The sequence below is a fragment of the Tardiphaga sp. GW822-FHT04G09 genome, assembly GCF_058800725.1.
Map to the genome: position 1 here is coordinate 1 of NZ_JBXAMO010000012.1, position 113,105 is coordinate 113,105.

General features: G+C 59.6%; 106 protein-coding genes and 1 pseudogene (1 of these 107 running past the window's edge). 63 read left to right on the top strand and 44 right to left on the bottom strand.

Going from position 1 to position 113,105, the window contains the following annotated elements; all coding sequences use genetic code 11:
• Together AC1RLZ_RS19645 and AC1RLZ_RS19650 are read right to left on the bottom strand one after the other, a co-directional pair.
• Window positions 1–721, bottom strand: a 721-nt coding sequence (locus AC1RLZ_RS19645; protein WP_493189985.1) for a dCTP deaminase domain-containing protein, incomplete at its 3' end; no start/stop codon positions are given.
• Between the two features lie 90 nt (window positions 722–811).
• A complete protein-coding gene (locus AC1RLZ_RS19650; RefSeq protein WP_493189986.1) occupies window positions 812–1,816 on the bottom strand; it encodes a nucleotide kinase domain-containing protein in 1,005 nt (334 codons plus the stop codon).
• Between the two features lie 99 nt (window positions 1,817–1,915).
• Here AC1RLZ_RS19650 and AC1RLZ_RS19655 point away from each other — a divergent pair, with 99 nt between their 5' ends.
• Complete coding sequence (locus AC1RLZ_RS19655) at window positions 1,916–3,100, top strand: nucleoside triphosphate pyrophosphohydrolase family protein (RefSeq protein ID WP_493189987.1); 1,185 nt, start codon at window positions 1,916–1,918, stop codon at window positions 3,098–3,100.
• A gap of 21 nt (window positions 3,101–3,121) precedes the next feature.
• Here AC1RLZ_RS19655 and AC1RLZ_RS19660 read toward each other — a convergent pair whose 3' ends face one another.
• The 7 genes from AC1RLZ_RS19660 to AC1RLZ_RS19690 form a co-directional block, all read right to left on the bottom strand.
• Window positions 3,122–3,913 (bottom strand): thymidylate synthase family protein, encoded by a 792-nt coding sequence (locus AC1RLZ_RS19660; RefSeq protein WP_493189988.1) that lies wholly within the window; start codon window positions 3,911–3,913, stop codon window positions 3,122–3,124.
• 2 nt (window positions 3,914–3,915) lie between these two features.
• On the bottom strand, window positions 3,916–4,563 hold the full coding sequence (locus tag AC1RLZ_RS19665) for a C1 family peptidase (protein ID WP_493189989.1): 648 nt from the start codon (window positions 4,561–4,563) through the stop codon (window positions 3,916–3,918).
• 3 nt (window positions 4,564–4,566) lie between these two features.
• Entirely contained in the window at window positions 4,567–5,577 is a 1,011-nt protein-coding gene (locus AC1RLZ_RS19670; RefSeq protein ID WP_493189990.1) for an ImmA/IrrE family metallo-endopeptidase, read from the bottom strand.
• Window positions 5,567–5,965, bottom strand: a complete 399-nt coding sequence (locus AC1RLZ_RS19675) for a helix-turn-helix domain-containing protein (protein WP_493189991.1) — start codon at window positions 5,963–5,965, stop codon at window positions 5,567–5,569. The genes AC1RLZ_RS19670 and AC1RLZ_RS19675 overlap by 11 nt, the downstream gene beginning before the upstream one ends.
• Window positions 5,955–6,305, bottom strand: coding sequence for a hypothetical protein (locus tag AC1RLZ_RS19680; protein WP_493189992.1), 351 nt, complete (start codon window positions 6,303–6,305; stop codon window positions 5,955–5,957). Before AC1RLZ_RS19680 ends, AC1RLZ_RS19675 begins: the two co-directional genes overlap by 11 nt.
• Before the next feature lie 152 nt (window positions 6,306–6,457).
• A complete protein-coding gene (locus AC1RLZ_RS19685) occupies window positions 6,458–7,039 on the bottom strand; it encodes a hypothetical protein (protein WP_493189993.1) in 582 nt (193 codons plus the stop codon).
• Entirely contained in the window at window positions 7,036–9,186 is a 2,151-nt protein-coding gene (locus tag AC1RLZ_RS19690) for a helix-turn-helix domain-containing protein (protein WP_493189994.1), read from the bottom strand. Before AC1RLZ_RS19690 ends, AC1RLZ_RS19685 begins: the two co-directional genes overlap by 4 nt.
• Before the next feature lie 500 nt (window positions 9,187–9,686).
• Here AC1RLZ_RS19690 and AC1RLZ_RS19695 point away from each other — a divergent pair, with 500 nt between their 5' ends.
• Genes AC1RLZ_RS19695 through AC1RLZ_RS19705 form a run of 3 tightly spaced genes read left to right on the top strand, consistent with a single transcriptional unit; the run spans window position 9,687 to window position 13,928 of the window.
• Entirely contained in the window at window positions 9,687–10,214 is a 528-nt protein-coding gene (locus AC1RLZ_RS19695; protein WP_493189995.1) for a MerR family transcriptional regulator, read from the top strand.
• Entirely contained in the window at window positions 10,211–13,291 is a 3,081-nt protein-coding gene (locus AC1RLZ_RS19700; RefSeq protein WP_493189996.1) for an HsdM family class I SAM-dependent methyltransferase, read from the top strand. The genes AC1RLZ_RS19695 and AC1RLZ_RS19700 overlap by 4 nt, the downstream gene beginning before the upstream one ends.
• On the top strand, window positions 13,272–13,928 hold the full coding sequence (locus tag AC1RLZ_RS19705; RefSeq protein ID WP_493189997.1) for a hypothetical protein: 657 nt from the start codon (window positions 13,272–13,274) through the stop codon (window positions 13,926–13,928). Before AC1RLZ_RS19700 ends, AC1RLZ_RS19705 begins: the two co-directional genes overlap by 20 nt.
• A gap of 374 nt (window positions 13,929–14,302) precedes the next feature.
• On the opposite strand, the gene AC1RLZ_RS19710 is transcribed toward AC1RLZ_RS19705, so the two are convergent.
• Together AC1RLZ_RS19710 and AC1RLZ_RS19715 are read right to left on the bottom strand one after the other, a co-directional pair.
• A complete protein-coding gene (locus tag AC1RLZ_RS19710) occupies window positions 14,303–14,743 on the bottom strand; it encodes a hypothetical protein (protein ID WP_493189998.1) in 441 nt (146 codons plus the stop codon).
• A 28-nt stretch (window positions 14,744–14,771) separates the two neighbouring features.
• The gene (locus AC1RLZ_RS19715; RefSeq protein WP_493189999.1) at window positions 14,772–15,353 is read right to left on the bottom strand and encodes a hypothetical protein; all 582 of its coding nucleotides are present in this window, start codon (window positions 15,351–15,353) and stop codon (window positions 14,772–14,774) included.
• 165 nt (window positions 15,354–15,518) lie between these two features.
• On the opposite strand from AC1RLZ_RS19715, the pseudogene AC1RLZ_RS19720 reads away from it, so the two are divergent.
• The 3 genes and pseudogenes from AC1RLZ_RS19720 to AC1RLZ_RS19730 form a co-directional block, all read left to right on the top strand.
• Window positions 15,519–15,808: pseudogene (locus AC1RLZ_RS19720) on the top strand (SOS response-associated peptidase); the annotation flags it as partial.
• 1,087 nt (window positions 15,809–16,895) lie between these two features.
• A complete protein-coding gene (locus AC1RLZ_RS19725; RefSeq protein ID WP_493190000.1) occupies window positions 16,896–17,207 on the top strand; it encodes a DUF736 domain-containing protein in 312 nt (103 codons plus the stop codon).
• A 383-nt stretch (window positions 17,208–17,590) separates the two neighbouring features.
• Complete coding sequence (locus tag AC1RLZ_RS19730; RefSeq protein WP_493190113.1) at window positions 17,591–18,781, top strand: DUF932 domain-containing protein; 1,191 nt, start codon at window positions 17,591–17,593, stop codon at window positions 18,779–18,781.
• Between the two features lie 192 nt (window positions 18,782–18,973).
• On the opposite strand, the gene AC1RLZ_RS19735 is transcribed toward AC1RLZ_RS19730, so the two are convergent.
• Window positions 18,974–19,219: a helix-turn-helix domain-containing protein gene (locus tag AC1RLZ_RS19735; RefSeq protein ID WP_493190114.1), complete on the bottom strand. Its 246-nt coding sequence runs from the start codon at window positions 19,217–19,219 to the stop codon at window positions 18,974–18,976.
• A gap of 132 nt (window positions 19,220–19,351) precedes the next feature.
• On the opposite strand from AC1RLZ_RS19735, the gene AC1RLZ_RS19740 reads away from it, so the two are divergent.
• The 27 genes from AC1RLZ_RS19740 to AC1RLZ_RS19870 all read left to right on the top strand — a co-directional run bounded on the left by AC1RLZ_RS19740 (window position 19,352) and on the right by AC1RLZ_RS19870 (window position 46,839).
• Complete coding sequence (locus AC1RLZ_RS19740; protein WP_493190001.1) at window positions 19,352–19,630, top strand: DNA -binding domain-containing protein; 279 nt, start codon at window positions 19,352–19,354, stop codon at window positions 19,628–19,630.
• Window positions 19,631–19,790: 160 nt separating this feature from the next.
• Window positions 19,791–19,985 (top strand): transcriptional regulator domain-containing protein, encoded by a 195-nt coding sequence (locus AC1RLZ_RS19745; RefSeq protein ID WP_493190002.1) that lies wholly within the window; start codon window positions 19,791–19,793, stop codon window positions 19,983–19,985.
• A gap of 223 nt (window positions 19,986–20,208) precedes the next feature.
• Complete coding sequence (locus AC1RLZ_RS19750) at window positions 20,209–20,565, top strand: DUF2285 domain-containing protein (RefSeq protein ID WP_493190003.1); 357 nt, start codon at window positions 20,209–20,211, stop codon at window positions 20,563–20,565.
• Window positions 20,566–20,697: 132 nt separating this feature from the next.
• Window positions 20,698–20,982: a helix-turn-helix transcriptional regulator gene (locus AC1RLZ_RS19755; protein ID WP_493190004.1), complete on the top strand. Its 285-nt coding sequence runs from the start codon at window positions 20,698–20,700 to the stop codon at window positions 20,980–20,982.
• 21 nt (window positions 20,983–21,003) lie between these two features.
• Window positions 21,004–21,885 carry a replication initiator protein A gene (locus AC1RLZ_RS19760; protein WP_493190005.1) on the top strand — a complete coding sequence of 294 codons (882 nt, stop codon included), beginning with the start codon at window positions 21,004–21,006 and terminating at the stop codon, window positions 21,883–21,885.
• Window positions 21,886–22,332: 447 nt separating this feature from the next.
• A complete protein-coding gene (locus tag AC1RLZ_RS19765) occupies window positions 22,333–22,797 on the top strand; it encodes a DUF2840 domain-containing protein (RefSeq protein ID WP_493190006.1) in 465 nt (154 codons plus the stop codon).
• A complete protein-coding gene (locus tag AC1RLZ_RS19770) occupies window positions 22,794–23,306 on the top strand; it encodes a S26 family signal peptidase (RefSeq protein WP_493190007.1) in 513 nt (170 codons plus the stop codon). The genes AC1RLZ_RS19765 and AC1RLZ_RS19770 overlap by 4 nt, the downstream gene beginning before the upstream one ends.
• A gap of 2 nt (window positions 23,307–23,308) precedes the next feature.
• Entirely contained in the window at window positions 23,309–24,211 is a 903-nt protein-coding gene (locus tag AC1RLZ_RS19775; protein WP_493190115.1) for a lytic transglycosylase domain-containing protein, read from the top strand.
• A 209-nt stretch (window positions 24,212–24,420) separates the two neighbouring features.
• Window positions 24,421–26,184, top strand: coding sequence for a relaxase/mobilization nuclease domain-containing protein (locus AC1RLZ_RS19780; protein ID WP_493190008.1), 1,764 nt, complete (start codon window positions 24,421–24,423; stop codon window positions 26,182–26,184).
• A gap of 44 nt (window positions 26,185–26,228) precedes the next feature.
• Window positions 26,229–28,220, top strand: coding sequence for a conjugal transfer protein TraG (locus AC1RLZ_RS19785; RefSeq protein WP_493190009.1), 1,992 nt, complete (start codon window positions 26,229–26,231; stop codon window positions 28,218–28,220).
• 4 nt (window positions 28,221–28,224) lie between these two features.
• On the top strand, window positions 28,225–28,650 hold the full coding sequence (locus AC1RLZ_RS19790; RefSeq protein WP_493190010.1) for a ribbon-helix-helix domain-containing protein: 426 nt from the start codon (window positions 28,225–28,227) through the stop codon (window positions 28,648–28,650).
• A 779-nt stretch (window positions 28,651–29,429) separates the two neighbouring features.
• Complete coding sequence (locus AC1RLZ_RS19795; protein WP_493190011.1) at window positions 29,430–29,762, top strand: DUF2946 family protein; 333 nt, start codon at window positions 29,430–29,432, stop codon at window positions 29,760–29,762.
• Window positions 29,763–29,813: 51 nt separating this feature from the next.
• Window positions 29,814–31,991, top strand: coding sequence for a TonB-dependent receptor family protein (locus tag AC1RLZ_RS19800; protein ID WP_493190012.1), 2,178 nt, complete (start codon window positions 29,814–29,816; stop codon window positions 31,989–31,991).
• Window positions 31,992–33,962: 1,971 nt separating this feature from the next.
• Window positions 33,963–35,366 carry a cytochrome ubiquinol oxidase subunit I gene (locus tag AC1RLZ_RS19805; RefSeq protein ID WP_493190013.1) on the top strand — a complete coding sequence of 468 codons (1,404 nt, stop codon included), beginning with the start codon at window positions 33,963–33,965 and terminating at the stop codon, window positions 35,364–35,366.
• A 5-nt stretch (window positions 35,367–35,371) separates the two neighbouring features.
• Window positions 35,372–36,376, top strand: coding sequence for a cytochrome d ubiquinol oxidase subunit II (gene cydB / locus AC1RLZ_RS19810; RefSeq protein ID WP_493190116.1), 1,005 nt, complete (start codon window positions 35,372–35,374; stop codon window positions 36,374–36,376).
• Entirely contained in the window at window positions 36,376–36,492 is a 117-nt protein-coding gene (locus AC1RLZ_RS19815) for a DUF2474 family protein (protein WP_493190014.1), read from the top strand. Before cydB ends, AC1RLZ_RS19815 begins: the two co-directional genes overlap by 1 nt.
• 777 nt (window positions 36,493–37,269) lie before the next feature.
• Window positions 37,270–38,253 (top strand): P-type conjugative transfer ATPase TrbB, encoded by a 984-nt coding sequence (trbB, locus tag AC1RLZ_RS19820; protein ID WP_493190015.1) that lies wholly within the window; start codon window positions 37,270–37,272, stop codon window positions 38,251–38,253.
• A complete protein-coding gene (locus AC1RLZ_RS19825; protein ID WP_493190016.1) occupies window positions 38,250–38,576 on the top strand; it encodes a TrbC/VirB2 family type IV secretion system protein in 327 nt (108 codons plus the stop codon). Before trbB ends, AC1RLZ_RS19825 begins: the two co-directional genes overlap by 4 nt.
• Window positions 38,576–38,839 carry a VirB3 family type IV secretion system protein gene (locus AC1RLZ_RS19830; RefSeq protein WP_493190017.1) on the top strand — a complete coding sequence of 88 codons (264 nt, stop codon included), beginning with the start codon at window positions 38,576–38,578 and terminating at the stop codon, window positions 38,837–38,839. The genes AC1RLZ_RS19825 and AC1RLZ_RS19830 overlap by 1 nt, the downstream gene beginning before the upstream one ends.
• Before the next feature lie 10 nt (window positions 38,840–38,849).
• Entirely contained in the window at window positions 38,850–41,291 is a 2,442-nt protein-coding gene (trbE, locus tag AC1RLZ_RS19835; RefSeq protein WP_493190018.1) for a conjugal transfer protein TrbE, read from the top strand.
• Window positions 41,288–42,019, top strand: a complete 732-nt coding sequence (trbJ, locus tag AC1RLZ_RS19840; RefSeq protein ID WP_493190019.1) for a P-type conjugative transfer protein TrbJ — start codon at window positions 41,288–41,290, stop codon at window positions 42,017–42,019. Before trbE ends, trbJ begins: the two co-directional genes overlap by 4 nt.
• Window positions 42,019–42,399, top strand: a complete 381-nt coding sequence (trbK-alt, locus tag AC1RLZ_RS19845; RefSeq protein ID WP_493190020.1) for a putative entry exclusion protein TrbK-alt — start codon at window positions 42,019–42,021, stop codon at window positions 42,397–42,399. The genes trbJ and trbK-alt overlap by 1 nt, the downstream gene beginning before the upstream one ends.
• Window positions 42,400–42,402: 3 nt before the next feature.
• Window positions 42,403–43,662 carry a P-type conjugative transfer protein TrbL gene (gene trbL, locus AC1RLZ_RS19850; protein WP_493190021.1) on the top strand — a complete coding sequence of 420 codons (1,260 nt, stop codon included), beginning with the start codon at window positions 42,403–42,405 and terminating at the stop codon, window positions 43,660–43,662.
• On the top strand, window positions 43,662–44,345 hold the full coding sequence (gene trbF, locus AC1RLZ_RS19855; RefSeq protein ID WP_493190022.1) for a conjugal transfer protein TrbF: 684 nt from the start codon (window positions 43,662–43,664) through the stop codon (window positions 44,343–44,345). Before trbL ends, trbF begins: the two co-directional genes overlap by 1 nt.
• 17 nt (window positions 44,346–44,362) lie before the next feature.
• Window positions 44,363–45,376 carry a P-type conjugative transfer protein TrbG gene (gene trbG / locus AC1RLZ_RS19860; protein ID WP_493190117.1) on the top strand — a complete coding sequence of 338 codons (1,014 nt, stop codon included), beginning with the start codon at window positions 44,363–44,365 and terminating at the stop codon, window positions 45,374–45,376.
• On the top strand, window positions 45,373–46,587 hold the full coding sequence (locus tag AC1RLZ_RS19865) for a TraB/TrbI/VirB10 family type IV secretion system protein (protein WP_493190023.1): 1,215 nt from the start codon (window positions 45,373–45,375) through the stop codon (window positions 46,585–46,587). The genes trbG and AC1RLZ_RS19865 overlap by 4 nt, the downstream gene beginning before the upstream one ends.
• Window positions 46,588–46,596: 9 nt before the next feature.
• Window positions 46,597–46,839: a DUF2274 domain-containing protein gene (locus tag AC1RLZ_RS19870; protein ID WP_493190024.1), complete on the top strand. Its 243-nt coding sequence runs from the start codon at window positions 46,597–46,599 to the stop codon at window positions 46,837–46,839.
• On the opposite strand, the gene AC1RLZ_RS19875 is transcribed toward AC1RLZ_RS19870, so the two are convergent.
• The 4 genes from AC1RLZ_RS19875 to AC1RLZ_RS19890 all read right to left on the bottom strand — a co-directional run bounded on the left by AC1RLZ_RS19875 (window position 46,812) and on the right by AC1RLZ_RS19890 (window position 50,901).
• Window positions 46,812–47,825 carry a LysR family transcriptional regulator gene (locus AC1RLZ_RS19875; RefSeq protein WP_493190025.1) on the bottom strand — a complete coding sequence of 338 codons (1,014 nt, stop codon included), beginning with the start codon at window positions 47,823–47,825 and terminating at the stop codon, window positions 46,812–46,814. The two genes, AC1RLZ_RS19870 and AC1RLZ_RS19875, sit on opposite strands and share 28 nt — an antisense overlap.
• Before the next feature lie 41 nt (window positions 47,826–47,866).
• Complete coding sequence (locus tag AC1RLZ_RS19880) at window positions 47,867–48,499, bottom strand: acyl-homoserine-lactone synthase (RefSeq protein WP_493190026.1); 633 nt, start codon at window positions 48,497–48,499, stop codon at window positions 47,867–47,869.
• 97 nt (window positions 48,500–48,596) lie between these two features.
• Window positions 48,597–49,319: a LuxR family transcriptional regulator gene (locus AC1RLZ_RS19885; RefSeq protein WP_493190027.1), complete on the bottom strand. Its 723-nt coding sequence runs from the start codon at window positions 49,317–49,319 to the stop codon at window positions 48,597–48,599.
• Between the two features lie 445 nt (window positions 49,320–49,764).
• The gene (locus AC1RLZ_RS19890; protein ID WP_493190118.1) at window positions 49,765–50,901 is read right to left on the bottom strand and encodes an alpha-hydroxy acid oxidase; all 1,137 of its coding nucleotides are present in this window, start codon (window positions 50,899–50,901) and stop codon (window positions 49,765–49,767) included.
• A gap of 149 nt (window positions 50,902–51,050) precedes the next feature.
• On the opposite strand from AC1RLZ_RS19890, the gene AC1RLZ_RS19895 reads away from it, so the two are divergent.
• Window positions 51,051–52,493 (top strand): NAD-dependent succinate-semialdehyde dehydrogenase, encoded by a 1,443-nt coding sequence (locus tag AC1RLZ_RS19895; protein WP_493190028.1) that lies wholly within the window; start codon window positions 51,051–51,053, stop codon window positions 52,491–52,493.
• Between the two features lie 46 nt (window positions 52,494–52,539).
• On the opposite strand, the gene AC1RLZ_RS19900 is transcribed toward AC1RLZ_RS19895, so the two are convergent.
• From AC1RLZ_RS19900 to hpaE, 7 genes are all read right to left on the bottom strand, one after another.
• Window positions 52,540–54,204 carry an FAD-dependent oxidoreductase gene (locus AC1RLZ_RS19900; RefSeq protein ID WP_493190029.1) on the bottom strand — a complete coding sequence of 555 codons (1,665 nt, stop codon included), beginning with the start codon at window positions 54,202–54,204 and terminating at the stop codon, window positions 52,540–52,542.
• 36 nt (window positions 54,205–54,240) lie between these two features.
• Window positions 54,241–55,443 (bottom strand): FAD-dependent monooxygenase, encoded by a 1,203-nt coding sequence (locus tag AC1RLZ_RS19905; RefSeq protein WP_493190030.1) that lies wholly within the window; start codon window positions 55,441–55,443, stop codon window positions 54,241–54,243.
• Between the two features lie 28 nt (window positions 55,444–55,471).
• Window positions 55,472–56,911: an FAD-binding oxidoreductase gene (locus AC1RLZ_RS19910; protein ID WP_493190031.1), complete on the bottom strand. Its 1,440-nt coding sequence runs from the start codon at window positions 56,909–56,911 to the stop codon at window positions 55,472–55,474.
• A gap of 137 nt (window positions 56,912–57,048) precedes the next feature.
• Window positions 57,049–57,825 carry an IclR family transcriptional regulator gene (locus AC1RLZ_RS19915; protein ID WP_493190032.1) on the bottom strand — a complete coding sequence of 259 codons (777 nt, stop codon included), beginning with the start codon at window positions 57,823–57,825 and terminating at the stop codon, window positions 57,049–57,051.
• 275 nt (window positions 57,826–58,100) lie between these two features.
• Window positions 58,101–58,973 (bottom strand): fumarylacetoacetate hydrolase family protein, encoded by an 873-nt coding sequence (locus AC1RLZ_RS19920; RefSeq protein WP_493190033.1) that lies wholly within the window; start codon window positions 58,971–58,973, stop codon window positions 58,101–58,103.
• Window positions 58,974–59,027: 54 nt separating this feature from the next.
• Complete coding sequence (hpaD, locus tag AC1RLZ_RS19925; protein ID WP_493190034.1) at window positions 59,028–60,008, bottom strand: 3,4-dihydroxyphenylacetate 2,3-dioxygenase; 981 nt, start codon at window positions 60,006–60,008, stop codon at window positions 59,028–59,030.
• Between the two features lie 13 nt (window positions 60,009–60,021).
• Window positions 60,022–61,539, bottom strand: coding sequence for a 5-carboxymethyl-2-hydroxymuconate semialdehyde dehydrogenase (gene hpaE, locus AC1RLZ_RS19930; protein WP_493190035.1), 1,518 nt, complete (start codon window positions 61,537–61,539; stop codon window positions 60,022–60,024).
• 312 nt (window positions 61,540–61,851) lie between these two features.
• Between hpaE and AC1RLZ_RS19935 the strand changes: the two genes are divergently transcribed.
• From AC1RLZ_RS19935 to AC1RLZ_RS19945, 3 genes are all read left to right on the top strand, one after another.
• Complete coding sequence (locus AC1RLZ_RS19935; protein WP_493190036.1) at window positions 61,852–62,709, top strand: ABC transporter ATP-binding protein; 858 nt, start codon at window positions 61,852–61,854, stop codon at window positions 62,707–62,709.
• Window positions 62,706–63,542, top strand: a complete 837-nt coding sequence (locus AC1RLZ_RS19940) for an ABC transporter permease (protein ID WP_493190037.1) — start codon at window positions 62,706–62,708, stop codon at window positions 63,540–63,542. The genes AC1RLZ_RS19935 and AC1RLZ_RS19940 overlap by 4 nt, the downstream gene beginning before the upstream one ends.
• 69 nt (window positions 63,543–63,611) lie before the next feature.
• The gene (locus AC1RLZ_RS19945) at window positions 63,612–64,517 is read left to right on the top strand and encodes a Bug family tripartite tricarboxylate transporter substrate binding protein (protein WP_493190038.1); all 906 of its coding nucleotides are present in this window, start codon (window positions 63,612–63,614) and stop codon (window positions 64,515–64,517) included.
• Between the two features lie 13 nt (window positions 64,518–64,530).
• On the opposite strand, the gene AC1RLZ_RS19950 is transcribed toward AC1RLZ_RS19945, so the two are convergent.
• Together AC1RLZ_RS19950 and AC1RLZ_RS19955 are read right to left on the bottom strand one after the other, a co-directional pair.
• Complete coding sequence (locus AC1RLZ_RS19950) at window positions 64,531–65,955, bottom strand: aldehyde dehydrogenase family protein (protein WP_493190039.1); 1,425 nt, start codon at window positions 65,953–65,955, stop codon at window positions 64,531–64,533.
• 19 nt (window positions 65,956–65,974) lie between these two features.
• On the bottom strand, window positions 65,975–67,600 hold the full coding sequence (locus AC1RLZ_RS19955) for a thiamine pyrophosphate-dependent enzyme (protein WP_493190040.1): 1,626 nt from the start codon (window positions 67,598–67,600) through the stop codon (window positions 65,975–65,977).
• Between the two features lie 130 nt (window positions 67,601–67,730).
• On the opposite strand from AC1RLZ_RS19955, the gene AC1RLZ_RS19960 reads away from it, so the two are divergent.
• The 14 genes from AC1RLZ_RS19960 (at window position 67,731) to AC1RLZ_RS20025 (ending at window position 82,070) form a co-directional block, all read left to right on the top strand.
• Window positions 67,731–68,918 (top strand): alpha-hydroxy acid oxidase, encoded by a 1,188-nt coding sequence (locus AC1RLZ_RS19960; RefSeq protein ID WP_493190041.1) that lies wholly within the window; start codon window positions 67,731–67,733, stop codon window positions 68,916–68,918.
• A gap of 99 nt (window positions 68,919–69,017) precedes the next feature.
• A complete protein-coding gene (locus AC1RLZ_RS19965; protein WP_493190042.1) occupies window positions 69,018–70,061 on the top strand; it encodes an ABC transporter substrate-binding protein in 1,044 nt (347 codons plus the stop codon).
• 106 nt (window positions 70,062–70,167) lie between these two features.
• Window positions 70,168–71,388: an ABC transporter substrate-binding protein gene (locus AC1RLZ_RS19970; protein WP_493190043.1), complete on the top strand. Its 1,221-nt coding sequence runs from the start codon at window positions 70,168–70,170 to the stop codon at window positions 71,386–71,388.
• Between the two features lie 166 nt (window positions 71,389–71,554).
• Entirely contained in the window at window positions 71,555–72,358 is an 804-nt protein-coding gene (locus AC1RLZ_RS19975; protein ID WP_493190044.1) for an SDR family NAD(P)-dependent oxidoreductase, read from the top strand.
• 270 nt (window positions 72,359–72,628) lie between these two features.
• The gene (locus AC1RLZ_RS19980; RefSeq protein ID WP_493190045.1) at window positions 72,629–72,952 is read left to right on the top strand and encodes a 2Fe-2S iron-sulfur cluster-binding protein; all 324 of its coding nucleotides are present in this window, start codon (window positions 72,629–72,631) and stop codon (window positions 72,950–72,952) included.
• Window positions 72,949–74,193, top strand: a complete 1,245-nt coding sequence (locus AC1RLZ_RS19985) for an NAD(P)/FAD-dependent oxidoreductase (protein WP_493190046.1) — start codon at window positions 72,949–72,951, stop codon at window positions 74,191–74,193. Before AC1RLZ_RS19980 ends, AC1RLZ_RS19985 begins: the two co-directional genes overlap by 4 nt.
• An 84-nt stretch (window positions 74,194–74,277) precedes the next feature.
• Window positions 74,278–75,624, top strand: coding sequence for an aromatic ring-hydroxylating oxygenase subunit alpha (locus AC1RLZ_RS19990; RefSeq protein ID WP_493190047.1), 1,347 nt, complete (start codon window positions 74,278–74,280; stop codon window positions 75,622–75,624).
• Between the two features lie 2 nt (window positions 75,625–75,626).
• Entirely contained in the window at window positions 75,627–76,430 is an 804-nt protein-coding gene (locus AC1RLZ_RS19995) for an SDR family NAD(P)-dependent oxidoreductase (RefSeq protein ID WP_493190048.1), read from the top strand.
• 21 nt (window positions 76,431–76,451) lie between these two features.
• Window positions 76,452–77,048 carry a 3-phenylpropionate/cinnamic acid dioxygenase subunit beta gene (locus AC1RLZ_RS20000; protein ID WP_493190049.1) on the top strand — a complete coding sequence of 199 codons (597 nt, stop codon included), beginning with the start codon at window positions 76,452–76,454 and terminating at the stop codon, window positions 77,046–77,048.
• Between the two features lie 16 nt (window positions 77,049–77,064).
• Complete coding sequence (locus AC1RLZ_RS20005) at window positions 77,065–77,268, top strand: hypothetical protein (protein ID WP_493190050.1); 204 nt, start codon at window positions 77,065–77,067, stop codon at window positions 77,266–77,268.
• Window positions 77,269–77,306: 38 nt separating this feature from the next.
• Window positions 77,307–77,684: a hypothetical protein gene (locus AC1RLZ_RS20010; RefSeq protein WP_493190051.1), complete on the top strand. Its 378-nt coding sequence runs from the start codon at window positions 77,307–77,309 to the stop codon at window positions 77,682–77,684.
• Window positions 77,685–77,802: 118 nt separating this feature from the next.
• Entirely contained in the window at window positions 77,803–79,215 is a 1,413-nt protein-coding gene (locus AC1RLZ_RS20015) for an amidase (protein ID WP_493190052.1), read from the top strand.
• Between the two features lie 445 nt (window positions 79,216–79,660).
• Window positions 79,661–81,328, top strand: coding sequence for a flavin-containing monooxygenase (locus tag AC1RLZ_RS20020; RefSeq protein ID WP_493190053.1), 1,668 nt, complete (start codon window positions 79,661–79,663; stop codon window positions 81,326–81,328).
• A complete protein-coding gene (locus tag AC1RLZ_RS20025) occupies window positions 81,258–82,070 on the top strand; it encodes an SDR family NAD(P)-dependent oxidoreductase (RefSeq protein WP_493190054.1) in 813 nt (270 codons plus the stop codon). The genes AC1RLZ_RS20020 and AC1RLZ_RS20025 overlap by 71 nt, the downstream gene beginning before the upstream one ends.
• A gap of 77 nt (window positions 82,071–82,147) precedes the next feature.
• On the opposite strand, the gene hpaH is transcribed toward AC1RLZ_RS20025, so the two are convergent.
• From hpaH to AC1RLZ_RS20060, 7 genes are all read right to left on the bottom strand, one after another.
• Complete coding sequence (hpaH, locus tag AC1RLZ_RS20030) at window positions 82,148–82,954, bottom strand: 2-oxo-hept-4-ene-1,7-dioate hydratase (RefSeq protein ID WP_493190055.1); 807 nt, start codon at window positions 82,952–82,954, stop codon at window positions 82,148–82,150.
• A gap of 52 nt (window positions 82,955–83,006) precedes the next feature.
• A complete protein-coding gene (locus AC1RLZ_RS20035; protein WP_493190056.1) occupies window positions 83,007–84,611 on the bottom strand; it encodes a GMC family oxidoreductase in 1,605 nt (534 codons plus the stop codon).
• Window positions 84,612–84,691: 80 nt separating this feature from the next.
• Window positions 84,692–85,885 (bottom strand): ABC transporter substrate-binding protein, encoded by a 1,194-nt coding sequence (locus tag AC1RLZ_RS20040; RefSeq protein WP_493190057.1) that lies wholly within the window; start codon window positions 85,883–85,885, stop codon window positions 84,692–84,694.
• Between the two features lie 43 nt (window positions 85,886–85,928).
• Complete coding sequence (locus tag AC1RLZ_RS20045; protein WP_493190058.1) at window positions 85,929–86,654, bottom strand: ABC transporter ATP-binding protein; 726 nt, start codon at window positions 86,652–86,654, stop codon at window positions 85,929–85,931.
• On the bottom strand, window positions 86,654–87,424 hold the full coding sequence (locus AC1RLZ_RS20050) for an ABC transporter ATP-binding protein (RefSeq protein ID WP_493190059.1): 771 nt from the start codon (window positions 87,422–87,424) through the stop codon (window positions 86,654–86,656). Before AC1RLZ_RS20050 ends, AC1RLZ_RS20045 begins: the two co-directional genes overlap by 1 nt.
• Window positions 87,421–88,263 carry a branched-chain amino acid ABC transporter permease gene (locus AC1RLZ_RS20055; RefSeq protein WP_493190060.1) on the bottom strand — a complete coding sequence of 281 codons (843 nt, stop codon included), beginning with the start codon at window positions 88,261–88,263 and terminating at the stop codon, window positions 87,421–87,423. Before AC1RLZ_RS20055 ends, AC1RLZ_RS20050 begins: the two co-directional genes overlap by 4 nt.
• On the bottom strand, window positions 88,260–89,141 hold the full coding sequence (locus AC1RLZ_RS20060) for a branched-chain amino acid ABC transporter permease (protein ID WP_493190061.1): 882 nt from the start codon (window positions 89,139–89,141) through the stop codon (window positions 88,260–88,262). The genes AC1RLZ_RS20055 and AC1RLZ_RS20060 overlap by 4 nt, the downstream gene beginning before the upstream one ends.
• A 519-nt stretch (window positions 89,142–89,660) precedes the next feature.
• Here AC1RLZ_RS20060 and AC1RLZ_RS20065 point away from each other — a divergent pair.
• Window positions 89,661–90,644: a Bug family tripartite tricarboxylate transporter substrate binding protein gene (locus tag AC1RLZ_RS20065; RefSeq protein WP_493190062.1), complete on the top strand. Its 984-nt coding sequence runs from the start codon at window positions 89,661–89,663 to the stop codon at window positions 90,642–90,644.
• A 199-nt stretch (window positions 90,645–90,843) separates the two neighbouring features.
• On the opposite strand, the gene AC1RLZ_RS20070 is transcribed toward AC1RLZ_RS20065, so the two are convergent.
• Window positions 90,844–92,556, bottom strand: a complete 1,713-nt coding sequence (locus tag AC1RLZ_RS20070) for a thiamine pyrophosphate-requiring protein (RefSeq protein WP_493190063.1) — start codon at window positions 92,554–92,556, stop codon at window positions 90,844–90,846.
• Between the two features lie 95 nt (window positions 92,557–92,651).
• On the opposite strand from AC1RLZ_RS20070, the gene AC1RLZ_RS20075 reads away from it, so the two are divergent.
• From AC1RLZ_RS20075 to AC1RLZ_RS20085, 3 genes are all read left to right on the top strand, one after another.
• Window positions 92,652–94,133 (top strand): FAD-binding oxidoreductase, encoded by a 1,482-nt coding sequence (locus AC1RLZ_RS20075; RefSeq protein ID WP_493190064.1) that lies wholly within the window; start codon window positions 92,652–92,654, stop codon window positions 94,131–94,133.
• Between the two features lie 48 nt (window positions 94,134–94,181).
• Window positions 94,182–94,580 (top strand): 5-carboxymethyl-2-hydroxymuconate isomerase, encoded by a 399-nt coding sequence (locus AC1RLZ_RS20080; RefSeq protein WP_493190065.1) that lies wholly within the window; start codon window positions 94,182–94,184, stop codon window positions 94,578–94,580.
• A 188-nt stretch (window positions 94,581–94,768) separates the two neighbouring features.
• A complete protein-coding gene (locus tag AC1RLZ_RS20085; RefSeq protein ID WP_493190066.1) occupies window positions 94,769–95,080 on the top strand; it encodes a hypothetical protein in 312 nt (103 codons plus the stop codon).
• A gap of 247 nt (window positions 95,081–95,327) precedes the next feature.
• Here the strand turns inward: AC1RLZ_RS20085 and AC1RLZ_RS20090 are convergent, their stop codons facing one another.
• Window positions 95,328–96,428: a site-specific integrase gene (locus tag AC1RLZ_RS20090; RefSeq protein WP_493190067.1), complete on the bottom strand. Its 1,101-nt coding sequence runs from the start codon at window positions 96,426–96,428 to the stop codon at window positions 95,328–95,330.
• A gap of 111 nt (window positions 96,429–96,539) precedes the next feature.
• Here AC1RLZ_RS20090 and dusA point away from each other — a divergent pair, with 111 nt between their 5' ends.
• Complete coding sequence (gene dusA / locus AC1RLZ_RS20095; protein WP_493190068.1) at window positions 96,540–97,538, top strand: tRNA dihydrouridine(20/20a) synthase DusA; 999 nt, start codon at window positions 96,540–96,542, stop codon at window positions 97,536–97,538.
• Here dusA and AC1RLZ_RS20100 read toward each other — a convergent pair whose 3' ends face one another.
• The 4 genes from AC1RLZ_RS20100 to AC1RLZ_RS20115 all read right to left on the bottom strand — a co-directional run bounded on the left by AC1RLZ_RS20100 (window position 97,539) and on the right by AC1RLZ_RS20115 (window position 100,981).
• A complete protein-coding gene (locus tag AC1RLZ_RS20100) occupies window positions 97,539–98,051 on the bottom strand; it encodes a TIGR02281 family clan AA aspartic protease (RefSeq protein WP_493190069.1) in 513 nt (170 codons plus the stop codon).
• A 10-nt stretch (window positions 98,052–98,061) separates the two neighbouring features.
• Complete coding sequence (locus AC1RLZ_RS20105; protein WP_493190119.1) at window positions 98,062–98,280, bottom strand: DUF1289 domain-containing protein; 219 nt, start codon at window positions 98,278–98,280, stop codon at window positions 98,062–98,064.
• 45 nt (window positions 98,281–98,325) lie between these two features.
• Entirely contained in the window at window positions 98,326–99,927 is a 1,602-nt protein-coding gene (locus tag AC1RLZ_RS20110) for a sensor histidine kinase (protein ID WP_493190070.1), read from the bottom strand.
• Window positions 99,928–100,111: 184 nt separating this feature from the next.
• Entirely contained in the window at window positions 100,112–100,981 is an 870-nt protein-coding gene (locus AC1RLZ_RS20115) for an NAD(P)-dependent oxidoreductase (RefSeq protein WP_493190071.1), read from the bottom strand.
• 314 nt (window positions 100,982–101,295) lie between these two features.
• Here AC1RLZ_RS20115 and AC1RLZ_RS20120 point away from each other — a divergent pair, with 314 nt between their 5' ends.
• A complete protein-coding gene (locus tag AC1RLZ_RS20120; protein ID WP_493190072.1) occupies window positions 101,296–102,462 on the top strand; it encodes an Mrp/NBP35 family ATP-binding protein in 1,167 nt (388 codons plus the stop codon).
• Between the two features lie 215 nt (window positions 102,463–102,677).
• On the top strand, window positions 102,678–103,766 hold the full coding sequence (locus tag AC1RLZ_RS20125) for a TRAP transporter substrate-binding protein (RefSeq protein WP_371425460.1): 1,089 nt from the start codon (window positions 102,678–102,680) through the stop codon (window positions 103,764–103,766).
• A gap of 98 nt (window positions 103,767–103,864) precedes the next feature.
• On the opposite strand, the gene AC1RLZ_RS20130 is transcribed toward AC1RLZ_RS20125, so the two are convergent.
• Complete coding sequence (locus tag AC1RLZ_RS20130; protein WP_493190073.1) at window positions 103,865–104,620, bottom strand: COG4705 family protein; 756 nt, start codon at window positions 104,618–104,620, stop codon at window positions 103,865–103,867.
• A gap of 292 nt (window positions 104,621–104,912) precedes the next feature.
• Here AC1RLZ_RS20130 and AC1RLZ_RS20135 point away from each other — a divergent pair, with 292 nt between their 5' ends.
• The gene (locus tag AC1RLZ_RS20135) at window positions 104,913–105,656 is read left to right on the top strand and encodes a 2-keto-4-pentenoate hydratase (RefSeq protein WP_493190074.1); all 744 of its coding nucleotides are present in this window, start codon (window positions 104,913–104,915) and stop codon (window positions 105,654–105,656) included.
• 14 nt (window positions 105,657–105,670) lie between these two features.
• Here AC1RLZ_RS20135 and AC1RLZ_RS20140 read toward each other — a convergent pair whose 3' ends face one another.
• The 5 genes from AC1RLZ_RS20140 to AC1RLZ_RS20160 all read right to left on the bottom strand — a co-directional run bounded on the left by AC1RLZ_RS20140 (window position 105,671) and on the right by AC1RLZ_RS20160 (window position 110,381).
• Window positions 105,671–107,080, bottom strand: a complete 1,410-nt coding sequence (locus AC1RLZ_RS20140; protein ID WP_493190075.1) for a TRAP transporter large permease — start codon at window positions 107,078–107,080, stop codon at window positions 105,671–105,673.
• Window positions 107,081–107,157: 77 nt separating this feature from the next.
• Entirely contained in the window at window positions 107,158–107,694 is a 537-nt protein-coding gene (locus AC1RLZ_RS20145) for a TRAP transporter small permease subunit (RefSeq protein WP_493190076.1), read from the bottom strand.
• A gap of 234 nt (window positions 107,695–107,928) precedes the next feature.
• Window positions 107,929–108,960: a GTP 3',8-cyclase MoaA gene (gene moaA, locus AC1RLZ_RS20150; RefSeq protein ID WP_493190077.1), complete on the bottom strand. Its 1,032-nt coding sequence runs from the start codon at window positions 108,958–108,960 to the stop codon at window positions 107,929–107,931.
• A 112-nt stretch (window positions 108,961–109,072) separates the two neighbouring features.
• Window positions 109,073–109,519, bottom strand: a complete 447-nt coding sequence (locus tag AC1RLZ_RS20155; protein ID WP_493190078.1) for a hypothetical protein — start codon at window positions 109,517–109,519, stop codon at window positions 109,073–109,075.
• Window positions 109,520–109,667: 148 nt separating this feature from the next.
• Complete coding sequence (locus AC1RLZ_RS20160) at window positions 109,668–110,381, bottom strand: HAD-IA family hydrolase (RefSeq protein WP_493190079.1); 714 nt, start codon at window positions 110,379–110,381, stop codon at window positions 109,668–109,670.
• 170 nt (window positions 110,382–110,551) lie between these two features.
• Between AC1RLZ_RS20160 and rpiA the strand changes: the two genes are divergently transcribed.
• The 3 genes in view from rpiA to gor are tightly spaced (at most 54 nt apart) and all read left to right on the top strand, a layout consistent with a single transcriptional unit that may run on beyond the window.
• A complete protein-coding gene (gene rpiA, locus AC1RLZ_RS20165; RefSeq protein WP_493190080.1) occupies window positions 110,552–111,250 on the top strand; it encodes a ribose-5-phosphate isomerase RpiA in 699 nt (232 codons plus the stop codon).
• Between the two features lie 23 nt (window positions 111,251–111,273).
• Window positions 111,274–111,813, top strand: a complete 540-nt coding sequence (locus AC1RLZ_RS20170) for a DUF2059 domain-containing protein (RefSeq protein WP_371425442.1) — start codon at window positions 111,274–111,276, stop codon at window positions 111,811–111,813.
• A 54-nt stretch (window positions 111,814–111,867) separates the two neighbouring features.
• Window positions 111,868–113,105 carry the 5' portion of a glutathione-disulfide reductase gene (gene gor, locus AC1RLZ_RS20175; RefSeq protein ID WP_493190081.1) on the top strand. It continues 148 nt past the right edge of the window, so the window shows 1,238 of its 1,386 coding nt (coding positions 1–1,238); the start codon lies at window positions 111,868–111,870; its stop codon lies off the right edge, out of view.

Here is a 113,105-nt window from a genome sequence, read left to right on the forward strand (position 1 = left end):
CTGCACGCCAAGGCCGCATAGGCTCAGCCAATGAGAACGCCTGCTGAGCGATTTTCAACAAAAAGCGGGACATCCCCCCAAATCCAATCAAAATACGGTAGTGGACCTTATCCATTGCATGAAGCCTATTGCTTAATTCAAGGTCCTTACCATCAAGCTTCTTGAAATCTTCGCGCAGTCTCTTTTCCAAAGCATAGACCGAATCCACCACTCCAGTAATATTGTTGATCGTCAGAGGTGGTATTCCGTCGGGTCCGCCCTTCAACCTGTACTTATCCGACCGCGCATCGAGATCTGCGATCCAAAGCAGGAAGAGTGGAAGTCCCTGCTCTAAATGGACGGATGCCGGACCTGCGTTAAAGACCGCAAAGATCAGTCGACCGGACCATCCAGGGTCAACATGAAATCCAGACACATTTACTAAGCCTTTGAGCTTGTAAGTCGCTTTCATCGAGATAAAACCCATGGTTTCGCGTGGTATCATGACTACCTCCTCGGTTAAGAGAAGGCGAACTGACCCGGCGGAATGGCAAATGGCGCGCCCCTCTACGAGCACCTGTTTCGTGTGAGAATTTGGATTTGGCTGCTCAAGTCCGGGTGTGATGTAAACCTCACGCCCCACCCTCAATGTCACGGCGTTACAATCGACCAGATCCTTGTTCGGGGCATCAACAAGCTCTTTGAGATGCGCCTCGAGCGTCTGACTGCTCCAAAATGGCATTGTTTCCTTCAGCGAAGCTGGACTATGCGCGCAGCAGCTGATCGGGCGACTAGGCCGCCCCGACGAAAGCGTAACTCCACCAATCACCGATCAGAAGAAGGACGGCTGTAACGTCTGATTATGAACCTTACCGTGCTTGGGTAAGATGTTATCCGTTTTAAGTCCCCATCTTTCGGGGAATTTCGGAGGCGGGGCTGGCATGTTGCTTGGTCGATAGCTTTGCTTAATACGTATTCGATTGGCAATTCCTGAAACTTGCGGATGAGCAACCCGTGCATATTTCGAGATTTCGCAGAACAAATTCTGGCAGTCAATTGGCTGTAGCCGGCGCCCAAACAGACCGGGAAATTCGAGTCCGAGGCGCTTGAACTCGGCTTCCTGCCGGTCGGTCATCCAATGAATAACGTCGTCGGCCTTCATGATGCCGACATCTCTAAAGCACTTGGAAATTCCATCGAGTGCGCCCGGTCCAGCAACCACGAAATCCGATTCATCGAAACCCATGACAGAAGAGTAGTTCAAATCGATCGTGTACTGAAATGCCAAAAATGGTCCGATTCCGGGATAAGACAAGATGAGATCGTAGACCGATCGTAACGATGGCATCTGCCGTACGCGCTCCGGAACGCGATCATTCATCATCTGGCTAAGCAGCGCGATGTGATTGCTGTGCTTTCGTTGATGACCGAATGCAGGCGACGGCATGATGTAAGCCGCCGAATAAATCTTCCGACCCCGCAATCGCAGATCTTCGAGCGTGCGATCCAGCTCCCCGAGATCCGTTCGACCCCATTCCAGCGGTCCAAGCTGCTTTTCCAGAGCTTCCCAAGTGTCAATGCGATTAAATAGTTTAAATAGCATTGTCCGGAAGAAGACTTCTTGCGGCGTTTTTGGTCGATCCGTGCCCGCCTGAACTTCTCGGATCAGATATTGGCTGACGCGATCTGCAGCTCGGTAGCAATTGGTGAACCGGTACGTTCTTAAAATCGGGTCCGATGTCCACGGACCGCTCGGATTGCTGTAGCGCCGATAAAACATCGCGAGCCGCTCGGCAGCAAATCGCCAATATGTGTCGAAGACAACGGTTGGGGTCATTCCTGGGGTCTCGCCAATAGTCAAAAGGAGACGGCGCGGTTAGGCGATAAGCCTCCCCGTCGAATCGACTACACGGTATACTGTGGAAGATGTAGGGTCATGAGCCGCATCAGCGGGGGAGTGCGATTAATGGAAAAAAAGCCTGATGGGCGGCTTTCGGCAAAGGAATACGAGCGATTCGCCACTGCCTCGGATCGGCTGACCGCCGATATGGACACCGCGCTGCTTGGTCTTGTCGGCGAGGTTGGGAGCCTGGTTAGCGCGCTGAAGAAAAAGCGCAGGGACACCGACGGTTTCCTCGGCTATCACGATGCTGTACTTGAAGAATTGGGTGACGTTCTTTGGTACGTCTCGGCTGTCGCGAGGCGCGGCGGGACCTCTTTGCAGGAAGTGGTCGCACGTGCAGCAGGCGGCGCTCAAGGACAAGCAGACGCAGCGCTGGATCAACTGGCGCCATCGGCGGGTGGATCCATCGATGAACGCGCTTTTGAAAGGGCGCTGCTTGAGCTTGCCGGTGAAGCCGGTGACCTTGCCAAGCGCTTTGTGGGTGCCGCGTATCGCGACAACGTCGATGCCTTGCGTGGCGATCTGGTCAAGTTCCTACGACCCCTGGGGCGGGCGGCGGCGGCAGCCGAGGTGTCGCTCGATGGGGCTGGCTGGAAGAATATCGCCAAAACCCAGGATCGTTGGCCCAGCGAGCTGAAGTTCCCGCCCCTGTTCGACGAAGGGCTTCATTTTGACGAGCAACTTCCGCGGTTGCTGCGCGTCGAAATCTATGAGCGCGAAGTCAACGGCAAGAAATTTGTTTTCCAGAAATCCGGAGGAATTCTACTCGGCGACCGGCTTACGGACAATCATCTGCCTGAAGACGACTATCGCTTTCATGATGTCTTCCATCTCGCTTACGCGGCCGTGCTCGGATGGTCGCCGACGACGCGTGCGATCCTCAAAATTAAGCGCAAAAGCCAAGTCAAAGCCGATGAGAATGAGGATGGCGCGCGCGCGAACCTAATCGAAGAGGGTTTGGCGACATGGATCTTCGAAACTGCAAAGCGGCACCAGTTCTTCGCGAATACTCCGCAGCTCGGCCTCGACCTCCTCAAAGCTGTGAAGGGGTTTGTACGTGGCTATGAAGCAGAACAGCTTCCGCTTTGGTTGTGGGAACGCGCCATTCTTCAGGGTTTTGCGGTATTTCGAGAGCTGCAGGTCCATCGCCGAGGGATCGTAACCGCCGATCTCCTTCGACGGGAGGTTCGGTTCGAGCGCTGGCCAGCAGAGTCCTGATCGAGAGCCAAATCTGGAAAACTACGCGGTATAGGTTCGGCACTTGGTGATCAGCGCATTGGCTTCGGATGTCGTCCAACCATGCGTGACGCCATTGCTCATTTTCTTGCCTGCATCGATCTCCGCATGGGTCGAGATGCAGGTGAGGGATCCGAGTGTCGCGCCTGATTGAGCTGCGACGAATGCCTGCAATCGCCCGAGACCAACGAAATTGCCGAGGCCACGGGCCACGTAAGCGTGATTGCGATACATCACGGTCAACAGCAGGGTCTTATCGTGCGTTAGCTTGAAACTGAGAAAGCTCAGGCACTGCCGGTTTGAAACCTTCCCCGCGTCGCGGGTTGGATCGTAGATCGTCATTTCATATGCATTGCGGTACGTGCGGACTGAGGCAATCTGATCGCGCATGAAGTGAACGAGATCGTCGAGTGGATTGATGATCAGCACTTCCTTTCCTTTGATTTTCTTCCACGCGGTCATGCGCTCGAAATAGCGTCCCCAGTCACGCGTCATTTGCTTCATGCGGGGCAGTACTTTGGCGTTGTAAGCGTCGTAAAGCCTATCGGCCCCGTGCCGATCGAGCAGGCCTTGCGGGAAGATTGTATTGGCAACGCCGGTAACGGTGTTGACGTTATGTTCGCGTAGGAACTGATCGACTGTTTGCAAAATTATCTCGTCCGGTCCCGAGATAGAGATAGGGTCCGCGATGTCGATTACGACGTTATGGGCATCGCCTCCGGCATCCTGCACCGCGGCGGCCGCGGCTAGCCACGCTTGAGCATTAGTTGGTTGCGGCGCAATTGGCGTGTACAAGACTAAAGCTCCTTGGTCATGATAGCTGCCCCGGTGAGCCGAGGCGTCAGATAGTCAATGGAAATCCAAGCATAACCCTGAATGCCCCAAGACTCTCCCCATGAGTTTCGAACCAGTACGAAGCTGGTCGAGGCGCGCTCGCCATGACCAACAGCAACAACAGCATGGCGGAGCTTTGGATCGGGAGGCTCGATTCTTTCAACTGTCCCATCTGCGGTCGGCCTAAAGAACGCATTCGAAAGTGTCATTGTTATTAGCACCGGAGACCCGGTATTTAATTGGTCGATGACATCACTGACCGTCAACGCGCACAAGCCGTGATCGCGAAAGAAGAGTTGCCTGGCGGGGGTTGGCGGAGCCCATGATGCAACGTCGTTGATCGGTACATTGCTATAAGGCCATTCCTCCTCAACGGGCTGACCATCCGACCTGATTGTCCCGAGCATCGAATTCAGTGTCGCGCCTTGATGGGGTAATCCGCCCTCACGTTTCAGGGCGTGATAATAAGCCCACTCTGCAGAAAGCGGCGTCCATCCTGGACGTGCGGCAGCGTGCGCGTCGCTCGCAGCGAAGGCCATGCAGGTTGGGCGTGGATTTTGATCCCGCGCCGGTCCAAAGCTGCTGCGCAGATCGACAATGCCTTTGATCATCGGTTATGCCGCCTGCAGGACCCGCTTGAGCTCGGGCTCCCACATGCCCGGACTTTCCGGGCCACGCAGGTCGTAGCGGAGCAGCAATTCGTGCAATGGCGCATCTGCCAACCAGGGTCGGGTTTCCTGCAGGGTAATCTGGCCCTGCACCCGATCCTCCGACCTCGCCGTCACCTTTCGCGTCAATATGCCTCCAATGGCCTCCGCGTTTTCGTCCTCGCGATCGTCGTGGACCAACGCAAAGCCGGCATCGCGGAGTTGATCGAAATTCCACAGATAACCGGCGCCACTATTCTCACGAAGCCGCACGACGAATAAATCATTGCGGCCGCCCTCAATGAGGGCACCTTGGTCGTGTTCAGTCAGAAGCCAGACATCCGATCGCCAATCGGGTGGTTCGTAGCCCACGAGAAGCTGCTGCTTGATCTCTTTGGGTTCGATATCGATTAAGTGCGCACATTGATCGCGGTTAATGACTTTGTGACGTTCCAGCGCGTAACAGGTAGCGCGATAGCTGGTCCCAAGTCGAAGCGATAATTGATAGACTTGTGGCGGATCACTGAGCCCGCGGGCGGTCCAACGTTGCCTTTCGAGGTTCAGCGCTAGCAACCATGCGGGTGTCAAAAACATCGATGCGAACGCATCAGCCTCCCGCTCTTGCCGGTTGAGACGTCCAGCAGTGGAAAAAGGAGCGCGACGCAGGATATTTTCATCATCCAGGCTTGGTTCATGCCGCATGTAAAGGTGGCCAAGCTCGTGAGCTCCGGTAAAGCGCTGCACCGGTAATGGACGCTTCGTCGTGATGAGAACACCGAGTTCGTCGCCCGGAAGGTAGGCGCCGAGTAGCTTGTCGAGGGGCTGAAACATCAGCGTCGCACCGAGCTTGGCGATCGCGCCGAATACATCCACACGGCCGCCGCCGGCTCGTTCGATCTGGTCCTTGATACCCAAGTCGCGATGCAGCGTATGTGCGGCCTTGGCGCCAGTTAAAATCGCTGCCCGGTTATCGGCCATCGGATCCTGCCTTGGTGCGGGCGCGTGACTTCAGAAAGTCCGCGAACCGCGCCAGTTCTTGCCGATCCTTTGGCGAAAGTGATGCTGCGGCGCGCGCCACATGCGCGACTTCCGCCGGTGTCTTGTCGGTCGCACCGTTTGGATCGTCGCCGGTGAACCACGCCACGGGCCGCTGGTAAAGCTTCGCCAACTGCGCTAGCTCGATGGCGTCGACCTTTCTGCTCCCGGCCTCGATATTCGAAAGAGCACTTCTCGGAATACCGAGTTTTTTCGCGACGTCATCCTGCTTAAGGCCGACATATTCGCGTGCCTCCTTAAGTCGCTCGGTGAGCGCTTGGCGGTCTACGTCGGTCGACGGCTGGGAAAAGCCTGCGCGATCATTGGTCATGGGGCTGCTTCTCTTTTGTTACTGAGTTCCAGGTAGCGTGCGTCTCGGACATCAGGTCGTTGACGCATGCGTCGATGGTGTCGTAGCCGCCCTGAGGGGAAAACGTTGCAGGCAGGGTAATACCCAGCAGTTCCTCGATGGCGCAGATCACCTCAACGATGACCAGCGAGTCAATTTCGGGTTCCCAAGATCGAGGAGCCACCGGAATGGCTGTGGATGCTCGACCCGGACGTAACAAAGCTTGGTCCGCGCCTTGGTCGGCCAGGGCATTCCTGATGCAGGCTTCCACCTCAGCATAGGGGAATACGGCACCGGGCGAATTCATCACTAAAGTGTCCATGGGACTCTCCGTCGGAATATCGGACTTAGGTATAAATCATGTCTGAAAATCGGACAATAGCCTGTCTGCCTATTTTTGGCCAGTGCGACCGATTTCTTGGACCGGAGTCGGTTCTGCCGGCTTGGCGAAGGCTGGCGTCGGCGAGCCGGGACTCATCCGTGCCAATCGAAACACCTGCTCCCTGCGAGAAATGTCCTAAGAATTCGATCCGATTTGAGGATGAGTTCGCGATCTCGGGCGTTTTGAGGGGATTTCTCGCCATGGAACAAATTACATCGCACCTGGTAGATCGTACGAAGAAGCTGTTCCCATGACGGCAAGTCATCGCCGTTCCATCCAACTGGCTGCTGCTTCACTCGCGCTGCTTTACAGGCCTCGATAAGGTCGTCGCGCTCAAACCGCCAAAATGCGTCGCGGCCGAGCTTTTTGCGGACGTCCCGAACGTTCAGTACCGGCCACATAGCTATGAAATCGCAAACCAGACGTCGGAACGGGCGTGACGTCTCTATGAGACCGGTATAGGAATCGACCAGGCGATCGTTGGCCACAATATCGCGGATCATATCGGCGTCGGTCTCCCGTTCCGTAACTGCAGCCATCCAGCCGTTAAAGGCCATCCAGATATTGACGAACGACATGAAGGAAGAACGCTGGCGGTCGGCATTCTTCATGAGATCGAGGACGAGATCCCTAGTGTCGGACTCCATGATCTGGAAATTGCCGAAATTCGTCATCCGCCACTACCGATCGAAGTAGCGAGATGCGCCTGGACGGTTAGACCAACGGCTCGGCGAAGCGGCGCGATGACGCAGGTCTCCCAGGCTCGAACGACGCGGCGATCGAGCTCTTCCCGCAGTTCGACATTGTCTTCGAACCAGCCTCGCAGATATTCGGCGACGCTGTCGCGATATCCGCCCGTACTTGTACCATAAGCACCCTCACAGCGATCCCAGAGTTCCTGCGCGCGCCCGAGAGGTTCTTGGTAAACCGCCACGGCATGATGCCGTGCGGCGTTGACGAAATCGGCTTCCCACTGCGCGGCGTTGGCGAGGACTTGAGTCAGGAAGCCGTGTGCGCTCGAGAGCTCGGGATTACCTTGCTCTGACTCTATGATTGCGGTCAGTCCTCCGATGACGTCGAACGAGCGAACCTTGGCTTCGGCCGCGGCGCCGTCGCCGAGATATTGAAAGACGTCGAAATTCCAGAAACGGCCGGCCCGCCGTGTCGCTGCCCATATTGTGCGCGGGTGCAGCGTCGTCACCGCACCAATCAACCGTTCATGGGCTGGCCGGCGCGCGCCGCGTAGAATGCGGTTACGGTCGGCAAACCGCTCCAGATTCCCTCCGACGGACTGCATTGCCGCCAGGGCCTGAGCCTCCTCGCGGTTGGACAACATCTCGTCCACCGCGAGAATCGTGGCCCGGGCCGCGTCGGCCTGTGCTTTGCGGACCGATCTGATCTTCTCCAGGATGAACGTCGTCATGTCCGAGGGATCATCAGTGCTGGCATCAAACGCAAAGGCCTCGACGCCGTGCAGTCCGATTTTGTGTAGCGCGTCTTCGACGTGACCAAGCTTGATGTCGTAACCTTGGTCGATGTCCTCAGCGCTCTCGCCGGAATCATGCCGCATAGAAAGTGCATCGCCCAAGCGCGCCATCGCGACGACGGCGACGCGGTTCAGCAGCGAAGGATCGGCGTCGGTTTCAGTGATGTGCGTCAGCAGATTCTGGCTGCTTGGATCTGGCGCACTACCCCATTTTGAGCAAAGCAAGGTCACTGCGCGGCCGTTCTTGAGGTGAGCAAGGATATCGGGGCGTATGGCGCTGCCGTCGACGCCGCGCGTATCTACCACCGCTATCGCTAAGCGCTCTTCTGGAACCAGGTGGAATGGAACGGTTACGGTGATCCTTGCCGGAAGGGAGAAGTCCTCATGCCGACCGTTGTTGATCGCCGTGAAGGTCAATCGCAACCACTGGCGCCCCGCCTTGGCATCGACGCCGTCAAATTCGATAGCGTGTCGGCTTCGCCGCCACAAGCTGAGGCGGGCGGCGAACTCTGCGGCGAAGTCACCAAGCTTTGAATATTGCCGTGCCAGATCAGTGGCGGGATCCGAACTCGCGATTACGCCCTTACGCGCCCGTGGAGGGCGGGGCAGGCCTGCCATGTTGCGTAAAGCGCGTTCAACCTCCTCTGCTGGTTTGAACTCCGGGGAAGTCGGCGAGCTTTCGCCGCCAAGCTTTTCGTGAACGCCCCTGCACACCTCGCCTACGAGTTTATAGACCTCCTCATCGCTGAGGGGGACGACCGTCAAGGCAAAGCGTTCACCAGTTTCGACTCGGACATCGCAAAGCGTCGTGCGACCGCCTCCAGTGTCGAGCATCATGCCCTTGAGATCGCTGGCGGTGGCCGCGTCGATCACTAGCCCTGCCTGCCTGCAAGCAGCCGTCGTCTTGCCAACGCCGATTTCACCGACGTAGACGACATCGTGATCCAGTGCGAGGAGGTAGTGGCCGGCTTCTTCAAGTCGCTTTTCAAAAAGCTCTGCCTGGCCCGCTAAGACCGTCGGAACTTGACCATCGGTGAGGAAAGTGCGGATGCGGGCCAATCCGCCTTCTATCGCAACCAATGAGTCGAGATCGGGGTGTCGTAGCGAGGGGCGCGGCAAGTGCTGCCACTCCAGTTGCAAAAGCTCGGCGAACGCTTGGGCGCGGGATGTCCCCAGAGCTTCGAGAAATGACGCGACGTCCGTGTCGTCGCCTTCTCCGGCCTCGATGCGGGAAACCCGGGTCTGGTTGGCGCTCATACGTTCGGCAACTTGGCGCTGCGTCATGCCGGAATCGTCACGGATTGCAGCAAGTAGGGTGCCGACTTCTGGGCTCAAGGGATTCTCCTTCGTTAATTCGAATAAGAATTGAATATATTCAAAGTTCAAGTGAATGCAAGTGGATGGCGTGTGAAGTCAAATTCCTCCTTCGCGATCAATGCGCTCGCGTGGGGAAACGGGGGGTTCTTGTATGCCGCCTTATCCGGCTGCCGCGTCTTAAGCGCCTCAGCGTTCTTTTTTGAGCTGTGTAGAGCAAGAACAAAAAGAGAATATATCGCCTCTGACGAACGAGTCGCCTAGGGTAGGGCTTCATGGGGGCCGTTCGATGGTCGAAGAGCTTCGGGTATTCGTTCGGCGTTTCTAGAGCGTAATTGAACTGGGTCGAGAGATGTCGCCCCGTTGGGACGAGCAGCCACGGAAGAGCATCCCCTGGCGGCTTATTGGCGCTTGCCTCGCAGCAGCGACGCAACGGTAACATCAACGGAGCGGCCTCCGGGTATGTAACCAATCTTAGGAAAAGATCGGGTACAAGACTCGAACTTCTGTTCGGACGATCAATGCGTTTTGTTTCCACCCGCGACGCCTCCCGGCTCACCGGCCTCTCGACGAACAAGCTTCGCGAGTGGACAAGCCGCCGTGCCCTGATTCCTGCTGACATCCGCCCGAAATGCCAAGGGGCGCCCGCCAAATATTCTTGGCAGACCATCTTGCTTCTTCGGATTGCGGCTACGCTCCGCGATGGTTTCCACCTCGAGCTCCAAGCCTACCGCCCGGTGCTTGCGAGCTTGCGTGGCAAATTGCGCAACACCTCGTTCTCGGCCCTCTCGGGGAAACCGCTCGCCATCCACGCTGACCATCGCTGGACTTGGTTCGACGATGCCGAGACACTTCCCCTCGTCGACGCCCTTGTCATCAGGCTCGATCAGCATGTCGACATTCTTTCGCAAGGCTTTGCCTTGCCGAGCCCCTCCGCCGCGTCGGGGCAACTCGATTTCTTTCCCGCGCAGGCCGTCGCGACCGCGCAATCTCCTCGACATCGCCCGGCCGCATTGCGTCCGACCGCGCGACGGCGGAGGTCTGCATGAGCAGTTCGGCTTTTAAGAAGGCGCTCGAGGCCGCCGGATATCTGACGCCGGCAGGCAGGTCTGCGCCCGGATTCGTCGCAGCCGACGACGGCGCGTCCGCTAAGCTCAAAAGGGTCTTCGCTGATGACAGGATTGGTCTAAGAGCGGATGCCGTCTTCACGGCGCAGAATACCCCGACAAGCATCTTTAAGGATGCAGGCGAGCATGCGCCGAGCGCTGATGATCTCAAGCGCTGGCACGAAGCCGCGTGGAATATCAGCGTCGCGCCACTGTTGTGGATCGTGACACCGACCGAGGTCCGGCTTTACAATTGCTACGCAGCGCCAGCGACGCACTCTGGTAAGACGACGCCACCGCTTGATTGCTTCGCCCTCGATTCCAGTGAGCGGCTGCGCGCGCTTGATGCAATGTGCGGCCGTCTCGCAACCGAGACCGGCGCGTTCTGGTCGAGTGCGGTGGGAGCCAAGATCGACCGGCGGCACCGGGTTGATCGTGATCTCCTAAGCGAAATCAGCGCGCTTGAGGATCTACTGACAGATCCGCCGCTATTGCCGGGCGGACGAGCGGGCAGTGGCCGCATGCCACGCGAGTTGGCGCAGCGATTTATCGGTCGGTGCATCTTCACCTGGTATCTTCTCGATCGCGGTATTGCGCAGCCGTTTCTACCTAAATCGCTTTCTCCTGATTTGAACAAGATGTTTGCTTCGAAGACAAGTGCGTTTGCACTATTCGCTTGGCTTCGCGCGACCTTCAACGGCGACCTGTTTCCGATGGATAATCCGGGCGCGGAGCGTGACTATCTGACAGATCAGCATCTTCATTTTATACGAGACTTCGTCGATGGGCGTAGCCTGGTCGCGGAACGCCGCGGCCAGGGTCGCCTTTTCAGATTCCGCTTTGACGCGATTCCTGTGGATCTCATCAGTTCAATCTATCAGCAGTTCGCACGATCGGCGGCTGCGGATGAAGCGGCGTCACAAGGCCTGCATTACACCCCGGTGGAGCTCGTCCACCTCACGCTGGACCCAGTGTTTGAGCAATTGCCAGGCAACTCGCGGATCATTGATCCAACCTGCGGGTCGGGTGCATTCCTTGTCGAGGCTTTCCGCCGGCTTGTCTGGCGCGCCGCGGAAGGTAAACAGGCTGATCGCAAGCTCGTGCGTAAGATTCTCTATACGCAACTCTTCGGCATCGACATCAATCGCTCGGCGCTTGGCATTGCCGCGTTCAGCCTTTACCTCGCAGCGCTCGAGCTCGACGAAGAACCCATCAGCGATGTCCGTGATCTCAAATTCGACCGGCTCATCAACACGACATTGTTCGAAGCCGATACGATAGGCGAGGCGCTTCCCGATACTCTCAGGGCTGTCAAATTTGATGCCGTCGTGGGCAATCCACCCTGGACATTTGTCGGGCGGAAAGACGGATCGCGCAAGCGCGAGGTCGACAACGATGAGACCCTGCGGCCGCGCAGGAGTCCGGATCAGGAGTTCCTGTCAGTTGCCGCCGATCTCGCCGGCGAAGCCGGACGCATCGGCATGGTCATGAAGTCGACGCCATTTTTCTCGAAAGATGTGCACGCGGTCCAGGCTCGCTCCGCATTGTTGAAGCGTGCCGCGCCCGTAGCGCTGATCAATCTCTCCTTCCTGCGCAAGGAGGGATTGTTCCCAGATGCGACCGGTCCGGCTTTGCTGTTCTTTGCCCGGTGCGCGCTGGCATCAACCCCGGATCGCATGCTCGTTGGTTCGATTCCGTGGACTCCTGATTTCAGAAGAACCGGCGTATTCCACCTAGGTCCTGCCGAAATTCGCACCATCCCACTGGCGCGCGTACTTGCGACCCCGCCGATGCTGAAGGCGGCGACATTCGGCACGGTGCGCGATGGCTGGTTGATTGAGCGTCTGGAACGCGATTTTCCGAGGCTTGATGAAGTTCTAACGTCGATCGGAGTTATCAAACGCGCTAATCGCGGGCAAGGTTACAAGGTCAATGGCGTTGGACAAACAAAGACGCCCGCCGAGTATTTCGATCTTCCCGTCGTGACCCCTTCGGCGTTTACACCGTTCCGTCTGAACGGGCGGAAGCTCGAACACCTTGAGCACCGGACGCTTCACCGGATCCGCAGTCGGTCGATTTTTCGGGGGCCGCTTTTAATCTGTTTGAAAGCCGGGTCCGAGGCGAGCGCGGAGCGGGGCCGCTACAGCGCAGCGGTGCACAAGAAAGACGTTCTCTACACCCAGAACTTCTACGGACTTTCGTTTTGCGACGCCGACCCGATCTTTGCATACGCTCTCTCCGGTATCCTGAACTCGAGCATGTCGTCGTTTCAATTCGCCTTCGGCGGCCCCACTTGGGGACTGGAACGGCCCACCGTCGAGCCGCACGATCTGTTGTCGCTGCGAGTTCCGAACTTGCTTGGGTGCGCCCGTGATCTCATCACGTCAGTGGTCGCCGCGGAGCGCGAGGCTGCATCCGATCCCACCAACGCAAATCTCCTGACCAGCCTAGACAAGGCAGTATTCAAGCTTTACGACCTTGAGCCTGACGAAAGCGTCATTGCGGCTGACGGAGTCGCCCGCGCGCGACCTCTTATCTTCGAGAATCGTGGTGAACGCATCAGCATGGTGCAACCGCCATCGCCCAGCCATCTCAAACACTATGCAAGACAGGTCAGCAAATCCGTGGACGCTTACCTGCGTGCACGGGGTGAGCGTCATCTTGAGGCTTTTGTCTATACCAAGCGTGTGAAGAAGACAGATCTAGCGACCGGTGTACCGGGTGTGACGGCGGTACGATTCATCATGGTCCCTGGCGCGCCGAAACGCGATGCCATCGTGCACGAGGGTGATCCGGCCGACCTCGATGCGTTGGTTGAGCTTCTTCGCGGCCGCCTCGAAAGCGATGTTCCGCCGTATCTGAACGAGCGGCGACAGCTTCGCATCTACGGGGCCGACGACCTCTTCATCTTGAAACCCAACGAGATTCGCTACTGGGATGCGACCGCCGGGCTTAACGACGCGGACATCATTCTCGCTGACCATTGGCTCCGGAGGCGGGATGGCGCTGCTGACACCTGACGTTCCGTTCGGCCAACCCGCTTTTGCATTGTCGGCCGATCAGATCGCCACGGTGCTCGACCTTGTATGTCGCGGCGCACAGGAGGCGCAGTCCGATATCAAACCGGGCATGCTCGAAGTGCCAACGACGATTGTGATCCGCAAGGCGATGCGCCGGGTGAAGAAGGACCTCGAACTGACCAATATCGAGGTCCGGGGTGAACATGAACTGGAAGACATGGCCACCACCGACGCGACGATCTTAGGCCGGATCGACATCACCCTGAAATTTCTGCATCAGTTCGGCAACGAAGACGCCTACGTGGCGATCGAGTGCAAGCGTGTCGGCGCCAGTCTCGCCGATCTTAATGCTAAATATGTTTCGAACGGAGTTGACCGATTTGTAACCGGTCAATACGGGGGCGAACACGAATGGGGCTTTATGCTCGGTTACGTTTTGGCGCTTCCCCTCGAAGAGGTGGTGGGCGCGATCGATCAACGGCTCCAAAAGTTCTACGGTGCGACGGCCAAGTTGACGGCAGAGGCAGCGCACACGCTGTCCCTGGCGATCTTTGAAGGCGCTCTGACACAGAAAAGCGGCCACGCCATACGGCTAAAGCACGTCTTCGTTGATATGACTTCAGCCGCGGAGGCCTAACTGAGCGTATTCGTCCCGATCTTCCGCCATCGTCGCGATGATCTCAAACATCGCTTTTAGGAACAGCTGAGTTGCTGGCGATACGGCGCGCCGTCGCCGTTTCTTCGTCCTCCGCCATGGTTCGTTCCTCTACATCGTACTTAGATCGTCCGGCACTTCGCCGAAATTTTTGATGACCTTTGCATCGCCGAAGTTTCCCGTTGCGGGATCGTCCGTCCGGCTGAATGCCACGGCCCCAAGGCGATTGTGTATTCCGGAGTTCACGACGCAGCGTCAGAGCTTTCACCGGCGAGGGGGGGCCGATCAGCCCAATCGTGTCGCCTTGGAGGACACTTATGTCGGTCGATGTATGCGGCCGGGTACCACTGACGGCGCTACCTTTCAGACAAGTCGAATACTTTGCGCATAACGGTGGCCTTCTTGAACAGCATTTCGACTGCCGGACGAGCTATCCGTTGTTTGAGGTACTGCCTTAACGCATATGCTTGCGTCAGCTCCGTGCCCCCAACAGTCTCTTCGATCATGTTGAAGTAGGTGAGATCACCCATATGCTCGAAGTCATTCATATCGACTGTGAGTTCATAAAGATGTTCTTGGCCCTGAGTTAGCCGCCAGAGCCGTTTGGCGGTTTCTAAATCGCGCCAGACGTAAAGCGACTGAGACCTTATGCGGGCCCATTCGGGCGATAACTGGCGGATAGCTTCTTCCGCCGCGCGCTGTTGGCCGGTGAGCCTGTGGACGTGGTCCCCGCGCGAGGTAATGACCTCTCCATCCTTAAAGTCAGCAGCGTCGTATCGATAGACGGGTGGCGACATCTGCTATTCCAGCGTTAGGGATCGGATCTTACGGAAGGGGTTTACCGTCGCTATGAGAGGTTGCAAACTGTACACCCTCATTGTTCCTCATCTTGTAGCCGGCGTAGACACTCAGTAAGACAGTCATTGCAGCTATCACCGAATGAAAGTGGTCCCGAGGGGACTCATGGCGTTCGACCTGGGGAGAACGCTCAGGGAAAAATGGGTCCAGAAGCGTCAATGCGTTGGAAACATCTGCAACTTCCTTAGTCTCGAAGTTGATTGGGATCTTCGCGTGCGCGAAGGCATTTCGGATATGACGGATCAGGGTGAAGTTTCGGTACGTGGCCTGGCCGAGTATCCCAATGGCTTGAGCCAGTGTTATTTTGCGGGAGAAGCTGCCTGCTGGCCCCTCCAGCTCAAACAAACGGTCGTTTAGGTCGCCCGTCATCGGCGGTAAGCAGTGGACGATTGCTTCGTCCAACAGGTTCTCCAGGGTAGACGCCAGCAGAAGACAATAGCCCCGATCGTTTATCTGAGCCGATAGCTGCTTCTCAAACTCCTCCTGATGGTTCGGATTACTCGGGAGGTTCATCAGCTTCTTTAATGCGCTTAGCTTCTTCTCAAGCACTGTCACTTCTCAGTTGTAGATTTTGTAATTATATCTTAGGTTGATATGGCGAATAAAGCCGCCCCTGAATACAGAACGCCATCGGGTGCCCTTCGTCCACCGCAACCCAATGGCGACATTTAAAGAGCGCATCGTTGAGCTATTACCGCAAGGGTGGACGGTCGTGACCGCGGGGCCAAGTCGAAGCCGATTCCCGGACCTCATCTTGTTTACAGCTTTCTGACCACTGCGCACAATGCGGTCATCGAACCGATCCATCCCAAGGCCTGCCGGTAATCCTGACGACGGACGAAGAGCGCGACGTGTGGATGCGTGCTCCGTGGGACGAGGCGAACGCCTTGCAGAGGCCACTACTGGATGATGCTTTGCGGATCGTGGCGCGTGGCGCCGATAAGGAAGACCGCGCGGCGGCGTTAGAAAGTGGTGCGACAGGTGCGGCTGTGTTCACGCCATAGCTTCAAGTAAATCATGATCGTGGGCGCGTCCGCAATCGCGGACCGGGCTCTCGTGAACCGCGCCGCAAGAGCGTCGCGGCCATGCGGCATCGATCCTTTGCAAAAAAACTGATCACCTTGGCAGAGGTGAAGAACCGGACCTTTATGCAGTAGCGGTTATGAAGAACCAGGACATGGCGGAAGTCGCCGAGCAGCTGTTGGTCGGAACCGGCTGGCTGCCGGTGCTGATGCGGACGCGCGAGCCGGCCAAGAGTCTGCCGGACACCCGCAGGCGGATGCCGTCACGGAAGCTAACCCTGACGCTTACTCTGTCGCCGCCGGGTAAGCGTTATGGCCGGGGCCGCGTGAGCGGTCCCGGCCTGTCATCGTACTACTTGGCCGCGCGCCATCGGGCGCGCGGCCAGTCTCACGATACTCACACCCTCGACTTGGCGCGTTCTAGAAAGCGAAATATGTTTCAAGCTGAAGCCTGTGGGGGCGGGCGCGTTATGGTCGGCACCCGTAGAACCGCCCGAAGGATGGCACGTCGCCGCAAATCATGCCTTGGTACGACAGCGATTAGCCGTGGATGATCGACGGCCTCGCTCTTCACTAGCGAGGCGTAGATAGGGGCGGACCTATCTGCCACTGTGACGTCGAGATCGCAAATTGAATTCCGCGGTTCTTGAGTCGAGGGCAGCGCCGCGTTACGAAATCACGCGCTATCGGTTCGTCGGGTTACGCCTTCGCCGTCGTTCATGCGCGAACGCAAGCCTTGGTGCGATCGGTGAAGCCAAGTCCTTGTGTCGTGGTGATGGCAACAGCCATGGTGGTCTCCACCAGTCCGTTTATGGGAGCGTAACACGCAACCGCGAATGGACGGATCAGGCCCGAGGGACGGCTGCGCCTCGATCGCCTTCCCGCAACGGCTAAGCCAGCTTTTTTCCCCTGCCGCAAAGTGGCGGCATTCCTCGCGAGGCAAAAAAGCCGTCTGCAGCCGTCCTCCGCTGTGCTGCGGGCCTGACGGCTGCGGGCCGATCGCTCCCCGGGCCAAGGACCGCCATCGAGGCTGCGATGGTCGCGGCCCGACAACAGAACGGAGACTACCATGGCTACCATCGGAACCTTTACTGCGTCGAACAACGGCTTCACCGGCTCGGTCAAGACACTGACGCTCAACGTCAAGGCGACATTCGTCGCAACCGAGAAGGAAAACGACAAGGCGCCCGACTATCGTATCCTGACAGGCGCCACCGAGTTCGGCGCTGCCTGGAAGAAGATCGCACGGGAGACTGATCGCGAATATCTCTCAGTCAAGCTCGACGATCCGAGCTTCCCGGCACCGATCTATGCCTCGCTGGTGAAAGGCGAGGGCGACGACAGCTTCACGCTGATCTGGTCCCGCCGCAACGGCGACTGATCCAACGGATCGACGCGCCCCGCCTCTTCGAGGCGGGGCTTTTTTGCGCTTAGGCCATCGTTGCGCAGAATTAAGGGGGGATAACTTCGGTCTCCTTGTCCGCATAAACATCGCTAAGGGCTCCGCCGCTCGCGCGCGCAAGGGTAAAGCACCGTTCGGTGCCGGCCGGAGCGGTCTCCCCGGTCTTCCGCGCCCTCGCAGAATTTTCATGACGATATGAATGCGAGGCGCGTGCAGACGCGCACGTTGCGCGCCCCGCTGGACGGGTGATCCCCCTCCACTCCGGCCGCCCTTGCTCTTGCTACCCCGGTCTCGCCGACGGGCAGGGTTGCAGCGCAGCGCTGCGCTTTAACCCAGCTACATAAGGAGAATGACCCATGACCATGATGACTCTGACCCAGAGCGAGCAGCCTGTTTCCAGCGGCTTTCGCGTGGACGTATCGCGCGGCGAGCGTGTTGGCCGCGTGTCGTCGGAATGGTTTTCCCGCCCCGATGACGAACGCTTTCTCAGCCTGACCGATCTTTATCAATCGGTGCGCCGCCGCGCCGAGCGTGCGCAGGCCCGTACTGTGGAAAGCCGTACAGTCAGAGTAGAAGCGTCCGGTGAGAATGCCGAGCGGCTGGCTCTGATCGTGCCGGGACGTGACGAACCAGTGGCGCCGACACATTGGAGTTTTGGACAATTGTGCAGCCTTGTCGGCGCGCCGTCATCCTATATGCAGCAGCTTCCCGCCCCGTTGGCCGCGATCAATCTGCAACATGGCTTGCTCTCGCATCGTGCCGAGTTGGTGAAAACACTGGAAGCCGATGACGGTCGCGTCGAGCTTCGCGCCGTCACCGGCCCAGATTATGGCCGTGTCTGGGATTACGAGCTTGTCACTGCCGTCATGAAGATCGCAGGCAACGGCATTGGCGATACGCGATGGAAAGTGCCGGGCGTGCTCGACTGGAAAACGATGACGCACAATCCATTCGTGGACATCACCAAGGATCTGACGACGCTCTACGCCAGCGACCGCGATGTATTCCTTTTTCTGGTGGATGATACCTATCCCATCGAGGCAGGACGTTTGCCGGATGGATCGCCGGATTTGTATTTCCGGGGCTTCTGTTGCTGGAACAGCGAAGTCGGATCGAAGACGCTCGGCATCGCCTCATTCTATCTTCGGGCCGTCTGCATGAACCGCAATCTCTGGGGCGTCGAGAACTTCGAGCAAATCACCATCCGGCATTCCAAATTCGCAGCGCAGCGGTTTGCTCATGAGGCAGCACCGGATCTGACGAGCTTCGCCGATTCGTCGCCCGCGCCGTTCATCGCCGGCATCAAAGCCGCGCGCGAACGGATCGTCGCCCGCAACGAGGAGGACCGAGAGAGTTTCCTGCGTAAGCGTGGCTTCTCCAAATCCGAGACGACGAACATCATCGCGACCGTGTTGAATGAAGAAGGCCGTCCGCCGGAAAACGCGTTTGATTTCGTGCAGGGCATCACGGCGCTGGCCCGTGGCAAGGCGCATCAAGATGCGCGTCTTGAACTTGAGGGTAAGGCAAAGCGGCTGCTGGAACGCGTCATCTGATGAGCGAATAGCCGCGCAGCCGGAAGTTCGGTTGCGCGGCCAAGGCTTCTCAAGACATTCAGCTTTACAATTTTCGGCCGATCCGGTTTTCGGATCGGCGGCGGACGCGCAGTCGCGTCCGTGGCTCGCCGGGCCTGCGGCCCGGCTCGCGAAAGCACGGGCCGACTTCTGTCATCTTCCACCGAGAAAGCACTAGGCCGACTTCGGCCTCTTCTTCTCACTGGTCGGAAGTGGCCGTTTGAGCAGATCTGCTGCCTCAACACCCAGAACTCGCGCCAGCCTATCTAAAACATCAATGCTGGCAGCGTAGACGCTTCGCTCAAGTGCGCTGATGTAGGTACGGTCGATTTCAGCACGATGCGCCAATTCTTCTTGCGACAGGCCCTTAACCCGTCGAAGTTTTCGCAAATTGAGCGCCAGTACCTCTCGTATATTCATGCCCAAGAGGGCAGCGTCTTGAAGAGTATTTCACCACGGAGTATTCTCTACAAAAATGCGAGTGCAACCGTTGATCCCTTCCAGTAAGTGCAAGGGCGCAGTAGAAATCATGAATATTTGAGTAGGAATTTCATGAACAACCCGCCGCTTGATCCCGACGTTGCCGAGGCTGCGCCCACCGATCCGGCGCTAACGGTCTACGATGGGCAGCATGTTGTGACGTACATGCGCCTTCTCGCCGCCGAGTCGGAGGGGGCCGACTGGCGAGAAGTCGCGCGGGTCGTGCTGCATCTTGATCCCGACAGCGAACCGGTTCGTGCGCGTAATGCGTTTGAAAGCCATCTGGCCCGCGCCAAATGGATGACTGAGCATGGTTATCGTCATTTGCTACGCGGTGGCGCGACCAAATAGAAAGCCAGTCACACGAACTTTCTTTTGAGAAAAACAATTCTCTTCGTGCAGTGATCACTTTGAAGCATCACGCGCGATGCGCAATTAGGGACTTCCTGCAGCCTTCTAGATCAGAATTTATTGCCCCACAATCTTCGATCTGTTGGGTGGGATCAGAGCAATGCCTGAATTCGACTGGCGAGAGCCCGAGTCGTACAAACGCGTACAAGATGCCGAAATCAACGCCATCGCCTGGGAATACCTTCGCCGCAATCCGGACTATCGGCGTGACTACGAGGAGATGGTCAGGGCTGGACGCGTCCATAATGTGACAGCCGAATTCAGGGGGAGATGGGGCCTCTGCTTTCGCTCATAACCCGCAAGGGTCTTTCCACGAGCAGACGATCTTCTGGGCACCGGAGGCCCTGCCGACGGTGGTGCCGATCGGTCGGCCTGCATCATCTTCGGATGTTGTCGGCGTCGGCCATTCGCTCGTCGATCTGACAGCGGGCGATCTGCGCCGAGCGTCCGACGGTTGGCACGCGGTTCTGCGCATTCGTGGAGCTGAGCATCGTCTGTGGCTGACGGAGCCGCCGACTATGAGCATGTCGTATTCGGCGCTGCTGCCGCTCGACTCTGACTTCGAAGTTCGCGCGCACGCCGCCCATCGACTGTGGCGGGCCATCAATGGGCGTGCGACTGGTCCCGCATTTCACGAACTGTCTCCTCAACGCCGCGAACGCTTGGTTCTGGCAGTTCGTGCGCTCGATGGGCGTATGGACGGCGGTACCTACCGTGCGGTCGCCGAAGTGTTGTTCGGCAAGAAGCGCATTCCCGAGCGTGCCTGGAAAACCCACGATCTGCGCAACCGGACCATCCGTCTCGTGCAAAGCGGCGTTGCGCTGATGCGCGGCGGCTATCGCGAACTCCTGCGGCAGTCACGTCGCAAGAAGTAGCTGACAATTTCGAGGGGTATCGCAAACGTACCCCTGACCATCGGCATCCCCCTTCGCGGCCTTGCTCCGCCATCGTGACCACCGACGCGCAACGCTTCTCGCTGACGCGCGGTGTTATCACGGAGCCTTCAAATGTCCGATCTTATGGCCGGCTTGCCGCCGCGCTTTCTGCGCACGCCCGAAGCTGCGCGGTTCTTGGGTCTGTCCGGCCGCACGCTGGAAAAACACCGCACCTACGGCACCGGTCCAACCTACCGGAAAATCGGTGGCCGCGTCGTCTATGCGCTCGACGATCTGCAGGCCTGGGCCGATCGCGGTGCCAAAGCGTCAACGTCCGATCCGGGGAAGGGCACCGTGCTGCCCGCCAAGAAACACGCAGGGGTGCTGCGCCCATATGCCGGTCAAGAGCGACGCTGATTGTTCAGGGAACGCGTCGTGATGAGGCATCGGCATAAATCTGAGCGCGAACAGCTCGATCTTTTTCGCGCGTTGCCCGGCGATCTCGCGCCACGCGATGCGCAGGATCTGATGGCATATCCGTTCTTTTCGCTCGCCAAATCCAGGCGTGTCGTTCCGATCGATTTTCGCGCGGGAACCATCACCGTTCGTGTCGAGGCCGTGCCGGAACACGGTATGGCGACCATCTGGGATGCGGACGTTCTGATTTGGGCTGCCTCGCAGATTGTCCAGGCACGTGACGCCGGTTTGAAGACGTCTCGCCTGATGGCTGCAACGCCATACGAAATTCTGACCTTCGTCGGCCGCGGCACCAGTGCACGCGATTACGATCGGCTGAAGGCCGGTCTCGACAGGCTGCAATCAACGACGGTGCTGACATCGATCCGCCAGCCGACCGAACGGCGGCGGCATCGCTTCTCCTGGATCAACGAGTGGAAGGAGACCGCCGATGCACATGGGCGACCGTTTGGCCTCGAGCTGATCCTGCCGGATTGGTTCTACGCCGGCGTCCTGGACGACGCGCTCGTGCTGACAATTGACCCCGCCTATTTCGATCTGACCGGTGGACTTGAGCGCTGGCTTTATCGGCTGGTCCGCAAGCATGGCGGTCGCCAGGAGGGCGGCTGGAGCTTCGATCTTGTCTACCTTCACGCCAAGTCCGGCAGCCTCTCGCCGCTCAAGCATTTTGCTTACGACCTGCGCGAGATCGTCCGTCGCCAGGCGTTGCCTGGCTATCGGCTCATGATCGAGCGTGACCTACGCGGCACCGAGCGCCTCAACTTCGTACCTCACCCGGTCGATCCATTCGCCGAGCGGCTGCGCAAGCGCGGGCTCGCTCCTCAATCGGAGGACGGCCTGTGAATCAGCTCGTGCTATCGGGGACCGCAACCCTCGTGCCATCAGGGACTGGGTCCTCGTGCTATCGGGGACCGAAATCGGATCTAACGCCTTGTTGCTCAACGCTTTGCAGCGCCCGTAACTTTCCTAACCTAAAATCCTTCGGATTTTCTCTAACGGACGCGGCATTCGTCGCTGTTGGGATAACCAGCGAAGGCTCAGCGCGAGCACAGTTCTCGTCTCGGTCCGCAGTCCGCTTCAGAGACAACACACTGGTTAGACGCGCTGCCGGCGACAGGTGCGCTCCGCGCAAAGCTGGATCGCGACGGCATCACTGTCGGCCAAGCATTCGCATGGATTGCCAGCTGTCATTCCACGCGATCGGTGTTTGCGATCCCAGAAGCAAGGTCGACGCGCATCATCTCCGTCGAACGGCAACCCAATTCATCTTTCCAAAAATGGAGGAGGTTCATGAGCAATCTCACGCAAGTCGAGATTCTGTGGCTTGATAAGCGTATCGAGAACCGGATTCGCTTCGGCCACATTGTCGAAGAGAAGATTCTCGACCGCCGCCGGCGCGTTGTATCATTTGCACCCGGTAGCATTTTCGCCTTCGTCCGCTGGACCTCGAGTGACTTTGGCACGGTCATCTCGCGGATCGACATCTTGCGGGCAGTCGCGGCCGGTCAGCGTTGCGCCACGGTGCCCTATGTGCGACCCGGCGGCGACATTCTGTTGCGGTTGTCGGGCTGGCCCAAGGTCGAACGGGTGCTGCAGCTGATCGATGCGGTCGAAGCGCTTGGCATCGATCCCGCCGACGCTGCACCTGATTATTGGCATCACGTCCATAACCGCCTCTCCGTCAATGAAGCTCCACGGACCTACACCAAGTCGCGTCACCAAGCTTGGCTTCACCGGAAGAGGATTGTGCCATGAATGGCCGGTTCTCGACGCTCGCAGCGATGCTTGGCGGAGTTACGATTCTTCTCGTAACGGTGGTCGCGAGGCCGGTTCCCCTCTACGTGTGGAATGCTTCCGAAAGTGTACCGCTTGGGCTCTATCGCTTACGGACGGCAGACAGACTGCTTGTCACCGAACTCGTCGCCGTCCAGCCACCCGAGCCGCTGGCGACCTTTCTTGACCTGAACGGCTATCTGCCAGTCGGCCTTCCCATGTTGAAGCGCGTGCTGGCGCTTCCGGGGCAAACGGTTTGCAGAAGCGGTCGCACCATCTCGGTCGATGCGATCGACATGGGTGAGGCGCGCGAGCGAGACAGCCGCGGCCGGCCGCTGCCGGTCTGGCACGGCTGTCGTGTTATCGGCGAGGACGAACTCTTTCTCATGAACTGGCAGTCCAAGGACTCGCTGGACGGTCGCTACTTCGGGCCGATCGCGGCATCCGCGGTTGTTGGCCGTGCATTCCCTGTCTGGACCAAGGAGGAGTGATGGTGCGCATCTCGCTGTCTCGATCTGCCATTCCTCTGTTCGACCGGATGCTGCACTATTCCTCCGTCCCGACCAACATTCGCTACGCCGCCGCGCGCAGCGGCGGTCCAGGGCGGCCGCAAGGCCGGCGCGAAGCAGCTTTACCCTGGACGGGCGCGAGTACGGTGGCATGTTTGCGTCGTTTAGGGACGGCATCTTGTACCTTCGTGATGGTGTTGTCGTTTGCGATCGTGCCGGTGAATACCGCACAGGCTGATAATGCATCAACCAGACATCCGGCGAGCGCACGGTCTTCCCGATCGTTTGCGAATCTGATCGAAGAGGCCTCCCGTCGTTTCGGCATATCGGCGCGCTGGATCCGCGCCGTGATGACCGTGGAAAGCGCAGGCGATGTGCGCGCCAGGTCGCCAAAGGGTGCGATGGGGTTGATGCAGATCATGGCCGAGACCTGGGCAGACCTGCGCATCCGCCATCACTTCGGCAATAATCCTTACGATCCGCGCGACAACATTCTGGCCGGTGCCGCGTATCTCCGCGAGCTGCACGACCGCTATGGCTCGCCCGGTTTCCTCGCCGCATACAATGCGGGACCAGGACGCTACGAACAATATCTCGCGGGGCGTCCATTGCCGGCCGAGACCCGTGCCTATGTCGCAACGCTTGCTCCGTTGTTCGGTGGTGGTGAACTCGCCGTTCCGATCGCTGTTGCAGCCGTTCGTTCGAAGTCATGGACTGAGGCGCCGCTGTTCATCGGGCAACCCGAACGCGCAACCGCTGCTGATCGCGTGTCGGCTGAGCGTCGATCGGACCCCGCTCCGGTGGGCGATCCAATGCGCAGTATCCCTGCGCTCGTGCCGCAAGCGCGCAGCCTATTTGTTGCTCGGTCCAGTGCGGGAGGCCTCTAATGGCGGGATGTGTAGTCTGGCGCACCATGGAGTGCTCCGGGATAGGAACGGGGGGAAGGCGAAGGCAGCAGGGAAGCACGACAGCGGGACGGCGAGATAAAAGCGGCTCGCCGGTCGGTCGGGGCGCGTGCCGCGCATGATGCTTTCACCAATGAATTCAACTGTATTTTCGGCACTCCTTTCCATTCCGCGATTGTGGAGCCTTTGCCATGAGTGCGGGCGACAGCGATTTACGAGTCCGGCCTGGCCGCATCCGCGGGACACGAGCGCCGAAGCCAAAGAGCTTCATCAATCAAGTGCTGCGCGCGGCGAAGAAGGCCGGTCCCAGCCCCAGTATTGCGCCTGGGGGGAAGCGCTCCTCAAGCTATGGGCGCTCGACCTTCGGGCGCGGCCGGATCAGTTTTAGCCGCAGCCGCCTGTTCAGTCCGGCGCGGCGCGTGGTGGTGAAGGCGCGCGTCGTCCGCCATCAGGGCCGCTCGTTCCGTTCCGCGCCGCTGACCGCTCATCTTTCGTACCTCAAGCGCGACGGCGTCACCCGCAACAGTGAGAAGGCGGCGATGTTCGATGCCGGTAGTGACCACATTGACGACGCAGGTTTCGCGGATCGCTGCAAGGACGACCGGCATCATTTCCGCTTCATCGTCTCGCCCGAGGACGCCGGCGAGTTGACCGATCTCAAAGCCTTCACGCGCGACCTCGCGAGACAAATGGAAGTCGATCTCGATACTCGGCTCGATTGGGTCGCCGTCGATCACTGGAACACGGACAATCCGCATGTTCATCTGCTTGTGCGGGGTGTTGATCAGACCGGCGCCGATCTCGTGATCTCGCGAGATTACATCAGCCGGGGCCTGCGCTCGCGCGCCGAGGAGTTGGCGTCTATCGAGCTTGGCCCAAAGCCCGAGCACGAGATCCGCAACGCCCTGGAAAAGGAGATCGCAGCCGAACGCTGGACGCGGCTCGACGTCGAGATCCGTATGGCCGCCGACGAAACCGGCGCCATCGATCTGCGCCCTGAAAATCGCGGCGCGGCTGACCCCGAAATCCGGCGCCTGATGATCGGACGGCTCCAGCATCTGGAGAAGATGGGCCTTGCCGCGCCGGCCGGCCCCGGCGAATGGATGGTCGGGCTGGAGGCCGAGCGCAATCTTCGCGATCTCGGTATGCGCGGCGACATCATCAAGACCATGCACCGCGCTTTCACCGAGCGCGGCGAAGCCCGCGGCGTTGCCGACTATATGATCGATGGTGAGAAGCCGGGATCGCCGATCATTGGCCGGCTGGTTGACATAGGACTCCATGACGAACTGACGGGCGAAGCCTATGCCGTGATCGACGGCACGGACGGACGCGCCCACCACGTTCGCTTCCGGGGCATCGAGGCCTTCGAGCACGCGCCGCCGATCGGCGGCATCGTCGAGATCAGGCGCTTTGGCGGGCCCGACGACCCGCGCCCGATGTTGGTGCTCGCCAACCGCAGCGATTTCGACCTCAACCAGCAGGTCACCGCACCCGGCGCGACCTGGATCGACCGCCGCCTCGTTGAGCGCGATCCGATGCCGCTCGCCATGGGTGGGTTTGGTCGGGAGGCGCGCGACGCCATGCAGGCGCGTGTCGAACATCTCGCAGGCGAGGGGCTCGCCCGGCGGCAGGGTCAGCGCGTCATCATGCAGCGCGATCTCTTGAACACCCTGCGTCAACGCGAACTAGACGCGGTGGGTGCAAAACTCTCAGCCACGACGGGATTGCCGCACTTGAGGGCCGCGACCGGTGAGCATGTGAGTGGCACCTACCGTCAGCGCCTGACGCTCGCCTCCGGCCGCTTCGCCATGATCGACAGCGGCCTCGGCTTCCAGCTCGTGCCTTGGGCGCGCGAGATCGAGAAAAAACTCGGCCAACACGTCGCCGGCATCACGAAGGACGGTGGCGGCATCGAGTGGACCCTTGGTCGCAAACGAGACCTGGGTTTGTAGCTCCATTGTTTCCACAATGCTCAATCACAAAAAGGACGTTCGTCATGTCCGCGACCAAAATCCTCTGGGGCCAGATCACGGTCGTCTTCCTGATCGTGTTACTCACGATCTGGGGCGCCACGCAATGGACGGCGTGGCGACTCGGCTTCCAGCCCGAACTCGGCCGGCCCTGGTTCGAACTCGCCGGGATGCCGGTCTACTATCCGCCGGCGTTCTTTTGGTGGTGGTTCGTCTATGACGCCTATGCGCCACAGGTCTTCGTCGAGGGCGCCTTCATTGCCGCGTCCGGCAGCTTCATCTCGATCGCGGCGGCGATCGGCATGTCGGTTTGGCGGGCGAGGGAGGCGAAGAATGTTGCGACCTATGGTTCGGCGCGCTGGGCTGACCCAGGGGACGTAAAGGCAGCCGGGCTTCTTGGCGCAGATGGCGTCGTGCTGGGTCAATTCGGCCACGATTATCTGCGTCACGACGGTCCGGAGCATGTGCTGTGCTTCGCGCCGACCCGTTCGGGTAAAGGCGTCGGCCTGGTCGTGCCGTCGCTCTTGACCTGGCCGGGCTCGGCCATCGTCCACGACATCAAGGGCGAGAACTGGCAGCTCACTGCCGGCTACCGCTCGCGGCACGGTCGTGTGCTGCTGTTCGATCCGACCAACGCCAAATCGTCGGCGTACAATCCGCTGCTAGAGGTCCGTCGCGGCGACTGGGAGGTGCGAGACGTCCAGAACGTCGCCGACGTGTTGGTCGACCCGGAGGGATCGCTCGACAAGCGGAACCATTGGGAGAAGACCAGCCATTCACTGCTTGTCGGTGCGATCCTGCATGTCCTCTATGCCGAGGTGGACAAGACTCTGGCTGGCGTCGCCGCATTCCTCTCGGATCCCAAGCGGCCGATCGAGACGACGCTGCAAGCGATGATGACCACGCCGCACCTTGGCGGACACGGTCCGCATCCCGTCGTTGCCTCGACCGCACGCGAGTTGCTGAACAAATCTGACAATGAACGATCGGGCGTGTTGTCCACCGCTATGTCGTTCCTCGGCCTTTATCGCGATCCCGTCGTCGCCGATGTTACGTCGCGCTGCGACTGGCGGATTGCCGACCTGATCGCCGATCTCCAACCCGCCACGCTCTATCTCGTCGTGCCGCCGTCCGATATCTCGCGGACCAAACCGCTAATCCGTCTGGTGCTGAACCAGATCGGCCGCAGGCTCACCGAGGATCTGCATGCCAAGGATCGTCGTCACCGTATCCTGATGATGCTCGACGAGTTCCCAGCACTTGGCCGGCTCGACTTCTTCGAATCCGCGCTGGCCTTCATGGCAGGTTACGGCATCAAGAGCTTCCTGATCGCGCAATCGCTGAACCAGATCGAGAAAGCCTACGGCGCCAACAACGCGATCCTCGACAACTGCCACGTCCGCGTCAGCTTTGCCACCAACGACGAGCGCACGGCGAAGCGTGTCTCCGATGCGCTGGGGACAGCGACCGAGATGCGAGCCATGAAGAACTATGCCGGTCACAGGCTGAATCCGTGGCTTGGTCACCTCATGGTCTCGCGGCAGGAGACGGCAAGGCCGCTACTCACGCCGGGCGAGGTGATGCAGCTCCCGCCCACCGACGAGATCGTCATGATTGCCGGTACGCCCCCGATCCGGGCGAAGAAAGCTCGCTATTACGAGGATCACCGTTTCACGGAACGGGTGCTGGCACCGCCAGATCCGGCGAAGTCCGGACGATCGTCGCGGACGGACGGATGGTCATGGCTGAAGCCGCAGACGTCGGACACGGTCTTGCCAGCAGAAAATGAGCGGGCGGACGGGGATGCCGCCAACAGCGGCTTGCGTCGCGAACCCGAGCTTCCCGACCATGTCGCTATCGCCAAGGAGACGACCGACCCGAGGCCAGCGGAAGAGTTTGCCAATTTGCTCGACGACGAGTCGGACGATGCCGCCAGTCAGGCCCGCATTCTGCGCCAGCAGATGCGTGGCGTCGCCCGCCAGGTCTCGCTCGACCCGAACGATGGCATGGAGCTGTAAGACAATGCGGGACCGGATGAATGTGTATTTCCCGCCGGAACTTCTGAAGCAGATCGCCGATCTTGCTGACCGCAAGAAGGTATCTCGATCGGCGATCGTAGAGGCCGCGGTCGCCTCTTTTTTGTCTCCGGACGGAGAGGATCGGCGGGAGGCGGCGTTCGCGCGCCGTCTCGATCGGCTGTCGCGACAAATGCAGAGGCTGGAGCGGGATGTTGGCCTGACAGCCGAGACGCTAGCCTTGTTCGTCCGCTTCTGGTTGACGATCACGCCGCCTTTGCCGAACGACGCGCAGGCGGCCGCCCAGATCAAGGGCCGCGAGAGGTTTGAAGGTTTTGTCGAGACCCTTGGCCGCCGCTTACAGAAGGGCCAGAATTTCTTGCGCGAGATCCCGGACGACATCGTAAGCCAAACGCCAGATGACCAGGACTAAAGCGCTTGTCGGATGATAAGTTCGGTCGCTCTGGTCGATTGCGGTGTTCGAAAGATTGTCAGCGGCTTGAAGAGTTTCAGAAAACGATCTTACCGCGGCGTTGTCGATCCTCTTCCTGGCCGTGAAGCGCCTGTTCTATCAGGCTAGTATCGATCGGGAGGCGTTTGCGAGTTCGCGGTCCGAGGAACCGTCGATTGAAGTGCCGCTTTCTCCGTCGGAGGCAATTCGGCCAAGTGCTCGGATTCAGATCGCCGCTAATTAGGGCTCGATTGGCTGCCGCTGCTATCCATCCGGATTTTCCTTTTCTCTTAACAGAGTAGTTAATCTAAACGCTAACTGAATATCTATTGGTCTAGGCCTATGGCTGGGCGCTTCATGAGCCGATTCGCAGGCTGCAATATAATTTCTCCGGTGACGCTGCTGTCAATCGTGGTTGCGATCTGCATAGGGGGATCGAAGCTCTGCACCTGATCGGCGAGAAACTGAAGCTTGACGGCAGATTTTGGCAGGGGTTGAATTTTGCGGCAGAGTGTCTCGGATCAGCTGGATATGCGTGATCGCTGACTTCATCCTGATTTGGATTATCTCCTACCTGTCATTCAGGGCACGCGCCTAGTCGTTGGTCTTCCAGGCTTCCTCACTGGCTGATGCAATAGGCTGGAAAAGCCAGGTGAGGACAATGTGTCCGTTTGCCAAGTATCGGTCACGTGCTAAGGGGAGGTGGGGTCCTCTTGAAGCACGTTATGTCAAAGCGTCGGACTGGAACACTGGCATCCTTCATGGCTGCCTATGCACTAGTGTTGCACGTTATCATTTCGAGCTTCGTGCTGGCTGCAGTCTCGCCTACCGCCTTTGCTGCAGGCGCCGAAATCTGCGTCAGTCATCCCGATCCTGCCAGTGCTGATGGCCAGGGCGAGACGACCAGCAAGTCAATGGTCCGGTGTCCGCTCTGCGTCGGCAACCATGCGCCGATAACACCTCCGCCAGACATCGCGTTGGCGGTCATCCGTTTTGCTGTCCAGTTCGACCTGCGGCCTCACCTTGAGGCCGCCGAAACGCATGAAGCGCCGTTTTCAAATCACCAGGCAAGGGCTCCTCCGCATTTGGGTTGATCGTTCGCGTCTACGCGTAATCTGAATCAATTCAATCGTTTGGAGTTTCCAATGCTTCCCGTTATGCGGCGGGTGCGCAGCACATTGCTGGCATCCGCAGCCTTGGCTGTGCCCGGTCTGGCCTCCGCACAGCAGACCAGCCTGCCTCCCGTAACCGTCGACGCTCCAGCCGTTGCGCAAGCTACGAAACCGCTTCGGACCACGCGGTCGTCCGGCGGTCCGTCGCGTGTTGTTCGGCGCGCAGCAGCGGCTCCGAGCGCATCGTCGGTATCGTCAGGCGGCACGGCGGTTGCCGATTCGCTTACGGTCCCCACCGCGCAGCAGGCGCTTCGCGAGATCGATCAGACTCCTGGCGGCGTTGCGATCGTCCCCGACACGGCTTTTAAGAATGGTCCCGCCAATACCGTGAAAGACATCCTTGGCTGGGTGCCTGGCGTGATCGTGCAGACGCGCTGGGGACCCGATGGGCGCGTTTCGATCCGGGGATCCGGTCTGTCGCGAAGCTACGGCAATCGCGGCATTAACATCTTCATGGACGGCGTACCGCTGAACACATCGGACGGTCTCTTCGATCTCTTCGAGGTCGATCCAAGCGTCTATCGCTATGTCGAGGTCTATAAGGGGGCAAATGCCCTACGATATGGCGCCAATTCTCTCGGCGGCGCGATCAATTTCGTAATGCCCACCGGGCGGGATGCGCCGGCGATCGAAGCCCGCATTGACGGAGGCAGCTTTGGTTATGTGAAGACACAGACCAGCACCGCGGGCGTCCATGGGCCGGCCGATTATTTTATCACGGCGTCCGCGCAGCGCGAAGACGGCTACCGGGAGCACAGCCGCACTGACACTGAGCGCCTAAACGCGAACTTCGGCTATCAGTTTTCAACAGATGCCGAAACCCGGTTCTACATCAATGCCGGCCGATGGCGCGCGCAAATCCCAGGCGAGGTGACGAAAACTGCGGCTCTCACCAACCCGCGAGCTGCCGACTCCGAATTCGTACGGCAGGACCAGCAGCGGAACATCGATGCGATCCGATTAGCCAACAAGACTACGCTGCGCTTCGACAACACGACGGTCGACCTCGGCATTTTCGGTCTGTCCCGTCACGTCATGCATCCGATCTTTCAGTGGCTCGACTTCACTGCGCAGGACTACGGCGGCTTCGTCCGCGCCACCGACGAGCGATACATCGGAAGTTTCCGCAATCGTTTGACCGCCGGCGTCAACATCCTCAATGGCACGATCGACATCAATCAGTACCAGAACTTGACCGGCGCGGTGAAAGGCGCTCTGGCGTCGTCCAACCTGTGGAAGTCGGACAATCTGACGGCCTATGCGGAGAACTCCTTCTACGTGGTTCCGAGGGTGGCGTTCGTCATGGGCGGCCAATTCCTCCACGCCTCGCGTGAGCAGCAGGACCGCTTCCTGTCGGACGGCAACCAGTCCGGTACCCGCAATTGGGACCTCTTCAGTCCGAAGGTCGGTGTGCTGTGGGACGTCGACCCGACGTGGCAGGTGTTCGGCAACATCTCGCGCAACGCCGAGGTCCCGACGTTCGACGTGAACAGCTTCTCGTCGCCGGCGAGCTCGCACGTCGACGCGCAGACCGGTACGACCTATGAGGTCGGCACCCGCGGTCGACGTCCGGACGTGACGTGGGACCTGTCGTTGTACCGCACCGACTTCCGCAATGAATTCCAATGCCTCACGACTTCGCCCTTCAGCCCCTGCATGGTGGTGAACGCCGATCGCACGGTGCATCAAGGCGTCGAAGCCGGCTTCGGTCTGGCATTTCTGAAGTCAACATACGCGCAGGATGACCGCGTCTGGTTCAACGTAGCGTATACTTACGGCGACTTCCGTTTCGACCGCGACGCGAGATGGGGAAATAACCGCCTGCCGGGTGTGCCGCCGCACTATCTTCGCGCGGAAGTGCTCTACAAACGCCTGAACGGGTTCTATGCTGGGCCAAACGTCGAGTGGATGCCGCAAGCGTTCTTCGCCGACAATGCCAACAGCCTCTCCGTCGATCCATACGCGCTCTTGAACTTCAAGGTCGGCTACGATGTGGGGATCGGGTGGTCCGGCTATGTCGAAGGCCGCAACCTGCTCGACGCCCGCTACATCTCCACCACGATCACGGCCGGCACTGCCACCGCGTCGTCGGCGCTGTTCAATCCAGGGATTGGGCGGGCCATTTATGGCGGCATCCGCTATCGGATGTAACTTCCAAAGGCAGCAGATGGGAAGATTCGAAATATTCGGCGCGTCACTTATTCAGACGATCTGGTAGGATCACATAGCTGATTGGCATGACCATCAGCCACGTCTTTGCGCTGCATATCGTTCTGGCGAGTCTTGTAGCATCGCAGATGTTCGTGATGTCCATTGGCGTGCCGTCGATCTGTTCGATTGACACGTCTGCGGAACGGCAGTCATTACCCGAGCCACACGAGCGTCTTCACCGAGTGCTCTGTGCTATCTGCGTATTCGCAACGTCTGGCGCGAACGCGACCGAGATCGATGCATTTGTAGTCCCGCAGAGTTCATCTTTTCTGATCAAGCCGACGGGATTCCACGCATTGCCCTACACGATTGACATAATCCACGTCGCTCCCAAGGTCCTCTAAGCAGGTTGTAAGTCGTTTCGTCACTTGCAGCCTTTATGGAGAATCCTATGCAACGCTTCCAGAGCGCGCCTTGCGCCGCTTGAGCATCTCTGAATTCACAGAACAACCCTTACTGATATTGCGCTCATCTGTCGAAACGGTACATGCATCGCCGATGGAACTCGCTATCCGCCGTATCGAACGATGGCTTGCGTTCGCAGGGATTACGCGTCAGGCAAGGTCCGTGGAGTCAAACGGATGATGATCGCCTGCGGGAGCTCGTATTCAAGCGCGTTACGAGCCGCGAAATCGCAATCATGCTCAGCCGGAATCTTTCCGCGGTTCGTGGCCGGGCCGTGTCATCGATATGCAGCTTATGCACGCGAGCCAAGTTAGTGCCTGCCGACGAAATCGACGCGCGCGACCTGCCACGCAGAAGTCTGCCAGCTCATCGTATTGAATCGCACATGACGCCCCGTCATCTAATCTTGGAAGTCTCCCACTCGGTATGCACGGGCTGTCTGATCTGGTTTACGGCAGGCTTGCTCACCGGATACAAGGCAACCTCCCACCGGGCGGTGACATCCTTTGCCGAAATTTGATTGTTTTCCGACAGACAAACGCCTGGTCAGTGACCGGAACCGATTGACCGGGAGCTGGTGTTACGACGGGGGATCGATATCGATCTATCGTTGGTCGGAAAGTTGCGCAACTGACACGTGACGGATGAACGGTGTTGTTAATCCGTCTAGACCAGGACTGCAGCACTTTGCGAACGCTTCGGCGGGTGCTGTGTCAATCGCACCCAATCCGCGACCGTCTCTCAAAGTGATATTATTGTTGTTAGTCGATTGACGCGCTCGGATTCTACGCAGCTCATCTTTAGGTGTCTCCACTGCACGGTCTGGTGCCGAGGCGATAAAATCATAGCTCGCTATTCATGCCAAGAGGAATTGCGGTCGAAAGTTCCTCTTCAGCAGAGCGCGGTGTTCACCCGTTATCGTTATAGTGTAGTCGCGATGCGCTGTTTTCCGCGTGGACAAAATGTCCAACCTCAAGCGACGACCAATGGTCAGCGTCATCGTGCCCCCCAAGGCCTATAACTACACATATCGGCGAGATAGAAGCGTTCTCTGGCGGGCCTAGCTCAATCTCGATCTATCTCTTCGCGAAGCGGCTCTGTTCATTTGCATACGCATTGGACATTTTGTCTTATCGATTGCCTCGATTTATCTAACTACAGCATGTGTCCTCGTAGCGCAGTAAAGTTAGAGCGCGAACGATTGCATCAGAGTTGGCATCGCTACGCGCGATGTCAAGATGGAGAGTTTGAATGCCGACTCGAGGCGAGCAGATGTTCAGGCGAGGTCTTCACGTTGTGATTGGCGCGCTAATCGCACTTACGATCGTCCTCGTCGTGGCGCAGCAAAATGAAGCAACGACCGAGAACCCTCCGATAGATTCATCTTCCAAAGCGCGCGTGTTGAAGGGCGTCGAAGACTAAATAGATCGCACTTGTCTCACAAATTTCGCATTGAGCGTCGCTAACGCGACGCAAGGCAGTGCGTGGCATGGGAAAACGGACAGCATGGACGTCGCACTGACACTCGCAAGAATACAGTTCGCATTCACTGTGTCTTTTCACTTTGTCTTTCCAGCATTTTCGATTGGGCTTGCGAGCTTCCTGATGGTTCTGGAAGGGCTCTGGCTGAAGACAGGTCGCGGCGTCTACGCGAATCTGTATCGCTTCTGGTTGAGGATATTCGCTATCGTGTTTGGCATGGGTGTCGTGTCTGGTATTGTAATGTCCTACCAGTTTGGCACCAACTGGTCGGCCTTTTCGGACAAGGCTGGCTCCATCATCGGGCCGCTGATGGCCTACGAAGTGCTCACCGCCTTCTTTCTCGAGGCAGGCTTTCTTGGTGTGATGCTGTTCGGCATCACCAAGGTCGGCCCCAAGCTGCACTTTTTTGCAACCTGCATGGTGGCACTGGGAACGCTGATCTCTGCTACCTGGATCCTGAGCGCAAATAGTTGGATGCACACCCCAACCGGATTTGTCGTCAATGCACGCGGCCAATTTGTTCCTGCGGATGGGTGGTGGCCAATCATCTTCAATCCCAGTTTTCCCTACCGATTGGTGCATACCGTTGTTGCAGCCTATCTGACCACTGCATTCGTGGTCAGCGGTGTTGGCGCATGGCATCTCCTACGCGATCGCGATAATCCGGGCGCGCGCAAAATGTTCGCTATGGGATTCGGTTTGATCGCAGTGCTGGCGCCCCTTCAGATCGTGGCAGGTGATGTTCATGGATTGAACACGCTCGAACATCAGCCAGCGAAGGTTCTCGCCATGGAGGGCCATTATGAAGCCCACCCAAACGGCGCACCATTGATTCTTTTCGGATTCCCAAGCGACACCGATCAGCGCGTAGACTATGCGCTTCAGGTGCCGCGACTGAGTTCGCTGATCCTTAAGCATGACCTCAACGCGCCATTTCCGGGCTTGAAGGACTTTCCGCGTGATCAAAGGCCGCCCACCGCAATCGTGTTTTGGTCGTTCCGCGTTATGGTAGCGATCGGTGTTGCGATGCTTGCGATGGCGGGCTGGGGCATTTGGGCGCGTTTACGCGGCAGATTGTACAGTTCACGTCGTCTGCAATTCGCCTCAGTGTTTATGGCTCCGTCAGGATTTATCGCCGTATTGGCGGGGTGGATCACGACAGAGGTCGGTCGGCAGCCGTGGACAGTTCATGGTCATTTGCTCACGAGCGATTCACGCTCGCCGCTATCTGTTACTGCGGTCGGCGCATCGCTGATGGCGTTCGTCGTCATCTACTTCATCGTGTTCGGTATGGGGGGTTTTTATGTGCTGCGCCTCATGGTTAAGCCTCCGGAGCCGCATGAGCGCGAACCGCGCCGCACCCCGCGCCACGCCGCCGGTATCACGTCGGCCGCGACGCTGTCGGCGCCCCGTCATAAGAAGGTTTGATCAACGTGTTCTCTAGCTTGGACCTCACTATTGCATGGGCAGCGATCATCGGCTTTGGCATTTTCGCCTATGTCGTTATGGACGGCTTTGATTTGGGAATAGGTATTCTGTTTCCGGCATTCGACGTCGGTGCCGAACGCGATGCAGCAATGAATTCCATCGCTCCGGTTTGGGACGGCAACGAAACGTGGCTGGTACTCGGGGGCGGCGGACTTCTCGCCGCATTTCCACTCGCTTATGGGATCATCCTGACAGCGACCTATCCGCTGGTTATCGCGATGTTGCTCGGTCTGGTATTTCGTGGCGTAGCGTTCGAGTTCCGGTGGCGTGATCCGGACCATCGTTTTTGGTGGGACTGGGCTTTCATGTCGGGCTCGCTCACGGCCGCAGTTGCGCAAGGCATGATCCTCGGCGCAATCCTGCAAGGCATCGATGTCCGGGACGAGGCATTTGGCGGCGGTTGGCTCGACTGGCTCACGCCCTTTACAATTCTCACCGGGCTGTCGGTCGCGATCGGATATGCGTTGCTGGGGGCGACATGGCTGATCGGCAAAACTGAAGGTTCCATCCAGGCCCACGCTCGCCGCGTGTCTTTTCGGCTCGCTCTTGCGACGCTGCTCGCCATTGCTGCTGTCAGCACAGCTACACCGTTCCTCGACTACGATTATTGGCGCCGCTGGTTTGCGATGCCCGGCTTTCTGCTGACGTCACAAGTGCCTTTGCTGGTCGTCGCAATGGCGATTGCGCTGTTCTGGTCATTGGGGCGCGGGCTCGAGAAAGTACCGTTCCTGTGCGCGCTTGGCTTGTTTCTGCTCGGGTTCGCTGGTCTGGGTATCAGCATATACCCCTACGTTGTGCCGAGGTCAGTAACGATATGGCAAGCCGCTGCTCCCGCGCAAAGCCAAAGCTTCATGCTAGTGGGTGTGATCATCATTGTCCCGATCATCATCGCTTATACTGCTTGGTCTTATTGGGTTTTTCGTGGGAAAGTCGGCGAAGGATATCACTAATGAAAATCGGCGAAGCCACTACACTTAAGCGGGTCGCGTGGCTGGTCGTGATCTGGGCGCTGAGCATAGTAGCGCTCATTGTCGTTGCGGCACTCATTCACCTTGCGCTAATCTGAGCGTTAAGGCATCTCAGAGCGTAGCAATCGGTATTCTCACGTAGCGCGCTAACGACGGTGTATCGCGCGCGGAGGGTTGTCCGCGACGGATTTCGTGGCTGTGAGCGTCCTGTAATTCTCTCTTGGTTTAACGTACCGTTCTTGAGATGGTCGTACACCGAGCGTCAGGCGCTCGGGTTATCGACGACCGCCCAGACTGAATCCGGGAGGGCGTTGCGAAGCCGTTCGCTGTCGATATCGCGGAGCTGGGTACTCTCGATACGCAATAGTTCAGCCAGCGCGCCCGACGGTGACCAAACCGAAGGCAATGTGAAGATAGGTTGGACTATCGATGCCCGCGGCCTAGTAACGTATTCCTGTGCAGGATTGCACGACGGTGCACTAGCGCCGGGACCAGGATGTCGAGGTAGCGCGATTCAGCCGTGCGAACTTTCTTCAGCTGCCGAGGCCGCCGATCACCTCGCCTGTCCCTCGCTCCCTCTCGACAGTCTCAGCGTCTCAGCTTCTTCCCAATAGCGACGGTCACGGATTACGGTCGGACTAAATGCTAGAGGTTTGATGCGGAACAATCTGGAATAACCTTAGCGGTCGGTGTGGCGATCCAAGCGCTCTACGAGGTGCGAGCCACTTCATTGCCTCAATAGAAAAAGTCTCGCACTCATCTCGCCGAGCCTTTCTATTTCTACGCTAGTCTACGATCGTCTTGGGTGTGTTGTTGCTCAGCGGCAGTTCCTGGTTTTTCTCTTCTCCGCATCAGAGGCACTTCTCAGCGCCTCGATGTTGGGGGCGGCGGTGGCAATTCATTCGGCTCAAGCAGAGGCGATCTCGCGCGGCGCGCGCATGCTCCGTAGCGCACTTGGGCCCGCTATTGCGCGATACCTTGAGGACGCCTCGATCGTCGAGGTGATGCTCAACCCCGATGGCCGGTTGTGGATCGACCGGCTGTCGAACGGCTTGACCGACACAGGAGACACCCTCTCGGCCGCCGACGGAGAACGCATCGTTCGGCTGGTGGCGCACCACGTTGGTGCGGAAGTGCATGCTGGTGCGCCGCGCGTTTCCGCTGAACTGCCCGAGACCGGAGAGCGCTTCGAAGGTCTGCTGCCGCCTGTGGTCGCGGCGCCTGCGTTTGCTATCCGTAAGCCAGCGGTAGCCGTGTTCACGCTCGACGACTACGTCGCCGCCGGCATCATGACCTTGGACCAAGCTGAGGCTTTGCGGCGTTCGGTTGCTAATCGCAGTAACATTATGGTCGCCGGCGGTACCTCCACCGGCAAGACCACGTTGACTAACGCCCTTCTTGCGGAAGTCGCCAAAACCTCCGACCGCGTCGTGCTGATCGAGGATACGCGCGAACTGCAGTGCAAGGCGCCGAACCTCGTGGCTTTACGCACCAAGGACGGCGTGGTCTCACTGTCAGATCTCGTGCGGTCGTCACTTCGTTTGCGACCGGACCGCATCCCCATCGGCGAGGTGCGCGGCGCCGAGGCGCTCGACCTCCTCAAGGCCTGGGGCACTGGCCATCCCGGTGGCATCGGCACCATTCATGCTGGGACCGCGCTCGGCGCATTGCGCCGGCTTGAGCAGCTCATCCAGGAAGCGGTCATCACCGTTCCGCGCGCCCTGATCGCTGAAACCATCAACATCGTTGCCGTGCTTGCAGGCCGCGGCGCGGATCGCCGTCTTACCGAACTCGCTCACGTCACCGGGCTCGGACCCGCCGGCGACTACAGCCTTTCACCAGCAGGAGACCAAACATGAGATCTCGCTCATCTCTTTCCTTACGTGCTTTGTCGCTCACCGTATCGGGAATGGTTCTATTCGCTGCCGCTCCGGCTTGGGCTGCCGGATCCAACATGCCGTGGGAGCAGCCGCTCAATCAGATCCTGCAATCGGTCGAGGGACCGGTCGCCAAGATCATCGCGGTGATCATCATCATCGTCACGGGTCTGACGCTCGCATTCGGCGACTCCTCCGGTGGTTTTCGCCGGCTGATCCAGATTGTGTTCGGCCTGTCTATCGCCTTCGCCGCATCGAGCTTCTTTTTGTCGTTCTTCTCGTTTGGCGGTGGGGTCTTGATCTGATGGACGAGCCCGTCGCTGGCCTCATTGCCCCCGTGCATCGCGCGCTGACCGAACCGATCTTGATGGGGGGCGCGCCCCGGGCGGTCGCCATCGTCAACGGCACGCTCGCAGCCGCCCTTGGTCTCGGTCTGCGGCTCTGGATCGCAGGTCTTCTGCTCTGGGCGATAGGCCATGCGGCCGCCGTGTGGGCTGCCAAGCGTGATCCCGCCTTCGTCGATGTGGTGCGGCGTCATCTGCGCATTCCCGGTCATCTCAGCATTTGAGTTTTCAGTCATGATGAATCTTGCCGAATACCGCCACTCAAACACGCGTCTTGCTGATTTCCTGCCGTGGGCCGCATTGGTCGGGGAGGGCGTCGTCCTCAACAAGGATGGTTCGTTCCAGCGCACCGCGAGGTTCCGCGGACCAGATCTCGACAGCGCAGTCCCGGCCGAACTCGTCGCCGTCGCCGGCCGCCTCAACAGTGCCTTGCGCCGCCTCGGTTCGGGCTGGGCTGTGTTTGTCGAGGCTCAGCGCCATGCTGCATTCCGGTATCCGGCAAGCATGTTCCCGGATGTGGCGTCAGCTCTGGTCGATGCCGAGCGGAAAGCCCAGTTCGAGGAGGCGGGAGCTCACTATGAGTCGAGCTATTTCCTCACCTTCCTCTATCTGCCGCCGGCCGAGGATGCCGCACGGGCCGAACGGTTTCTCTACGAGGGCCGCGATCGCACCGAGAACGCCGACGCCCGCGAAGTGTTGCGCGGTTTCGTCGACCGCACCGATCGGGTGCTCCAACTGGTCGAGGGTTTTATGCCCGAATGCGGCTGGCTGGATGACCCGGAGACGCTGACGTATCTGCACTCCTGTGTGTCGACGAAGCGCCATCGGGTTCGGGTGCCCGAGACCCCGATGTATCTCGATGCGCTGCTGGCGGATCAGCCGCTGACCGGCGGCCTCGAGCCGACATTGGGTGCGTCCCATCTGCGCGTTCTCACTGTCGTCGGGTTTCCGACAGCGACGACGCCCGGAATACTCGACGAGCTCAATCGGTTGGCATTTCCGTATCGCTGGTCGACGCGCGCGATCATGCTCGACAAGACGGATGCCACGAAATTGCTGACGAAGATCCGCCGGCAATGGTTCGCCAAGAGGAAGTCGATCGCCGCCATCCTCAAAGAGGTGATGACGAACGAGGCATCGACGCTGCTCGACACCGATGCCCACAACAAGGCGATGGACGCCGACGCCGCGCTGCAGGAGCTGGGCTCCGACCAGATCGGTGAAGCTTTTGTCACGGCGACTGTCATCGTATGGGATGACGACCCGCGCGCGGCCGATGAGAAGCTGCGTCTGGTCGAGAAGACGATCCAGGGTCGCGACTTCACGGCGATGACTGAGACGGTAAACGCTCTCGAAGCCTGGCTCGGCAGTTTGCCCGGTCATGCCTATGCCAACGTCCGGCAACCACCGGTCTCAACCCTCAACCTGGCCCATATGATTCCGCTATCGGCGGTCTGGGCCGGCGACGTGAGGGATCATCACTTCGCGGCACCGCCTCTGCTGTTTGGAAAAGCCGAGGGTTCGACCCCGTTCCGATTTTCGCTCCATGTCGGCGATGTCGGTCATACGCTGGTGGTTGGCCCGACCGGCGCTGGGAAATCGGTGCTCTTGGCGCTGATGGCGTTGCAGTTCCGCCGCTATCCGGGGTCGCAGATCTTCGCGTTCGATTTCGGCGGATCGATCCGCGCGGCTGCACTCGCCATGGGTGGCGACTGGCATGACCTCGGGGGTGCGCTGTCGGACGATGCGTCAGAACCCGTCGCGCTGCAGCCGCTGGCCTGGATCGACGATGCCTCAGAGCGGGGCTGGGCGACAGAATGGATCGCCGCGATCCTGGCGCGGGAAAAGATCGAGATCACGCCGGAAGCCAAGGATCATTTGTGGTCCGCCTTGACGTCACTGGCCTCGGCTCCGATCCAGGAGCGCACGCTGACCGGTCTTTCCGTTCTGCTGCAGTCGAGCGCGCTGAAGCGAGCCTTGCAACCTTATTGCTTGGGAGGACCCTACGGCAGGTTGCTGGATGCGGAGCTCGAGCGGCTCGGCGAAGCATCGGTTCAAGCTTTCGAAACCGAAGGATTGATCGGCACCGGCGCAGCCCCCGCAGTCCTAGCCTATCTCTTCCATCGCGTTGCAGATCGTCTCGACGGTCGACCTACATTGTTGATCGTCGATGAAGGCTGGCTCGCGCTTGATGACGACGACTTTGCCGGGCAGTTGCGCGAATGGCTGAAGACGCTGCGCAAGAAGAATGCCTCCGTTATCTTCGCCACGCAGTCACTCTCGGACATCGATGCCTCAGCGATTGCGCCCGCCATCATCGAGAGTTGTCCGACCCGCATATTGCTGCCGAACGAACGCGCGATCGAGCCCCAGATCACGGCGATCTATCGCCGCTTTGGTCTCAACGACCGGCAGATCGAGCTTTTGAGCAGGGCAACACCGAAGCGCGACTACTATTGCCAATCTCGCCGCGGCAATCGGATGTTCGAGCTGGGTCTGGGCGAAGTTGCGCTCGCCTTTACGGCCGCTTCTTCCAAGACTGATCAGGCGGCAATCGAGCGGCTGCTCGCAGAACACGGCCGCGACGGTTTTGTGCCCGCTTGGCTCCGACACCGCGACGCATCGTGGGCCACCGATCTCATCCCCAATCTGAGCAATCTGGAGACATCGTTATGAGACGTCTTTGCGTTCTCGCGGCGGCGGGTGCTGTCGCATTGTCACTTGCTGCCATGTCGCCTGTATCTGCGCAGTGGGTCGTCTTCGATCCCAACAACTATGCTCAGAATGTCCTGACGGCGGCGCGCGAGTTGCAGCAGATCAACAACCAGATCACATCGCTGCAAAACCAGGCGCAGTCACTGATCAATCAGGCGAAGAATCTGGCCAACTTGCCATATTCGTCGCTACCGCAACTTCAGTCGTCGATCCAACGCACCCAACAACTGCTCGCTCAGGCGCAACGCATTGCCTACGACGTACAGCAGATCGACCACGCGTTTTCGACCAATTATGCGTCGGCGACGAACGGCCAATCCAATCAGGCACTCATCGCCAACGCGCAATCGCGTTGGCAGAACTCGGTCGCCGCGCTGCAGGACGCTTTGCGTGTGCAGGCTGGCGTTGTCGGCAACCTCGACACCAACCGCACCCAGACCTCGGCGCTCGTAACATCGAGTCAGGGCGCAAGCGGCGCGCTGCAGGCGACGCAGGCCGGCAACCAGATCCTGGCGCTTCAGGCTCAGCAACTCGCCGATCTCACGGCGACCGTAGCAGCGCAGGGCAGGGCGCAAAATCTTGAATCGGCTCAACGCGCGGCGGCGCAGGAGCAGGGCCGCGAGCAGCTGCGGCGGTTTCTGACGCCGGGCCAAGGCTACCAATCCTCAAACGTGCAGATGTTTCACTGATGAGCGCGTTCAGCAGGTTCAAACGGTTGCCACTTGTCGCGGCAGCCGCTTCCTTGATGCTGGTGATGGCGGCGTGCGCCATTCAGCTCCGCGGCGATGGCGATGAGGCGGCGTCGAATTCGCCGGGCCCACAGACCACGGGCACGCTCGCTCCCAGTCTTGCGCGCTGCCAAACGGTTAAGCCGGAGCAAACGGCGACCTACGACTACTGTCGCCGGATCTGGGCTGAGAACCGGCGCCGGTTTTTCGGTCGGAAGGGAGATGCCACGGCTCCCGCCGGCAATGATGCGCTCTCCAGCCAACCGTCTGCGTTGCCGCCAAAAGATCAGAGCCGGATGCCGCAAGGTTATCCGTCGGCAGTCCTCCCAGAAAGCGAGTAAGCCATGACCGGCACCGGCGTGATCGATCAGTTCCTCGATACCTTTACCCGTTATATCGATTCTGGCTTCGGCCTTCTGGGCAGCGAAGTCGGCTTTCTTGCAACGACGTTGGCTGCCATCGACATTACGCTTGCGGCTCTGTTCTGGAGCTGGGGGACCGATGACGATCTGATCGCACGGCTTGTCAAAAAGACTCTGTTCGTCGGCGTCTTCGCCTACCTGATCGGCAATTGGAATAATCTCGCCCGTATCGTGTTCGAGAGCTTTGCCGGTCTCGGACTGAAAGCCTCCGGCACAGGCCTGTCATCCGCAGATTTCCTGCGGCCGGGACGGATCGCCCAAGTTGGCCTCGATGCCGGCCGGCCGATCCTCGACTCGATCTCAGGCCTGATGGGCTACATCAGCTTCTTCGAAAACTTCGTTCAGATCGTCGTTCTGTTGTTCGCCTGGGTCGTGGTGCTGCTCGCCTTCTTCATTCTGGCGATCCAGCTGTTCGTGACCCTCATCGAGTTCAAGCTGACAACGCTCGCCGGCTTCGTGCTGATCCCCTTTGGTTTGTTCGGTAAGACCGCATTTGCGGCTGAGCGCGTGCTCGGCAATGTCGTCTCGTCGGGCATTAAAGTTCTGGTTCTTGCCGTCATTGTTGGCATCGGCTCGACGCTCTTCTCCCAATTCACGTCTGGGTTCAGCGGCGGACAGCCGACCATTGAAGATGCCATGGCACTGGTGCTCGCGGCACTGTCACTGCTCGGCCTTGGTATTTTTGGTCCTGGGATCGCTAACGGCCTGGTGTCGGGTGGACCTCAACTCGGCGCGGGTGCCGCGGTCGGGACCGGACTGGCAGCAGGCGGCATTGTTGCCGCCGGCGCCGGCCTGGCTGCAGGCGGTGCTGGTCTCGCTGGTGGAGCGATGGCGGGAGCCGCGCGAGGTGGCGCCTCGCTCACAAGCGGTGCGGCCGCGGCTTATCGCAGTGGTGGCCTCAGCGGTGTCGCCGATGCCGGGCTCTCGGCAGTGGCAAGCCCGCTGCGCCGGGCCGCGGCAACTCTCAGCAATAGCGCTCAATCGGCCGGGCAGGCGTCAACCACAGCGGGCGCTGGCGCCGAGACCGGGAACACCGCTCCGGATGGTCCGCCCGATTGGGCGCGGCGCTTGAAGCGTGCCCAGACCGTCAGCCATGGCGCATCAGCCGTTACCCATGCCGTTCGCTCGGGCGACCATGGTGGAAGCGGCGCATCGATCGATCTCTCTGAAGGAAACCACTGATGTTTAAACGTCCCTCCGTTCACTACGGCCGCACGCCAGCGCCGGTCACGCCCTATCAAAAAGCAGCTCAGGTCTGGGACGACCGTATCGGGTCAGCCCGCGTGCAGGCAAAAAACTGGCGATTGATGGCATTCGGGTGCTTTGCGTTGTCGACGGGTCTCGCCGGCAGCCTTGTCTGGCAATCGACCCAAGGTACGATCACGCCGTGGGTGGTCGAGGTCGATCGTCTTGGCCAGGCCCAGCGCGTGGCACCGGCCAATACGGACTACCAGCCGACAGATCCGCAGATCGCCTATCACCTGGCGCGTTTCATCGAGGATGTCCGGGGTCTGCCGGCTGACGCCATTGTTCTGCGTCAGAACTGGCTGCGCGCCTACGACTTCACGACCGATCGCGGTGCTGCCGCCCTCAATGACTACGCCCGCACCAACGATCCCTTTGCCAAGCTCGGCAAAGCGCAGGTGTCGGTCGAGGTGTCCAGTGTTATTCGTGCATCGACGCAGAGTTTTCGGGTGGCATGGGTTCAGCGTGCCTATGACAACGGGTCTCTCAGTTCAACCGAGCGCTGGACCGCCATCCTCTCCGTGGTGATCGAGACGCCGCGCGATGCCGATCGGCTGCGCAAGAATCCTCTCGGCGTCTACGTCCACGCCATCAACTGGTCGAAGGAGCTTGGGCAGTGAATACTCGATTTCGCAATATGGCTTCTCCGCGCGGGACTTCCTGCAGTCGCTCCGTCTGGTTGAGATCAGATGGTTCGACGCTCCGAAAGGCGATACTTCCAGCACTGCTGTTGTGCGCTTCGGCCGTGAGTGGTTGCTCCACGTTCACGCCACCTGAGATCAGCTACGACAGTGATGTTCCGCCATTGCCTCCGCCGCCCCTACCTGCCGACGACAAGCCGCGACCGCTTCATGTTCCGCCACTGTGGAAACCGGCCCTTGGTGGTAAGTTCGGTAGCAAGGAGGAGACCGAGCCGGTGAGCCGGGTTGAGACGGCGAACAGCGCGGCTCGGGTCGAACCACGCAAAAAGGGATATTTTAACGCCGCGCAGGTCTACGCCTACAGTCCAGGTGCACTGTACCAGGTTTACGCCGCGCCCGGACAAATCACAGACATCGCGCTTGAGGAAGGCGAACAACTCACGGGATCCGGCCCGGTCGCGGCAGGCGACACCGTTCGTTGGGTAGTCGGCGATACTGAAAGCGGCAACGGAGATACCCGGCGCGTCCATATCCTGGTGAAGCCGACTCGCGCTTCGATCGAAACCAATCTTGTCGTCAACACCGATCGGCGCACCTACCTGGTCGAGTTACGCGCCCGCGAAAAACCCTACATGCCTTCGGTCGCCTGGTATTATCCGGAGGAGCGGTCGGGGAGGGTGCGGTCCGTGCCCCTGACGCCGGTGCTGCCCGATCCGACGCAGCGTCGCTTCCGCTATGCCATTGAGGGCGATGGTCCGCCCTGGCGGCCGCTGACCACTTATGACGATGGACGCAAAGTCTATATCGAATTCCCGCAGGGCATCGTTCAAGGCGAGATGCCTCCTCTCTTTGTCATTGGCCATGACGGCAAGACCGAGATCGTAAACTACCGCGCCTACGGCAACGTCCTGATCGTCGATCGGCTCTTTGCGGCCGCGGAGTTGCGGCTTGGTGGCGAGCACCAGCAGAAAGTCCGGATTGTCCGGACCGATGGGAGGTCGTCGTCATGAGCAACCTCCGGGGCGATGACACTAACAAGCAGCCGGGCGAGCCGAACAGGTCGGAAGAATTGGCGCATGGGTTCCGGTTGAGAGCAGATCATCCCCGCGTCACGCGGCTGTCTCGCAAAGTCCTGGCGGGAGGCACCGCTGTTGCATTGGTTCTTGTTGGAGGCGCCGTCGTTTGGGCTCTCCAAAACAACCGCTCTCGCGGCTCCGCGTCGGACGAACTCTACAGCACCGATCATCATAACGTCGCTGATGGCGTCGCCGGATTACCGCGGGACTATGCTGGCGTTCCGCGTCAGGTGCCCTCGCTGGGCCCACCGCTGCCTGGTGATCTGGGCCGGCCGATCCTTGCCGCTCAGGGACAGCCATCAACCACAACCACGACCGGCTTTGATCAGGAGCAGCAGCGCCGTGACCAGGAGATCGAAGCCGCGCGTGTAAGCCGTTTGTTCGCCTCCACCAATGTTCGCGAGACGACGCCCGCTGCAGCCCAGGGCTCAAACGCAGACCGAGCCGCCCCGTCGTCCATGCCGGGAACCGACGACGGCTTTGCGCAGAACGGCCAGGATCGCAAGCTTGCCTTCGTCAATGCATCGGTCGATCGCCGTACCACAAGCCCGGACCGCGTCACGAAACCAGCTTCGCCGTATGTGGTTCAGGCAGGAACGGTTATTCCTGCGGCACTCATCACCGGCATCCGCTCAGATCTGCCCGGGCAGATCACGGCGCAGGTGACCGAGAATGTTTTTGACACACCTTCCGGTCGCTTGCTCCTTATCCCGCAGGGCGCTCGTTTGATCGGAATCTACGACAGCCAGGTCGCATTCGGTCAGTCACGCGTACTGCTGGTCTGGACGCGCTTGATCATGCCGAACGGCCGTTCGATCGTGCTCGAACGTCAGCCTGGCGCGGATACGGGCGGTTATGCTGGTTTAGAAGACGAGGTCAACAATCATTGGAGTGCTCTCTTCAAGGCGGCAATGCTGTCTACCTTGCTGGCAGTCGGCAGCGAAGTGGGAGCCGGCTCCGACACTGGCAACAATGGCGATATCATCCAGGCACTTCGTCGTGGATCGAGCGACAGCTTCAACCGAACTGGCCAGAAGATCGTTGAACGCAGTCTCAATATTCAGCCAACGCTAACAATCAGGCCGGGATTCCCGGTGCGCGTGATCGTTAATCGCGACCTCGTATTAGAGCCTTACAGAGGGTGAGGAATGAAGATGGCCAAGCTCAAAATCGGAGTGCTTGCTGACGACAAGCCCGTCAAGGTCACCGTCGAATTGCCGGCCGTGGTGCATCGTGATCTCGTCGCCTATGCGAGAGCCCACGCACGTGAAACCGGCCAGCCGATCAATGATCCGTCAAAGCTGATTGCGCCCATGTTGATGCGCTTCATGGCGACGGATCGGGGATTTGCGAGGTTACGCCGCGAACCTCACGCTTCAAGCGTGAAAGAGGGGTAACGCCGGGCCAACAATTTCAGAAAGGAGCGAAGAGCAGGATTGTCGTTCTCGCTCCGCCAGTTTGCCGAAAAACGCAAGTAACTAGACCTCGATCCATCGCTCAGCTCCTTGTAAAGCAAACCAGCAGAACTGGCGCCAATATCAGATTCCAGAACCAGGCTGATCCCAGATTCCATGCTGATCAAGCTTTTTATGATACTTCGGCTGACATCGTGGCGCTCTATTCTCGGTCGATCATTCGGCGAAGATAGCTTAGCGAACAACACTTCTCCTAGCTCGTGACCGGGATCGTACTGGCTAAGCAACACGGTTTCGTTCTGAAGGTCATTCCACTGAACGACGTCACGAGTTGCCAAAAAGTGGTCCGGTGGCACAGCCACCAAAATTCGTTCGCTCCAAAGCGGACACGTGCGACATTCAGATATAGGCTTCGCGCCGGTCAAGATCAGGATGTCCAGCGCTCCGCGGCGAAGTGACGTCTCGAGGCGCAGCCGCGATCGCTCAACAGTCGCGACCTTAATGTGCGGATAATGTTTTCTGAAATCAATCAGGGTTTCTCGTAGGTTTCCAGTTGATAGAGAGGTGAATAAACCGATGGCCAAACGACCTGTGTGCTCGCGTCCGGTTTGTGCGGCTGCCATGAGCGCATCGACTTGCTCTAAAATAATCCTTGCCGTCCTGAGGAACTCGCGGCCCTCCGGCGTCGGCTTCACCCCGACGCTGGAACGCTTGAACACCATAGTGCCAATCGAGTCCTCAAGTTGACGAACACTTCGGCTAACCTGTGATTGGCGAAGCAGCAAGAGACTCGCTGCTTGCCGAAAGCTGCCAGTATCCGCCGCGATAACCGCAAGTCGCAACCTTTGTAGATCAACACCTAGCCGTCGGGCGTTTGGTGGCCGCCTGTCGTTCGCCATGGTTCTCTCTGCCATGTTCTCGTGTTCAATAACTCGTGTGAAGGGGACACAGCGAGACATCGGCTTCATGCGTCGCTAGGGGTATTTCGCAGAGGCTGTACAGTAATGTCTCAGGCAGCCATGAATGCAACTGGCGCCCATAGCACGGGTCCTTGCAGTCCACCTGCGGTATGCACGCGCGCCAACGCTTCTGACGAGATCTCGAGATAGCCTGCAACTGCCAACGTGCTGCCGAGCGGGCGAGGCTTACCTAGTCGCCGCAGAGGCCATCCGGCCCGGCGCAAGATCCGCTCCATCCGGACATCGGTTACAGTGACGATCTCGGTCAGCTGTCGCGACAATCCGAACTCGATCATGCCCGCGAAAAGTTCGTAAGTGGCCGTTGCTAGGCCGTGAGCCCCCTTGGGCGCGTCGGTAGCAACATCAAGCGCAAAGCGGCTGCTTTCCCAAACAGTAGGGCTAGCAGGAGAGCAAGCTCCGTCCAGGAGAACGGGAAAAGTATCGCGAAGCATCGTAGGGCCGGTCGAAGGAAGTAGGCGCACGCAGCCTTGTACTCGATTGTCGCTTGCTCGCTGGATCAAATAGGCGGGACGAAGCGCGTCGAATTCGTCAATCTCCATATCATTACTGAAATGGACATCCCAATCTAGCCGTTCCTTAAACACGCGGTACCGTAGACGATGCATTTCAGTAACTGTTCCAATAAAGTTACCACAGTGATCAGGTGTAATGAGTTGCATCATGTACCGCCTCCGGCTCTGGGACCAATAACGGCCATTGAAGGCGAGCAAGGTGATTGAGTCACCTCCCGCAACTAAGGGATGCGAATATGCAAATGAGTCATTGTTCAAACGATTTGAATGCCGCGAAGCGGGCCACTGCCTGCACGATTGTACGCACACCTAATTTGATTTTTGCGTTTTCAAGATAAGTCGCGACCGTGTGTCTCGAAAGGCCGAGAATAATTCCGATTTCCCAAGCGGATTTACCTTGCGCAGCCCATTCTAGACATTCCGTTTCGCGTGGCGATAGCGCCGCGCCAATAATGAGCCGAGCGCTGCCTTTCCCCCGCCGCGCGTGTGCGTGAAAATACATCGCCATAAGCTGCAACACACGTGCGTGTTCATTAATGATCCGGTCGAACTGCGGTCGTCGCTCGCCTGCCGCAAATGTCACCGCCGCAACTGGGCCGCTGTCGCTGTGGATCGGGATCGTGAAACCACAACGAATGCCGAACCTCGCGGCCTCCTCAAACAACTCTTGAGAACTTGATAGCGCAAATGAGCCGAATCCAAGCCCCCATTCGAAAGGTTCGGGATGGCCGAGCGCCCGACTAATCACAGGGTCGAAGCGCTCGTAGTGGCGTTGCAAATAATGCGTCGTCCAAGCGGCTGGATAATTTGAGATCAACTCCGGCCGGTCTCCTGCTTTTTCCGGCATGGAGAGGTAAGCGAAGCAATTCAGATCGAGCCCAGCTGCCGCCTGCGACATGGCATCGCGAAGGGCATCAGAGCTCGTCGCTCCCAAAAGGGAATCAATAAAGTTCTGGAATATCCGATGCATGAATCGGGGTGACCTGCTTCCGGAGATACTGATGCTTGAGCGGTAGTTCCGCTGCTCGCATACAGTTCGGACCACTTAACCCATTCGTCATGCCTTGACCCTCCACTACCAATCTCGTGATCCATCCGAAGAACGCGAAGCTTGTGGTCATATCTCTCTAAAGCTGTGCGTCGACTCAAGTAGAGATGGTCGCAATCGGTTAAACCGCTATTCTTTCGAATTATCTTTAAGCCGCAGGGATTGCTACTTCGCATGACTTTGCGATTATTGATCGGAAGAAAGTGCGCTAGAGCCAAGGCTGGTTGACCGTGTTGCTTTGATACAAAGATCTCTAGATTTATCTCCGGGCTAGCCGATATCTTCGCCCATCAACGCGGAAGTGATAAATTCAAGAAAGGTCTCGTAAGAAGTCGTTCTCTGTGCCCACGCTTTAGCGCTCGAACGATTAGAAATCGAGTGCTGTACGATCAATAGCGGAAACTCGATTACAGCCGCACAGGCCCATTGTGGTCACAAATTCTCTGGCGATAATGTCGATCGACTTCTGGACACCGGCCTCGCCACCGGCGCCGAGGCCGTGAATGTATGCGCGTCCGATCATGCAAGATTTCGCGCCCAGCGCGATGGCCCGAAACACGTCTTGTCCGGAACGGATGCCGCCGTCGAACATGATTTCGGTCCGATCGGCAACGGCGTTTATAACTCTCGGCAAAATCTCAATCGATGCGCGCGCGCCATCGAGCTGTCGACCGCCATGGTTCGATACCACCAGCGCGTCCGCGCCGCAGTTTGCTGCCAGCGCCCCGTCCTCCGCATCAAGGATTCCCTTAATGATCAGCTTGCCGGGCCAGATTGATCGGACCCATTCGACGTCCTTCCAGCTCAGCGAGGTGTCAAACTGTGACGCAGCCCATGTTGAGATCTTTGTGATGTTCTCGCACCCTTTGATATGGCCGACGATATTGCCAAATGTCCGGCGCTTACCGCGCAGGATGCCGGCGACCCATGCCGGACGAGTACCGAAATCTAGCACCTTCGACAGGGTCCATTTCGGCGGGACCGACATCCCGTTCTTGATGTCTTGATGCCGCTGTCCTGGGACCTGCAGATCGACTGTCAGTACAAGTGCACTGCATTTCGCGGCCGCCGCGCGCTCGACGAGCGATTTGATGAAGCCGCGATCCTTCATGACATACAGCTGAAACCAGAACGGACTGCTGACATTGGCCGCCACATCCTCGATTGAGCAGATCGACATGGTCGATAGCGTAAACGGAATGCCCGCAGCTTGAGCGGCACGACAGGCATGGATTTCACCATCGCCATATTGCATCCCGGTAATGCCGACCGGTGCGAGGATGAGGGGCAAGCTGGCTTTCTCTCCGAGGATCTCAGTGGATGGATCGCGGTCGGACACATCGACCAGCACGCGCTGGCGAAGCTTGATGCGCTGAAGCTCTGCGACATTCGCGTGCAGCGTGCTCTCCGAATAGGAGCCGCGGTCGCAATAGTCGAAGAAGGCCTTCGGCACCTTGCGTCGATGCAGCTGGCGCAAATCCTCGATGCAAGTCACGTTCTTCACGGTCGAAATCCTCATCTCGTGCCCGAAGCTCTGCTGGAAGGCTTCGAACGTTCTCGCGGGATAATCGCATAGCAGAATTTGCAGGGCCAGATATAAATGATACGACTGTCCACTGAATGGACTTTTCTTTTCTTGACCGGAGTTGTCCCATGACGAATGACTACCCGCATGTTTTGCTGCACATAGATGGCCGCTGGCGACCGTCCGGTTCCGGGCGGACAATTCCGATCGTCAATCCGGCCACCGAAGAGGTGATCGGCACCGTTGCTCATGCCGACCGATCGGATCTGGAAGAGGCGGTGTCCGCGGCCGAGAAGGGCTTCAAGGTCTGGCGCGCGATCTCATCCTATGAGCGCTCGAAGATTATGCGGAAGGCTGCCGATCTGATGCGCGAGCGCGCCGACAGCATTGCCCGGGTGATGACGATGGAGCAGGGCAAGGTGCTTGCGGAGGCCAAGGTCGAAACGATGACCGCCGCCGACATCATCGAGTGGTTTGCGGAAGAGGGGCGCCGCGCTTACGGGCGGATGATCCCGGCCCGTCTGCCGGGCGTGTATCAGATGGCCATCAAGGAGCCGGTCGGCCCCGTTGCCGCATTCACTCCATGGAATTTCCCGATCAATCAGGTGGTGCGCAAGTTGAGCGCTGCTCTCGCGGCAGGCTGCTCGATCATCGTCAAGGCGCCGGAAGAAACACCGGCCTCACCAGCCGAATTGATCAGGGCCTTTGTCGATGCCGGCGTTCCGGCTGGCGTCGTCAATCTAGTCTATGGCGTGCCGTCCGAGATTTCCGAATTCCTGATCCCACATCCGGTGATCCGGAAGATGTCGTTCACGGGATCGACCCGGATTGGCAAACAGCTGGCAGCGCTCGCCGGCGAGCACATGAAGCGCGCGACCATGGAACTCGGCGGTCATGCGCCGGCGATCGTGTTCGACGATGCGGATGTCGATGCGGCGGCGAAGATCATGGTGGCCGCGAAATTCCGCAATGCCGGGCAGGTCTGTATCTCGCCCACGCGCTTCCTAGTGCAGGAAGGTGTTTACGATCGGTTCGTAAAGCGCTTTGTCGAGGGCGCCAGTGCCCTCAGGGTGGGTAACGGATTGGATGCGGCATCGACCATGGGCGCTTTGGCGAATTCTCGGCGCGTGGCGGCCATTGAGGGCCTGGTTCAGGATGCGAGGGCGCAGGGTGGGACCATCGCCACCGGCGGCAATCGCGTCGGTAACAAGGGCTATTTCTTTGAGCCCACGGTGATCACCGACATCTCGACATCGGCGCAAGCCATGAATGACGAGCCGTTCGGGCCCCTAGCGCTCATCACGCCGTTCGCCAAGTTCGACGACGCCATGGAAGAGGCCAATCGTCTGCCTTACGGGCTTGCATCCTATGCGTTCACCGGTTCGGCCAAGACCGCAACCGCCGTGAGCGCATCGATTGATGCGGGGATGATGTCGATCAACAGTTTCGCGCTCGCTTTGCCCGAGACACCGTTTGGCGGCGTCAAGGAGTCCGGCTACGGCGCCGAAGGCGGCATTGAAGGGCTCGATGCTTATCTGTCGACCAAATTTGTAAGCCAGGTCGGCGTCTGAGCCGATAAGCATCCTGAGCGGCCACCCGGTGGGTGGCCGTTTGACCTTAGGCCGCCGCGACGCCGCGGAGTTTTGCGACAAGCGCGGCGGCGTCGGCCGGGACCATATCTCCGCGCCACGCCACATGAAGGTCGCTTCGCGCTAGCACAAGCTTGTGGCGATAGGCGTCTGGAATGTTGTCGGCGTCGATGTCGAGCAAGACCATCGGCACGCCTTGCGCCTGCGCGGGGGTCATCAGCGGATCGACGTCCACCTCTGCTGAGAAGCGCAACAGCGTATAATACGGCCCGAACGCATCGTAGAGCGAGCGACCGTCCTTCAGCCAGAGGTGCGGGACCCGGGCGCCCGGAGCAGTCGAGGGTGTGAAAGCGCCCATCGAATAGGGCGGTGCCGCCTCGCCGTCATAGGCGATGATCGGTGACTGATCGTAGAAATACCCGAAATTCAGGCCGGCGCAGCAATATTGCTGAACATTGAGGTCATAGACCGAACGGCCCATGGTCGCGCGCAGGGCCGCGGCGTCGGCCGTATCGGCTTCGATCTCCGGCGGGATGGTGCGCCGTGTCTTGTTCATCTCGATCGCGTGGTTCATCGCGAAATGCGACACCTGATCGGTGATCGGCATGCGTTCGGCTTCATAGGCGCCGAGAATATCCGTATCGGCCCAGCCGCGCAGCACGCTGGCCAACATCCAGGCCAGATTTGTCGCATCGGCAATGCCGGCATTCATGCCATAGCCGGCATAGGGCACCCACAGATGGCTGGCATCGCCGCAGATGAAGACGTGCCCCTGTCTGAACTTGTCGGCCATCAGGCGGCGGCCGATCCAGTCTTCCTTGCTGATCGTTTCATATTCAAACGATGCATCGACACCGAGAATGGTGCGAATCGCCTGATCGCGGTCGATGCCCTCGAAATCCTCGATGCCGTCGCGCAGATAGGCATGGACCAGCCATGTGGACAGGCCGTCGATGGCATAGACATTTCCGGGGTGGCGGGGATTGAGCGCAAACGTCGCCCAGGCAGGCACGTCGCCGCGCTGTTCGAGCATGCCGCGCAGGCTCGGCGCACGAATATAGGTGGACTGAACGCGTTGCAGCACCGGATCGCCGCTCAGCGTCGCGCCGATGCCCTTGCGCACCATCGAGGCGCCGCCATCACAGCCGATCATGTAACGGCAGCTGATGTCGATCTCTGTGTCGTCATCGAGATGGCGTGCCTGCGCAGTGACATGGTCGGCACTCTGATCGAATGCGACAAGCGCGGTCCGATTGAGGATGCGGACATCCGGTTGCGCTTCCAGATGATCGAACAGCACCGGTTCGAGATAGATCTGGTTGATCCGATGCGGAGGCTCCGGCGTTGGCCACCAGGTGTCCGGTCCATCCTTGGCCGTATAGCGGTCATTGCGGCACGGGATTGGAATGCGGGTGAGTTCGATGCCGAGAAAGGACGTGCGATAGGCGATGTCATTGGGATAATCGGCGGGCAGGCCGGTGTTGCGGACTTTGTCGACCACGCCGAGGCGACGGAAGATCTCCATGGAGCGCGCCGCGACGTGATTGCATTTGACGCTGGGCAGTTCGCCGCGGCTGCGCCGCTCGAGCACGATGACCTTGACGCCGCGTTGCGCGAGATCGGTGGCCAGGACCAGGCCGACCGGGCCGGCGCCGACTACCAGCACATCGGCGTGAAGTTTCGTTGCCGTCATTTGTCTCCGTCCCTTGCTCGATAATGACGTGTCGCGTTAGGCGGACACGTTTGCTGCGACACAATCGTAGCGGAAAAGCCAGTCATAGCGATCGCGGACTTTGTCTTCATTCCATTGCGTCGAGACATAGCGATGGGCGTCGTCGCGATCGAGCAGCGTTTCGTTGTGAAAAAGCTGACGGTTACGGTCCGCCAGTTCAACGCATTTGTTGGCGCGCGGCAGCCGCAGCGTCTCGTAGCTGGTCACAGCCGCGGCGATGTCGGCTGGATACTCCGCGATGCAGCGTGCGATGATCAGGCCGTCCTCGATCGCCATCACCGCCCCCTGGGCCATGAACGGCAGCATCGAATGGGCAGCGTCGCCGAGCAGCACGGTGCGCCCCCTCGACCAGGATTGCAGCGTCGGCCGGCTCATCAATGCCCATCGGTAATGGACATCGATGCTGTCGATCAAGGCGTGCACGTCGTCGTGCCAGCCGGCGAAATCCGCCGAACATTGCTCGCGGCTGCCCTTCGCCGTCCAAGACTCGGTGGTCCAGTCGTCGGTTTCGACGACGCCGACGAAGTTCATCAACTCACCGCGCCGCAAGGGATAGGTGACGACATGACGTCCGGGGCCGACCCAATTACACCCGACCGGCGCGCGCAGTCGATCGGGCAGCTTGGCGGCTTCGACCACGCCGCGCCATGCGATGCATCCGGTGAAGACCGGATTGGTCTGTCCGACCACGTGCGATCTGACGCGGGAATGGATGCCGTCGGCTCCGATCAGCAACCGTCCCGCTACGGTCAGGCCGTCCTGCAGGACGGCGGTGACGGTGTCAGCATCGTCGATGACATCCGTGACCTTGGCATTCAGCCGGATCGCGCCCGGCGCCGCGGCGTTGATGGCATTGGCCAGCACCATCTGCAGATCGCCACGATGAAACATCAGATAGGGGTAGCCATATTCGGCGAGCGATGTTGCTCCAAGATCGAACAGGGACCAGCTCTCGCCGCTGTTCCAGAGCCGAATCTGCTTGGCGCTCGGCGTGACTGCGACGTCGGATAGTGCAGCCTCAAGTCCGAGATCATACAGCACACGCGTGCCGTTCGGACTGATCTGGACGCCGGCGCCCAGTTCGCGCAGCTGCTCGGCCTGCTCCAGAAGGATGACCGGGATGCCCCGACGAATGAGCGCCAGGGCTGCGGTCAATCCTCCGATGCCGCCACCGGCGATCAGGATCTGTGCTTCATCCATATTTTTGCTCCGGTGGACGATTGCTGTCTTACGACGAATGCTCGGGAAGGAATTTCCCGGGATTCATCGTGCCGGTGGGGTCCATAGCGTCCCGGATCCACCGCATCAATTTCAGTTCAGTGTCGCTCTTCTGGTGATGCATCTCGTCGCGATGCAGCTGCCCGATGCCGTGTTCGGCGCTCACCGTGCCGCCAAGCCGCCAGACCACCTCATTGGCGGCCTGTTCGATCGCCGCTTTCTTCGCCAGGAAAGCTGCCGCCTGTTGCTGCGGCGGCTGGCAGGCGCTGAAGTGGAGGTTGCCGTCGCCGAGATGGCCGAAAGCAAAGCAAACGACATCGGGAGCGATGCGGGAAATTGCATCGACGAGCTGATGATACAGATCCGGAACACGGCCGAGGGGCACGGCAAAATCGAAACGGACGGAGGCGCCGAGATGACGATGCAGGTCGGAGAACGAGTCCCGGATCTCCCATAGCCGAGCTTCCTGCGCGGACGATTGTGCTACAATCGCGTCGGCGCAGATGCCGTCTTCGAGTGCCTGCGATACCGCGACCTCAAGCGTTTCGCTGACGTCCATTTGCCCGGCCAGACGACACAGAATGTACCATTCGGACGACAAGTCGATCGGCGGTTGACAATTAAGTAATTTATCACAGCTCCCGCGAATGCCCATCGCGGGCAAAAGCTCAATGGCCGAGAGTTGGCCGCTTGCCGTTCCCATCATCAGTTCACTGAAAGCTGTGGCCGCTTCCAGTGACGCCAACGCGACCAACGCCGTCGCACTCGTCTTCTCTTCGGGATGCAGCTTCAATGACGCGGCGGTGATAATTCCGAGCGTGCCCTCGGATCCGACGAAGAGGTTCTTCAAATCGAAGCCCGAATTGTCTTTGCGAAGGCTGCGGAGGCCAGACCAGAGCGAACCATCGGGCATAACGACTTCGAGTCCCAGAGTGAGGTCTCGGCATGAGCCGTAACGCACCACGCCCATGCCGCCAGCATTTGTGGCCAACGCGCCTCCGATCGTTGCAGAGTCGCGCGCCCCGAAATCCAGCCCGAAATGTCGACCTGCCGATCTTGCGGCGTACTGAATGCTGGCAATGGTACAGCCGGATTCGGCGGTGATCGACCATGCGGATGGATCGATGTGGCGGATCGCATTTAAATTTGTGGTCGAGAGAATGATCGAGGGTGAGCCTGACGGTGCGGGAACGGCACCGCCGCAAAGCGATGTGTTGCCACCCTGTGGCACAACCGCGTAGCCGCACGTACCGGCGAAGCGCATGATCTCCTGCACATCCTTGACGGTTTTCGGCCGCGCCAGTCCAACCGCGTCACCGCGATACCAGCCCCGATAATCCGCGCAATGAGATTCGATGACCGCAGGATCTGTCAGAATCAGGCTTGTTTCGACAAGCGCCGCAGCGCTGTCTGCAAGCGTTGATAAGCGCTTCTCGCCGAGGCTTTTCACCTGATCGTTCCTCCTCGATATTGAGAGAGGAAGTATCATGTGAAAGGGCGCGAGTCCAACACGTGAACTCTCGTCTCTGATCTATATGATCGGCGGCGGCGAAACTTATACCATAGTCGACGGCCCGCTAATTCACGTTAGCCGCGTGCCACCTTTGCAGGACGTTTCGTAGGTGCGGGTGCTTCGTAGCCGAGCAATGTCGAGATCCGCTGGCCGGCGTTGCGGACGAGGCGCGCGAATTCGGCGATCTTCTCTTCGCTCACGCGTGCGCTCGGCCCGTAGAGACCGACGGAACCGACGACCAAACCGCGATGATCGAAATAGGGGGCTGCAACGGCGATCGCGCCGACGAAAATCTCGCCCCGGCTGATCGTGTATCCGTTATGCGCAGCCGCGCCCAATGCGTCCTCAAGATGCAAACGTTGTTTGTCCTTCGGGAGATTTTGGAGGAATTCGGCCTGTCGTTCCGGAGGCATGAACGCGAGCATCGCTTTGCCGGTCGCGCCCTGCGCCACTTTCAGCGAGTCCCCGACGCCGCGACTGATCGACAGGACATGTCGGCTCTCGCATTCTAGGATGCAGATGCCGAGATCTTCTTCCAGCCGGAAAAGTGCAGCTGTTTCACCGGTCACGTCGCGAAGTTCCTCCAGCACGGGCCTGGCGACATTGACGACCTCAAGACCTTTCAGCCAGATATGAGACAGCTTCATCACGCCATGGGCGAGTTTGAAGCGCTGCGGATCTCCCTCTGCGTAAATCAGGCCGCGGCTCGAGAGCGTGTGCAAAAGTCGATAAAGAGTCGGACGGCTGAGATCGACGCGCTTCTGGATGTCTATGACGCTCATCGCAGGCTGATCGGCGGTGAAGCACTGCAGAATGGCAATTGCGCGATCCACTGCGCGGACGCTGGACATTCCAGCGTCCGAATCCACCGTCTCTTCGGGAGGCAATTTTTTCAGTTTGGCCATCTCATCCTGCGAAGTATCTGCGATGCTGCAGAGTGCACAGTACTAGATGGACCGAGGGAGCGACAGCCTAACGATCGAGCATTTAGTTGAAAACGCTCAAAATTTCCGGATCACCCTTTGTTCGAGGTGCGGACTCCGCTCAAAAAAGGCGTTAAGAAGGAAAGTGATCCTGCTCAACGCCGCTTGGAACGTGGTTTTGTCCTAGATCCGCGTTGTTAGAATCAATACTGGGCTACCCCGTTTTTAAGCAAACCGATACCATCAGCTTCGACTTCCACGGCATCACCCGGCTTCAGCCATACCGGGGGGTCCATGCGTGCACCGGCTCCGGTTGGCGTTCCCGTAACAATGATGTCGCCAGGGACCAAGGTGGTAAATGTCGAAATGTAGGAAATCAGCATCCTGAACGGGAAAATCATTCGGCCGGTCCGATCGTTCTGGCGCACCTCGCCATTCACCCGCGTGGTAAGTTGGATGTCGGCGATCTGTGCTTCACTGGCGAACGGTACCAGCCATGGTCCGATTGATCCCGATGCATCGAAGTTCTTGCCCTGGGTCACGTTGAACTTGGCATGCCGCACCCAGTCGCGCACCGTGCCTTCATTACACAATGTCAGCGCGGCGACGTGATCCAGCGCACGATCCTCGGTGATCTTGCGGCCGGCCTTGCCGATGACAAGAACGATTTCGCCCTCGTAATCCAGCTGCGGGGATTCGGTCGGGCGAACCAGTGGCTGGTAATGCCCGGTGAATGACCGTGCAAAGCGCGGAAACAGCGACGGCTTCGACGGCGCGGCCTGGCCGTCCTTGTACTCTTCATTGCGGTCGGGATAGTTGACGCCGACGCAGATGATCTTCTCCGCGTTCGGCACCGGCAAGACATGCTTGAACTGATCGGGACCGATGTCTTCCGACAGTCCTGCAGCGGCCTCGACCAGCTGCGGCAACGCGCCGTCCGTCAGGGCGTCTTTCAGGGTTGGCCAGCGATCGGCATGCCTAGACGACAGGTCAATAAAGCCGCGATCGGTTGGCACGCCGTAAATCAGCTTTTTATTCGACTGCACCGTTGTGATGCGACCGTGTTGATTGCTCATTCTGCATCCTTCTGTGGGAAGCATCCGCGCACAATACGCCGATGCTTCGGATTATCACGGTGCGACGATGGGTTGGGCGGCAAGGACCGATGCGCGAACATCCGCACCATCGAACTGGCTGCCTTCCTCGAACCACGATTTTGGTGCGGGTGCGCCCCACAATGTCTGTCGCTGCGGGTCTTTCAGATCCCACTTGATCGGTTCGAGGTCGGGATCCACGGTCTGATAGTCCGAACAGTAGATCTCGATGCGATGTCCATCGGGATCACGAATATATAGGAAGAACGCATTGGAAATACCGTGGCGTCCCGGGCCACGCTCAATATTGTCGACCCAGCCAGTCGTCGCCATCAGATCGCAAAGATCGATGATGTTGAGCGGGGTGGGGACCCAGAACGCAGTGTGGTGCAGACGGGGGCCGCGTCCGTTGGTAAATGCAATGTCGTGCACGCCACCTTTGCGATGCGTCCAGGCGGCCCATAGACGTCCGGTTTCCTCATCTTCCGTATACTCGGTCACTCGGAAGCCGATCTCATTATAGAATGCGACCGAAGCATCGACATCGGGCGAGAAGCAGTTGAAGTGATCGATACGGAGCGGCTTCACGCCTTTGTATAGAGCGTATTTCTGATGGATCGGGGCAAGGCGGTCCATTTTCGCGTAGAACTCGAGCGGGATGCCATGCGGATCGCGGGTCCGGAATGTCCGCGACTGATAGGGGCGCTCGATCCAATCGACCGGAAGCTCCTTTGCCTTGAAGAAATGCGCGGCCTTCTCGAGGTCCTCGTCGGAGAAGACCTTGAATCCGAGCTCGCCAGCGACGGCGTTGCCTGCCTTCTTGAGCACGATGCAGTGATGGCCACGCTCTTCGAGGGCGCGAAGATAGATGGTGTCGGCGGTTTCGTCCGTTACCTGCAGGCCGAGCGTGTCGACATAGAACGCGCGCGACCGTGCGAGGTCGGTCACCGACAGTTCGATGTGGCTGAGGCGAATGATGTTGAAGGTCGGAGTTAAATTTGGTTTTGGAATCGGCATCGGTGCGTCCTGATCAGAGAGCGAGTTTCTGGATAGGCTGGGGAACGGTGGCAAAAGCGATGTTCTTCGTCTCCATATAGAAATCGAATGACCAGTCGCCGCCGTCGCGGCCAATGCCGGATTCTTTGGTGCCGCCGAAGGGCGATGGAAGATGGCGCACATTCTCCGAGTTCACCCAGATCATGCCCGCATTCAGCCCGTTCGAGAAACGGAATGCGCGCGTCACATCGGATGTCCAGAGATAACCGGTGAGGCCATATTTGGTGTCGTTCGCAATGCTGAGGGCTTCGGTTTCGTCCTTGAACGAAATGGCGCTGAGCACCGGTCCAAAGATTTCCTCTTGGGCAATGCGCATGTCGTTACGGACGCCGGTGAACAGCGTGGGAGCCACATAGCAGCCGCCGCCGGGGCCATTCACCTTCTCGCCGCCAGCAGCAAGCGTCGCGCCGCCCTGACGCCCGGCCTCGATCAGCTCCAGCACCTTGCGTTCATGGACCGGGTGGATCAGCGGGCCGACGACCGTCTTGGGATCGAGCGGATGTCCGACTGGAATGCGCTTGGCCTTGTTCGCCACCAGCTTGGTGAAGGCGTCATAGACATTTTCCTGCACCAGCAGGCGCGATGACGAGGTGCAGCGTTCGCCGTTCAGCGAGTAGATCATGAACACTGCCGCATCGGCGGCGCGTTCGAGATCGGCATCGTCGAACACGATCACGGGGTTCTTGCCGCCGAGCTCGAAATGGACGCGCTTCAGCGTATCGGCGCCTTGCTTCATGATCATCGAGCCGGTGCGGCTCTCGCCAACGAAACCGATGGCCTTGATATCCGGATGTTCGGTGAGCGCTCTGCCGGCTTCCTCGCCGAGCCCGTTGACCAGATTCCACACGCCCTTCGGCAGTCCGGCTTCTTCAGCGATTTCGACTAGCAGCCTGGCGGTGAGGGGAGAGAATTCGGCCGGCTTGTGGACAACCGTGCAACCCGCGGCAAGCGCCGGCGCGATTTTCCAGGTCGACAGCATGAACGGCGTGTTCCACGGCGTGATCACGCCAACCGGGCCGATTGGCTGCCGGGTCGTCATGTTCACCTGACCCGGTGCCTGCAATGCGCGACCATCGCGCGCTTCGGGCGCGCGGTCGGCGAAGAAACGGAAGTTCTCGGCACCGCGCAGCGCCGCCTTGGCCATGAATTTCAGCGACTGTCCGGTGTCCATACATTCGACGAATGCAATTTCCTCCGCACGCGCGACGATCGCATCCGCCACCTTGTGCAGGATGGCCTTGCGCTTCTGTCCGTCGATTGTAGCCCAGGACTCGAACGCATTGCGTGCAGCAGCGACTGCAGCGTCGACATCTTCGCGCTTGCTGCGTGCAACCTTTGCCAGCACCGACAGGTCGATGGGGGAGATCGTCTCGAACGTCTCGCCGTCGCGCGCTGCAACAGGCTCACCATTGATATGATTGAGGACGCCGTTTTCCTTAAAACGCGCCAGATAACCGTTTGCCTTGCTCAGGTTTTCTTCAAGTGACGCCATCATTCCGATCCTTCTTCGAGCGTTCGCATCCCAGATGTTTAACATGTTAAGCAAATTGGCGTGCTCATCCGCAACCGCCGGATTTGCGAGGACAGTCACGCGATAACTTGACTTCTCTCAATTCTCTAAATATTAGAAAATGACAATGATGTCCATAGAATGGACATTGGGGGAATGGAAACGGTTCCAAGTCGGGAAGAGACCTCTGGCAAGAGGTCGTTAGGTCAACCGACCTCCGACCTGAGCACCGATACTTTGCGTGCAGATTTCGCTGGTCATCAGCGTCATTTGCGAAAGTCGGAGGAGAGTTGGATGGCCTTGCAATCGCCGAACGCAGTTAAGTATCGGCAAGACCGCGTCCTGACGCCGGCGTTTGCCAGAATCCGTTTCAATGACGTCCACAAGCAGTTTCGCGCGGGAAACCGGGTCTTCAAGGCCATCGATGGGGTTTCGCTCGAAATCCCCGACGGCTCGTTCTTTGTCATTGTCGGCCCCAGCGGCTGCGGCAAGACCACATTGCTGCGCATGCTCGCCGGTCTCGAACGTCCAAGCATGGGATCGGTTGAATGCGCCCAGACCAATGGTCAACCGCCGCGCATGTCCATGGTGTTTCAGGGCGATGCGATCTTCCCGTGGATGACGGTGTGGGACAACACCGCCTATGCATTGAAGCTACGCCAGGCGCCGAAGGCCGAAATCAACGACATTGTTGGTCACTATCTCAATCGCACCGGTCTGACGAAATTCGCCCAAGCCTATCCGCATCAGCTTTCGGGCGGCATGAAGCAGCGCGTGTCGATTGCTCGCGCATTCGCCAATGATCCCGAAATCCTGCTGATGGACGAGCCATTCTCCGCACTCGATGAGCAGAACAAGACGTTGCTGCAGGACGAGCTGCTGAAGATCTGGGACGGAACGGGAAAGACCGTGCTTTTCATCACACATAGCGTCGATGAGGCGGTCACACTTGGCGACAAGATCATGGTGATGACCGCAAATCCCGGGCGCATCAAGGCAATCGAAGATGTCTCGTTCCCGCGCCCGCGCAATGTCATCGATCTGCGCGCGCAGCCTGAGTATGGCGAGATGGTCTATCGGATCTGGGGCCATCTCCGCGACGAAGTGCAGCAGGCGCGACGATTGAGCGAAGCGAAGGAGATTGGAGCATGAGCCTTGCGAATGAACGATCCGATTTCGTAGCGATCGCCACGGCCCCGAAAGGCGAGGGGCGCGGATTGCGCATCGGTGGTCTTTTTGCCGAGCGCTTGATGACCATCGTGTCACCCATAGCGCTTTTGCTGATTTGGGAATGCTGTGGGCGTCTGGGCTTTCTCGATCAGCGATTTTTTCCGGTGCCATCGACGATCTTCGAGGCGCTTGGCCGCGCCGCGCAGTCGGGCGCGCTGTGGAAGAACACTTATGCCAGCTTGCAGAGGCTGGGGATTGGCTTCGTCGTCGGCGGTGTCCCGGCGCTGATCATCGGCGCGACGATGGGCCTGTCAAGAACGTTCCGGATCATCGTCGATCCGTTGATCGCCGCCACATATCCGATCCCGAAGAGCGCGATCCTGCCGCTGCTGCTGCTGATCTTCGGTCTTGGTGAAGGCTCCAAGATCGCCATGGTCGCGATCGGTGTGTTCTACCCGGTCGTGATCAACACGCTCGCCGGCGTGCTTTCCATCAACAAGGTCTATTTCGAGGTCGGAAAACACTTCCGCGCCGGCCGCTGGCAGACTTTCAGAACCATCGCGCTGCCGGGTGCTCTGCCGCTCATCATGACCGGCATCAAGCTCGGTCTCGGCCTGGGTCTGGTTCTGATCGCGCTGGCCGAGATGGTCGGGGCGAGCGAGGGCCTTGGCTACATGATCTGGAATTCGTGGGAACTGATGTCGGTCGACACGATGTATGCCGGAATTCTGGTCATCGCGCTGATCGGCTTCCTGCTGACGGTCATGCTGAATGAAATCGAACGTTTGATTGTTCCTTGGGCTTCGAACCGCTAAGTATCATTGGAGGACAATGTGCTCGACCGTAGAACCTTCTTGCTTTCGTCTCTTGCTACGACTGTGTCCATGCCTGCATGGAGCTTGCCTTCGGCGCCGGTGACGATGATCGTGCCGTTTGCGCCTGGAGCCTCCGCCGACGGAGTCGCGCGGCTGGTCGGCAGTCACTTCTCGGATGGTGGCAAGGCCACCGTGGTCGTGGAAAATCGACCGGGAGGCGGTGGAGCGACCGGCCTGATCGCGGTGTCGCGCGCGAAGCCGGACGGTCTGACGGTCGGCATCGGCGCAACAGGCGCCATGGTGATCAATCCGCATGTGGAGGGCGCGCCGAAATTCGATCCGCTCACCCAGCTCAAGGCAATCGCCAAGCTGGTCGACATTCCGCTGGTTCTGGTGGCGTCGCCGTCGTCGGGCCTGAAGACCATCGATGACGTCGTTACGAAATCGAAAGCGAGCAGCGATGGGTTCAACTTCGGCTCGACTGGCGTCAACTCATCGCAGCATCTGTCGATCGAACTTCTCAAGCAGATAACCGGTGCGCGTCTGACTCATGTGCCCTATCGGGGCAGTTCGCCCGCGGTCACCGATCTGCTCGGCGGCCAGCTGACGCTGGCCTGCGTTGATCTGACCTCGGCCACCGAACATATCAAAGCTGGTACTCTGGTCGCGATCGGCGTCACGGCGAACAAGCGCTATTCGTCGGCACCGGACATCAAGAGCTTTGCGGAGCAGGGTATCCCGAATTTCGACGTCCCGGCCTGGCTCGGCATATTCGCGCCGGTCGGCGTCCCCGAGGATGTGATTGCGGATTATGCGCGTGAACTGTCCGCTGCGACGTCAGATGCGACCGTGAAGTCCCGCATCGCAACGCTCGCCTGCGAACCGGCATTTCTCGGCTCGAACGATTTTGCGGCGTTCCTCGCCACTCAATCCGGGAAAATGAAGAAGGTCGTCGAGGCGGTGGGGGCGAAGTAGCCCCCATCACTTTTTATGCGGTGGCCGCGGCGCCGTGAACGACGTGGTATTCCAGGCACTCTTCCAGGCCAAACTTGCCGTTTTCGCGGCCGTAACCGGACCTCTTCACACCACCGAACGGCGCAAGGAAATTCTGAGGTGCGCCGTTGACGTTGACCTGGCCGGTGTGGAAGCGCTGTGCGATCCGCACCGCCGCCTGGTGGTCCGCGGACCATACGCTTCCGGACAGGCCGTAAGCGGTGCCATTGGCGATGGCGACGGCCTCGTCCTCATCACGATAAGCGATCACCGACAGGACCGGACCGAACAACTCTTGCTGCGCGACCTTCATCGACGGCTTGACGTCGAACAGCACTGTCGGCTGCACGAAAAAGCCCTTCTGCGGCAATGATACATTCGGGCTTCGCAATGCCGTAGCGCCTTCGGTCACGGCCTGTGCAACCTCGGCTTCGATGTGAAGCTGCTGCCGCCGGGTGGCGACGGGGCCGAGACGCGACGTCTCCAGCGCAGGATCGCCGCAGGTCCAGTTCTCCAGCTCTTTCGCGCAGATCTCTTTCACCGCGCCGACCAGGCTTTCGGGAATCAACAGGCGCGTCTGGGCCACGCAGGTCTGGCCGCTGCTCGCGAAACAGGACAACAGTACCGCGGGGATCGCGCGATCGAGCGGAGCGTCGGCGCAAATGAGCGCAGCGGACTTTCCGCCGAGTTCGAGCACCACGCGTTTCCCGTGACGGCCCGCAGCCTCTGCGACGGCGAGGCCAACGCGCTCAGAGCCCGTGAAACTGATCATATCGATGTCAGCATGGCCGCACAAAGCAGCGCCGACGTCTGCCTCGCCCCAGATCAGGTTGAATGCGCCGGCAGGCACGCCGGCGGCCTTGAGCGCGTCCGCGAACAGAACGGCAGTGGTCGGGGCGAGTTCGCTGGCCTTGAGCACGACCGTGCATCCGGCTGCCAGCGCAGGGATGACTTTGGCCACGATCTGGTGGAGCGGAGCATTCCACGGGGTGATCGCTGCGATCACACCGACGGGGACCCGGCTGACCAGCGACGTGCCCATGAATTCCGACCACTTCATCGCCTTCATCGCCTCGATGGCGACAGCGCCGTTCTGGAGCGGCATCGGCAGCAGCAGTCGGCGCCCGAGCCATGTCGGAATGCCGACCTCGTCGGTCATGCAGGCAATGAACGGCTCGGACCGCGCCTTCATCTCCTCCATGCAACGTTCGAGAATGACGGCGCGCTCGGCGGGCGCAACCGCGCGCCAGGCGGATAGCGCTTGCCGTGCAGCGGTGACCGCCGCATCGACATCGTCGTTCGAGGCATGACGGACCGTTGCGAATTCGGCCTCGGTGGTCGGATTGGTCAGGGTTGTGTGACCGCTCCCGCGGGCTGCAGACCAATCGCCTGCAATGAAATTATTCGCAAATGAATGCATGGAAAACCTCTGCACGGTATCAGCGTGGCTTGGAGGCGAAGGGCGGCGGCACCAGTCGCAGCAGATGCCACGGGCTCGGCATCGGCTTGACCGGAATCTCGACCAGCAGTGGGCCTTTTTCGTTTCGTCGGCGATGCAGCAACGCAGCCAATTCATCCGGCGAAGTGAGCCGTGCGAATGGGATGTCGAAGGCATCGGCGAGCCGGTCGTATTTCGGATTGTGCAATTCGACGCCGAATTCGTGGCCGAACTGATCCTGCTGCATCTTGCGAACATTGCCGAAGTGGCCGTCATTGAAAACGATCACGGTGACATTGAGATTGTATTTGCTTGCGGTCGCGAGCTCTTGGATGTTCCAGCCGAAGCCGCCATCGCCATTGATGCTGACGACCATGCGATCCGGATTCGCGACGGAGGCGCCAAGCGCGGTCGGAAAACCGTAGCCGAGGGTGCCCTGATAGCCAGGTGTAATGAATGTGTTGGGCTGGTAGACGGGATAGGCAAGCCGGGCGAAATAGCCGACTTGCGTCAGTTCGTTGACGAGAATGCCGTCCTCGGGGATGCCATCGCGCAGGGCGCGAACCCAGGCGCCTTGCGGTTCGATATCCGTCATCAGGTCGCGGGCGCGGCCCCGAATGGCTTCGAAGTCGAGCGGAACGCCGGTTCGGCGATCGCAAGCCGCAGTGAGCGCCGACAAAGCCGACTTGCAGTCAGCCTGAATACCGAGGTTGCACTGGCGCGGCGCGGACCACGCATCGGCATCGAGGTTGACGAAAATGTAGGTCTTGCCGTCGGCCGGCCAGGAGGGCTTGCCCTGGGCGGTATCGACGAAGCGGCTGCCGACCACGAGAATAACGTCACTCTTGGGGAAGATTTCACGTCCTTCGAGCGTGTTGAGCGCGAGCGGGTGACGATCCGACAGTGCGCCGCGGCCGTTCTCGCCAGTCACCACCGGCATCTGCAGTTTCTCAGCCAGTTCCTGCAGCTGCGCCGAAGCGCGTGCAGCCAGCAGGCCACCGCCGACATAACAGACAGGGAATTGGGCCTTTGAAAGCAGTTCGGCGGCCTTCGCAATCGCCTGGGCGTCGGGGGCTGCCGGTTCGTTCGCGACCGGATCGCTGATGCTCACTTCGTCGGTGGTGCTCAGAATGTCATGCGAGACTTCGATGCCGACCGGGAGCGGGCGACCGCTCGTGACTTCGTGGAATGCCTTGCGGATCGTGTCGGGGACCGCGGCGACCGTATCGGCACGGCCCTGCCATTTGGTAACGGATCCCAGAATGGCCGACTGGCCACGCACTTCATGCAGCAGGCCAAGGCCCTTGCCGACCGCGGGGGAGAAGATGTCTCCGGAGATGCAGACGACGCGCGAGTTGCAGGCATAAGCGGTCGATAGACCGGCCATCGCATTCAGCAGCCCCGGGCCGGGCACCACCATGCAGACCCCGACTTTGTCGGAGGTTCTGGCATAGCCATCGGCCATATAGGATGTTGCCTGCTCGTGGCGCGTGACAACGAACTGAACCTGATCGGATACCTTCCGCAAACCATCGACCGCCCAGTCGAGCTGCACGCCGGGGACACCGAACACGTGCTGCACTCCCTCGCGCACCAGCTGGTTGGCGAGGGCATCTCCACCGGTCATCCGCATATTCTGTCACCTTCTTTAAGGGCCTAGATAGGGCAGGCCTAGCAACTTGTGAGAATGATGTCCAACAGATAGACATTGCGAGCCGTGATCGGCGCCCGTGGATCTCGCTCTGGAGTTCGCTTCTGTGACGACAGGACAACGAAAATCAGCACTCTGCCTGGATGATTTCGCTTCGCTCGCCGCCCGGCGACTGCCGCGCATGCTTCACGGCTTCATCGAGAGTGGCTCAGAGCGCGGAGCGTCCATGACCGAGAATGCAGAAAGCTTCCGGGCTTTTGCATTTCAGCCATCGGTATTGACCGGCCAGTGGGAGCGTTCGCAGGCAAGAACGATCCTGGGCCGATCCTACGCTGCTCCGTTCGGCATCGCTCCCATGGGGGCTGCGGCGCTATGCGCCTTCGAGGCGGATGTTGCGATTGCGAGCGCCGCGCAACGAGCCAATATCCCGATGATCGTCAGCGGATCATCTTTGGTGCCGATCGAGCGCATTGCGGCGCGCGCGCCGGGCGTCTGGTATCAAGGGTATCTCACGGTCGACGATGACGTGACGTTTCCGTTGCTCGATCGCGTCGCGGCTGCGGGCATCGATACTTTCGTGCTGACAGTCGATTGCCCGGTTCCTGCCAACCGGGAAGCCAATCTCCGGAACGGTTTCGACATTCCGGTTCGTCCGAGCGCGCATCTCGTGGCGCAGGCTGCAATGCGGCCGCGCTGGCTGATCTCGACCTTCCTCCGTGCTTATCTGACGCATGGTCCCATGCGGTTTTGCAATCTGCAGACCGGGCCGGGGCCGTCGATATTTGCGCGCGTGTCGCCAGGAGGAGCGCGTCGCCGCGATCGTTTTTCCTGGGAGCATTTTGCGCGCCTGCGTGCGCGTTGGCAGGGCCGTCTGGTGGTCAAAGGGATCTTGTCGCCGGGAGATGCGGCACGGGCTGTCGATGCCGGGGCCGATGCCATCTACATATCCAATCACGGTGGACGACAACTCGATGGCGCGGTGGCGCCGATCGGCGTCTTACCGGCGATTAAAGCCGCGGTGGGGCGGACTCCGGTGTTCGTCGATGGTGCAGTGCGACGCGGCACCGATGTGCTCAAGGCGCTCGCATTGGGCGCCGATTTTGTTTTCGTCGGGCGTCCGTTTCTTCACGCCGTGTCCTCGGGCGGTGAGGATATGGTCGCTCATGCCATTGATCTCTTGAAACAAGAGATCGATCGCGACATGGCGCTGATTGGCTTGGGCGCACTCGATGGGCTGCAACCGAGCATGCTGTCGCCATCATTTCAGAGCCAACGCCAGCTTCCGAACAGTTGATCCTGTTTTGAGCCGGTTGACACAGCTCAAATCGCCACCCCTTATTCGCTCACAGGAATGATTAACGTGTCCATCCAATGGACATCAAGGGAGGGTACTATGAGTCTATTGCGTTGGGGTTGGCTTGTTACGACTATTTTCGCGGCAGTCGCGCTACCGGGCCAGCGGGCGGGGCATGCAGAGGAAGTGGTGAAGATCGGAGTGCTGGGTACTACCAGCGATCTGCCGATGTATCTCGCGCAACAGGAAGGTTTCTTCAAGAATGAAGGCATCCGGCTCGATATCGTACCGTTCAAATCAGGCGCTCAGATGGTTGCGCCGCTCGGCACCGGGCAGCTCGATGCGACCGCGGGCATCGTGGCATCCGGCCTATATAATCTGTCGGGCAGGGGCGTTGATTTCAAGATCGTCTCCGATCGCGGCTCATTGCGTGCGGGTTTCGGCTACTATCGCCTATTGTTGCGCAAGGACATTGCCGAGGGCGGCAAGTACAAAACATATGCCGATCTGAAGGGGATGAAGATTGGCACCCAGTCCAGGGGTGGCCCTGCTGAGTCAACTCTTAATCAGGTGCTGAAGCTCGGCGGTCTGACCTATGACGACGTCACGCCGGTCTATCTCGGTCATGCCGATATGATTGCGGGCCTTGGCAACAAGGCGATCGATGCCGGTTTCTTCACGGAGCCTCATGCGTCAATCGCGCTTCGCAACGGATCCGGTGTCGAGATAGCAACTGGCGACAAGGTCGATACCAACGGTAATCTCGGCGTAATCATCTACGGGTCGAAATTCATGAAAGATCGCCCCGTTGCCGCAGACGCTTTCATGCGCGCTTTTCTGCGCGGATGTCGCATGGTCAACGACGCCTACAGCAAGGGCAAGCTTGATGATGGCGAATTGGGCACCAAGGTGGTCGCCGCCTATCAGAGCGCGTTCGACATCAAGGATACCGCGCTCGTGCGGTCTATGAATCCGAGCGGCTGCGATCCGAATGGTCGGCCCGATATGAACAAGCTGCAGGAAGCCTATGACTTCTTCAAGTCGCGTGGCTTGATCGAGGGCAAAACGCAAGTCAGCGATCTGCTTCAATTCGACTACGCCGACAGGGCCATGAAAGCGCTCGGTCCTTACAAGAAGCCTTGAACAACAATTTCTGCAACGTTGGGGGTTGATCGGAATCCCGCGTTGATCTATTTGGAATGGACAAGATGTCCATTGAGCGGACAAGAGACTGCGGAGGAGCCTACGTATGCGATGGTCAAAACAGCTTTATAGCGGTGCAATTGCCGCGGCAGTGGCCGGCATGGCGTTGGCGTCATCGGGAGCCTCTGCACAAGGCATCTCAGATGACACTGTCAAAATCGGTGTTCTTGGCGATTACGGCGGCGGCAAAGATCTAGGGGGGCCGGGATCGGTGACCGCCGCCAAACTCGCGGCTGCCGATTTCGACGGCAAGATCCTAGGAAAGCCGGTTGAAATTGTTTCTGCGGATCATCAGGGCAAGCCGGATACTGGGATCGCCATCGCACGTAGATGGTTCGATATCGAAAAGGTCGATGCCGTCACCGATCTCGCCGTCAGCTCGGTGGGACTGGCGGTAGCTGGACTCGCAACGCAGGCCAATCGTGCCGCGCTTATTTCTGGAGCGGCAACATCCGATCTGACCGGATCGCAATGTTCGCCCATCATCACTCATTGGGCGGACGATACTTATGCGCTTTCCAAAGGTATCGTGCCTGAAGTTGCAAAGCGGCTTGGAAAAGACTGGTTCTTCGTCGCGGTAGATTATTCTTTCGGAACGGCGATGATGCGCGATGCCACCGACGCCATCAAAACGAATGGCGGCAAGGTGCTCGGCAATGCGCGCTATCCGTACCAGACGCCGGATTTTTCGTCCTATCTCCTCACGGCTCAGTCATCGGGAGCCAAGGTAATCGCTTTGGCGAGCACTGGCGGCGACACGGTGAACGCTGTGAAACAGGCGCACGAATTTGGCATTACCGAAGCCGGACAGTCGATCGTCGGCATGCTGACTTTCATCGCCGACATTCATTCGGTCGGACTGAAAGACGCGCAGGGCATGTATCTCGCCGAACAATATTACTGGGACGAGAACGATGCGTCGCGTGCATTCGCAAAGCGTTTCTTTGACATCGAGAAGCGCATGCCGACGAAATTGCAGGCGGCGACCTATGCATCTGTGAAAAACTACTTGCAGGCGATCAAGGATGTCGGGACCGATGAGGCGAAGGTGGTCAACGCGCAGATGCGCAAGATGAACATCGATTTCTTCGGCAAGCCTGCGCATATCCGTCGCGACGGCCGCGTGATTTACGATCTTAATCTCTACAAGGTGAAGGCCCCCGGCGACAGCAAGTATCCGTGGGACTATTACGAGAAGATCGCAACGATCCCAGGCGATCAGGCGTTCCGTCCGGAAGCGGACGGCGGTTGCTCACTGGTAAACTAGCGCCGCGTGATGCGGCGTCCTCCCGAGACTGCCGGCGACATCCGTCGCCGGCATTTTTTTTGAAATACGAATCGAGGTTTGACGTGACTGATGCGAGCAGGTTCTCGCTTCAAGGACGATCGGAAAATCCGATGGCCAGTGCACGTTGCGATAAGCAAACCTGAGAATGGAGTACTGCATGACTACGACAAGTGGGATCGTGACCGAATCGAAGGTGAACTTGACCGGGCGAGTCGCAATCGTGACCGGTGCAGCTCAGGGGATTGGTGCTGTCTATGCACGCTATCTTGCTGCAGCGGGTTGTCACACGGTTGTTTCGGACGTCAATCGCGAGCTTGGAGAGAAGGTCGCAGCCGATCTTGTGCGGGACGGAGTTTCAGCCGAATTCGTTCAGATCAATGTGGGCGACGAGAGGGAAGTCACGTCCGCTGTCGATCAGGTCGCCGCCAGCCGAGGCAAGGTAGATATCCTGGTCAACAATGCCGCACTGTTTTCCGCACTGACCAAAAAGCCGTTCGAAGAAATTTCGCATGAAGAGTGGCGCACGGTCATGCTCGTTAATGTCGATGGCACGTTTCTGATGAGCAAGGCCGTCTCGCCCCACATGCGTCGCCAGAAATACGGGCGCATCATCAATATCTCCTCGACCACTTATCCGATGGGGCGGACCAGCTATCTGCACTATGTCACGTCGAAAGCTGCGGTTGTCGGCATTACCCGCTCGACGGCGCGCGAACTCGGCGAGCATGGCGTCACGGTTAATGCCATCATGCCGACGTTGATCGAAACGGGGGTGCCGACAAACGTCGTGAACGCCGCAACTTTCGACTATATTTTGGAAAAGCAGAGCATCAAGCGGACCGGTCAGCCGGAAGATCTGGCGCGGGTGCTGCTGTTCTTGGCGTCTTTCGAGAGCGGCTTCATCACGGGGCAAACGATCGCAGTTGATGGCGGCGGTATCCACCTGTGACCGGTCTTTCTAGAATGGTGCAACGCATCAGTCGGTACGCAGTGTTCCGCTGGGTGATACGGACACGGCGCCAGATTGGTCGCATCTATCGGGAAGAAGCAGCCCTCATGGCGCAGCATGATTTCGGAGCATGAGGCTGTGCCGAGGGCGGAGGTCGGGGCACGTGTTTCTCGGCCTCTCGTGCTTGACTTTGCGTCCGAATAGCACGATCTAGTTTTGAGACGAATGTCCATCAGATAGACGTGACCGAAGGGGCACCGGAATCAGCCAATGCCGACGCTTAAGATCATCAACGCCGACGGAACCGAACATGTTGTCGATGCCGAAGAGGGCATCAGCGTCATGCAGGCAGCGCTAACCAACGGGGTTCCTGGGGTTCTCGCCGAATGCGGCGGCGCCGCGTCCTGCGCCACCTGTCATGTTTATGTTGATGAAGCATGGGTGGCGCGGTGCGGACCGCCGGGCGACGACGAGAATGACATGCTCGATTGTGCTGCGAGCGAACGTCAGCCGAACAGTCGCCTGAGCTGCCAGATCGATTTGACGGCAGAACTCGACGGATTGATCGTACGCACGCCGGAGACGCAGTCATGACGAAGCCGGGCGTTGTCATCGTCGGCGCAGGGCAGGGGGGCATTCAGGCCGCCGTGTCGCTGCGCGAGGCAGGCTATGGCGGGTCCGTCATCGTCCTGAACGACGAAGCTGCTGCGCCCTATCAGCGTCCACCGCTCTCCAAGGCCTTCATGCTGCACAAGGTCGAGGCCGCCGGCCTGCAGCTTCGCAGCGGCGATTTCTACACCAAGATGAATATCGAGCTTCGTAGCGCCCGTGCGACGTCGATCGATCGGAGCGGGCGCGTGGTGGTGTGCGAGGGCGGCGACAGAATTTCCTATGAAACGCTTATTCTTGCCACCGGTGGACGCAACCGGTCGCTGAACGTACCGGGTGCCGATTATCGCGGTGTGTTCTCGCTGCGGTCGATCGAAGATGCAGCGCGGTTGCGTGAGACGTTGAGCGAGGCGCGGCAGGTGGCCGTGGTCGGAGCAGGTTTCATCGGGCTCGAATTTGCCGCGGTAGCTGCGGCGAATGGCGCGTCGGTTCATGTTGTTGAGGCTGGCGATCGCCCCATGGCGCGCGCGGTGTCGCCGGAGGTGTCGCGCTACTTCACCGATGCACATAAGCGCAACGGGACTGTTTTTACCTTTGGTGATACGGTGTCGTCGCTCCATGGCGCTGGCAATGCGGTGAGCTCCGTTCGGACCGCGAAGGAAATAGAGATTCCGGCGGATCTCGTTGTGCTCGGGATCGGGCTGCAGGCCAATGATGGCCTTGCGGCAGAGGCCGGGCTCGCGACCGATAACGGGATCATCGTCAATGCGCATTTGGTGACCGACGATCCTCATATCTATGCCATCGGCGATTGCGCGGTTCATCCAAATCCGTTCGCGCAAGGCATGGCGCGGGTCGAATCGGTTCAGAATGCGGTCGACCAGGGGCGCTGCGTTGCCGCCACGATCACGGGAAGTTCGTTGGCCTATGCCGCGGTGCCCTGGTTCTGGAGCGATCAAGGCAAGGACAAGCTGCAGATTGCCGGGATTGGCGGGGTCGGCGACGAGGTTGTCGTTTTGGGCGACGTCGAGAGTGGACGCTTTTCGGCGTTTCGGTTTCGCGGTGGGTTGTTGGCTTGCGTCGAGTCCGTCAACAAAGCGGCAGACCATATGGCGGCACGAACGCTACTCAAGAAGGGGCAGTTGGATCGCGTCACGCCGCAAGACGTCGCCGCCCCTGATTTTCAGTTGAAGCAATATGCCGCCAAGGAGGTTGTCGATGCCTGACGCTTGTGACGCCCGGCGCGGATGCGCCGACGATACCGAGTTTTCTATCGTCCTGCGGGACGAGCAACATCCGGAGTGGAGAGCATGTCTCAGAAGCATGAAATCGATAAACTCGTCGATCTGAACAAAGGCTTCATCAGCCGAGAGCTCTTTGTCGACGCCGATCTCTACAAGACCGAGCTGGACAAGGTTTTCACTCGCGCCTGGCTGATGGTCGGCCACGAGAGCCTGGTTCCCAATCCTGGCGATTTTTACAGCTCACGCATGGGGGAAGAATCCGTCATCCTGTGCCGCGACAAAAAGGGCGTAATTCACGTCTTCCTGAATTCCTGTCGCCATCGCGGCATGAAAGTTTGTCGCTACGAGTCCGGCAACACATCGCTGTTCACGTGCCCCTATCACAGCTGGACCTACACCACCGACGGCAAGCTGCAGGGCGTTCCGCTGTACAAGACCCTGTATGATGGCGTGCTCGATCGTGAGGCCAATTCCCTGGTCGAAGTCGCGCAGCTGCACAATTACAAGGGCTCGATCTGGGCGACCTGGGACAAGGATGCCCCGGATTTTCTTACCTATCTCGGCGATGCCAAGGTGCATCTCGATCTCGCGCTCGATTGCCGCGATGGTCGCGAAGGCGGATCGGAAGTTATCGGTGTCCACAAGTGGGTGTTTCCGGCCAATTGGAAATTTGCCGCGGAAAACTTCCTCGGCGATACCTATCATAATCCGAGCCATCGCTCGGTGGATTTGATCGGCATTGGTCCTAGCGCGGCCGCCGGTAAGAAAGGCCGCCGCGATAACGAGCTGGAAAAGGCGCAGCATGTCTGGATCAGCTTTCAGGGCGGCCATGGCGTGCACAGCGCAATCCAGCCCGAAGACCACGAATATCTCGAGTCCTATCTCGATAACCCGGTGCTCGAAGAATACTTCAAGCATTGCTTCGAAGAGCGACGTCGGCGGCTGGGTGACCAGTCGAAACTGGTGCCGTTTGTCGGCACGATCTTCCCGAACACGTCCTATCACGGCGGTCAGCCGCGCAGCCTCTGCGCGTGGCACCCGCACAGCCCGACTTCGACCGAAGGATGGCGCTTCTTCCTTGTCGACAAGGATGCGCCGGCCGCGGTGAAGGATTATCTGCGCCGTTACTACATGCGCTATTCGGGCCCTGCAGGCATGACCGAGCAGGATGACATGGAGAACTGGCTCTATGCGACTTCCGCAAGCACCGGCACCGTCGCGCGGCGCTATCCGTTCAACTATCAGCAGTCCATGGGCGCCTATACCGATGACCACAAGCTCGGCGGCGATGTTAGCCTGCAGATCACTGAGCAGATCGCGCGCGGCTTCTACAAAGGCTGGTCGCAATATATGAGCGATGCAAAATGGTCGGAGATATTTGCATCGACCGCCAATCGGCAGGCAGCGGAGTGAGCATGCCGGGTAAAGTCGTCATCGTCACCGGTGGCACGTTCGGAATCGGACGTGCGATCACCACGCGTCTCGCCGCGCGCGGGCACAATGTGGTCGCATTTGGTCTCGAAGCGGCGCAGGTATCGAGCGTGGCTGAGAACGCAATTTCCAGCCTCGAAAACGAGCTCGCCGCCAGTGGACTGGAAGCAGTCTTGCTGGAAGCCGATGTGTCGAAGTCGGCCGATATCGACTGGGTAGTCACGACCGCCCTGGAGAAATTCGGCCGCATCGATGCGCTGGTCAACAATGCCGCCATCGGCCCATTGGGCACCGTGCTCGATACCGATGAGGCTTTGTTCGACCGGATCGTATCGGTGAATCTGAAAGGCCCTTATCTCGCCAGCCGGGCGGTTATTCCGCATATGCAGAAGGCTGGAGGCGGCTCGATCGTGAATATTGGATCAGGCGCCGGCTGGGGTAAACCCAATATGGCGATCTACAGTGCCACCAAGGGTGCGCTGCACACCTTAAGTGCTGCGATGGCCTACGACTTTCTATACGACAAGATCCGAATCAACACGGTGATTCCGGGCGGCGGCGGCATCGTCAGCGGCATGAGCCTTGGCCGCCTGGGTGGCGACACTAGCCGCCTTGGAAAGGGCGCGCCAGGAACGGCCGCGGGCCGCGTCGCTACCGGGGACGATATCGCCAACGTAGTTACGTTCCTGCTTTCGGTTGAAGCGGAAACGCTGTCGGGCACCGTGATCGATGTGGGATGCTTTGCAAATCAGGGTGGGCCGGTCCCGCTCAAGCCGGCGGCGAACTAGCCGTCCAGGAAGGATGATCAGATGAACGCGTTGGTCAAAGAACCCGAAGCTGTCGCCGTTAAGGTGGACAACGCATCGCTTCCGCGCTCGGCGGAGTATTATCGGCTCAAGGCCGACCTTGAGGATTTCTACTACCGCGAGGCCGACATGCTCGACGAGCGTCGGTTCAAGGATTGGCTCAACATCCTCGCCGAAGACATCGTGTATTTCATGCCGATGCGCCGCAACGTTAAGTTCGGTCAGCATGCAGCGCGTGAGAACACGAAGCAGGGCGAAGGGATGAGCTGGTTCGACGAGGACAAATGGACGCTGTCGAAGCGCGTCGATCAGATACTCACCGGCGTTCACTATGCCGAAGAGCCGCTGTCGCGCATCACCCATATGATCAGCAATGTTCAGCTCACGGATGTAAAGCCGGACCTGACAGCGCCGACCGAGATCCATGCGACCTGTCGGTTCCTGCTGTATCAAAACCGGGTCGAGTATGAGACCCACACCTTCGTCGGACGACGCCACGACATCATCCGCGTCGAAGGAAATACGTGGAAAGTGGCTCGCCGCGAGATTATCCTCGAGCAGAATATTCTGCTAGCGAAGAACCTGACGTCATTCTTCTGAGGACTTGGAGCGACCGATGATTAACATCTTGGAAATCAAAGTGGGACAGCGACTGCTGCTGCAAGGCGGTATCTCCGCCGAGGTTGTTGAGAACATGGACGACGGAATGTGGGTTCAGGTGAAATATCTGGAAGCTCCTAACCCAGCTGATGTCGGATCGGTTGAACTGTGCCACGCCCAGGACATTGTGAAGCTGACCAACGCGCCTGAAGGCGTGTAGCCAGCGTGGAAGGCTAGACCATGCTTAGATTCGACCACATGACGAGCGATTTCCACCCGATCTATCTATTTCTGGGGGAGCCGCGGGATCTCAAGGCGTTGACGGCTTGTCTCAGGACATTTGCCGATCAACCGCGCAAGATCGGGGTTGCCGAGGAAATTCCTGACTCGAAATCCCGTTCAAGACTGTCGCTCGTTCCGACCGACGATCAGTTCGGCATGCGATCGGTTGATGGCGAGTACGAATGGCGCCTGAATGCCTGGCAGGCTGGTCAGATCGCCGACCGGATCGACTTGCTCACCCCGGAAGAGAATAAGTCCGGCTCGGATATTTTCGAGGTGGGGAGCGAAGGCGAGATTCCGGTGAAAGTGTCGCGCGGTGAATTCACCGACGACTTTCTTATTACAAAACTGTAGCGCGAAGCTGTGACCATGTGCCGACCGCGGTCGGTACATGGTCTACCGTTATGGACTGCTCGCTCGATCGCGGGCGTATAACGCGGAAGCAGCTGCAGCCGCGTCTGGAGTTCACCCCATGGATATCGAGGCATTGACCCTGACGGAAGCCGGGGCGCTCCTTCGTGACCGACAGCTTTCTGCCAGCGAACTCGCGCAAGTCCTGCTGCACCGTATCGCCACGATTGATCCGGCGCTGCATTCCTATACCACTGTGGCAGCGGAAGATGCGTTGGCGCAGGCCAAGCTGGCCGATGATGAGCTCGCATCGGGACGCATCCGGTCTGCACTGCATGGCGTACCGATTGCTGTGAAGGATATTATCGCCACGGCTGGAGTGCTTACCCAGTGCGGCATGCCGATTAAGCGTGGCTGGGTGCCCGATCACGATGCCACCGTCGTGTCGCGCCTAAAGCAAGCGGGAGCTGTCATCCTCGGCAAGACAACGACCACGGAAGGCGCCGGGATGTTTCATCATCCGGACATGCTAGCTGCGCGCAATCCCTGGAATCCCGACATCTGGCCCGGCGTCTCGTCGTCAGGCAGCGGCGCTGCGGTTGCGGCGGGGCTCTGCATGGGCGCGCTGGGCTCAGACACAGGCGGGTCGATCCGATTTCCGTCGGCCGCAAACGGCATCACGGGTCTGAAGCCGAGCTGGGGACGCGTCAGCCGTTTCGGCGTTTTCCCGCTTGGCGAGTCGCTGGATACGGTTGGGCCCATGGCGCGTAGCGCTGCGGATTGCGCGGCCATCCTGTCTGTCATCGCCGGCGCAGACCCGCTCGATGTCACGACCTTAACAGACGCCGTGCCGGACTATCTCGCGCGTCTGAATATTGCAGGTGGCATTAAGGGCGTGCGCATCGGCGTCGATCGGCGCTTCATGTCCAGGGACGGCGATCCAGTCGTGCTTGCACTGCTGGCTGGTGCGATCGAAGCGCTTCGCATGATCGGTGCAGTCATCGTCGAGATCGAATTTCCCGAACCCTCCAAGCTGCGGCCATACATTGCGCAGCTCGCCAAGCTGGAGACCGCGCTGGCACATGAGCACTTGTATCCGGGCCATGGGGCCGAATACGGCTCCTGGCTGGCGCAGCGGGTGGAGGGGGCCGACATGCTGGATCCGCTGGCGATCGGACGCGCGATCATCGAGCGGGACCGCTACAAGGGGACGCTGGCGCACCTGTTCACCGAAATCGACGTCCTGTTTGCGCCGGTGCTGGTGCGCCCGACGCCGAAGGTGAGCGAGATGCTTGCCGATCCACAGGCCGAGCAGAGCTGGATGTTCACCTTCGGCAGCATCTTCAATCACGCGCGTGTGCCGACGCTGACGCTACCATGCGGTTTCACGCCGGACGGTCTGCCGGCGGGATTTCAGCTGGTCGGCCCACACCTCTCCGAGCAGCGGCTGCTGTCGGTTGGCCACGCATTCCAGACCGTGACGGAGTGGCACCGTTGCCGGCCGGGTATCGGGGTGTCTCCTTTGCAGGCCTGACTCAGCCTTACGGCTGCGCGGCAGAACGCACCCGGATGATACGCGTACCGTCTCCGATGGGTTCTTCCCCTTCGCAGAAAGTCAAACGCCGTTGTCGCTCAACAGCGCGAATTGCCCGCACTAACGAGCATCTTCAGGGCTGGTTTTTGCCTTGGTCGAGCCGGCGGATGGTTTAATCGCCATGATTGGGCGCGGCAACGCAGTCAAGACGCGACCGTGGCACTAAGCCAGTTCCAGCGATCCCTCGTGCGGCCGCAGCGAAGCATTTCACATATGTAGAAATAGCGACGCGTCGGCGTCCCTTGATCTTGTCGTCCTTCAGCTGCGGGTCGCAGAAAGGAGCATGTGCCGCCAACGATGAAATGGGGCCTGATGCGCCCGCGACCGGGGGTTGCGAGCAGGTTAGAGGAAACGAGCGCCTGGCTGCTACGAAAGGATCAAAAACATGACCGATGCCGACCAGCCGAAGTTTGCGTGGGGATCTCTGCTGCCAGAGCCATCGAGCCTGCCCGATGTCGATGAGATGCGCAGACGATACGGCAGCGAACGCGCAAAACGAATGAGCGCTTTACGCGCGGATATTACCGATTTCACGGGCGATCTAGTGAAATATCTCGATGATCCCCATACGCCCGCGACCACGCGTTCTGCCGTCAACGACAGCGTCGACGCAGTGGTGATCGGAGCGGGCTTCGGTGGGCTGATGGCGGCGGCGCAACTCAAGAAAGCCGGCCTCCTCAATGTGCGCATCATCGACCGGGCGGGAGACGTCGGGGGCGTCTGGTACTGGAATCGCTATCCTGGCGTCATGTGCGATGTGGAATCCTACATCTACCTCCCATTGTTGGAGGAAACGGCTTACATCCCGCAACATAAATATTCGTCAGGCCCGGAAATCCTTGACTATTCAAAGCGTCTCGCTGCGCATTTCGAGTTGTACTCGCTCGCACTTTTCCAAACATCCGTCACTTCTTTGAAGTGGTGCGCGAACACATCGCGATGGAGGGTGACGACAGATCGCGGCGATGACATCTCCTCGAAATATGTCGTCATTTGTAACGGGGGGTTTGCCAATCCGAAACTGCCCGCTATCCCCGGGATCACGTCGTTCGGTGGGATGTCGTTTCACACATGCCGGTGGAATTATGAGTACACCGCAGGAAGCGCGTTCGGAGGGCCGACGTCGCTGGCGGACAAGCGCGTGGGCATTATCGGAAGCGGTGCGACTGCGGTTCAGGTGCTGCCGCAGGTTGCGCGCCACGCCATTCAGACTTTCCTGTTCCAGCGCACTCCCTCGACCGTTGCGCCTCGCAATAATCGGCCGACCGATCATACGTTTGCGCAAGACCTTACGCCGGGATGGCAGCGCCGCCGCATGGCGAATTTCACAGCCATCATATCCGGACATCCGCAGGCCGATGATCTGGTCGACGATGGTTGGACGTCGTTCTACGGTCCGCTTCGGCAATCACCGCAATCGCTAGGCACGAGTCGGGAAGACGCGATCTCGGCCAAGCGCCTGCTGGATCTCAAGCAGATGGAAGCCATTCGGAACAGAGTATCCGCAACTGTTGAGAATGCCGAAACGGCGGAGAAGCTCAAACCTTACTACCATTACCACTGCAAACGCCCGACATTCCATGACGACTATCTCCAGGCCTTCAATTCTCCCAGCGTCGAGCTGGTCGATACTGACGGCCAGGGAGTCGATGAAGTTTTTGCCGACGGCATCATTGCGAATGGTCAGAAGTACGAGCTGGACTGCCTGATCTTCGCGACGGGATTCGATTATGAATCGAGCTCGATGCTGAAAGGGATCGAGATTATCGGATCGAGCGGTCAGTGCCTAAAAGAGAAATGGGAGAAGGGCATCGCGACGCTTCACGGAATCGTAAGTCGCGGTTTCCCCAATCTGTTCATCATGCCCGGCGCTAACGCACAGTCGGCGTTGACCGTGAATTTTTCGCACGGGATCCAGGAAAACGCTGAACACATGGGTTACATCGTTCGCGAAATCGAAAAGCGTGGCGCTGATTTCTTCGATGTCAGCCAGGAAGACGAGACGAAGTGGGTTCGGCGCATTAGGGGCCAAAACAAGATGTTTTGCGGCTGACGCATCCGATCCGTTGGCGATGGAAGACGCCGCCGACGCCGTGATTCGCGAATCCGGCAATGTGGGTCTGTTGTTCAACAATGCAGGCGTTGCACTCAAATCGGCGGCGGTATGGGAGCTGGAGACCATCGACTGGGAATGGATCATCGGCGTCAACGTGATGGGTGTCATCAACGGGGTGAAATCTTTCGTGCCCCGGATGCTTGAGCGGGGGCATCCAGCGCATATCGTCAACACCGCCTCCGTCGGCGGATTTCAGGTCAATCCCGCGATCCGCAACGGGTCATATGCCGTGAGCAAATATGCGGTCGTCGCGCTGACCGAAGCATTGGCCTCCGATCTGCAAGACACGAATATCGGCGTGTCCGTTCTCTGCCCTGGGCTGGTCGGAACGGCGCTTGAGCGCTCGTCGGAGAGGCGACCCGCCCGTATGGGAGGGCCATCAGTATCGCCGAGCAAGTTGTCGGACCGATTCAAGAAGCCGCGATATCGCCCGACTTTGTCGCAGACCGTACGCTCGCAGGGATCGCCGCAAAAGAGTTTTTCATATTTACCGATGACGATGCCGAGGGCAGGATCGCCGCACGCCAGGATCGCATCAACGCTGGATTTGAGGCAGCAAGGCTATATGGGAAGCAACGTGTTTGATAACGGTCGCTGTCGATCGCGAATCTCCAGAACTCCCGCATCCGATGCGGAGATAAGCGGGCGGGCGTGCCCGTCATCAGTTGGTAGCGGATGACGGGCACGTAGCGCGTTGCCAGACAGACTTTCGAGTACGATCTCGGTCGCCGCAAGCGGCGAAATGCCTCGCAGAAACTACGCGAAATAGCAGCTGACGCTGCCGTAAGGGCCGTAGTCAGCCTGGATCGTGTCGCCCTTGCGCGCTTCAACCGGGCGGATGAACGAGCCGGCGAGAACGACTTGACGGGGTTCCAGCGCCAGACCGTTTGCTGCGATCTTGTTGGCCAGCCAGGCAACGGCGGTGGCGGGGTGATTCAGCACACCGGCGGCCAGCCCAGTTTCTTCAAGCTGTCCGTTCCGATAGCACAGTGCGCCGATCCAGCGCAGATCCGTTTCCGTGGGTCGAATGGGACGGCCGCCAACCACGATGCCCGCATTCGCGGCATTGTCCGCGATGGTGTCGAAGATCTTGCGCGTGGCCTTGGTTTCGGCATCGACCCGCTCGACGCGGGTGTCGAGAATTTCCAATGCGGGAACGACGAAGTCGGTGGCGTTAAGGACGTCGAAAATCGTGCAATTCGGACCGGCGAGGCGACTCTTCATCACGAATGCCAGCTCGGCCTCGATGCGGGTGGCGATGAAACGGTCGGTCGGAATGAGTCCGCCGTCATTGAAGAACATGTCTGCGAGCAAGAGCCCAGAATCGGGTTCGTCGATGTTCAGCGCGCTTTGCATGGCCTTTGAGGTCAGGCCGATCTTGTGGCCCTTGATCCCGTTGCCGCGCGCGACCTTCTTCTCTACCCATGCAGCCTGAATGGCATAGGCATCCGCGATGGTGATCGCCGGATACTGGATCGACAACTGCCTGATCTGGGTACGCGTCAGCTCGGCTTTGTCGAGCTGTTCGGCAGCGGATTGAATTTGGTCAGATGTGAGAGACATTTTGACATCCCGTAATGAAGAGAAAGGACAAGGTCAGTCAGCGACAGCAGCGTCAGGCTGCCAGATCCTCTTTGATGAAATCAGCGGCGCGCTCGCCGATCATGATGATTGGCGCATTCGTGTTGCCCGACACCAGTTGCGGCATGATAGAGCCATCCGCCACGCGCAAGTTGCGGATTCTGCGAACCCTCAGTCGCTCGTCCAGAACCGCGTCTGCATCGCCATCCGCCCCCATGGCGCAGGTGCCGACCGGGTGGAAGATGCTTCCGGATCGGCGCTTTACCCAATCGAGAATCTGATCGTCGGAAGTGATCGCCGCGCCTGGTTCATGCTCGGCGACGATGAGATCGGCGAGAGGACGGGCAGAGACGATCTGGCGCACGCGCTGGAACATCTTGATGGCTAGCTTGCAATCATCTTCGTGGGTCAGATAATTGGGGCGAATGGATGGGGCTATTAGCGGATCCGATGATGCGATCTCAATCGAGCCGCGGCTCTTCGGGCGCAGCGCGCAGGCAGAGACCGTGACGCCCGGAAAATCGTGCAGTGGCTGCTTGCGCTCGTCGAAGCTGAGGATACCGAAATGGATCTGCGTGTCCGGCCAGTCGTGATCGCCGTCGCTGGAAAAGAACGCGCCTGCGCGAAACACGCCGCCGTTGAGCGCGCCGCCGCCGGTAACGAGATATTTGATCAGTTCGCGCAGGCCCAGGAGCTTCGAGCGGCCGATCTCATTCAGTGTCTCCACGTCCTTGCAGCGATAGGTGGGGCGCATCTGCAGGTGATCCTGCAGATTGCGACCAACACCCGGCAAGGCCGCCTCGACGGTAATGCCGTGCCTTGCCAACAGCGAGGGATCGCCGATTCCGGACAGTTGCAACAGCTGCGGCGACTGGACGGCGCCGCTGCAGACCACCACTTCACGCTCTGCGAAAAATCGCTCCGTGCAACCGTCGCGAAGAACCTCGACACCGATCGCACGGCGATCCTCGATCAGGATCTTGCTCGCCTGCGCTTCGCTGATCACCGTCAGATTGGGACGATGAAGCGCGGGCTCTAGAAAGGCGCGAGCGGTGCTCCACCGCTTGCCGCGCTTCGTATTCATGGTGAAATAGCCGGCACCGGCATTGCTGCCGCCGTTGAAGTCATCCACGGTTGGAATCTGGCATTGTGCGGCGGCTTCGATGAACGCGTCGGATAACGCGTCATGCGGCAGGCGTGAGACCCAGAACGGGCCGCCATTCAATTTCGGTGCTCCGTCAACGGCGGTCCCGAGCGAGCGGTCGAAATAGGGGCGGACCGAGTCCCAACCCCAGTCGCGCAAGCCGCGCGCGGCCCAGGCGTCGTAGTCGCGGTGATGGCCGCGCAGATACAGCATGCCGTTGATCAGGCTCGTGCCGCCGAGGCCTTTTCCCCGCGGCCACGGTATCCGGCGTCCGCCCACGTCGGGCTCGGTCATGAAATTCCAGTCGTGACGCGGATCGCCGACCGTCTTGAAATAGCCGATTGGGACATCGATCCACCAGTCGCGCTTGGCTGATCCGGCCTCGATCAAGAGGACGCGCAGATCCGCGTTCTCGCTCAGGCGATTGGCCAGCGTGCAGCCGGCCGATCCAGCTCCGACAATGATGATGTCGGCTTGTCGGGCTTCGTGGGACATGATGTCGATCCGCTAGGTCGTCTGAAGAACGGGGCGGCCATCCACAGCCCGGCCGATCTGACCGGCCAGGCTGCGACGGCTCACTTCTGGGGGAAGAATTCCCAGATTTTCTTTTCGATGTTGGGGCGAAGAATGTTGGCTGGCAGATAGGCATCGCCGGTGTCGCGGAACGAATACTTGTAGACGCCGGTGAAGGATGTCAGCTTGGCAAATTCGTCGCGGACCGTCTCGCGCGCTTTCTTTGGATCGGTGGTGCCGTCGATATTGTGCCTGCGGAAGATGTCCGCATAGATCAGCACGGCATCATAACCGAATGCCCAGTTGGCGACATTCGGCGGCACGCCGATGGTTTGGTCGCCCTTTTCGAAGACGCGCTTGGCGATGCTCTGATAGAGCTTGTCATCGGTATAGCCGGGCATGCCTTCGGCATTGGTCGAGAAGCCGATGACGTACCAGTTACGTCCGTATTCGCCGACCATGTTGATGAACGGTCCCGACCACAGGGTTGAGGTATTGAACACCGGGATGGTGAGCCCCTGGGTGTGGAATTCCTTGGCCAGCAGCATGCCTTGCGCCGGGAATGCGGATACCATGATCGCATCCGGGTTCAGGCTCTTGATCCGGATCGCTGCTGCCGACAGATCCGTGCTCTTGGACGAGAACTCGACAGTGTCCAAGACCTTGATGCCGCGATCGGCGGCGATCTTCTTGAAGGTTTCCGAAGCCGACTTGCTCGAGGCTTCGCGGACGTCTGCAGTGATCGCGACAGTGTTGATGTTTGGAAAGTGCTTGAGGAATGCGTCAAAGCCTTCCGGGATCTGCTTGTCGTCCGGCGGCTGCAAGCGGATTGTCCAGGGCATGACGTTGATGCCCGGCTTGATAGCGTTGAGTGCGATGGACGACATGCCGAGCTGGTTGGCCAGCGGGCTGACCGTTTCCCATTGCGTGCCCATCATCGGCCCGATCGCGCCGAAATAGCCGTTGCCGACATAACGGCGAAACAGCAAAACGGCTTGGCCGGGGTCGGTCTGGGAATCGCCGACGTCGAGCTCGATCAGGCTCCCATTGATGCCGCCCTGGGCATTGATGTCTTCGACGGCGAGTTTGACGAAGATCTCCTGCGTTTTCCCGTAGCTGCCGAGGGGGCCGGTGATCGGCGCAATCAGGCCAAGCTTGATGGGTGGCTTCGACGCCGCATGGGCGCCGGGCATGAGACCCATGCCTACACCAGCGAGAGCGGCAGCTGTAATCAGGAAACGTCTGGTACGATCCATTCTGACTTCCTCCTTGTTATCTGTTGCGTTTGACGTTTGCCGGTCATGTCGTTGCATGACCGAGATAGCTCGCCACGATCGACGAATCCTTGAGTAGAACCTCCGATGTGCCGGACGCGGTAAACTGGCCATGCGATAGCACCAGCGCGCGATGAGACAGATGCAACGCCTTGGACACGTTCTGCTCGACCACCAGCATGGCAACGCCATCGTCGCGCAGTTCCACAAGGCTCTCGAACACCTCATTGGTGAGGCGAGGAGAGAGGCCCATCGATGGTTCATCCAGAAGCAATAGCCGAGGGCGATTGACTAGAGCGCGCGCGATGGCCAGCATCTGCTGCTCGCCGCCAGACAGATTTCCCGCCGGTTGCGATCTACGTTCGTAGAGGCGCGGAAAGCGCTGATAGGCTTTCTTGGATGCCGCCGCGAAATCAATGTCAGTCGGCCGGATTTCCCATGCGAGGCGGATATTTTGCTCGACCGTCATGGACTGCAAGGTTCCGCGTCCTTCCGGAAGATGCAGCATGCCGTATCGGGCGAGGCTATGTCCTGCGGTCTTGCGGATGTCGTGGCCAAGAAAGGACGCGCTGCCGTCCGAAATCGGAAGAATGCCCGACAGCGCGCGCATCAGTGTTGTCTTGCCGGCACCGTTGGCGCCGATGATTGCCACGGTCTCGCGCTCTTCGATATGGAAGCTTAGCCCGCGCAGCGCGCGGATCGGGCCATAGGTGGCGGACAGGTCGGTAACAGTCAGGAGAGCGGCGGACATCAGGTCGTTGCCTCATTCGCGTCCGAGCCGAGATAGGCCTTCAACACTTCGGGGTGGCTGAGGACATCGATCGGCGTGCCCTCGGCAATCTTGCGGCCGTAGTCCATTGCGATCAGCCGATCCGACAGGTGACGGATCAACGTCATGTCGTGCTCGATCAGCAGAATAGCCTGGACGTGATGGCGGACCGCGAGGATGTCCTCGCTGAGCCGCTGGGTTTCTGCGTCGTTCATGCCGGCAGCCGGCTCATCGAGCAGCAAGAGCTCCGGCGCGCCAACCAGCGCACGGGCAATTTCGAGGCGACGCGCATCGCCATAGGACAGCGACGACGCCAACTGATCGGTCTTGTCCTTAAGTTGCAGCAGAGTCAGCCATTTCATGGCCTGCTCCGTCGCCCGGCGCCGCTCGGATCGCGAAACGAGTGACCACAGAGGATGCGTGACAAAGGGTTTATAGGCGGTCAGCGCATTCTCCAGCACCGTCATCCGCTTGAACAGACGAATGTTCTGGAAGGTGCGGCTGATGCCGATGCGGCCGATCTGCTGCATTGGCATGCTGGTGACATCGATTCCTTTGAACAATATCGATCCGCTCGTCGCCCGGTAGAAGCCGGTGACCGTATTGATCAGCGCGGTCTTTCCCGCGCCATTGGGGCCGACCAGACCAAGGATCTCGCCTGGATGCACGTCGATGTCGATTCCATCGAGCGCACGAAGACCGCCGAAAGCCTTGGTCAGGCTGCGGATTTGCAGAAGCGGGGATTCGGTCATGTCGACTCCGTGAGCGATGCGGGGCCGGCGGGGCGACGGGCGGTGACAAAGCGGAAGGTGAGAATTCCGAGCGGGCGGAACAGCAGCATGACCAGGATGACCAGCCCGAATACCGTCGGCCGCCAGTCGGCGAGCACGCGGAAATATTCCGGCAACAGCGTCATCAGCGTCGCACCGATCAACGGGCCAAACAGATTGTTGACGCCGCCGAGCACGACATACAGCACGACATAAATCGACAGCAGGACGTCGAAGGATTCCGGACGGACGAAGTTCATGTAGTGCCCGTAGAGCACGCCGGCGATCGCAGCGACGGCTGCGCCGCAGGCGAAGCCGAGCAGACGAATGAAGGTGACGTTGATTCCGATCGATGCTGCGACCCGGTCGTCCTCGCGGACGGCATCGCAGATGCGTTGCAGCGGGCTGAAGGAGAGCCCGAGCAAAAGCAGCCCGACAACACTAACGGCGATCACGACAGTTTGCAGGCTGGCGCCGCTCATACCGCTAAAGCCGCTGACGCCGCCGACATATTCGATGTTCTCCAGCGCGATGCGCGCGCAGAAGGTGATGCCGATGGTGACGAGGATGAGATAGACGCCGCGCAAGCGAAGCGCAGGATAACCCAGCACGATTGCGAGCAGCGCTGCGCCCAGCGCCGCGATCAATGCGGCCGGGAGCAACGGCCAACCGAAATTCACGGTCATGATGCCGGCGATGTAGCAGCCCGCGGCCATGAACGCACCCTGCGCAAATGACAGGCTGCCGGTGAGAAGCGAGACGTAAACACTCCAGGCAAGAAGGATGTTGATGCCGGTGAAAAAGAGCTGATCGGAAATCAAGCGCGTTGCTCCATGGAATGAGAGCCGCCACCGAATAACCCGCTGGGGCGGAACATCAAGGTCATGATCATCGCGAGCCAGACGGTCAGTTCGGAAAGCCGGCCCAGGCCGAAGTGAAACATGAGGGCTTCGCTGAGGCCGATCAGCAAGCCACCAAGCAGCGCACCGCGGATGTCACCGAGGCCGCCGATGGCCATGATAGCAAGGGCTTTCAGTCCAAAGGTGAGGCCGATATCGGAGCTGGCCGAGCCGCTGCGCATGGCAAGCAAAAGGCCTGCGACCGCTGCCAGTGCAGAGGAGATGAAAAACACCGTCTGCGACACGCGCAGCACATTAATGCCCAGCAGAGTCGCTGATACCGGTGATTCCGCCACGGCCTGGATGCGGCGGCCTTCGCGGGTATGATGGATCAGGAGATGCAGGCCGACGGTCAGCGCGGCGGTGATCGTGACAATCAAGAGCTGAACATTGAGAAAATCGACGCCAGCGATTGAGAAACGGCGCGACAGCCAACCGCCATCGATCGGCAGCGGCACGCTTTCAGTGCCCCAGATCTTGTGCGTCAGGTCGGTCATGATCAGGCCCAGCGCCATCGAGGCGAGACCGGCGGTGATCTTTGAATCTGAGCTGCCGAACCGGCGAAACGACATGAACTCAATCAGGAGGCCGAGAAGGCCGCCACAGAAGAACGCGACTACGAACTGAGCCGGCGGCGACAAGCCGTTCGCGGCGACGGCAACGAAGCCGCCGAGCATCAGAACTTCGGGATGTGCAAAATTGAGCTTGTCCAAAACACCAATGATCAATGTGAAGCCGACGGCGACCAGCGCGTACAAGCCGCCGCTGATAAGGCCGTTGATCAGGAGACCAGTCAGCATGTGTAGTTCCTCGGGCGGGTGGGGTGAGCAGGGTCGACAGGCACAACGCCTGCCTGTCGCGAAACGGTGCGCAATCAGCCGAGTGAATTGTGGTGGAGAGCCGCAGGGTAAGTGCTCTCAGTATCGCAATGCAAAAAAGATCTCAGCTGCGCGCCTCCCGGCCGTCCATCTGGCGGACATTATTTCCATTATACGTAACCCGATTTTCGTGGGTGTCAAGTTCGCGACCACGGTGCTCAGCAACGCGCTGTCGCGAGCGCCGATCGACGGAATGGATTGTGCTGGGTCATGTGAAGCGCGGTGCGCATTACCAGCGATTGCAGCGCTGCGGTGTGGCGATGGCTCTAACTGGCGTACGCGGCAAAACAACTCAGCCAATCAGCCAATGACCATTGCGCAAAACGGAAGTGTCCATCAAACGAACATCAATATCAAAAAAAGTTGGACTCCATTCCCGGATTGTGTAACCGAATGACCAGTAAAGCTGGCCCTAGAGCAGTATTGCCAAGGAGGATCGCGATGAGATCGTGGTTGAGATATCGACACCTATCCGTTTTTTCAGTTTCCATTTTACTGGGCCTGCTCAGCGTCCCTGCGTTCGCGCAAAGCGCCTATCCGGCGCGGCCGCTGCGTGTCGTCGTTGGTTTCGCTCCGGGCGGCAGCAACGATATCATTGCCCGGCTTTTCGCCGACAAACTCAGCAAAGCATTCGGTCAGACGGTGATTGTCGAGAACAAGCCGGGTGCCGGCGGCGGCCTTGCCGCAGCATTCGTCAAGAGCCAGCCGGCTGATGGTTATACGCTTCTTGTCGGCGCCAGCGGAGCGATGGTCGTCGGACCCGCCATCGGGATGCCCGCACAGTTTGACACTCTGAAAGATTTCGAGCCGGTCAGCGTCCTCGGCACGTTTCCGTTGGTTCTGATCGTCAATGCGGAATCTCAGGCCAAATCGACGGGCGATCTGGTGACGTGGTCGAGGGCGAATGCCGCATCCGCCAACTATGCGAGCGCGTCGCCAACTTTCACGCTTGCAGCAGAGCTCTTTAAAATGAAGACAGGCGCGGCGCTGCAGCGCGTGTCTTATCGTGGCAGCAACGACGCCGTCCTCGCCGTGCTCGGCAATCAGGTCGCGGCCGCGATGATAGATCCGGTTCCGGCAATCCCGTTGTTGAAAGACGGCAAGATTCGCGCGCTCGCTGTAACGTCGCAATCACGTCTCGCGGAGCTTCCGCAGGTACCCACCATGACCGAAGGCGGAATTGTCGGTGCGGATGCGATTTTCTGGACCGGGCTGTTCGTTCCGAAGTCGACTCCCAAAGAGATCGTGAGCAGGCTTGAAGCCGAAGCGCGCGCGGCGATGAGCGACCCGGCCGTTGTTCAGCGTTTGCAGTCGCTGGCTACGGAAGCGACGAGCAGCACGCCGGCAGAATTCAGCGAGCGCATCAAGTCCGACCTCACCATCTGGGGTGATGTGGCCAAGAAGGCGAACGTCACGGTCGAATGATGACATAAAGAGGATAGCGCGTCTGCATGAGCGGACCGCTGCTTTCGGAGCCAGCGCCGGTCCATCTCAGATGATCCGCGCTGGCTTCTTCTGTTTGATAACGCTCAACAGCCAATTTGGGCTATTGCATCGTTTGCTGGCGTGCGCCGAATTTCGGCATAAGTTTCTGGTGGGTGAGACGGATGAATGTCCGCCGCCTTCACAGATGATCGAGCCATACATCCAGCACAGCGCAACGGCGGTCTTCTCGGACGATCCGATAGGCCTCGGCAATTGCGGCATCGAGCTTCTTGGCATCCTTGGCTTGCAAAGCCGAGGCGCCGCCGGCAGCAGCGGCGATACCCGCATAGTCCGGCACCGGATCGAACGACGTATCGACATGATTGGCCCGCGAGGCGAAGCCGTCCGGATGTAGGGCGAGGGCAGCTCGTTTGGGCGATTTCCAGCCGCGATTGTTCAGCACCACCTGAAGAAATGGTGTCTCGTATCGCCGTGCCATCCAGTGGACCGACGAGGGGACAGAGAACATGTAGGATCCGTCGCCGCAGATGCTGACCACCGTCGCATCGGGATGCGAGAGCTTGACGCCGACAGCGGCGCCGCCATTCCAGCCCAGCGATCCGCCGCCGCTGAAGAGTAATGAGCCGGGCTTTGTCGGCAACAGATGCTCGGTGACGATCTTGTAGTTCGTGATCGTTTCGTTCAGGAAGATCGTATCAGCGTCTGCGTGGGTCCTGAGGAGTGAGACAAGATATGCCACAGAGATCGCGCCAGTGGGGAGCGCTTCGGCAGCCGTCATTGTTTCGCGTCGCTCGCGATGAATCCCACGATAATGCTTGACGCGGTCCCGTACCTTTTCTTGGGAGGCATCCGCCGATTTGAGCCAACGGATGAGTTGGTTGATGGCAGTTTCCGCGTCGGCCCTGAAGGATCCGGTAGCGCCGATGTGCCAGAGCGGCATCTGCTCTTTCAATGGATCGACGTCGATGTGAAAAATTGTGGCGTCTTTCTGCGGTCGCGATACCGTTGGAATCCATGGCACGTCGGAGTCCACGATCAGGATGACATCGGCATCCGCGATCAGCGGGCTCTGACGCACCTCGTTCCATTGCGTCCCGAGATACAGTTCGTCGTCGTGGGGATAGTTGAGCCAGGTCGGCACCGACTCGACGACGCCGATTCCAGCCATGCGACACAATTCCACCAGCGGAGCGATCGCTTGCTTATTGCGTCCGAGATAGGATGTGATCAGGAGCGGGCGTCGTGCCGCGAGCAGGCCTCGGCCGATCTGTTCGATAGCGTCTTCGGAAAGTGCGGCCGGCGCGGTGGGCTTCCAGGTCGCCCGCTCGTTTGGAAGCGGGGTGACGACTTCTTCCATCACCTCGCGCGCACCCATCAGGTAGACCGGGCCCTGCGGGTCCGACAGGGCGAGCTGCATGGCGCGATGGACCATGCTTTTCACGTTTTTGCCGGTCTTTAACTCCGCATCGTATTTCATGTATCCGCGCACGATGCCGCGTTGATCGTGCACGTCCTGAATCCACTGGATGAACTCATTGCGGCTGCCGGTCAATTCGCCATTCTGCGTGAATGGGGACGCGCCGGCGAAGATTATGATCGGGGCCCGCCCTTTGGCCGCGTTGTGGATGGCGCCAGCGAGCGCTTGCGTGCCGCATTCCACATGGACCAAGACCGCCTGCGGCTGTCCGCTGGCTTGCCAGAAGCCGTGTGCAGCGCTCATGCCGACCATCTCATTCGGACATGTGATCACCGCGGGGACCTCGCGTCCGGTCGCGCGTGCCTCGGCGATTGCTTCGATCAATGCCGGATGATCGCTGCCGAAATTTGCAAAGATGTGGGTGATGCCCTGTTCAGCGAAGGCATCAAGAAGAGCGCTGCTTGTCGTGTACATACGATAGCTCCAGCCGAGGAAAACCGCTCATACCTACAAATGGCATTTTTGTCCATTGTGTGGACCGCGTTCTCATAATAATGGTAAGGCCTCGTATGCGGCTGTCGCCCGCGAGCAGGCAACGAAATTCAGCTGCAGTCGTAGTGGAGAGCCGCATGAACGGATCCAGGATTTCGCCGGAAATAATCTGCAGCCTAATCGATGTGGTTGGGCGTGATCATGTCGTGCAGGATGCAGGCGAGCTCGATTGGGCAGGGCGGTCAGCCTGCGGTACGTTCACTGGCCGCGCTGGCGCCATCGTGCGTCCGGCTTCGGCCGCGGAACTGTCTATTGTGGTGCGCATTTGCGCCCAACACCGGATTTCGATGATCCCGCAAGGAGGCAATACCGGTTTGGCCGGCGGGGCAACGCCGCGCCTTAATGGCGAGGAGATCGTGGTCAGCGTCGCTCGCATGCGGGCGGTCAGGCAGCTTGACATGGCAAACGCAACGATCGCCGTTGATGCGGGTGTCACACTCGGAGAGGTTCGATCGCATGCAGAGCGTTCGGGGCTGCTGTTTCCGGTCGGGTTGGGTTCAGAGGGGAGTTGCCAGATCGGTGGCAACATCGCGACCAATGCTGGCGGCACGCAAGTCTTGCGCTACGGAAATATTCGCCCTCAGGTGCTCGGCCTGGAAGTCGTCCTTCCGGATGGCCGTATCTGGGACGGACTGCGATCACTGCTCAAGGATTCGGCCGGCTATGACTTAAAGCAAGTCTTCATTGGATCGGAAGGGACGCTCGGTTTCATTACAGGCGCGGTGCTGCAGCCGCGGCCGAGTGACGTTGCGACGGCTTTCCTGTCCGTTCCTAATCCATCTGCCGCTCTTGAACTTCTGTCGGTAGCGCGTCTCCGCGCCGGCGATTTCGTGACTGCGTTCGAACTCATGCGGCGGGAAGCTGTGGACCTGACGCTTGCGGTGCAGCCATCGCTCCGTATGCCGATCGCGAATGTGCATCAATGGTATCTGCTGATCGAGCTTGCTGGACAGGGCCAGGCAGGCGGGCTGACGCACGATCTTGAGGAGGTGCTCGCAGCTGCGCTTGAGCAAGGTCTCGTCACTGACGCCGCTGTCGCAAGGTCCGATGCACAGCGCTTGGCGATGTGGGAGCTTCGTGAGTGGAAAGCAGAAGCTCAGAAGGCTGGGGGCACCGGCGTCAAGCACGACATTTCGGTGCCTGTCTCCTCCATTCCGACATTCCTCGCCGAAGCGGATGCCGCGCTTGCTGAAGCGGTGCCGGGCATTCGTCATTTTGAATTTGGCCATCTCGGCGACGGCAATATCCATTACAATCCGATCGCCCCGCTCGGATGGTCGGCGGGCGACCTTGCTCCCTATCGTTCGCGCATCAACCAGATCGTGCATGACATCGTGGCGCGGCTTGGAGGCTCCATCAGTGCCGAGCATGGCATAGGCCAGTTGCGCGCCGCCGAGTTGCGGGACCGAAAGAGCGATGTCGAATACGAGATGATGCGCTCGCTGAAAGGCATCTTCGATCCACTAGGTCTTATGAATCCGGGCAAGTTGTTGGTGTGAGCTGGAAGTACCTAAAAAAAGTATTTGAAGGCAAAAAAGAGTGAGCTTATGCCGCATATCATCGTGGAATACTCGGCCAACCTGGAAATTGACTTGTCGCCGCGGGTGCTCGTTGATGCGGTTCATAAGAGTGCGTTGGAGACCGGCGTCTTTCCGCTCGGCGGGCTGAGGACAAGGGCTGAGCGGCGTGAAATTTACAGCGTTGCGGACGGCAATCCAGACAACGCTTTCGTGGCTATCGTCGCCCGCATCGGTCAAGGGCGCGATGCCGAGACGAGACGAATTGTTGCACAAGCGCTTATGACTACCCTGGAAACGGAGACCAAGAACGCGTTCACTCGACGTGGCCTGGGCTTGACTGTCGAAGTTCAGGAGATCGACGGTACAGCGTCTCTCAAGACCAATAACCTCCACGAAAGGATGGCGCAGCGATCGGCCTCAGCTTGAAGCCTAGAGCTCTGAGTCGTTTGCAGGTCGCGCTGTTCCGCGGTGGTCTCCGCGTCCTTAACGACTTTTACCCAGCGCTGGCCGTGTCAAGGATTAGGACCGAGGGCTCGGATTCTGTCCGAAGTTATCGGCGAAACGGTTGAGGAAGCGCCTCAGCGTCAGGTGCGTCCGGCGTCCAATCGGCACATGTGTTCGCCCGTTTCGAACAACCGCTGGGCGGATCTGTTCTTGCTGCTTCATTGTCAGAAGTTATCCATTGCTCACGCACTTCCAATGATGCGTCGTTCCTTGCCGAGCGGAATGATCCAGCCGCCTGCGTGGTCGTATCGGGCATATTCATTGGGATGTACGACCGTAGCCAAGCGATCGCGCACGGCGTCAGGCTCTGCGTCAATGGCTGCGCGAATGAGGTCACGCTCGATCCCGACAAAGACTGGTCGGAAGTTAAGGCGAGCGAGTGCTTCCTGGTCGGCGGGCGCGACATCAACGTCGGGGACTGATTGCGGCCGATCGTGGGATGCAATAGCTCACGATGTCAGCGCGTGCTATATGTGCGTGACGGTACTTTGCTGAAGCTGATTCAGCGCTAAGCATTTCGAACCCGGAGAGATTTTTTGCCTGATCGACCTCGATAGATGTCGACACCATGCAAAAAAAACTCAGGCGATTTTCTCTTTAAAATCAAGACCGTAACTTTTGGACGGCCCGCGGGTCGGCTTCTTGCGTGGTTAGCAAGAAAAAACCTAGCTAGATCAATGATCTAACTGAGTTTAGAACAATCGAGTGGGATTCATGAGCCTCGGCACCTCGTTTATTATGAAGGGATTCCGGTTTGAGGTGGGTGTATCGACGGAGCATCTTCCAATCTTTGTGGCCGGTGACGAGCGCGACCTGTTCGATCGTGAAGCCAGCTTCGAATAAGCGGCTCGTTCCCTCATGGCGAAGATCGTGAAAATGTAGATCCTCGATCTTGAGATTGGCACATTGACGGCGAAATGCCGTGCCGACGGAACGTCCGTTGTATGGAAAAATGCGACCCTCTCGAATGTTTGAAAAGCGTCCTTGTTCTTCAACGATCTTGCACGCGTCATATCCCGACACGTCCAGCAACGGGATGCGTTGATCGTTGCCATTCTTCTTCCGAGGGTCCTTGCGATCTCGAATGAGAAGCATCTTGCTTTCAGGATCAAAGTCACGCCACTCGACGCGGGCAATTTCGTCCTGCCGCATTGCCGTTGCGACAGCAAACCGAATGATCCGGCCAACAGGAATTTGCTGCCGATCATTGGCTTCGAGACCCGCAATAATTCGATCGAGCTCGTTCTGTGTTGGGCGCCGGTCGCGCTCGTTGCCCTTTCCGACAAGGCCAAGACGTCCAAGAGCAATACGCGCCAGATCGATTGGTTCGATCGAGACGGTCACGCCATGCACAGCGGCGGCGTGCGAGAGGATCGTTTTGATGTATCCCAAATCGATGCCAACGGTCACGGGACCGGCCCCCTCTTGCGCGCGCTCTTTTCCAAACTTGATGAGCCGCTCTCGATCGAGTTCGTCCAAACGGAGATGTCCGAGCCTCTCGTCAAGGAATGTTAGACTGGCGTCCTTCGATCGCCCAATTTTCTTGCCAACCTCTCCAAGGTCTTGACGGTGAAGCGCGATGAGATCGCCGAAAAGCTTGGCTTGTCGGGCCCGCGAAGTCGCCGGCTCCTGCCGATCAATTCTTCGCTCGATATCCAGCGCCCATTCCTCGGCGTCCCTACGGCGGACGAACGTCTCGTTGACGTATTTTCCTTTACGCCGGACCTGGGCGCGCCACGAACCTGACTTTAATCTGCTAAAGGTAGCCACGCGTGTGCGCTCCGTGTGCAGTGAGGCGTCGAAAAGCCGGAAAAAACCTCGCGTTATGGCGTAAAATAGAGTGCACACAACGCGACCTAACGACCTGAACGTACTGGAAAAATGCAATTATATCAATCACATAGATTTGCTGTGGCGCCTATGATGGACTGGACTGACCGGCATTGCCGCGTCTTCCATCGTCTGCTGTCGCGGCAGACGCGGCTCTATACGGAGATGCTGACGACAGGCGCCGTGATCCACGGCGACCGCACGCGGTTGCTTGGCTTTGACGCCAGCGAACATCCGGTGGCGCTGCAACTCGGTGGCTCTGAGCCGGCACATCTTGCGGAAGCGGCGAAGATCGGCGCGGATTTCGGCTATGACGAAATCAACATCAATGTCGGTTGTCCCTCGGATCGGGTGAAGGACGGCCGCTTCGGTGCTTGTCTGATGGCGGAGCCGGATCTGGTCGCGCGCGGTGTGGCAGCGATGAAGCAGGCCGTGGACGTGCCGGTCACCGTCAAGTGTCGTATCGGTATCGACGATCAGGACCCCGAAGTGGCGCTCGATACGCTGGCGCGCGCAGTGGTCGCCGCCGGCGCTGACGGTCTCATCGTGCATGCGCGGAAGGCGTGGCTCAATGGTCTGTCGCCGAAAGAGAACCGCAACATTCCGCCGCTGAATTACGATCGCGTCTATCGCCTGAAGGCGGCAATGCCCGACGTGCCGATCATCATCAATGGCGGCATCGCGGGTATCACTGAAGCCGCCGAACATCTGGCGCATGTGGATGGCGCGATGCTTGGCCGCGCGGCCTATCAGGAGCCGTGGCGGCTATTATCGGTCGATCCCGAACTGTTCGGCGAACCGGCGCCGCACGCGACGATGAAAGACGCCTTCGCGGCGATGATGCCCTATATCGAGGATCAGCTTGCGCAGGGCACGCGGCTGCATTCAATTACCCGGCATTTCGTCGGCGCATTCCACGGCGTGCGCGGCGCGCGCGCATTCCGGCGCTATCTGGCGGAGAATGGCGTCAAGCGCGGTGCGGGCATCAATGTGTTGCGTGAGGCAATTGCGCTGGTCGAGGATGAACCTGCGGAGTCGGTCGCGGCCTAGCTACGGATAGCCACGCAGCATCAGTCTATCGGCGCGCACTTCCCAGCTTTCCAGACGGTCGAGAAAGCTCATGCCGAGCAGGTTGGTTTTCATCTGTCCGCGCGGCACCACCAGTGCGGGGACGGATCGTTCCACCAGCTTGCCAACGGCGAGACGATCCAGCGTCAATCGCGCAGCCTTGGTACGACCGCCCGCAGTCTCGACGTCGACATTGTAGTCGAGCAATTCGAGCGGCAGACCCGCGGCCTTTGCGGTTTCATAAGTCAGCACCACCGAGGTCGCGCCCGTATCGATCACCATGGCCGTCTTGACGCCGTTGATCTTGGCCTGCAGTCCGAACTCGCCAGTATTGCCGCGCGGCACATCGACCAGCCGCAATGGTGGCGGGCTCTGCCTGCGCAGGATTTCCGTGACGAGACTGCCGGCCTTGGAGATCTGCTTGGGGTCGCCATAGGCGAGGGCGGCGCCAGCCGTCGCGACGATGACGATGACCAAAAGGAAGACCCGGCTCATGGCGAGCCTCTCAGGTCGTCGCTGCTGTCTTCTTTGCGGCGTATGTCGACGAAGGCTCCAGCCCGGCGTCGGCCATGCGGGCCGGCAGCAGTGCCATCGTATCCAGGCGCTCCGCGCTGTCCATTTTTCCCCAGCGCGCGATCTCCGGCAGCGTGCGTCCGCAGCCGAGGCAGAGCTTGGTCTTGGGGTCGATGAAGCAGACTGCGATACACGGTGTTTCTTTGCTCATCCTGTAATATTGAAGCGGATAGGCTTGCTTGCGCAAGCGTCGAAATCACAGCCCGGTTCCTGCATTCATGATGGGCTTGTTGCGGGCCCGGCGTTTCTCATCGGCGACGTTCATCTCGTAATCGGGCTGCAACGGCGGCGCATCGGGCGCCATCGGAGCAAGCGCGGACATCACACGCTCCGGCGGGAAGGTGACGATCACCTCGGTGCCGATCCGCAGTTTGGATTTCAGCGTGAATGTGCCGCCATGCATGTCGATCAGGCTCTTGGCGATCGGCAGACCGAGACCGGCCCCCTGTTCGGCCGATTTGATCGAGTTCGATCCCTGGCCAAATGACGCCAGCACGATCGGAATCTCGTCTTCGGCGATGCCAGAACCGGTGTCCTTGCAGCTCAGATACTGGCCGCCAGAGGCGGTCCAGCCGACCTTGAGCCAGATCTCGCCGCCCTGCGGTGTGAACTTGATCGAATTGGACAGCAGGTTCAGCACGATCTGCCGGCAGGCGCGCTCGTCGCCCCAGACCCGCGGCATGCCGTGTTCGAAGACTTCATGGATGGTGATGCCGCGGCTCGATGCGCGCAGCTTCAACAGGTGATGGCAGTCGGCCACCACATGCACCAGCGAGACGGCTTCTTCGTTCAATTCGTAGCGGCCGGCTTCGATCCGTGACAGATCGAGGATCTCGTTGATGAGATTCAGAAGATGCACGCCGGAGTTATGGATGTCAGCCGAGTAGTCCTTGTAGACCGGCACGGCATGACCACCGAAGATTTCGCTCTTCATCACTTCGGAGAAGCCGAGAATGGCGTTCAGCGGCGTGCGCAACTCATGGCTCATCTGCGCGAGGAAGCGCGACTTCGCGACATTGGCGGCTTCGGCGCGGTGGCGCGCTTCGTCGGAGATTGCCTTTGCCTGTTCGAGTTCGCCGATCAGTGCATCTTTCTCAGCGCGGGCTTCCAGTGTTGCGAGCGTGGTCGAATGCAGACGTTGCGCCAGCAGCGCAAAATAACCTTCGGCTGCGACAGCCAGAACGGCCAGCACGTAGTTGTCGAAGTTGCCGCGCAGGATGAAGCTCAGCGCCACGCCCAGCGTCACCGGCGCGGTGGCGGCAAAGGCTGCTATGGGCAGGCTAGCGGCGAGCATGCTGGAGACCGCGACCACCAGCAGCATCAGGAACATCATCAGTGAATTGGAGACGACGTCGACACCGGTCGGATGCACGAGGATGACCGTCCACGACAGGCCGTAAAGCAGGTCCAAAAAGATAAAGCGCAGCCGCCATTTATGCGTGCTGTTGGGTGTCGGTGTTTCCGTCAGATAGCGATTGCAGGCGCGCAGGATCACCGCGTGAATGCACAGCATTCCGCAAGACCATGCGGCGGCCGGCAGCGGCTGCATCCAGAACCCGAACAGGATGCCGGTGCCGACCACCAGCAGCATGATGACGAGCGAGGCGGAGAGGCGGGTCTGAGCGTATTGGCGGAGCAGTTCGCGATCGAAAGCGGGGCGTGTTCCCGAGGTCGAGGTCAGCCGGTCGCGTGCCTCGCGCACCCGCTGTTGTGCCGCCCGGCGATTGCGCGGCGGAACAGCGACGGGCGTTTCAGCCGGAAGCTGGACGACCTCGGGCCTGGCGGCGGGCTCACTCATCACTCGTACACAAATCCTGCACGCAAACGCGGGCGGTTTTTCACAGATCCTATCTGTGCCGCACAATCATTAAGAGGTGCCTTAGAGAACGAGGTAATCCGGTTAATATTTGATAAAAACAGAGGCGGCGGAGAATGCCCGGCCAGCATCGCTCCGCCGCCTTTTATATTGCGGAATTAGATGCTTAGCGCTGCAATCTTGCCAAAAGACTGGAAGTATCCCAGCGCTTGCCGCCCATGGTTTCCACTTCTGAATAGAAGTTATCGACCACAGCCGTGACCGGCAGGCTGGCACCGTTGCGGCGGGCCTCGGCGAGACAGATCGAGAGGTCCTTGCGCATCCATTCGACAGCGAAGCCGAAATCGAATTTTCCGTCATTCATGGTCTTGTGGCGGTTCTCCATCTGCCACGATTGCGCCGCGCCCTTGGAGATCACCTCGACCACCGCATTGACGTCAAGACCGGCCTTCTTGGCAAAGTGGATGCCTTCGGACAGCGCCTCGACGAGGCCGGCGATGCAGATCTGGTTGACCATCTTGGTGAGCTGGCCGGAGCCCGCGGGGCCGAGCAGTTTCTGCATCTTGGCGTAGGACGTGATGATCGGCTCGACCTTGGCATAGACCTTCGCGTCGCCGCCGCACATCACGGTCAGGGCGCCGTTTTCGGCGCCGGCCTGGCCGCCCGAGACTGGCGCGTCGATGAAGTGGAAACCGGCCTTGGTGGCGGCGGCGTCGAGCTCACGGGCCACTTCGGCTGAGGCAGTGGTGTGGTCGACGAAGATCGCGCCCTTGACCATGCCGGCGAAAGCGCCGTCGGGGCCGATGGTGACCGACCGCAGGTCCTCATCATTGCCGACGCAGGCCATCACGAAATCCTGGCCTTCGGCAGCCGCTTTCGGAGTCGGCGCGGACTTGCCGCCGAACTTCTCGACCCATGCTTTGGCCTTGGATGCGTTGCGGTTGTAGACGGTGACCTCGTGGCCGCCCTTGGTGGCAAGGTGACCGGCCATGGGGAAACCCATGACGCCGAGACCGATGAATGCAACTTTGGCCATGTCCGTACCCTTTGGATGCTGTCGGCTTTGCTGCCGAACGTCGACTGTTGGAAAGTGAGGGCGCCGCCCTGATTCGTGGCGGCGAGATCGCTGGTGATGAGGAGCGTCAGCATAGTCGTTGCACAGGACGCGGCAAAGCCCCCGTTACCACCCGGGGCGGCAGCTGCTTATGGTGCGTTGCAAAATAGAATCCGGTGCGGGTCTTGTGCCAGAGCAGTCTCGGAACTCTCAACATCGCCTCGAAACGCCATGGACTTAGGGCGGAAGTTCTCTATCTGTGCGGTTTGAATTGTCCGTCGATCGGGAGACACGCATTGAGCGTTTCGAAGCAGCAAATTCTGGATGGTCTGGCCAAGGTGACATCGCCGCGCGGTGTGCCGCTGATCCATGCCGATGTCTTGTCCGAGATCGTGGTGACCGACGGCAAGGTGCTGTTTTCGATCAATGTGGACGCCGCCGAAGCGCGGGCCTGGGAAAGCGTGCGCGCGCAGGCGGAAGCCGCGGTGCGCGCGCTCCCGGGTGTCACGGGCGCGATGGTTGCGCTGACGGCGGAGCGCAAGCCCGGCAGCGCGCCGGCCGCTACACCCGCGCACAGCCATGGTCCCGGTGCGCATTCGCGCGGTCCGCAGTCCGGCGGCGTACAGCCGGTCTCGGCGCATCGCCCGCACGCCAACCCGGCCAACTCGCCAATGTCAAAACAGGCTGAGATTCCTGGCGTTGCCGCGATCATCGCAGTGGCCTCGGGGAAGGGTGGTGTCGGCAAGTCCACGACGGCGCTCAATCTGGCGCTGGGCCTGCGCGATCTCGGCCTGAAGGTCGGTCTGCTGGACGCCGATATCTATGGTCCGTCGGTACCGCGGCTGACCGGTATCCACGAAAAGCCTGTTCTCGACGACAACAGGAAAATGATCCCGATCGCGCGTTTCGGCCTGTCGATCATGTCGATCGGCTTCCTGGTCGAGGAGGAAACCGCAATGATCTGGCGCGGACCGATGGTGATGTCGGCGATCACCCAGATGCTGCGCGATGTCGCCTGGGGCACGCTCGATGTCCTCATTGTAGACATGCCGCCGGGCACCGGCGATGCACAACTCACGCTGGCGCAGAACGTGCCCCTGAAGGGGGCGGTCATCGTCTCGACGCCGCAGGATCTGGCGCTGATCGATGCGAGGCGCGGCCTTGCGATGTTTACCAAGGTCAATGTGCCCGTGCTCGGCATCATCGAGAATATGAGCTATTTCCAGTGCCCGGAATGCGGCACACGCTCCGACATCTTCGGCCATGGTGGCGCCCGTCACGAGGCTGAGCGGCTCAAGGTGCCGTTCCTAGGTGAAGTGCCGTTGCATATGTCCATCCGCGCGATGTCGGATGCCGGCACGCCCGTGGTGGTGAGCGAGCCCAACGGCCCGCACGCGGCGATCTATCGGGCCATCGGCACGCAGATCCGCGACCGGTTGCAGGGCGTTATTGCAGCTGCGTAAGCGGGCCGGTGGCCGGGCCGAGATCAAGGCCGAGATGTCGCATAGAACTTTCGTTCAATTGGGCTGGCAACGACCTTCGTCGTGTTTTCCGCGGCTGAATAACCGTGTTAGACAGCCTCTGTACCAGAGCGTCTTCGGTTGAATCGCGCAACGATTTGCCGTCGAACATGCTCAAAGGAATTCTAGGGAAAACGCCCGCAAAAAGGAGAGCTTGAATGAAGCGTCGTGAGTTTTTGAAGGTTTCGACGGCAGGCGCCGCAGTGGCCGCCGTTGCCTCGCCGGCGATCGCGCAGTCCGCGCCCGAGATCAAATGGCGCCTCGCATCCAGCTTCCCGAAGTCGCTCGACACCATCTATGGCGGCGCCGAGATGATGGCGAAGCAGGTCGCCGAAATGACCGACAACAAATTCCAGATCCAGGTCTTCGCGGCCGGCGAACTGGTCCCCGGTCTGCAGGCGCTCGATGCGACCTCCAACGGCACCGTCGAAATGTGCCACACTGTGTCGTATTACTATGTCGGCAAGGATCCGACCTTCGCGATCTACGCGTCGGTGCCGTTCGGTCTGAACGCACGCCAGCAGAATTCCTGGTGGTACCAGGGCGGCGGCGAGCAGCTCGGTAACGAGTTCTTCAAGAAATTTGGCGTCATCGGTCACCCTTGCGGCAATACGGGTACGCAGATGGGCGGCTGGTTCCGCAAGGAGATCAAGACCGTTGCCGATCTCTCCGGTCTCAAGATGCGGATCGGCGGCATTGCCGGTCAGGTGCTGCAGAAGGTCGGCGTCGTGCCGCAGCAGCTTGCTGGCGGCGACATCTATCCGTCGCTCGAAAAAGGCACCATCGACGCTGCCGAGTGGGTCGGCCCCTATGACGACCAGAAGCTCGGCTTCCAGAAGGTCGCGAAATACTACTACTATCCAGGTTTCTGGGAAGGTGGCCCGACGGTTCACGCCTTCACCAACCTCGAGAAGTTCAACGCGTTGCCGAAGAGCTATCAGGCGATCCTCGCCAATGCCTGCGCCAATGCCAACACCTGGATGGCTGCACGTTACGACATGCAGAACCCCGCTGCGTTGAAGCAGCTCGTTGCCGGCGGCACGCAGCTGCGTCCGTTCACCAACGAAGTTCTGGACGCCTGCCTCAAGGCGACCAACGAACTCTGGGCCGACATTTCGTCGAAGAATGCCGACTTCAAGAAGTCGATCGACGCGATGCAGGCCTATCGTTCGGACGAGTATCTGTGGTGGCAGGTCGCCGAATACACCTTCGACAGCTTCATGATCCGCTCGCGCACCCGCGGCTGATCCTCTGCTTGCGATTTTTCAAAGAAGCCCGGCCTTCGCGAGAAGGTCGGGCTTTTTTGTTGGATCGAAGCTCTGTGATTCCGCGACGCGCCCGGTTTCTATGCCGATTGGGGATGTCGGCCTGCGCGCTGCGGAAGAACAAAGATGCAAATCAGGATAATTGCAGCCAGAACGGTCGAAGCCAGCGGCCTGCTGATATTTAACCCACCGTTCGCAATCGGTTTGTCGAAGTAGTCGCCGATGGTGGCGCCGAGCGGACGGGTCAGGATGAAAGCAGCCCAGAACAATGCCACATGCGACAACGCGGACCAGAAGTACAGTGCGGCAACGATTGCCAGCAATGCGCCGAAGATAAGTGCTCCGCCGTCATAGCCTAGTCCGGAATCGGCGACCCAATCGCCAAGTGCGGTACCCAGCGTCTGCGAGAATGTAATTGTAGCCCAATAGAACAGCTCGATGCGCGGGCTCTTGATGGACTGCGTCGATACAGTTCCTTCTGACCAGTACCACGTTGCAAGCGAAATCAAGACGCAGGCCATAAGGATGAACGTTCCACCGGGATAACCGATTCCGAGCGAACGATCGGCGAAATCCGCGAGGGTCGTTCCCGCCGTGGTCGATGCGATGATGGTCGCCCAGTACAGCAGGGGATGAAATGTTTTCGCCCGCGTTTGAACGATTACCAGTATCGCAAGCGCCGCTATGAACGCCAATGTGCTGACTAGATAGCCGAGATTTAAGGTCATCGACAGCGTATCGCCGGCGGTCTCGCCGAACGTGGTGGCAAGGATCTTGATGATCCAGAAACCGAAGGTGATCGCGGGGACCTTGTTAGACGTGCCGTCGGATTCCATCGCGTATGACCTTTCGATGACGTCTGGCGCGGTTCAATGCGTCTGAGAGGCTGAATGCATGCGATCGGCGATAACAATTCTCTGGCCAGACTGTTCGGCACATGCGGCCGATCCGTGACATTTGCTAGGCTGGAGGGATTATGGTGGCGACGTTGCCAAGTTTTAATCTAATGGAGACATTGGGCTTTCATTGCCGACTGTGCTGGTATCGTATGTTGAAATCCGTCAAAAAGGTTATGGAATCGATCAGATTCCACGAAGCTAGTTGCTTGATACGTCACAAGGTACTGCGATGACCGAACAAGAAATTGCCGCAGCAGCTGAGATCCTCGCTCAGGCGCGCCAGAGCGAGACGCAGATCAACGGTTTGCCCGTCACGCCGTCTTCAGTGGCGCAGGCGCATGAGATTCAGGATAGCGTTGCTGCTTTGGTGGGAGAGCCGATCGGCGCCTTCAAAGCCGGCGCGCCGCCCGAGGGCGAACCGACGCGCGGCCTGATCGAAGCTCGGATGGTCCGTTCGAGCCCGGCTCATATGTCGGTGGCTGAAGTCCCGCATCTCGGCGTCGAGGGCGAAATCGCTTTCCGCTTCACCCGCAACCTGCCGGCACGTGCCACGCCCTATACGCGCGAAGAGGTCGCGAAGGCCGTCGCGGTGCTTCCGGTGATCGAAGTGGTCTCCAGTCGTTTTCGCGAGCCGCTGAGCCGGCCCAAGCTTGAGCAGCTTGCCGATTGCGGCATCAATGGCGGGCTGGTCACCGGCCCCGAGCTCGCCGACTGGTCGCATCTCGATCTGCCGAACCTGCAGATGACCTTCACCGTGAACGGCGAGACCCTGATTGAGCGTACAGGTGGCCACCCCACCGATGATCCTATCGCGGGCGCTGTCGCGTTGGCGAACATGATGCGCGCTGGCGTGAAGGCAGGTCAGATCGTGACCACAGGCAGCTGGACCGGGCTGCCGTTCTTCAAACCGGGCGATCGTTGCACCGTTCGGTTCGAGGGGCTGGGCGAAGCCGAAGTGGTGTTCGACGGCTAGGCCCGGCTTTCCCGTTACTTCGGCGGCCCAAAGTCCGGCATCGCCGGCATCTCGATCTGCGGGATCTCGATCTTCACGTTCGACGTGTCGATCGCCGTGTTGTCGATCCAGTAGGTCACGAGGCCGGGCCAGTAGATCACGATGATCACCAGAATGACCTGCATGGCGACCCACGGCATGGCGCCGAGGTAGATATCGCGGCTCTTCACTTCCGGCGGCGCGATGCCGCGCAGATAGAACAGCGCGAAGCCGAATGGCGGGTGCATGAACGATGTCTGCATGTTCACGCAGAGCAGTACGCCGAACCAGACGAGGTCGATGCCGAGCTTGGCTGCAACGGGCGCCAGCAGCGGGATGATGATGAAGGCGATCTCGAAGAAATCGAGGAAGAACGCCAGAAAGAATACGAAGATATTCACGAAGACGAGGAAGCCGACCACGCCGCCGGGCAAGCCCGTCAGCAGATGTTCGATCCAGCGCGCGCCATCCATACCCTGGAAGACGAGGCTGAAGCAGGTCGAACCGATCAGGATGAACACCACCATCGAAGTCAGGCGCATGGTCGAGGTCATGGCCTGTTCGACCAGCGGCCAGGTGAGGCGGCGATGCAGTGCGGCGAGAACCATCGCGCCGACCGCGCCCATGGCGCCGGCTTCGGTCGGCGTCGCGAGGCCGAGGCCGATGGTGCCGAGCACCAGGAAGATCAGCACGATCGAGGGGATCATGCCCCATAGCACGCGGCTGATGAGCTTCCAGTTCATCGGCTCGCGCGCATGTTCCGGAATCGGCGGCATCGCATTCGGCTTCAGGATCGACAGCACCACGATGTAGAGAATGAAGATCACGACCTGGATGATCGAGGGGCCGATGGCGCCAAGATACATGTCACCGACCGAACGGCCGAGCTGGTCGGCGAGTACGATCAGCACCAGCGACGGGGGGATGAGCTGCGTGATGGTGCCGGATGCGGCAATGACGCCGGTGGCGAGCTTCATGTCGTAGCCGTAGCGCATCATGATCGGCAGCGAGATCACGCCCATCGCGATCACTGATGCGGCGACCGTGCCGGTAATGGCGCCAAGGATCGCGCCGACGATGATCACAGCATAAGCGAGGCCGCCCGGGACCTTACCGAACAGCTGTCCGGTGCCTTCGAGCAGGTCTTCTGCAAGCCCGCAGCGTTCGAGGATCGCGCCCATGAAGGTGAAGAACGGAATCGACAGCAGCAGGTCGTTCGAGATGGTGCCGTAGAAGCGGAACGGCAGCGCCTGAAGGAAGGACGGATCGAAGTGACCGGTGAAGATGCCGAGAACACCGAAGAACAGGCCGACCGCAGCCAACGAAAATGCGACCGGGAAGCCGAACACCATGAAGATGATCATGGTGCCGAACATCAGCGGGGGGAACACGCCGTAGGAAAACATCGGTGGTCCTGACTATCGAACTGGTTCTTGTCGAACGGATGGCCGCGAAACGCGAGAGGCTAAAAAAACAAACGCCGCTATTGCAGCGGCGCTTCGTAATGGGTGTCGATCTTGACGACGCCGGCGAGCGCGGCGATGCGCTTGGCGAGTTCGGCCAGGCCCTGCAGCAGCAGCAGCCCGAAGCCGAGCGGCAGCACCAGCTTCACAGGCCAGAGGATCAGGCCGCCCGCATTGCTGGAGACCTCCTGCGAATTCCACGAATTCAGGAAAAACGGGAACGTCATGTAAGTGAGGTAGGTCATCGCCGGCAGCAGGAAGATGCAGAGACCGATGATGTCGATCCACAGCCGCGCCCGATCGGAGACCGCCGAATAGAGCAGATCGACACGCACGTGCTCATTGAGGCGCAGTGTCTGCGATGCGCCGAAGAACACGATGCCCGCGAACATATACCACTGGATTTCGAGCCAGCCGTTCGACGAGTAGTTGAAGAGATAACGGATCGTGGCATTGCCGGCGCTGACGAGGCAGGCGAGCAGCACGAGCCACTTGGCGATGAAGCCAAAGACATCGCTCAGGCCGTCGATCACACGTGTGATTTTAAGTAGGTCCACCGGTTTCCCCCGTCGTCGCTCCAGCGCGTGCTCGTCTTGGCTTTCCCACTGAGAAAGCGCAGCTTTTTCCGCTGGGCGAAGTAACGCGGCGGCACCATTTCAGCGCGTCATGCAATCGTCAATCGGAAAATCGACAAATTGACGCACGGGCCAAAACGTGGGCGGGGCAGGAGAATCCTGCCTTGCGCTGGATCAGGCGAGGCTTCAGACGATCTCGCAGCGCAGCGTTATCGGCTATCCGCCGGTCACGCTCATATGCCGGCTGACGCTTGGCCGGTTGTGGCGCCGATCGATGATGAAGTCGTGACCCTTCGGCTTCAGGCCGATGGCGCGGTCGATGGTGGCGTTGAGCAGTTCATTGCTCTCGGAGGCACGTAGAGGCTTGCGCAGGTCTGAGGCGTCTTCGTGCCCCAGACAGGTATGGATCGTGCCGGTGCAGGTGATGCGGACGCGGTTGCAGGATTCGCAGAAGTTGTGGGTCATCGGCGTGATGAAGCCGATCTTGCCGCCCGTTTCGGCAACGCGGACATAGCGGGCGGGACCGCCGGTATCGTCCGGCAAATCGGTCATCGTGAACTGAGTGGCGAGGCGCGCGCGTAGCAGCGACAGCGGCACATACTGGTCGATGCGGCCCTCGCCGATATCGCCCATGGGCATCACCTCGATCAGCGTCAGCGCCATATCGCGGCCGTGTGCCCATTCGACCAATGAGGGGATCTCGTCCTCATTCATGTTCTTCAACGCGACGGTATTGATCTTCACGGCAAGCCCCGCAGCCTGCGCCGCATCGATGCCGGCCAGCACCTTATTCAGGTCGCCCCAGCGGGTGATGGTGCGAAACTTCGCGGGGTCGAGCGTGTCCATCGAGACGTTGATACGCTTCACGCCGCAATCCGCCAGTTCAGCGGCATATTTGGCGAGCAGCGAGCCGTTGGTGGTCAGCGTCAGTTCTTTCAGCGCGCCGGTCTTGAGGTGGCGCGACAGCGAACGCACGAGGCCCATCACATTACGTCGGACCAGCGGCTCGCCGCCGGTCAGCCGCAGCTTGGTGACGCCCTTGGCGATGAATGCGGAACAGAGCCGGTCGAGTTCTTCCAGCGTCAGCAGGTCAGCCTTGGGCAGGAAGGTCATGTCTTCCGACATGCAGTAGAAGCAGCGCAGATCGCAACGATCCGTCACCGAGACGCGCAGATAGCTGATCCGCCGGCCGAACGGATCGGTCATGGCAGAGGAGGCCAGAGCAGGGTTCAACTCGGATACGGTCATTCAAACGCCTTGCCGCAAATGACGTGTTTGTCGCGCGGCGTAAAACGCCGCACGATCAATCTAGTCACGTGTCGCAGCTGGCACAATCACGCCAACGTATATGTTTGGTGGATCAGCGAGGCGTCGGGAACGGCGAACCTGCCGCAGGTGCGGCCGCGACGGCCGGAGCAGCGGCAGGCGCCGCTGCGCGCTTGGCGGTCTTGCGGGCGCGGCGTGGCGGCGTCGCAGGCTGCAGTTCGGCGACGACCGGGCTCGGATCAACCGTGGTCCGTGCGGGCGAGGTGAAATCGCCGGGCACGCGGGTGATTGTCACAGGAATCGTCATCGGCTGGTATTTTGCGAGGGTAAAGGTCGCGCTGAACCCGGTTTCCGTCGCCAGAGGCAGCGAGCAGGGCGTCTTGCAGCTCGGGCCAATCGAGGTCACCACCTCTGCGCCGGGCGGCACGGAGTCAAACTGGACGGTAACCGGCTCCGGTGCCGACTTGAACGAGTCCATGGAGAACGAAGCGCAACCGGCCAGGCTCAGGCCTGCTGCTGCCAAAACTATTACTCTACGCATGGTATCATCCGTCACTTTTGCGGCTAGCCGCCATCCCCACGCAACCATAAGAGCGTCGCACATATGACGCAACACGCAGGACACCTATAGTTAATTGATGGTTAATGGCGTCGCCGAAAAACCTGAGAAGCTCAATTAAATGAACAGGCTAGGCGGCACATATGGGCATCAGACGCTCAATGGTCGCCGGCAGATCGCGGAAATGGTCGATCACGATGTCGGGCTTGAGTTCGGCAATCGGGACGTCCGTATAGCCGAATGTGACGCCGATTACCGGCACATTGGCGCGCCGCGCCACGCCGACATCCGGGCCGGCATCACCGACCATCACCACCGAAGACATCACGCCGCCGGCGCGCGCGACCGTCTGCTGCAGGATGACCGGATCGGGCTTCGAGACGCCGAACGTGTCAGCGCCGCAGACGGCCGCGAATCGGTTGGTCAGCTCCAGCTTTTCGAGCAGCAGCTTCGACAGCCATTCCAGCTTGTTGGTGCAGACCGCGAAGCGGTAGCCACGCCCTGCCATCTCGTCGAGCGCCGCGATCAGGCCCTCGAAGGGGCGGGACTCGTCGGCGATGTGTGTGGCGTAATAGTCGATGAAGTCCTTGGTCAGGCGGGTGACCTCGTCCGGGGTCATTTCGCGCCCTTCCAGCTCGAGCCCGCGTTCGATCAGGCGCCGGGCGCCCTGGCCGATCATTTTCCGCGCGGATTCCAGCGGAACGGGGGCCAGCCCCTCCCGGTGGAGCACGTGATTCAGCGCGCTGATAAGATCGGGGGCGGTATCGACGAGGGTGCCGTCGAGGTCGAAAACAACGAGGGGGGCAGGGGAAGCATCTGTCATGCGGGGATCGCTACCGGTCATCGACCGATCCCGCAAGGGGTCCCGGACGCGGTCCGGCATCCCCTTGGAATGCAGGCCTGCATTCCAGTGGGATGCACGTCCTTCGCCCTGTTCCTTGTCCCCAAACGTCGCTAGATATGCGGCGCATCCCGTCCGCGGGACCGTTTTGAACCGCAAGGACTGCTGCGCCGATGAATATGGACGAGCTGAAACGACAGGCTGCCGCCAAGGCGCTCGAACACGTGCGCGACGGTATGAAGCTCGGGCTCGGCACGGGGTCGACAGCGAAACATTTCGTCGAACTGCTCGGTGAGCGCGTGGCGGGCGGTCTCAAGGTCATCGGCGTTCCGACGTCTGAGGCCACGCGTGCCGACGCCGAACGCTGCGGCGTGCCGCTGACCACGCTCGACGAGATCGATCGACTCGATCTCACGGTCGACGGTGCGGACGAAGTCGATCCGGCGCTCAATCTCATCAAGGGCGGCGGCGGCGCCTTGCTGCGCGAGAAGATCGTGGCGGCGGCGTCCGATCGCATGATTGTCATCGCCGACGATTCCAAATGGGTGCCGACCCTCGGTCGCTTCCCGCTACCCGTGGAAGTGATCCCGTTCGGTCTGTCGGCCACGCGCCGCGCGATTGCCGACGTGTTCGCCAAATGCGGCCTGTCTGGCGAAATGACCATTCGCAGCGGCAAGGACGGTCATGCTTTCGTCACCGATGGCGGCCACTGGATCATCGACGCGCGGCTCGGGACCATCACCGATGCGCCTCGCCTGGCCGGGCTGCTCGGCGCCATTCCGGGCGTGGTCGAGCACGGTTTGTTTATCGGTCTGGCAAGCACCGCGATGCTGGCCGGATCGCAGGGAATTCGCGTTTTCGAGCGTCCGTAACGGCGCAATCAGGGAGAATTGGAATGAAGAAGCTTTCGCACATGCTGCTGTCCGCTGGTCTTGCGCTCAGCGTTGCAGTGATCGCGCTGCCGGTCTCCGCGCAGCAGGCGTCTCCGGAAGGACAGGCCCGGCCGATCAAGCCGGCGTCGCCAGCTGCCATCGGTTACGCCAAGGAAATTCTGGCGATGAAGAACGCCAGCGCGATGTATGCCAATGCCGTGCCGAACATGGTTCAGCGCGTCAAGGATTCGCTGCTGCAGAGCAATCTGAACTATCAGAAGGATCTCAACGAGGTCGCGATCACCATCGCGCAGGCGATGGCTGGCCGCGACAAGGAGATCACCGAGCAGATGGCGAAGATCTATGCCAGCGACTTCACCGAGGCGGAGTTGAAGGACCTTGCAACCTTCTACAAGTCGCCGCTCGGTCAGAAACTTCTGGTGCAGGAGCCCCAGTCGATTTCTGCCAGCATGACCTATATGCAGCAGTGGGCGCAGCAGTTTTCGGAGCAGGTCAACGGCATGTTCCGCGCTGAAATGCGCAAGCGCGGCAAGGAAATCTAAGGGCGCAAGCTGAGACCCGTCATCCCGGGTCTCAGCGCCCAGTTCGGAGCGATCATGGCTGACGTCGACGTTGATCTGTTTGTCATCGGTGGTGGGTCAGGGGGCGTACGCGCCGCCCGCATTGCCGCCGGCTATGGCGCGAAGGTCATGGTTGCCGAGGAATACCGCTTCGGTGGTACTTGCGTGATCCGCGGCTGCGTGCCGAAGAAGCTGATGGTCTATGCCTCGCACGTTCAGCGCGAGATCGACGATGCGGCCGGATTCGGCTGGACCATTCCGACGGCAACATTTGACTGGTCGACCTTCATCGCCAACAAGGACAAGGAGATCGCCCGGCTCGAGGGCATCTACACGTCCAATGTCGAGAAGTCCGGCGCGACGACCGTCAAGACCCGCGCGGTGTTCGAGGATCCGCACACGCTGCGCCTCGGCACCGGCGAGACGGTCAATGCCAGGCATATCCTGATCGCCACCGGCGGTGCACCCAATCATGGGCCGGTCATTCCCGGCATCGAGCATGTGATCTCGTCCAACGAGGTGTTTCATCTGCCCGAACTGCCGAAGCGCATCGTGATCCAGGGCGGCGGCTATATTGCGCTGGAATTTGCCTGCATCTTTGCAGGATTGGGTTCCGACGTGACGGTGATCTATCGGGGCGACAACGTCCTGCGCGGTTTCGACGAAGACGTGCGCGCCCATGTCCGCAGCGAGATGGAGAAGGATGGCATCACCATTCTGACCGGCTGCACGGTGACCAGGGTCGAGAAGCACCGGCACGAATTCACGACGCATCTGTCCAGCGGCGCAAGCATCGCGTCCGATCAGGTATTGTTCGCGATTGGGCGAAATCCGAACACCGCCAATCTCGGCCTGGAGAAGGCTGGCGTTGCGCTCAAGCCAGCCCATGGCGGCATCATCGTCAACGAGTTTTCGCAGACCAATGTGTCGCATATCTACGCGGTCGGTGACGTCACCAACCGGATCAACCTGACGCCGGTGGCGATCCGCGAAGGCCATGCCTTTGCCGATACGGTGTTCGGCAAGAAGACCGTGAAGGTCGATCACAGCAATATCCCGACCGCCGTGTTCACCCAGCCGGAAGTCGGCACTGTCGGCATGAGCGAACAAGAGGCGCGCGCTACCTTCAGCCATGTCGATATCTACAAGACCAATTTCAGGTCGATCAAATCGACGATCTCGGGCAGCGAAAGCCGCGTGCTGATGAAGCTGGTGATCGACGGGGCGACGGATATTGTCGTCGGCTGCCATATCGTCGGACCGGAAGCGGCCGA

Excerpts from the sequence above, each read along its gene's own strand:
- AC1RLZ_RS19650 (WP_493189986.1), bottom strand. The coding sequence starts at position 1,816 with ATGACCCCAACCGTTGTCTTCGACACATATTGGCGATTTGCTGCCGAG.
- AC1RLZ_RS19655 (WP_493189987.1), top strand. The coding sequence starts at position 1,916 with ATGAGCCGCATCAGCGGGGGAGTGCGATTAATGGAAAAAAAGCCTGAT.
- AC1RLZ_RS19665 (WP_493189989.1), bottom strand. The coding sequence starts at position 4,563 with ATGATCAAAGGCATTGTCGATCTGCGCAGCAGCTTTGGACCGGCGCGG.
- AC1RLZ_RS19670 (WP_493189990.1), bottom strand. The coding sequence starts at position 5,577 with ATGGCCGATAACCGGGCAGCGATTTTAACTGGCGCCAAGGCCGCACAT.
- AC1RLZ_RS19675 (WP_493189991.1), bottom strand. The coding sequence starts at position 5,965 with ATGACCAATGATCGCGCAGGCTTTTCCCAGCCGTCGACCGACGTAGAC.
- AC1RLZ_RS19680 (WP_493189992.1), bottom strand. The coding sequence starts at position 6,305 with ATGGACACTTTAGTGATGAATTCGCCCGGTGCCGTATTCCCCTATGCT.
- AC1RLZ_RS19685 (WP_493189993.1), bottom strand. The coding sequence starts at position 7,039 with ATGACGAATTTCGGCAATTTCCAGATCATGGAGTCCGACACTAGGGAT.
- AC1RLZ_RS19695 (WP_493189995.1), top strand. The coding sequence starts at position 9,687 with ATGCGTTTTGTTTCCACCCGCGACGCCTCCCGGCTCACCGGCCTCTCG.
- AC1RLZ_RS19700 (WP_493189996.1), top strand. The coding sequence starts at position 10,211 with ATGAGCAGTTCGGCTTTTAAGAAGGCGCTCGAGGCCGCCGGATATCTG.
- AC1RLZ_RS19705 (WP_493189997.1), top strand. The coding sequence starts at position 13,272 with ATGGCGCTGCTGACACCTGACGTTCCGTTCGGCCAACCCGCTTTTGCA.
- AC1RLZ_RS19710 (WP_493189998.1), bottom strand. The coding sequence starts at position 14,743 with ATGTCGCCACCCGTCTATCGATACGACGCTGCTGACTTTAAGGATGGA.
- AC1RLZ_RS19725 (WP_493190000.1), top strand. The coding sequence starts at position 16,896 with ATGGCTACCATCGGAACCTTTACTGCGTCGAACAACGGCTTCACCGGC.
- AC1RLZ_RS19730 (WP_493190113.1), top strand. The coding sequence starts at position 17,591 with ATGATGACTCTGACCCAGAGCGAGCAGCCTGTTTCCAGCGGCTTTCGC.
- AC1RLZ_RS19735 (WP_493190114.1), bottom strand. The coding sequence starts at position 19,219 with ATGAATATACGAGAGGTACTGGCGCTCAATTTGCGAAAACTTCGACGG.
- AC1RLZ_RS19740 (WP_493190001.1), top strand. The coding sequence starts at position 19,352 with ATGAACAACCCGCCGCTTGATCCCGACGTTGCCGAGGCTGCGCCCACC.
- AC1RLZ_RS19745 (WP_493190002.1), top strand. The coding sequence starts at position 19,791 with ATGCCTGAATTCGACTGGCGAGAGCCCGAGTCGTACAAACGCGTACAA.
- AC1RLZ_RS19750 (WP_493190003.1), top strand. The coding sequence starts at position 20,209 with ATGAGCATGTCGTATTCGGCGCTGCTGCCGCTCGACTCTGACTTCGAA.
- AC1RLZ_RS19755 (WP_493190004.1), top strand. The coding sequence starts at position 20,698 with ATGTCCGATCTTATGGCCGGCTTGCCGCCGCGCTTTCTGCGCACGCCC.
- AC1RLZ_RS19760 (WP_493190005.1), top strand. The coding sequence starts at position 21,004 with ATGAGGCATCGGCATAAATCTGAGCGCGAACAGCTCGATCTTTTTCGC.
- AC1RLZ_RS19765 (WP_493190006.1), top strand. The coding sequence starts at position 22,333 with ATGAGCAATCTCACGCAAGTCGAGATTCTGTGGCTTGATAAGCGTATC.
- AC1RLZ_RS19770 (WP_493190007.1), top strand. The coding sequence starts at position 22,794 with ATGAATGGCCGGTTCTCGACGCTCGCAGCGATGCTTGGCGGAGTTACG.
- AC1RLZ_RS19780 (WP_493190008.1), top strand. The coding sequence starts at position 24,421 with ATGAGTGCGGGCGACAGCGATTTACGAGTCCGGCCTGGCCGCATCCGC.
- AC1RLZ_RS19785 (WP_493190009.1), top strand. The coding sequence starts at position 26,229 with ATGTCCGCGACCAAAATCCTCTGGGGCCAGATCACGGTCGTCTTCCTG.
- AC1RLZ_RS19790 (WP_493190010.1), top strand. The coding sequence starts at position 28,225 with ATGCGGGACCGGATGAATGTGTATTTCCCGCCGGAACTTCTGAAGCAG.
- AC1RLZ_RS19795 (WP_493190011.1), top strand. The coding sequence starts at position 29,430 with ATGGCTGCCTATGCACTAGTGTTGCACGTTATCATTTCGAGCTTCGTG.
- AC1RLZ_RS19800 (WP_493190012.1), top strand. The coding sequence starts at position 29,814 with ATGCTTCCCGTTATGCGGCGGGTGCGCAGCACATTGCTGGCATCCGCA.
- AC1RLZ_RS19805 (WP_493190013.1), top strand. The coding sequence starts at position 33,963 with ATGGACGTCGCACTGACACTCGCAAGAATACAGTTCGCATTCACTGTG.
- AC1RLZ_RS19815 (WP_493190014.1), top strand. The coding sequence starts at position 36,376 with ATGAAAATCGGCGAAGCCACTACACTTAAGCGGGTCGCGTGGCTGGTC.
- trbB (WP_493190015.1), top strand. The coding sequence starts at position 37,270 with ATGTTGGGGGCGGCGGTGGCAATTCATTCGGCTCAAGCAGAGGCGATC.
- AC1RLZ_RS19825 (WP_493190016.1), top strand. The coding sequence starts at position 38,250 with ATGAGATCTCGCTCATCTCTTTCCTTACGTGCTTTGTCGCTCACCGTA.
- AC1RLZ_RS19830 (WP_493190017.1), top strand. The coding sequence starts at position 38,576 with ATGGACGAGCCCGTCGCTGGCCTCATTGCCCCCGTGCATCGCGCGCTG.
- trbE (WP_493190018.1), top strand. The coding sequence starts at position 38,850 with ATGATGAATCTTGCCGAATACCGCCACTCAAACACGCGTCTTGCTGAT.
- trbJ (WP_493190019.1), top strand. The coding sequence starts at position 41,288 with ATGAGACGTCTTTGCGTTCTCGCGGCGGCGGGTGCTGTCGCATTGTCA.
- trbK-alt (WP_493190020.1), top strand. The coding sequence starts at position 42,019 with ATGAGCGCGTTCAGCAGGTTCAAACGGTTGCCACTTGTCGCGGCAGCC.
- trbL (WP_493190021.1), top strand. The coding sequence starts at position 42,403 with ATGACCGGCACCGGCGTGATCGATCAGTTCCTCGATACCTTTACCCGT.
- trbF (WP_493190022.1), top strand. The coding sequence starts at position 43,662 with ATGTTTAAACGTCCCTCCGTTCACTACGGCCGCACGCCAGCGCCGGTC.
- trbG (WP_493190117.1), top strand. The coding sequence starts at position 44,363 with ATGGCTTCTCCGCGCGGGACTTCCTGCAGTCGCTCCGTCTGGTTGAGA.
- AC1RLZ_RS19865 (WP_493190023.1), top strand. The coding sequence starts at position 45,373 with ATGAGCAACCTCCGGGGCGATGACACTAACAAGCAGCCGGGCGAGCCG.
- AC1RLZ_RS19870 (WP_493190024.1), top strand. The coding sequence starts at position 46,597 with ATGGCCAAGCTCAAAATCGGAGTGCTTGCTGACGACAAGCCCGTCAAG.
- AC1RLZ_RS19875 (WP_493190025.1), bottom strand. The coding sequence starts at position 47,825 with ATGAAGCCGATGTCTCGCTGTGTCCCCTTCACACGAGTTATTGAACAC.
- AC1RLZ_RS19880 (WP_493190026.1), bottom strand. The coding sequence starts at position 48,499 with ATGATGCAACTCATTACACCTGATCACTGTGGTAACTTTATTGGAACA.
- AC1RLZ_RS19885 (WP_493190027.1), bottom strand. The coding sequence starts at position 49,319 with ATGCATCGGATATTCCAGAACTTTATTGATTCCCTTTTGGGAGCGACG.
- AC1RLZ_RS19895 (WP_493190028.1), top strand. The coding sequence starts at position 51,051 with ATGACGAATGACTACCCGCATGTTTTGCTGCACATAGATGGCCGCTGG.
- AC1RLZ_RS19900 (WP_493190029.1), bottom strand. The coding sequence starts at position 54,204 with ATGACGGCAACGAAACTTCACGCCGATGTGCTGGTAGTCGGCGCCGGC.
- AC1RLZ_RS19905 (WP_493190030.1), bottom strand. The coding sequence starts at position 55,443 with ATGGATGAAGCACAGATCCTGATCGCCGGTGGCGGCATCGGAGGATTG.
- AC1RLZ_RS19915 (WP_493190032.1), bottom strand. The coding sequence starts at position 57,825 with ATGTCCAGCGTCCGCGCAGTGGATCGCGCAATTGCCATTCTGCAGTGC.
- AC1RLZ_RS19920 (WP_493190033.1), bottom strand. The coding sequence starts at position 58,973 with ATGAGCAATCAACACGGTCGCATCACAACGGTGCAGTCGAATAAAAAG.
- hpaD (WP_493190034.1), bottom strand. The coding sequence starts at position 60,008 with ATGCCGATTCCAAAACCAAATTTAACTCCGACCTTCAACATCATTCGC.
- hpaE (WP_493190035.1), bottom strand. The coding sequence starts at position 61,539 with ATGGCGTCACTTGAAGAAAACCTGAGCAAGGCAAACGGTTATCTGGCG.
- AC1RLZ_RS19935 (WP_493190036.1), top strand. The coding sequence starts at position 61,852 with ATGGCCTTGCAATCGCCGAACGCAGTTAAGTATCGGCAAGACCGCGTC.
- AC1RLZ_RS19940 (WP_493190037.1), top strand. The coding sequence starts at position 62,706 with ATGAGCCTTGCGAATGAACGATCCGATTTCGTAGCGATCGCCACGGCC.
- AC1RLZ_RS19945 (WP_493190038.1), top strand. The coding sequence starts at position 63,612 with ATGCCTGCATGGAGCTTGCCTTCGGCGCCGGTGACGATGATCGTGCCG.
- AC1RLZ_RS19950 (WP_493190039.1), bottom strand. The coding sequence starts at position 65,955 with ATGCATTCATTTGCGAATAATTTCATTGCAGGCGATTGGTCTGCAGCC.
- AC1RLZ_RS19955 (WP_493190040.1), bottom strand. The coding sequence starts at position 67,600 with ATGACCGGTGGAGATGCCCTCGCCAACCAGCTGGTGCGCGAGGGAGTG.
- AC1RLZ_RS19965 (WP_493190042.1), top strand. The coding sequence starts at position 69,018 with ATGAGTCTATTGCGTTGGGGTTGGCTTGTTACGACTATTTTCGCGGCA.
- AC1RLZ_RS19970 (WP_493190043.1), top strand. The coding sequence starts at position 70,168 with ATGCGATGGTCAAAACAGCTTTATAGCGGTGCAATTGCCGCGGCAGTG.
- AC1RLZ_RS19975 (WP_493190044.1), top strand. The coding sequence starts at position 71,555 with ATGGAGTACTGCATGACTACGACAAGTGGGATCGTGACCGAATCGAAG.
- AC1RLZ_RS19980 (WP_493190045.1), top strand. The coding sequence starts at position 72,629 with ATGCCGACGCTTAAGATCATCAACGCCGACGGAACCGAACATGTTGTC.
- AC1RLZ_RS19985 (WP_493190046.1), top strand. The coding sequence starts at position 72,949 with ATGACGAAGCCGGGCGTTGTCATCGTCGGCGCAGGGCAGGGGGGCATT.
- AC1RLZ_RS19990 (WP_493190047.1), top strand. The coding sequence starts at position 74,278 with ATGTCTCAGAAGCATGAAATCGATAAACTCGTCGATCTGAACAAAGGC.
- AC1RLZ_RS19995 (WP_493190048.1), top strand. The coding sequence starts at position 75,627 with ATGCCGGGTAAAGTCGTCATCGTCACCGGTGGCACGTTCGGAATCGGA.
- AC1RLZ_RS20000 (WP_493190049.1), top strand. The coding sequence starts at position 76,452 with ATGAACGCGTTGGTCAAAGAACCCGAAGCTGTCGCCGTTAAGGTGGAC.
- AC1RLZ_RS20005 (WP_493190050.1), top strand. The coding sequence starts at position 77,065 with ATGATTAACATCTTGGAAATCAAAGTGGGACAGCGACTGCTGCTGCAA.
- AC1RLZ_RS20010 (WP_493190051.1), top strand. The coding sequence starts at position 77,307 with ATGACGAGCGATTTCCACCCGATCTATCTATTTCTGGGGGAGCCGCGG.
- AC1RLZ_RS20015 (WP_493190052.1), top strand. The coding sequence starts at position 77,803 with ATGGATATCGAGGCATTGACCCTGACGGAAGCCGGGGCGCTCCTTCGT.
- AC1RLZ_RS20020 (WP_493190053.1), top strand. The coding sequence starts at position 79,661 with ATGACCGATGCCGACCAGCCGAAGTTTGCGTGGGGATCTCTGCTGCCA.
- AC1RLZ_RS20025 (WP_493190054.1), top strand. The coding sequence starts at position 81,258 with ATGTCAGCCAGGAAGACGAGACGAAGTGGGTTCGGCGCATTAGGGGCC.
- hpaH (WP_493190055.1), bottom strand. The coding sequence starts at position 82,954 with ATGTCTCTCACATCTGACCAAATTCAATCCGCTGCCGAACAGCTCGAC.
- AC1RLZ_RS20035 (WP_493190056.1), bottom strand. The coding sequence starts at position 84,611 with ATGTCCCACGAAGCCCGACAAGCCGACATCATCATTGTCGGAGCTGGA.
- AC1RLZ_RS20040 (WP_493190057.1), bottom strand. The coding sequence starts at position 85,885 with ATGGATCGTACCAGACGTTTCCTGATTACAGCTGCCGCTCTCGCTGGT.
- AC1RLZ_RS20045 (WP_493190058.1), bottom strand. The coding sequence starts at position 86,654 with ATGTCCGCCGCTCTCCTGACTGTTACCGACCTGTCCGCCACCTATGGC.
- AC1RLZ_RS20050 (WP_493190059.1), bottom strand. The coding sequence starts at position 87,424 with ATGACCGAATCCCCGCTTCTGCAAATCCGCAGCCTGACCAAGGCTTTC.
- AC1RLZ_RS20060 (WP_493190061.1), bottom strand. The coding sequence starts at position 89,141 with ATGCTGACTGGTCTCCTGATCAACGGCCTTATCAGCGGCGGCTTGTAC.
- AC1RLZ_RS20065 (WP_493190062.1), top strand. The coding sequence starts at position 89,661 with ATGAGATCGTGGTTGAGATATCGACACCTATCCGTTTTTTCAGTTTCC.
- AC1RLZ_RS20070 (WP_493190063.1), bottom strand. The coding sequence starts at position 92,556 with ATGTACACGACAAGCAGCGCTCTTCTTGATGCCTTCGCTGAACAGGGC.
- AC1RLZ_RS20075 (WP_493190064.1), top strand. The coding sequence starts at position 92,652 with ATGCGGCTGTCGCCCGCGAGCAGGCAACGAAATTCAGCTGCAGTCGTA.
- AC1RLZ_RS20080 (WP_493190065.1), top strand. The coding sequence starts at position 94,182 with ATGCCGCATATCATCGTGGAATACTCGGCCAACCTGGAAATTGACTTG.
- dusA (WP_493190068.1), top strand. The coding sequence starts at position 96,540 with ATGCAATTATATCAATCACATAGATTTGCTGTGGCGCCTATGATGGAC.
- AC1RLZ_RS20100 (WP_493190069.1), bottom strand. The coding sequence starts at position 98,051 with ATGAGCCGGGTCTTCCTTTTGGTCATCGTCATCGTCGCGACGGCTGGC.
- AC1RLZ_RS20105 (WP_493190119.1), bottom strand. The coding sequence starts at position 98,280 with ATGAGCAAAGAAACACCGTGTATCGCAGTCTGCTTCATCGACCCCAAG.
- AC1RLZ_RS20110 (WP_493190070.1), bottom strand. The coding sequence starts at position 99,927 with ATGAGTGAGCCCGCCGCCAGGCCCGAGGTCGTCCAGCTTCCGGCTGAA.
- AC1RLZ_RS20115 (WP_493190071.1), bottom strand. The coding sequence starts at position 100,981 with ATGGCCAAAGTTGCATTCATCGGTCTCGGCGTCATGGGTTTCCCCATG.
- AC1RLZ_RS20125 (WP_371425460.1), top strand. The coding sequence starts at position 102,678 with ATGAAGCGTCGTGAGTTTTTGAAGGTTTCGACGGCAGGCGCCGCAGTG.
- AC1RLZ_RS20130 (WP_493190073.1), bottom strand. The coding sequence starts at position 104,620 with ATGGAATCCGACGGCACGTCTAACAAGGTCCCCGCGATCACCTTCGGT.
- AC1RLZ_RS20135 (WP_493190074.1), top strand. The coding sequence starts at position 104,913 with ATGACCGAACAAGAAATTGCCGCAGCAGCTGAGATCCTCGCTCAGGCG.
- AC1RLZ_RS20140 (WP_493190075.1), bottom strand. The coding sequence starts at position 107,080 with ATGTTTTCCTACGGCGTGTTCCCCCCGCTGATGTTCGGCACCATGATC.
- moaA (WP_493190077.1), bottom strand. The coding sequence starts at position 108,960 with ATGACCGTATCCGAGTTGAACCCTGCTCTGGCCTCCTCTGCCATGACC.
- AC1RLZ_RS20155 (WP_493190078.1), bottom strand. The coding sequence starts at position 109,519 with ATGCGTAGAGTAATAGTTTTGGCAGCAGCAGGCCTGAGCCTGGCCGGT.
- AC1RLZ_RS20160 (WP_493190079.1), bottom strand. The coding sequence starts at position 110,381 with ATGACCGGTAGCGATCCCCGCATGACAGATGCTTCCCCTGCCCCCCTC.
- rpiA (WP_493190080.1), top strand. The coding sequence starts at position 110,552 with ATGAATATGGACGAGCTGAAACGACAGGCTGCCGCCAAGGCGCTCGAA.
- AC1RLZ_RS20170 (WP_371425442.1), top strand. The coding sequence starts at position 111,274 with ATGAAGAAGCTTTCGCACATGCTGCTGTCCGCTGGTCTTGCGCTCAGC.